109 protein-coding genes, 1 tRNA gene and 1 pseudogene (2 of these 111 running past the window's edge) are annotated in these 114107 nt (G+C 61.0%); 54 read left to right on the top strand and 57 right to left on the bottom strand.

Annotated elements, in window-relative coordinates; translation table 11 throughout:
• Together HL657_RS07325 and HL657_RS07320 are read right to left on the bottom strand one after the other, a co-directional pair.
• A protein-coding gene (locus HL657_RS07325) for an SMC family ATPase (protein ID WP_317296171.1) crosses the window boundary here: on the bottom strand, positions 1–2337 show its 5' portion. The gene continues 837 nt to the left of window position 1, outside the view; 2337 of the gene's 3174 nt are visible here — the first part of the coding sequence; the start codon lies at positions 2335–2337; its stop codon lies off the left edge, out of view.
• Positions 2324–3484, bottom strand: a complete 1161-nt coding sequence (locus HL657_RS07320) for a metallophosphoesterase family protein (protein WP_317296170.1) — start codon at positions 3482–3484, stop codon at positions 2324–2326. The genes HL657_RS07325 and HL657_RS07320 overlap by 14 nt, the downstream gene beginning before the upstream one ends.
• Positions 3485–3614: 130 nt before the next feature.
• On the opposite strand from HL657_RS07320, the gene HL657_RS07315 reads away from it, so the two are divergent.
• Both HL657_RS07315 and pscS read left to right on the top strand, forming a co-directional pair.
• Positions 3615–3797: a hypothetical protein gene (locus tag HL657_RS07315; RefSeq protein ID WP_317296169.1), complete on the top strand. Its 183-nt coding sequence runs from the start codon at positions 3615–3617 to the stop codon at positions 3795–3797.
• A complete protein-coding gene (pscS, locus tag HL657_RS07310; protein WP_317296168.1) occupies positions 3794–4972 on the top strand; it encodes an O-phospho-L-seryl-tRNA:Cys-tRNA synthase in 1179 nt (392 codons plus the stop codon). The genes HL657_RS07315 and pscS overlap by 4 nt, the downstream gene beginning before the upstream one ends.
• Before the next feature lie 377 nt (positions 4973–5349).
• On the opposite strand, the gene thiI is transcribed toward pscS, so the two are convergent.
• Positions 5350–6528 (bottom strand): tRNA uracil 4-sulfurtransferase ThiI, encoded by a 1179-nt coding sequence (gene thiI, locus HL657_RS07305; protein WP_317296167.1) that lies wholly within the window; start codon positions 6526–6528, stop codon positions 5350–5352.
• Positions 6516–7289: an ATP-dependent sacrificial sulfur transferase LarE gene (gene larE, locus HL657_RS07300; protein WP_317296166.1), complete on the bottom strand. Its 774-nt coding sequence runs from the start codon at positions 7287–7289 to the stop codon at positions 6516–6518. The genes thiI and larE overlap by 13 nt, the downstream gene beginning before the upstream one ends.
• A 114-nt stretch (positions 7290–7403) precedes the next feature.
• On the opposite strand from larE, the gene HL657_RS07295 reads away from it, so the two are divergent.
• The gene (locus HL657_RS07295; RefSeq protein WP_317296165.1) at positions 7404–8030 is read left to right on the top strand and encodes a DUF2150 family protein; all 627 of its coding nucleotides are present in this window, start codon (positions 7404–7406) and stop codon (positions 8028–8030) included.
• On the top strand, positions 8027–8479 hold the full coding sequence (locus tag HL657_RS07290; RefSeq protein ID WP_317296164.1) for a DUF5814 domain-containing protein: 453 nt from the start codon (positions 8027–8029) through the stop codon (positions 8477–8479). The genes HL657_RS07295 and HL657_RS07290 overlap by 4 nt, the downstream gene beginning before the upstream one ends.
• A 12-nt stretch (positions 8480–8491) precedes the next feature.
• Here HL657_RS07290 and HL657_RS07285 read toward each other — a convergent pair whose 3' ends face one another.
• Together HL657_RS07285 and HL657_RS07280 are read right to left on the bottom strand one after the other, a co-directional pair.
• Complete coding sequence (locus HL657_RS07285) at positions 8492–8938, bottom strand: GNAT family N-acetyltransferase (RefSeq protein ID WP_317296163.1); 447 nt, start codon at positions 8936–8938, stop codon at positions 8492–8494.
• Positions 8939–9058: 120 nt separating this feature from the next.
• Positions 9059–10537 carry a flippase gene (locus HL657_RS07280; protein ID WP_317296162.1) on the bottom strand — a complete coding sequence of 493 codons (1479 nt, stop codon included), beginning with the start codon at positions 10535–10537 and terminating at the stop codon, positions 9059–9061.
• 146 nt (positions 10538–10683) lie between these two features.
• Here HL657_RS07280 and HL657_RS07275 point away from each other — a divergent pair, with 146 nt between their 5' ends.
• The 6 genes from HL657_RS07275 (at position 10684) to HL657_RS07250 (ending at position 16849) form a co-directional block, all read left to right on the top strand.
• Complete coding sequence (locus HL657_RS07275) at positions 10684–11613, top strand: Gfo/Idh/MocA family protein (RefSeq protein WP_317296161.1); 930 nt, start codon at positions 10684–10686, stop codon at positions 11611–11613.
• Entirely contained in the window at positions 11610–13046 is a 1437-nt protein-coding gene (locus tag HL657_RS07270) for a nucleotide sugar dehydrogenase (protein WP_317296160.1), read from the top strand. The genes HL657_RS07275 and HL657_RS07270 overlap by 4 nt, the downstream gene beginning before the upstream one ends.
• 2 nt (positions 13047–13048) lie before the next feature.
• The gene (gene wecB / locus HL657_RS07265) at positions 13049–14131 is read left to right on the top strand and encodes a non-hydrolyzing UDP-N-acetylglucosamine 2-epimerase (RefSeq protein WP_317296159.1); all 1083 of its coding nucleotides are present in this window, start codon (positions 13049–13051) and stop codon (positions 14129–14131) included.
• Positions 14132–14142: 11 nt separating this feature from the next.
• Positions 14143–15144, top strand: coding sequence for a glycosyltransferase family 4 protein (locus tag HL657_RS07260; protein ID WP_317296158.1), 1002 nt, complete (start codon positions 14143–14145; stop codon positions 15142–15144).
• Between the two features lie 204 nt (positions 15145–15348).
• On the top strand, positions 15349–16485 hold the full coding sequence (locus HL657_RS07255; RefSeq protein WP_317296157.1) for a glycosyltransferase family 4 protein: 1137 nt from the start codon (positions 15349–15351) through the stop codon (positions 16483–16485).
• A gap of 130 nt (positions 16486–16615) precedes the next feature.
• Entirely contained in the window at positions 16616–16849 is a 234-nt protein-coding gene (locus HL657_RS07250; protein WP_317296156.1) for a glycosyltransferase, read from the top strand.
• 43 nt (positions 16850–16892) lie between these two features.
• On the opposite strand, the gene HL657_RS07245 is transcribed toward HL657_RS07250, so the two are convergent.
• The 6 genes from HL657_RS07245 to gmd all read right to left on the bottom strand — a co-directional run bounded on the left by HL657_RS07245 (position 16893) and on the right by gmd (position 23491).
• Positions 16893–17870 (bottom strand): NAD(P)H-dependent glycerol-3-phosphate dehydrogenase, encoded by a 978-nt coding sequence (locus tag HL657_RS07245; protein ID WP_317296155.1) that lies wholly within the window; start codon positions 17868–17870, stop codon positions 16893–16895.
• Positions 17870–18616 (bottom strand): phosphocholine cytidylyltransferase family protein, encoded by a 747-nt coding sequence (locus HL657_RS07240; RefSeq protein WP_317296154.1) that lies wholly within the window; start codon positions 18614–18616, stop codon positions 17870–17872. Before HL657_RS07240 ends, HL657_RS07245 begins: the two co-directional genes overlap by 1 nt.
• A 191-nt stretch (positions 18617–18807) precedes the next feature.
• Complete coding sequence (locus HL657_RS07235) at positions 18808–19995, bottom strand: CDP-glycerol glycerophosphotransferase family protein (protein WP_317296153.1); 1188 nt, start codon at positions 19993–19995, stop codon at positions 18808–18810.
• 450 nt (positions 19996–20445) lie between these two features.
• The gene (locus HL657_RS07230) at positions 20446–21384 is read right to left on the bottom strand and encodes a GDP-L-fucose synthase family protein (RefSeq protein ID WP_317296152.1); all 939 of its coding nucleotides are present in this window, start codon (positions 21382–21384) and stop codon (positions 20446–20448) included.
• Complete coding sequence (locus HL657_RS07225; protein ID WP_317296151.1) at positions 21381–22451, bottom strand: hypothetical protein; 1071 nt, start codon at positions 22449–22451, stop codon at positions 21381–21383. Before HL657_RS07225 ends, HL657_RS07230 begins: the two co-directional genes overlap by 4 nt.
• Complete coding sequence (gene gmd, locus HL657_RS07220) at positions 22436–23491, bottom strand: GDP-mannose 4,6-dehydratase (RefSeq protein ID WP_317296150.1); 1056 nt, start codon at positions 23489–23491, stop codon at positions 22436–22438. The genes HL657_RS07225 and gmd overlap by 16 nt, the downstream gene beginning before the upstream one ends.
• A 193-nt stretch (positions 23492–23684) precedes the next feature.
• Here gmd and HL657_RS07215 point away from each other — a divergent pair, with 193 nt between their 5' ends.
• On the top strand, positions 23685–24812 hold the full coding sequence (locus tag HL657_RS07215; protein ID WP_317296149.1) for an IS256 family transposase: 1128 nt from the start codon (positions 23685–23687) through the stop codon (positions 24810–24812).
• 337 nt (positions 24813–25149) lie between these two features.
• Here HL657_RS07215 and HL657_RS07210 read toward each other — a convergent pair whose 3' ends face one another.
• Complete coding sequence (locus HL657_RS07210; RefSeq protein WP_317296148.1) at positions 25150–26094, bottom strand: alpha-1,2-fucosyltransferase; 945 nt, start codon at positions 26092–26094, stop codon at positions 25150–25152.
• Positions 26095–26311: 217 nt separating this feature from the next.
• On the opposite strand from HL657_RS07210, the gene HL657_RS07205 reads away from it, so the two are divergent.
• The 3 genes from HL657_RS07205 to HL657_RS07195 all read left to right on the top strand — a co-directional run bounded on the left by HL657_RS07205 (position 26312) and on the right by HL657_RS07195 (position 28415).
• The gene (locus HL657_RS07205; protein WP_317296147.1) at positions 26312–27037 is read left to right on the top strand and encodes a glycosyltransferase; all 726 of its coding nucleotides are present in this window, start codon (positions 26312–26314) and stop codon (positions 27035–27037) included.
• Positions 27038–27099: 62 nt separating this feature from the next.
• Positions 27100–27774, top strand: a complete 675-nt coding sequence (locus HL657_RS07200; RefSeq protein WP_317296146.1) for an HAD family hydrolase — start codon at positions 27100–27102, stop codon at positions 27772–27774.
• A complete protein-coding gene (locus HL657_RS07195; protein WP_317296145.1) occupies positions 27747–28415 on the top strand; it encodes a cyclase family protein in 669 nt (222 codons plus the stop codon). The genes HL657_RS07200 and HL657_RS07195 overlap by 28 nt, the downstream gene beginning before the upstream one ends.
• A gap of 7 nt (positions 28416–28422) precedes the next feature.
• On the opposite strand, the gene hepT is transcribed toward HL657_RS07195, so the two are convergent.
• Genes hepT through HL657_RS07180 form a run of 3 tightly spaced genes read right to left on the bottom strand, consistent with a single transcriptional unit; the run spans position 28423 to position 29395 of the window.
• A complete protein-coding gene (hepT, locus tag HL657_RS07190; protein ID WP_317296144.1) occupies positions 28423–28869 on the bottom strand; it encodes a type VII toxin-antitoxin system HepT family RNase toxin in 447 nt (148 codons plus the stop codon).
• Entirely contained in the window at positions 28866–29045 is a 180-nt protein-coding gene (locus HL657_RS07185) for a hypothetical protein (RefSeq protein WP_317296143.1), read from the bottom strand. Before HL657_RS07185 ends, hepT begins: the two co-directional genes overlap by 4 nt.
• A gap of 41 nt (positions 29046–29086) precedes the next feature.
• Positions 29087–29395, bottom strand: a complete 309-nt coding sequence (locus tag HL657_RS07180; RefSeq protein WP_317296142.1) for a hypothetical protein — start codon at positions 29393–29395, stop codon at positions 29087–29089.
• A 706-nt stretch (positions 29396–30101) separates the two neighbouring features.
• On the opposite strand from HL657_RS07180, the gene HL657_RS07175 reads away from it, so the two are divergent.
• From HL657_RS07175 to ruvB, 4 genes are all read left to right on the top strand, one after another.
• A complete protein-coding gene (locus tag HL657_RS07175; protein WP_317296141.1) occupies positions 30102–31742 on the top strand; it encodes a DUF6398 domain-containing protein in 1641 nt (546 codons plus the stop codon).
• Positions 31743–31807: 65 nt separating this feature from the next.
• Positions 31808–32284 (top strand): crossover junction endodeoxyribonuclease RuvC, encoded by a 477-nt coding sequence (ruvC, locus tag HL657_RS07170; protein ID WP_317296140.1) that lies wholly within the window; start codon positions 31808–31810, stop codon positions 32282–32284.
• A complete protein-coding gene (gene ruvA, locus HL657_RS07165; protein ID WP_317296139.1) occupies positions 32281–32877 on the top strand; it encodes a Holliday junction branch migration protein RuvA in 597 nt (198 codons plus the stop codon). Before ruvC ends, ruvA begins: the two co-directional genes overlap by 4 nt.
• Entirely contained in the window at positions 32874–33863 is a 990-nt protein-coding gene (gene ruvB, locus HL657_RS07160; protein WP_317296138.1) for a Holliday junction branch migration DNA helicase RuvB, read from the top strand. Before ruvA ends, ruvB begins: the two co-directional genes overlap by 4 nt.
• Positions 33864–33876: 13 nt before the next feature.
• On the opposite strand, the gene HL657_RS07155 is transcribed toward ruvB, so the two are convergent.
• The 4 genes from HL657_RS07155 to HL657_RS07140 are packed head-to-tail and all read right to left on the bottom strand — an operon-like array spanning position 33877 to position 38328.
• Positions 33877–34965 (bottom strand): DNA topoisomerase IV subunit A, encoded by a 1089-nt coding sequence (locus HL657_RS07155; protein WP_317296137.1) that lies wholly within the window; start codon positions 34963–34965, stop codon positions 33877–33879.
• Positions 34958–36760 (bottom strand): DNA topoisomerase VI subunit B, encoded by a 1803-nt coding sequence (locus HL657_RS07150; RefSeq protein WP_317296136.1) that lies wholly within the window; start codon positions 36758–36760, stop codon positions 34958–34960. Before HL657_RS07150 ends, HL657_RS07155 begins: the two co-directional genes overlap by 8 nt.
• On the bottom strand, positions 36747–37979 hold the full coding sequence (gene hisS / locus HL657_RS07145) for a histidine--tRNA ligase (protein ID WP_317296135.1): 1233 nt from the start codon (positions 37977–37979) through the stop codon (positions 36747–36749). Before hisS ends, HL657_RS07150 begins: the two co-directional genes overlap by 14 nt.
• A gap of 16 nt (positions 37980–37995) precedes the next feature.
• The gene (locus HL657_RS07140; protein WP_317296134.1) at positions 37996–38328 is read right to left on the bottom strand and encodes an ABC transporter permease; all 333 of its coding nucleotides are present in this window, start codon (positions 38326–38328) and stop codon (positions 37996–37998) included.
• A gap of 47 nt (positions 38329–38375) precedes the next feature.
• On the opposite strand from HL657_RS07140, the gene larB reads away from it, so the two are divergent.
• From larB to HL657_RS07115, 5 genes are all read left to right on the top strand, one after another.
• Positions 38376–39152 carry a nickel pincer cofactor biosynthesis protein LarB gene (gene larB / locus HL657_RS07135; RefSeq protein WP_317296133.1) on the top strand — a complete coding sequence of 259 codons (777 nt, stop codon included), beginning with the start codon at positions 38376–38378 and terminating at the stop codon, positions 39150–39152.
• On the top strand, positions 39149–39655 hold the full coding sequence (locus HL657_RS07130) for a nicotinamide-nucleotide adenylyltransferase (RefSeq protein WP_317296132.1): 507 nt from the start codon (positions 39149–39151) through the stop codon (positions 39653–39655). Before larB ends, HL657_RS07130 begins: the two co-directional genes overlap by 4 nt.
• A 51-nt stretch (positions 39656–39706) precedes the next feature.
• A complete protein-coding gene (locus HL657_RS07125) occupies positions 39707–40993 on the top strand; it encodes a hypothetical protein (RefSeq protein ID WP_317296131.1) in 1287 nt (428 codons plus the stop codon).
• A gap of 213 nt (positions 40994–41206) precedes the next feature.
• On the top strand, positions 41207–42043 hold the full coding sequence (locus HL657_RS07120; protein ID WP_317296130.1) for a hypothetical protein: 837 nt from the start codon (positions 41207–41209) through the stop codon (positions 42041–42043).
• A complete protein-coding gene (locus HL657_RS07115; protein ID WP_317296129.1) occupies positions 42040–43377 on the top strand; it encodes an MATE family efflux transporter in 1338 nt (445 codons plus the stop codon). The genes HL657_RS07120 and HL657_RS07115 overlap by 4 nt, the downstream gene beginning before the upstream one ends.
• Positions 43378–44033: 656 nt before the next feature.
• Here the strand turns inward: HL657_RS07115 and HL657_RS07110 are convergent.
• Together HL657_RS07110 and HL657_RS07105 are read right to left on the bottom strand one after the other, a co-directional pair.
• Positions 44034–44354: a hypothetical protein gene (locus tag HL657_RS07110; RefSeq protein WP_317296128.1), complete on the bottom strand. Its 321-nt coding sequence runs from the start codon at positions 44352–44354 to the stop codon at positions 44034–44036.
• A gap of 120 nt (positions 44355–44474) precedes the next feature.
• Entirely contained in the window at positions 44475–45644 is a 1170-nt protein-coding gene (locus HL657_RS07105; RefSeq protein WP_317296127.1) for a redox-regulated ATPase YchF, read from the bottom strand.
• A gap of 157 nt (positions 45645–45801) precedes the next feature.
• Between HL657_RS07105 and HL657_RS07100 the strand changes: the two genes are divergently transcribed.
• Together HL657_RS07100 and HL657_RS07095 are read left to right on the top strand one after the other, a co-directional pair.
• Positions 45802–46392: a pyruvate kinase alpha/beta domain-containing protein gene (locus tag HL657_RS07100; RefSeq protein WP_317296126.1), complete on the top strand. Its 591-nt coding sequence runs from the start codon at positions 45802–45804 to the stop codon at positions 46390–46392.
• 2 nt (positions 46393–46394) lie between these two features.
• The gene (locus HL657_RS07095; RefSeq protein ID WP_317296125.1) at positions 46395–47222 is read left to right on the top strand and encodes a DUF7847 domain-containing protein; all 828 of its coding nucleotides are present in this window, start codon (positions 46395–46397) and stop codon (positions 47220–47222) included.
• 365 nt (positions 47223–47587) lie between these two features.
• Here HL657_RS07095 and HL657_RS07090 read toward each other — a convergent pair whose 3' ends face one another.
• Positions 47588–48784 carry a DUF92 domain-containing protein gene (locus tag HL657_RS07090; RefSeq protein ID WP_317296124.1) on the bottom strand — a complete coding sequence of 399 codons (1197 nt, stop codon included), beginning with the start codon at positions 48782–48784 and terminating at the stop codon, positions 47588–47590.
• Positions 48785–48977: 193 nt separating this feature from the next.
• On the opposite strand from HL657_RS07090, the gene HL657_RS07085 reads away from it, so the two are divergent.
• On the top strand, positions 48978–51569 hold the full coding sequence (locus HL657_RS07085; protein ID WP_317296123.1) for a valine--tRNA ligase: 2592 nt from the start codon (positions 48978–48980) through the stop codon (positions 51567–51569).
• Here the strand turns inward: HL657_RS07085 and tmk are convergent.
• Positions 51526–52143 (bottom strand): dTMP kinase, encoded by a 618-nt coding sequence (gene tmk, locus HL657_RS07080; RefSeq protein ID WP_317296122.1) that lies wholly within the window; start codon positions 52141–52143, stop codon positions 51526–51528. The genes HL657_RS07085 and tmk overlap by 44 nt on opposite strands.
• Positions 52137–52817: a HisA/HisF-related TIM barrel protein gene (locus tag HL657_RS07075; RefSeq protein WP_317296121.1), complete on the bottom strand. Its 681-nt coding sequence runs from the start codon at positions 52815–52817 to the stop codon at positions 52137–52139. Before HL657_RS07075 ends, tmk begins: the two co-directional genes overlap by 7 nt.
• 44 nt (positions 52818–52861) lie before the next feature.
• Between HL657_RS07075 and HL657_RS07070 the strand changes: the two genes are divergently transcribed.
• From HL657_RS07070 to HL657_RS07055, 4 genes are read left to right on the top strand one after another with little or no spacing between them, the layout of a single operon-like run.
• The gene (locus HL657_RS07070; protein ID WP_317296120.1) at positions 52862–53551 is read left to right on the top strand and encodes a (5-formylfuran-3-yl)methyl phosphate synthase; all 690 of its coding nucleotides are present in this window, start codon (positions 52862–52864) and stop codon (positions 53549–53551) included.
• A gap of 3 nt (positions 53552–53554) precedes the next feature.
• Positions 53555–55021, top strand: a complete 1467-nt coding sequence (gene guaB / locus HL657_RS07065; RefSeq protein WP_317296119.1) for an IMP dehydrogenase — start codon at positions 53555–53557, stop codon at positions 55019–55021.
• Between the two features lie 37 nt (positions 55022–55058).
• Positions 55059–55682, top strand: a complete 624-nt coding sequence (locus HL657_RS07060) for an ArsR/SmtB family transcription factor (RefSeq protein WP_317296118.1) — start codon at positions 55059–55061, stop codon at positions 55680–55682.
• Positions 55672–56091, top strand: a complete 420-nt coding sequence (locus tag HL657_RS07055) for a hypothetical protein (protein ID WP_317296117.1) — start codon at positions 55672–55674, stop codon at positions 56089–56091. Before HL657_RS07060 ends, HL657_RS07055 begins: the two co-directional genes overlap by 11 nt.
• A gap of 83 nt (positions 56092–56174) precedes the next feature.
• Here HL657_RS07055 and HL657_RS07050 read toward each other — a convergent pair whose 3' ends face one another.
• The 8 genes from HL657_RS07050 to thiC all read right to left on the bottom strand — a co-directional run bounded on the left by HL657_RS07050 (position 56175) and on the right by thiC (position 64305).
• On the bottom strand, positions 56175–56516 hold the full coding sequence (locus tag HL657_RS07050; protein ID WP_261597364.1) for a helix-turn-helix transcriptional regulator: 342 nt from the start codon (positions 56514–56516) through the stop codon (positions 56175–56177).
• Between the two features lie 5 nt (positions 56517–56521).
• On the bottom strand, positions 56522–56758 hold the full coding sequence (locus HL657_RS07045) for an LSM domain-containing protein (RefSeq protein WP_317296116.1): 237 nt from the start codon (positions 56756–56758) through the stop codon (positions 56522–56524).
• A 129-nt stretch (positions 56759–56887) separates the two neighbouring features.
• Positions 56888–57985, bottom strand: coding sequence for a fructose-1,6-bisphosphate aldolase/phosphatase (gene fbp / locus HL657_RS07040; protein ID WP_317296115.1), 1098 nt, complete (start codon positions 57983–57985; stop codon positions 56888–56890).
• Positions 57986–58454: 469 nt separating this feature from the next.
• Positions 58455–58907, bottom strand: coding sequence for an Hsp20/alpha crystallin family protein (locus HL657_RS07035; RefSeq protein ID WP_317296114.1), 453 nt, complete (start codon positions 58905–58907; stop codon positions 58455–58457).
• Positions 58908–58992: 85 nt separating this feature from the next.
• The gene (locus tag HL657_RS07030; RefSeq protein ID WP_317296113.1) at positions 58993–61416 is read right to left on the bottom strand and encodes a CDC48 family AAA ATPase; all 2424 of its coding nucleotides are present in this window, start codon (positions 61414–61416) and stop codon (positions 58993–58995) included.
• Positions 61417–61479: 63 nt separating this feature from the next.
• Positions 61480–62055, bottom strand: a complete 576-nt coding sequence (locus HL657_RS07025) for a 5-formyltetrahydrofolate cyclo-ligase (RefSeq protein WP_317296112.1) — start codon at positions 62053–62055, stop codon at positions 61480–61482.
• Positions 62056–62115: 60 nt separating this feature from the next.
• Entirely contained in the window at positions 62116–62532 is a 417-nt protein-coding gene (locus HL657_RS07020) for a carboxymuconolactone decarboxylase family protein (protein WP_317296111.1), read from the bottom strand.
• Between the two features lie 498 nt (positions 62533–63030).
• Positions 63031–64305, bottom strand: a complete 1275-nt coding sequence (gene thiC / locus HL657_RS07015; protein ID WP_317296110.1) for a phosphomethylpyrimidine synthase ThiC — start codon at positions 64303–64305, stop codon at positions 63031–63033.
• A 175-nt stretch (positions 64306–64480) separates the two neighbouring features.
• Between thiC and HL657_RS07010 the strand changes: the two genes are divergently transcribed.
• The 10 genes from HL657_RS07010 to HL657_RS06965 all read left to right on the top strand — a co-directional run bounded on the left by HL657_RS07010 (position 64481) and on the right by HL657_RS06965 (position 73342).
• Positions 64481–65179, top strand: a complete 699-nt coding sequence (locus HL657_RS07010; RefSeq protein WP_317296109.1) for an anaerobic ribonucleoside-triphosphate reductase activating protein — start codon at positions 64481–64483, stop codon at positions 65177–65179.
• A 148-nt stretch (positions 65180–65327) separates the two neighbouring features.
• On the top strand, positions 65328–65879 hold the full coding sequence (locus HL657_RS07005; RefSeq protein ID WP_317296108.1) for a dephospho-CoA kinase: 552 nt from the start codon (positions 65328–65330) through the stop codon (positions 65877–65879).
• Positions 65876–66649, top strand: coding sequence for a sugar phosphate isomerase/epimerase family protein (locus HL657_RS07000; protein ID WP_317296107.1), 774 nt, complete (start codon positions 65876–65878; stop codon positions 66647–66649). Before HL657_RS07005 ends, HL657_RS07000 begins: the two co-directional genes overlap by 4 nt.
• A complete protein-coding gene (locus tag HL657_RS06995) occupies positions 66637–67590 on the top strand; it encodes a ribonuclease Z (protein WP_317296106.1) in 954 nt (317 codons plus the stop codon). The genes HL657_RS07000 and HL657_RS06995 overlap by 13 nt, the downstream gene beginning before the upstream one ends.
• Before the next feature lie 21 nt (positions 67591–67611).
• Entirely contained in the window at positions 67612–68808 is a 1197-nt protein-coding gene (locus tag HL657_RS06990) for a magnesium transporter (RefSeq protein WP_317296105.1), read from the top strand.
• A gap of 31 nt (positions 68809–68839) precedes the next feature.
• The gene (locus HL657_RS06985; RefSeq protein ID WP_317296104.1) at positions 68840–70042 is read left to right on the top strand and encodes a potassium channel family protein; all 1203 of its coding nucleotides are present in this window, start codon (positions 68840–68842) and stop codon (positions 70040–70042) included.
• Between the two features lie 13 nt (positions 70043–70055).
• The gene (locus tag HL657_RS06980; protein WP_317296103.1) at positions 70056–71891 is read left to right on the top strand and encodes a DHH family phosphoesterase; all 1836 of its coding nucleotides are present in this window, start codon (positions 70056–70058) and stop codon (positions 71889–71891) included.
• Positions 71892–72057: 166 nt separating this feature from the next.
• Positions 72058–72633: a hypothetical protein gene (locus HL657_RS06975; protein WP_317296102.1), complete on the top strand. Its 576-nt coding sequence runs from the start codon at positions 72058–72060 to the stop codon at positions 72631–72633.
• Between the two features lie 241 nt (positions 72634–72874).
• The gene (locus HL657_RS06970) at positions 72875–73126 is read left to right on the top strand and encodes a DUF7123 family protein (RefSeq protein ID WP_048184491.1); all 252 of its coding nucleotides are present in this window, start codon (positions 72875–72877) and stop codon (positions 73124–73126) included.
• Positions 73127–73156: 30 nt separating this feature from the next.
• A complete protein-coding gene (locus HL657_RS06965; protein ID WP_209727331.1) occupies positions 73157–73342 on the top strand; it encodes a hypothetical protein in 186 nt (61 codons plus the stop codon).
• Positions 73343–73445: 103 nt separating this feature from the next.
• On the opposite strand, the gene HL657_RS06960 is transcribed toward HL657_RS06965, so the two are convergent.
• Entirely contained in the window at positions 73446–74051 is a 606-nt protein-coding gene (locus tag HL657_RS06960) for a hypothetical protein (protein WP_317296101.1), read from the bottom strand.
• 217 nt (positions 74052–74268) lie between these two features.
• Here HL657_RS06960 and HL657_RS06955 point away from each other — a divergent pair, with 217 nt between their 5' ends.
• The gene (locus tag HL657_RS06955) at positions 74269–74502 is read left to right on the top strand and encodes a hypothetical protein (protein WP_317296100.1); all 234 of its coding nucleotides are present in this window, start codon (positions 74269–74271) and stop codon (positions 74500–74502) included.
• A gap of 33 nt (positions 74503–74535) precedes the next feature.
• Here HL657_RS06955 and HL657_RS06950 read toward each other — a convergent pair whose 3' ends face one another.
• The 5 genes from HL657_RS06950 to HL657_RS06930 all read right to left on the bottom strand — a co-directional run bounded on the left by HL657_RS06950 (position 74536) and on the right by HL657_RS06930 (position 79773).
• A complete protein-coding gene (locus HL657_RS06950; RefSeq protein ID WP_317296099.1) occupies positions 74536–75345 on the bottom strand; it encodes a CheR family methyltransferase in 810 nt (269 codons plus the stop codon).
• 29 nt (positions 75346–75374) lie between these two features.
• The gene (locus HL657_RS06945; protein WP_317296098.1) at positions 75375–75854 is read right to left on the bottom strand and encodes a chemotaxis protein CheW; all 480 of its coding nucleotides are present in this window, start codon (positions 75852–75854) and stop codon (positions 75375–75377) included.
• Between the two features lie 11 nt (positions 75855–75865).
• The gene (locus HL657_RS06940; RefSeq protein ID WP_317296097.1) at positions 75866–77995 is read right to left on the bottom strand and encodes a methyl-accepting chemotaxis protein; all 2130 of its coding nucleotides are present in this window, start codon (positions 77993–77995) and stop codon (positions 75866–75868) included.
• Between the two features lie 3 nt (positions 77996–77998).
• Positions 77999–78880, bottom strand: coding sequence for a ParA family protein (locus tag HL657_RS06935; protein ID WP_317296096.1), 882 nt, complete (start codon positions 78878–78880; stop codon positions 77999–78001).
• A gap of 212 nt (positions 78881–79092) precedes the next feature.
• Complete coding sequence (locus tag HL657_RS06930; RefSeq protein WP_317296095.1) at positions 79093–79773, bottom strand: M48 family metalloprotease; 681 nt, start codon at positions 79771–79773, stop codon at positions 79093–79095.
• Positions 79774–80161: 388 nt separating this feature from the next.
• Between HL657_RS06930 and HL657_RS06925 the strand changes: the two genes are divergently transcribed.
• Positions 80162–80521: a hypothetical protein gene (locus HL657_RS06925; RefSeq protein ID WP_317296094.1), complete on the top strand. Its 360-nt coding sequence runs from the start codon at positions 80162–80164 to the stop codon at positions 80519–80521.
• Positions 80522–80634: 113 nt separating this feature from the next.
• Positions 80635–82151: pseudogene (locus HL657_RS06920) on the top strand (adenine deaminase).
• A gap of 436 nt (positions 82152–82587) precedes the next feature.
• Here HL657_RS06920 and HL657_RS06915 read toward each other — a convergent pair.
• The gene (locus HL657_RS06915; RefSeq protein ID WP_317296093.1) at positions 82588–83337 is read right to left on the bottom strand and encodes a heparan-alpha-glucosaminide N-acetyltransferase; all 750 of its coding nucleotides are present in this window, start codon (positions 83335–83337) and stop codon (positions 82588–82590) included.
• A gap of 11 nt (positions 83338–83348) precedes the next feature.
• The gene (locus tag HL657_RS06910; protein ID WP_317296092.1) at positions 83349–83507 is read right to left on the bottom strand and encodes a hypothetical protein; all 159 of its coding nucleotides are present in this window, start codon (positions 83505–83507) and stop codon (positions 83349–83351) included.
• A 126-nt stretch (positions 83508–83633) separates the two neighbouring features.
• Here HL657_RS06910 and HL657_RS06905 point away from each other — a divergent pair, with 126 nt between their 5' ends.
• Positions 83634–84491 carry a methanogenesis marker 8 protein gene (locus tag HL657_RS06905; protein ID WP_317296091.1) on the top strand — a complete coding sequence of 286 codons (858 nt, stop codon included), beginning with the start codon at positions 83634–83636 and terminating at the stop codon, positions 84489–84491.
• Here the strand turns inward: HL657_RS06905 and HL657_RS06900 are convergent, their stop codons facing one another.
• The 3 genes from HL657_RS06900 to HL657_RS06890 are packed head-to-tail and all read right to left on the bottom strand — an operon-like array spanning position 84492 to position 86667.
• Entirely contained in the window at positions 84492–85187 is a 696-nt protein-coding gene (locus tag HL657_RS06900) for an HAD family hydrolase (protein WP_317296090.1), read from the bottom strand. It lies immediately after the preceding gene.
• Positions 85151–86158: a PIN domain-containing protein gene (locus HL657_RS06895; RefSeq protein WP_317296089.1), complete on the bottom strand. Its 1008-nt coding sequence runs from the start codon at positions 86156–86158 to the stop codon at positions 85151–85153. The genes HL657_RS06900 and HL657_RS06895 overlap by 37 nt, the downstream gene beginning before the upstream one ends.
• Positions 86155–86667, bottom strand: coding sequence for a hypothetical protein (locus HL657_RS06890; RefSeq protein WP_317296088.1), 513 nt, complete (start codon positions 86665–86667; stop codon positions 86155–86157). The genes HL657_RS06895 and HL657_RS06890 overlap by 4 nt, the downstream gene beginning before the upstream one ends.
• Before the next feature lie 308 nt (positions 86668–86975).
• Here HL657_RS06890 and HL657_RS06885 point away from each other — a divergent pair, with 308 nt between their 5' ends.
• The 3 genes from HL657_RS06885 (at position 86976) to HL657_RS06875 (ending at position 92628) form a co-directional block, all read left to right on the top strand.
• Entirely contained in the window at positions 86976–87581 is a 606-nt protein-coding gene (locus tag HL657_RS06885) for a helix-turn-helix domain-containing protein (RefSeq protein WP_317296087.1), read from the top strand.
• Positions 87582–87673: 92 nt separating this feature from the next.
• Positions 87674–88414: a queuosine precursor transporter gene (locus HL657_RS06880; RefSeq protein WP_317296086.1), complete on the top strand. Its 741-nt coding sequence runs from the start codon at positions 87674–87676 to the stop codon at positions 88412–88414.
• 332 nt (positions 88415–88746) lie between these two features.
• Positions 88747–92628, top strand: coding sequence for a HEAT repeat domain-containing protein (locus HL657_RS06875; RefSeq protein WP_317296085.1), 3882 nt, complete (start codon positions 88747–88749; stop codon positions 92626–92628).
• A 54-nt stretch (positions 92629–92682) separates the two neighbouring features.
• Here the strand turns inward: HL657_RS06875 and HL657_RS06870 are convergent, their stop codons facing one another.
• On the bottom strand, positions 92683–93966 hold the full coding sequence (locus tag HL657_RS06870) for an STAS domain-containing protein (protein WP_317296084.1): 1284 nt from the start codon (positions 93964–93966) through the stop codon (positions 92683–92685).
• 195 nt (positions 93967–94161) lie between these two features.
• Here HL657_RS06870 and HL657_RS06865 point away from each other — a divergent pair, with 195 nt between their 5' ends.
• Positions 94162–95493: an alpha/beta hydrolase family protein gene (locus HL657_RS06865; RefSeq protein ID WP_317296083.1), complete on the top strand. Its 1332-nt coding sequence runs from the start codon at positions 94162–94164 to the stop codon at positions 95491–95493.
• Between the two features lie 34 nt (positions 95494–95527).
• Here HL657_RS06865 and HL657_RS06860 read toward each other — a convergent pair whose 3' ends face one another.
• On the bottom strand, positions 95528–95968 hold the full coding sequence (locus HL657_RS06860) for a CxxCxxCC domain-containing protein (protein WP_317296082.1): 441 nt from the start codon (positions 95966–95968) through the stop codon (positions 95528–95530).
• 1229 nt (positions 95969–97197) lie between these two features.
• On the opposite strand from HL657_RS06860, the gene HL657_RS06855 reads away from it, so the two are divergent.
• Positions 97198–99162: a PAS domain S-box protein gene (locus HL657_RS06855; RefSeq protein WP_317296081.1), complete on the top strand. Its 1965-nt coding sequence runs from the start codon at positions 97198–97200 to the stop codon at positions 99160–99162.
• On the opposite strand, the gene HL657_RS06850 is transcribed toward HL657_RS06855, so the two are convergent.
• A complete protein-coding gene (locus HL657_RS06850) occupies positions 99163–103104 on the bottom strand; it encodes a PAS domain S-box protein (protein WP_317296080.1) in 3942 nt (1313 codons plus the stop codon).
• Positions 103105–103354: 250 nt separating this feature from the next.
• Positions 103355–103439, bottom strand: a tRNA-Leu gene (locus HL657_RS06845).
• 181 nt (positions 103440–103620) lie between these two features.
• On the opposite strand from HL657_RS06845, the gene HL657_RS06840 reads away from it, so the two are divergent.
• Positions 103621–104124: a regulator of amino acid metabolism, contains ACT domain protein gene (locus HL657_RS06840; protein WP_317296079.1), complete on the top strand. Its 504-nt coding sequence runs from the start codon at positions 103621–103623 to the stop codon at positions 104122–104124.
• Here the strand turns inward: HL657_RS06840 and HL657_RS06835 are convergent.
• From HL657_RS06835 to HL657_RS06815, 5 genes are all read right to left on the bottom strand, one after another.
• Positions 104117–104602, bottom strand: coding sequence for an HD domain-containing protein (locus HL657_RS06835; RefSeq protein ID WP_317296078.1), 486 nt, complete (start codon positions 104600–104602; stop codon positions 104117–104119). The genes HL657_RS06840 and HL657_RS06835 overlap by 8 nt on opposite strands.
• Positions 104595–105116 carry a transcription factor gene (locus tag HL657_RS06830; RefSeq protein WP_317296077.1) on the bottom strand — a complete coding sequence of 174 codons (522 nt, stop codon included), beginning with the start codon at positions 105114–105116 and terminating at the stop codon, positions 104595–104597. Before HL657_RS06830 ends, HL657_RS06835 begins: the two co-directional genes overlap by 8 nt.
• A gap of 146 nt (positions 105117–105262) precedes the next feature.
• A complete protein-coding gene (locus HL657_RS06825; protein ID WP_317296076.1) occupies positions 105263–106339 on the bottom strand; it encodes an ATP-grasp domain-containing protein in 1077 nt (358 codons plus the stop codon).
• On the bottom strand, positions 106336–106860 hold the full coding sequence (locus HL657_RS06820) for a tRNA (cytidine(56)-2'-O)-methyltransferase (RefSeq protein WP_317296075.1): 525 nt from the start codon (positions 106858–106860) through the stop codon (positions 106336–106338). Before HL657_RS06820 ends, HL657_RS06825 begins: the two co-directional genes overlap by 4 nt.
• A 4-nt stretch (positions 106861–106864) precedes the next feature.
• Complete coding sequence (locus HL657_RS06815) at positions 106865–107146, bottom strand: MarR family transcriptional regulator (RefSeq protein ID WP_317296074.1); 282 nt, start codon at positions 107144–107146, stop codon at positions 106865–106867.
• A gap of 38 nt (positions 107147–107184) precedes the next feature.
• On the opposite strand from HL657_RS06815, the gene HL657_RS06810 reads away from it, so the two are divergent.
• Entirely contained in the window at positions 107185–107646 is a 462-nt protein-coding gene (locus tag HL657_RS06810) for a hypothetical protein (protein WP_317296073.1), read from the top strand.
• A 251-nt stretch (positions 107647–107897) separates the two neighbouring features.
• Here the strand turns inward: HL657_RS06810 and HL657_RS06805 are convergent, their stop codons facing one another.
• The 4 genes from HL657_RS06805 to HL657_RS06790 form a co-directional block, all read right to left on the bottom strand.
• The gene (locus tag HL657_RS06805) at positions 107898–108629 is read right to left on the bottom strand and encodes a UPF0280 family protein (protein WP_317296191.1); all 732 of its coding nucleotides are present in this window, start codon (positions 108627–108629) and stop codon (positions 107898–107900) included.
• Positions 108626–109024 carry a 4Fe-4S binding protein gene (locus HL657_RS06800; RefSeq protein WP_317296072.1) on the bottom strand — a complete coding sequence of 133 codons (399 nt, stop codon included), beginning with the start codon at positions 109022–109024 and terminating at the stop codon, positions 108626–108628. Before HL657_RS06800 ends, HL657_RS06805 begins: the two co-directional genes overlap by 4 nt.
• Positions 109021–110529 carry a homocysteine biosynthesis protein gene (locus tag HL657_RS06795; RefSeq protein WP_317296071.1) on the bottom strand — a complete coding sequence of 503 codons (1509 nt, stop codon included), beginning with the start codon at positions 110527–110529 and terminating at the stop codon, positions 109021–109023. The genes HL657_RS06800 and HL657_RS06795 overlap by 4 nt, the downstream gene beginning before the upstream one ends.
• Positions 110530–110675: 146 nt before the next feature.
• Complete coding sequence (locus HL657_RS06790) at positions 110676–111950, bottom strand: PEGA domain-containing protein (RefSeq protein ID WP_317296070.1); 1275 nt, start codon at positions 111948–111950, stop codon at positions 110676–110678.
• Positions 111951–112197: 247 nt separating this feature from the next.
• Here HL657_RS06790 and HL657_RS06785 point away from each other — a divergent pair, with 247 nt between their 5' ends.
• From HL657_RS06785 to alaS, 3 genes are all read left to right on the top strand, one after another.
• Positions 112198–112908, top strand: a complete 711-nt coding sequence (locus HL657_RS06785) for a Nif3-like dinuclear metal center hexameric protein (protein WP_317296069.1) — start codon at positions 112198–112200, stop codon at positions 112906–112908.
• Positions 112905–113222, top strand: coding sequence for an SWIM zinc finger family protein (locus HL657_RS06780; protein ID WP_317296068.1), 318 nt, complete (start codon positions 112905–112907; stop codon positions 113220–113222). The genes HL657_RS06785 and HL657_RS06780 overlap by 4 nt, the downstream gene beginning before the upstream one ends.
• A 61-nt stretch (positions 113223–113283) precedes the next feature.
• Positions 113284–114107, top strand: the beginning of a protein-coding gene (gene alaS, locus HL657_RS06775; RefSeq protein WP_317296067.1) for an alanine--tRNA ligase. It continues 1924 nt past the right edge of the window; only the first 824 of its 2748 coding nucleotides appear in the window; the start codon lies at positions 113284–113286; the stop codon falls past the right edge of the window.

The raw sequence follows: 114107 nt of genomic DNA, 5'->3' as shown, positions 1-114107 counted from the left end.
GCCGCATTCCTCGTTGAGGTGCGCCAGCCGGTCGGGGTCGGACGAGAGGCGGGCAAGTTCGTCTCGAATGGCCTGCCCCCTCTCCCGGAGTCCTTCAATCCGTGCGGAGAGGGCCTGCAGTTCCTCTTCCAGCGCCGGCCGCCGCGTAAGCCGGGCCTGCGCCTCCGCATACGCGCGGTAAGATGCCTCAAGCGCCTGTGCCTCGACCTCCAGGCGCTGCCTGACCACCGGGTCGAACCCGAGCCGGGAGAGTTTCACCTCAACCTCCTCTTTACGGGTGAGATAGCCCTCTACGTCGATGATGAGCCGCTGCCGCTCCTCCTGGAGAACGGGGAGGCGACTGCACTCGCCCCGGAGGGTATCGGCCGCGGCGCGCATCTCCGCGAGAGCGCGGATCCGCTCCCTGAGAGTGATGTGCGCCGCCGGGTCGTACTCCTCCACACCGAGCGCCCGCATCGCGGCCCGGTGCTCCTCCGCCTCGGCCAGCCACCGCTGCATGACGCCCGCGCTCTGCTCGTACCGGGACGAGTAAAGCGCGTGCTGCTCTTTTAAGCGCTGAGAGGAGGTGCGCTGCCCGTAAAGGTCCTTCAGCGCAGCGATGAGGCTCTGCCGTTCAGCGGCCGCCCTCGTATGCTCGCCCTCGAGATTGGCGAGTGTCTTCTGCATCGACGCGGTGGCGGTTGCAAGGTCGCCGACCAGTTCCTCGTAGTGCTCGCCGAGACCCTGGTGGCACGTCGGGCAGGACCCTTCCGGGCCCGCGGCGAGGATCTCCGCCCGGTGTTCGGCCAGTCTCCGGATCTCCTCGCGGATCGTCTCCTGGCGTTCGGCGCAGGCGCTGATCCGCGAGGTCAGGTACTCCTTCCGGCTCTCCGCCGACTCAATCTTCTCCTCTATGGAGCCGATCCCGGCAAGTTGCCGGGCAAGGCCGGCAATATCGCTCTCGAGCAGGCTCATCTCTTCGGAAGCGGCATCGACCTCCCGCAGGCACCGCCCTTCCTGCCGGGCGTGCTCCTGAGCCTGGAGAAGCACCTCCTCCCGGGCCCGGAGGGTCTCGTAATCGCCGGCCTCCTCCTCGAGCGCACGGAGGCGCCGGGCCTTCTCCTCGATCCCTTCAATCTCGGTCCGGTTCTCCCCGACACGCCGCTCGATCTGGGTGAACCGCTCGTCCATGCGCGCGAGCTCTTCGCGGAGGGCATCGTACTCCGGCTGGAGTGCTTTCATTGCCGCGATGCGGTCACGGAGAGCCTGCCACTCCGCGACTTCGCGGGTAAGACCGGCAACAGCCCGCTCGTCCTCTGCAAGCGCGGCGAGTTCGGCCTCGATCTTCGCGTGTCGCTCGCCGTACTCCCGGACCTGCTCCTCCGCGGCGTTCGCTTCGAGGGCCAGGCGGTCGGCGCGGGCCTTCTCCTCTGCAAGCGCGGCAACCTCCGCCTTCAGGGACTCGTAGCGGTCGGCGAGGTGGGCGAGTTCTTCGAGTTCGGCCTGCAGTCGCTGCCGGTCTGCGATCTCCGCCTCCCCCTCCCGGCATTCGCTCTGGAGCCGTTCGATCTCGTCCGCGAGCACCTTCTCTTCCCGTGCGAGGTGCAGGTAGCGGTCGCGAACGGAGAGCAGCCGGTCGCGCTCCTGCCGCGCACCATCGAGTTCCTCCGCGGCAGCCCTCTCTGCGGCAAGGGCCTTCTCTCCCTCTTCCTCCGCACCGGCAAGCCCTGCGCGGAGTGCCGCAAGGCGGTCGCGAATTCTGTCGGCATCCAGTTCCTGGAGCCGGCCGGAGAGCTCCCGGTAGGCTCCTTCCCGGGCGTCGATAACCTCTTTGAGGTCTTCCATGCTGTCCTTCTTGAGGTAATCGATGCCCAGCACCTGCATGAACCAGTCCTTCCGGGACCCGGCCCGGCTCTCGATCAGAGCGAGGAGCTCCTTCTGCCCGGCGTAGATGGTGTTGCGGAAATCACCAGGGCCCATGCCGACGATCCGCTGCACCTCCTGCCCTACCTTCTGGACGCTGCTTGCGAGGAGCTTCTGGTTCAGGTAGAGGTTTGCCTCGTGGAGCGTCGATGAGGGGCGGCGCTTGAACTTCCGGACGACGGCGTACTCGTTGCCGCCGACTGAAAAGTCCAGGCGGACCTCGCAGACGTCCTGCGGACCCGCAAAGGAACTGACGATGTAGTTCCCGTCGAGCCCGGTGCCCTGCAGGCCGTAGAGGGCGAAGAGGGCGGCGCTCATGATGCTGCTCTTGCCGGTCCCGTTGTTCCCGACGATCCCCGTGATGCCGTCCTGGAAGACGATCTCCTGGTCGCGGAAGCGTTTGAAGTTCCGCATCCGGAGTTTATTCAGCAGCACGCTCTCCCTCTTTGCGGCGTGCGATGACCGACCGGAGGACCGCCGTCCCGGTCCTCTTCACGAATTCCTCGTCGCCGGGAGCGAGGTGCTCTCTCTCCACAAACCGCTCGAACTCGGCGACGTAGTCCACTCCGACGAGCGAGTCCTGATAGAAGATCCGGGACGGATCGTCGACGGCCAGCACCTGCAGTTTGAGGTCCAGCGCACGGTTCCGGACATTCTGGAGCGCCTTCTGGTCGAGTGCGCGGAGCGTATCGCGGCGTATCCCGTCGAGCGTGATCTGGCAGATCGCGTGGTGAAGCTTCTTCCCGTGGTTCTCGGCGGCATCGAGGATGCAGTCCACGACCTCTCTGGCCGAGAGCCCGTCGCAGTTGATCCGGCCGAGGCTGAACATCGGCGTGTGCGGAAGGTCGATGTGCTCGACCTCCCCGGACGCGAGGTCCACGGCGAGGCCGCCCTTCTTCTCCGCGATCTCCCCGTAATTGCAGTGTTCGAGCGATCCGCTGTACCAGGCGTTGTCGGCGACCTGGACCTGGCCGTGGAAGTGGCCGAGCGCGATGTAGTCGAACCGGTCGGAGAGGATCGTCGCGTCCAGTTCGTGCTCGGCGACGGTGTGCAGCCGTTTGTCCTTTAAGATGCTCGCAAGGCCGTGGGTGACGAGCACGTTCGTGCCGCCGGCGAATATAAGCCCCTCGAACGCCCTCCGGTAGCCTTCCGCCTCGAGCATATTCGGTATCAGGTGAAAGACGGCGTCCCCGAGTTCGACCCGCCGGTAGCGGTTGTGGTGGGCGACATAGAGGTCGCGGGCGCGGTAGCCGCCCCGCTCGAGCACCTCGAACGGCGATGCCGTGTACCGGGTCTTGGCCATGCTGTGGTTGCCCGCGACCACGAGCACCGGGATCCCCGCATCGTGCAGGCGGGAGAGGGCGTCAAGCGCCGTCGTGTAGGCGCGGGTCTTCGGCTTGACCTGGTGGAAGAGGTCGCCCGCGTGGACGAGCGCATCGGGCCGTAAGGCAACGACCCGGTCGATGGCGGCAAGGAAATTGTCGTAGATGAGCTGTTCGCGCAGGTTCATCCCGGTCTCCGGATCCACCCGGTTAAAAGCCGATAATCCGAGATGTGTGTCTGCCAGGTGAACGATCTTCATGCCCAATTAGTCTCCGTATCCCATGAGTATAAATGCCTGATCTGCGTGGTGCGAAAGTGATCGGCACTGGGCCGGTGCCCATAATACGCTTAATCTAATATATCCTCACTGATATTTGTATGGTGATCTCGTGTCAAAAAGAGCCGTTGATGCAGTTTTTCAGGCACTTTTCCTCCTCTCCGACATCCGATTCCTGCTCCGGGAGACTGCTCCCGGGCATGACCTCGATGAGGGTCAGAAGGAGCGCGCCGCAACCACTCTTGCGAAGGTGAAACGGCAGGTTACAATCCTCGAAGAGGAGTTGATCCGGTGAAGTGCGCGGTCGATATCGAGTCCCGCGACGTCGAGGAGATGTACATCAACATCGATCCCATCCAGGCGGGCGGGCGGCTCACTGCCGAAGCCCTGAGGGCGGTGATATCGTTTGCGGACGGCTACTCGGTCTGCGACAACTGCCGGAGCCCCTTCAGGCTCGATTACATCAAAAATCCCCCCATCGCGCAGTTCCACGCGGACCTCGCCGCATGGCTGAACATGGACACGGTGCGGGTGGTGCCGGGAGCGCGCCGGGGGTTCCAGGCGGTCGCGAGCACATACGTGGAGAAAGGCGACCCGGTCATCGTGACGTCGCTTGCCCACTACACCGAGTTCGTTGCGGTCGAGGAAGCGGGCGGGATTCCGCTCGAGATCCCGAAGGATGCGAAGAACCACATCACCCCCGATGCCGCGGCAGAGAAGATCGAGGCGGTGATCCGGGAGTTTTCGAAGACACCGCCCCTGCTCTTCATCGACCACGTCGACTACCAGTTCGGGAACGTCCACGACGTCGCGGCCATCATAAAGGTCGCCCACCAGTACGACATCCCCGTCCTCGTCAACGGGGCCTACTCGGTCGGGATCATGCCCGTCGACGGCAAAGCGCTCGGTGCCGACTTCGTGGTCGGGTCGGGGCACAAGAGCATGGCGGCCCCGGCGCCCTCCGGTCTCCTCGCGACGACGAACGAGCATGCGGAGCGGGTATTCCGGACGACGCAGGCAAAGGGGGACGTCACCGGCCGGACGTTCGGGATAAAGGAGGTGGAGATGATGGGCTGCACCCTGATGGGCGTCACTGTCGTCGGGATGATGGCCTCGTTCCCCCGCGTCAAAGAGCGGGTGCAGCACTGGGAGACCGAGGTGGCGCATTCGCAGGCGGTCGTTGACGCGCTCCTCTCCATCGAGGGGACGAAGGTCCTCTCCGACTACCCCCGACAGCACACCCTGACCCGGATCGACACCCGCGAGTCCTTCGATACGGTGGCAGAGCAGCACAAGAAGCGCGGCTACTTCCTCTCGAGCGACTTAAAGAAGCGGGGCATCACCGGCGTCATCCCCGGCTCCACCAGGGTCTGGAAATACAATACTTTCGGGCTGACGGAGAAGCAGATCCGGCACGTCGGGGAGTCGTTTGTCGAGATTGCGCGGGAGAACGGGTTGAATATAGTCTGAGGGAGACCTCGGAATTCTTTTTTGAGCGGGTGCGTGCGGGCCGGGGCGTTATTGTCGTAAAGATCTTGAGCGAACCAGTGAGAACAACTGTAATCGATCAAAAGCCCGATGCAGTGGACCGTGGGAGTATCGCCATGGGGGGAACGACGCTCCGCAGGAGCGGAGTTCGAGCACCGAAGGTGCGAAGTGGGGCTGACGGGGAGGGGGCCTCCCCCACCCCGCCCGGCCTCCGGCCTCCTCCCCCGCCCCAGAGGGGCGGGGGCAGTGCGTGGCGATATCCACTTGAAATCCGTGTATGAGATGTGCGAGTTAAGAGAAATTGGAGGTTTTTCCAGGAAACCGCGGACCAAAACACATTCAACGGCCGAGGACGCTCTTCACCCAATCTCCTCAACCACCCCGTTCCTCGCCCGATACCGCCGGACCGTCCCCACCGCCCGCTCCGCGAGACCCTCCGCATCGATCTCCTCTTCGAGTTTCATGATCGTCTCGGCAGGCGCCGCCGTCGAGGGGTAGCGGGGGGCGACCGTGCACCCGACGTCTCCCGGCCGCGCCTGAAACGTCCCGATGGCGCGGGCGCGGTCGACGACCTCCTCCTTGTCGAACCCGATCAGCGGCCGGAGCACCGGAACGATCGCCGCAGGAGCAATCACCGACATGTTCGCGAGCGTCTGGGACGCCACCTGCCCCAGGTTGTCGCCGCTGACCAGAGCGGCGGCTCCGCGCTCTCGTGCAAGGATACTCGCCACCCGGAGCATAAACCGCTTGCAGAGGACACACCGGTAGCGCGGCTCTTTCAGTGCCGTTATCGCCGCAAAAAACGGCTCCATGTCCACGACCTGGAGGTCGAGAGGGTGCCCCGGCACCCAGCGGGAGAGCCGGGCGTGGTTCGCGAGAACGTTCTTCTCCGCATCGGCACCCCCGAACCGCCCGCCGTGCATGTTGACGTGCACCATCAGGCATCCCCGGCGCATCATCAGCCACGACGCGACCGGCGAGTCTATTCCTTCCGAGAGCAGGGCCATCACCTCGCCCTGCGTCCCGTAAGGGAGCCCGCCCGGCCCCGGGATCCTCTCGTCGTAGACGAGGCCGCCGTACTCCCGGGCTTCCACGAATATCTCGTAGTCGGGCGCCGTCAGGTCGACCCTCGCCTCCGGGATCCGGTCGAGGACGGCCGAACCGACCGCCGCCGCGAGTTCCTGGCTGCTGAACCCCTCGACACCCGACCGGCGCGCCCTGACACCAAACGACATCCCCGGTCGGAGGTGCCTCTCTGCGTGCTCGACAGCCGTGACCGCGAGCCCCTCGATATCCGCCGTGGTCACCGTGCAGACGCTGGTGCTCACCACCCCGAACACCCTCGCGCCCGCCGCGGCGATCCGCCGGGGCTCGTCGCCGTAGATCATGATCCGTCCCCGATACGTCTCGATACGGTGGGTAAGTCCCTCGGCCTCCAGCGCGAGCCGGATATTCTCCGTCATTATCGATATGTACCGCCGCTTCACCGTCTCGCTCTTGAGGAAGATCTCGCCGTACCTGATCATCACCGCTTCCACGAATCCGCACCTCCTTCCCGGTAGCCCCCGGCGGCGATCGTTACATTCTCGAATCCGAGTTCCTTCACCGCACCGAGCAGTTCCTCAAGCCTCCGGTGGTACGCCGGGTCGGCCTCGATGGAAGCACGGTTGCCGCCGGTACACCTGACCCGTATCGTCCCCGGGATCTCCCGCGCGAGAAGGGCTTCCGCCGCCGCGACGAGCGCGAGACACTCCCGGGTGACCGCCTCACCGGTGGGGATGCGGGTTGCGAGGCATGCCGACGGCGGACGGACGGGCACCCCGAGTTCCCTCGCGAGGGTCTCGATATCCGCCTTCCCCATACCGCACTCGGCGAACGGGCTCCTGATGCCGAGTTCGGACAGCGCCCGCATCCCTGGCCGGATAGCCGCACGATCATCGGCGTGGGTCCCGTCGACCACCGTCCGGCATCCCTGCCGCCGTGCCTCCGCCACAACCGCCTCCATCATCGCCCGCTTGCAGGCGTAGCACCGGTCCGGCCGGTTCTCCCGGACAGCGGAGAGTTCGAGCATATCGAGCGGTATCACGATCTGTTGAATGCCCAGACGCTCCGAGAGTGCCCGTGCTGCCGCGAGCTCCCCCGGTGGTGTAAGGCCGGTATCGACGCTGATGCCGATCGCCCGGATCCCGTGCCGCCGTGCGAGGGCCAGCAGGACCGAACTGTCCGTTCCCCCGGAAAGCGCGACCGCAATGGGTTCATACGATTTCAGGAGTGCATCAAGCCCGCGAACTCTCACCATCTGCTCTTCATATGCTCGCTTGTCCTAGATGAATGTTCGCGAATCGCGCCAATTCCCGGTTTCTGCACGAAGAGCAAATGATTTTTAACAGAGGCACTCAGAATGTGTACTGATATGGCGAAGAAAAAAAGTGCCAAGCAGGCAGAACCCATGAAACTCTTCTATATTTTTTACAATCAGGAGCGCTGGGACAACTGGATCAAGACGCTGCAAGAAGCAAGTTTCGAGCCCGCCGAAGGCGAAGAGGTCTCGGAAGGCGAGCAGATGCTCTTCAGTTTCACCGAAGATATCACCCTCTCGGTCTTAAAGATCATTCGCCTCTACCAGAACGGCCGGTTCACGAAGGAGGAGGCCACGGAGAAACTCGACGACGTCGAACTGATCGTCATGACCGGGCTTCCCGAGGGGGAACTCGAGGATATCATCGGGTCGCTCCAGCTCTCGCTGCTGGTGCTCTTCACCGCCTGCCGGAAGTATCTCGAGGGCGGGTTTGAGACGGACATCAAGACCCTCGTGAAGAAGGGCAAGGGTATCGACGAGGAGAACCTCGAAGAGGCGCTCGAGGTTGCGGCGAATATCGGGGCCGCCGTGGTCGACGGCGCCACCTGCTGCGCGAAGTACATCAAGGACAACGTGGAGGACCCGGGCCTCTTCGATGAGTGGCTCATCGAGATCGAGACCATGAGCAACGCCATGAAGTCGCTCGCAAAGTTCGACGAGGAGCCCGGCGAGTCGTCGTGATTGCGAATAAGGCCCGGTTCCGGGCGGCACGGAAACTTGAGCGGGCAGCAGGGTTCCGTCTCCCCGACCATGTCTTCTCGGGCGCGTTTCTGGAGTCGCTCGGGAGGGCGATCAACTTCGAGAACCTCGATCGCCGGACGCACGAGCAGCTCCTGGCCTTTTTCCGGGACTTCATGGACTGCAAGTGCAAGAACGCACCTTTCTGCGGGTGCCCGGAGAGGAAGTTCACCCTCACCATCATCGAGTTTCGGGAGATGGGGCTCGATCACCGCCAGATCAGCGCCCACCTCCTCGACGAATACGGGATCGATCTCTATCCCGCCGACATCCTGAGTTTTCTCGAAGACTCCGTCCACATGCTCGAGGCGATACGGGACGTCGCCGAACTGCAGGGGCGGGAGAAACTGGCGGAGAACGCCATCGAGCACATCAAGAAGATCGAACACTGAACCTCTCTTTTGCTACTGTGCCCGATCCCCGGAGTTCCGCATCATGGGAGCTACGTTGCACCCCGCCATCTCCCCGAAGCAGAAGAGGAACCGCTCCTTGATGCTCGCCGGCAGCCTCGACTCCGGGATGGGTTCGAACCCGAGTCTCCCGTAGAACCCGATCAGGGGGAGGGTCGAGTGGATGTAGATCGTCTCGGACCCGCACTCGTCGAGGAGCATCTGCACGGCCTCCTTTGCATACCCGCTCCCGCGGTACTCGTCCAGGGTGAAGACGCAGTCCATCTCGAGACCGCCCGAATGAAGGGTGCAGCGGGCCGTCGCCGCAAGGACACCGTCGACAAAGACGCCGAAGATCCTCTCCCGCGTCGGGTCGGCCTTCTGGCCGCGGTAGTGCGTCCAGACCGTCTCTGCAAGCGGAAACTCTCCCGGCTGCAGTTCTCGAATTTCTTTCTCCATCATTTTCCTCGAGTGTAGCCAAACATTGCCGCACCTGCTATTTTAACCGGATGGGCAGGGCATCCCCGGCGTTCAGGGGAATGGATACCTCTGCCCGGCAAACAGGTGAGTGTTTTGTCGGGATCAGAGCGCGTCGGGCCAGGGAACGCCAAGGTTCACGGTCAGTTCCTTCAGTTCGTCGTGGATGCCCCGGTCGATCTTGAGAAGAACCAGGATATAGACCAGCCCACCGAGCGCGACCGCTCCGAGGACGACAAAGACGTTCGTGAGCGGGATGACGAACGAGTAGGCCATAACGACGGCGCCCATCACGACCGCGGCGAGGACGATGTGCCCCACGGCCCCGGGCTCTATCCGCACGCGGATGCTCCGGGAAAGAGCGCGGTTGGCGAGCGCCGCGTTCAGCACCATGGTCACGAGCGTGGCTGCCGACGCCCCGACGATACCGAACGCCGGGATGAGGAGGACGTTCAAGCCGATGTTCGCCGCAACCGCGATTGCTGTTACCTTAAATGAGTCTTTCGGCCGGTCGAGGGCGTTCAAGCACATTGTCTGAAGGAACATGAAGACGTGAGCTACCTGGACGAGCAGGAGTATCGAGAGAGCTGCCGCCCCGGCGGTGGCTGACGCTGTGTAGAAGAAGTAAAGGAGCCGTTCGCCGAGGAGCCAGCCCCCGGCAACGACCGGGACCGCGAGCAGGAGCGAGTAGGTGAAGGCGCGGGCGAGCGCGTTCTCCACTGAAGAGAGGTCATGCTGCTTCCCCCAATAACTGACCTTTGGGTAGAGCGTGGTGCGGAGCGCTATGGTGATGAACGTCGCAATAGAGGTGAGTTGGAGCGCCACACGATAGATGCCGACGTCGGCCTCGGTCAGGAAGTGGCCGATCAGGATGGTGTCGGCGTACGCGAAGACGAGGTAACCGCCTGCGCCGAGAAATGTCCAGAACGAGAAAGCAAAGAGGCTCTGGATGTGCGATCGGCGAAATCGTGCCGGGGAGAGTTCGAGGAAACGGAAGTTAAAGAGTCCTGATGCAAGGAGCCCGGCGACGAACCCACCGGCGAGCCCCGCGACGCCGTAGCCGAGGACGACCGCAGCGACCTGGACTACTATCCTGATCAGCGTATCGATCAGGCCGCCGATCTGGTTGACGCCGACTTTCCCGGTGCCGTAGACACTGTTTGAGGCGATGTTCGTGAAGACGCTGACGACCAGCGCGATGACCAGCCAGGGGAAGACTCCCGATGATGTGAGGTCGGTGAGATACGGCTGCGCAATGAAGAGGAAGCTGACTGAGACGGACAGCAGCATCACCCGGAGAAAGACGAACGCGGTAAAGAACGCGTTCTGGTCCTCGCCCTCGCTGATCCGCTTTACGGCGGCGCCCCCGAACCCACCGTCCCCGATCAGGTTGAAGACGCTGAAGTAAGCAACGAAGAGGTAGTATGCGCCCATTATCGATAGGCCAACGGTGTGCGTGAAGAACATCGTGGAGAGAAACCCGATTGCGGTGAGGCCCAGCGTTGAGGCGAGGCTGATGACACTCTGGCGCTGGACGGGGTCGATGCGCATGACACGGGCAAGATACCCGGAGGGGCGGAACACAAGCAGTGGTTTCGCCGTGAAAAACCTTATTGGTTTTGAACCGAAGCAGGGGAGGCGGCCATGATCCGGCAGAGTGAGGCGGTGCCAACATATATCATGATCTGCGCTCACAAGAGGTCGCCTATACAATTGCCGGCGGTGAGATTTTGGATGTGGGAGTAATCGGTGTTGGGATGATGGGTAGAAACCATGCCCGCGTGTACTCGGAATTAAAGATGGTGGACTCACTCCATTTATATGACCTCAACCAGAAAGCGACCCACGGCCTTGCCGCAACCTTCGGGGCGACGGCCTCCCCGACTGTTGAGAGCCTGCTCGGAAGCGTGGACGCGGTGAGTGTCTGCGTCCCGACGCCCTATCACTTCGGGGTTGCGGAGACGGTCCTCGATGCCGGGGTGCCGCTGCTCATCGAGAAGCCCATCTGCGCGACGGCAGAAGAGAGCAGGAGGCTTATCGGGAAGATCCCCGACGGCCTCGTCGCCGGCGTCGGGCATATCGAGCGGTTCAACCCGATCGTCCCCGAGATTAAGAAGATCATCCGAAACCCCCTCTACATCGAGATGAAGCGGCACAACCCGGCCTCTTCCCGGGTGAGCGGCTCTTCGGTCGTCGAGGACCTGATGATCCACGATGTGGACATTGTGCGAAACGTCCTTCTCCCTGCTGGCCCCTATCAACTTACCGGCAGCGGGAACGAGGATGTCTGCAGCGCACTCTTCTCGTTTGAGGGAACTCCGGTCTACCTCTCGGCAAGCAGGAAATCTTCAAAGAAGATCCGGATGATCTACATAGAGGAAGAGGAGTTCACCATCGAGGGGGACTTCATGGCCCAGGAGATCTATATCCACCGGAAACCCGGGCAGTATGCGGTCGAGGACGAGCGGTACGTGCAGGAGAACATCATCGAGAAGGTGCTCGTGAACAAGCAGGAGCCGCTCAAGCTCGAACTCTCGACATTCCTCGACTGTGCGGCCAGAGGAAGGGAGTTCCCGGTCAGCCCCGCACAGGCGCTGCTGAACATGGAGATCTGCGAGGATGTCGCGCGGTGTTTCTCACCTCTGATGGTGTTGGCATGAGCCGCAGATTACAACCGATTATCAACGACAAAGGCCCGATCAAGAATATAGGTGTGATCGGGATGGGCTACGTCGGCATCCCCGCCGCGGTGCTCTTTGCGAACGCTCCCGGGTTCGAGTCGGTCCGGGGATTCCAGCGGGACTCTCCGTCCTCCGGCTACAAGGTCGCCATGCTCAACCGGGGGGAGTCCCCGCTCAAGGGTGAGGAGCCGGGTCTCGATGACCTCCTCGGCAGGGTCGTCGGCGCGGGGAAGTTCCGGTGCACCTCGGATTTTTCACAGATCGCAGAGTGCGATGCGGTGACCCTTGCCATCCAGACACCGTTTAAAGACCAAAAGGACCTGATCCCCGACTTCTCGGCTCTGATCGAGGGGCTCCGCGCGGCGGGGGGACACCTCTCGGAGGGGACGCTCGTGGTGCTGGAGTCGACGGTCACCCCCGGCACGACCACTGGAATGGCCCGGGAGATCCTCGAAGAGGAATCGGGGCTCGTCGCCGGCGAGGAGTTTTGCCTCGCGCACGCCCCCGAGCGGGTGATGGTCGGGCGGCTGCTCAAAAACATCCAGGAGCACGACCGGATCGTCGGCGGGATCGACGATGTGAGCACGGCACGTGCGGTGGAACTCTACTCGCCCGTCCTCACGATGGGAAAGATCATCCCGATGACCGCGACCGCTGCCGAGGTGACGAAGACCGCCGAGAACGCCTTCCGGGACCTCCAGATCGCCGCCGCAAACCAGCTCGCCCTCCACTGCGAGGCGATGGGTGTCAACGTCTATGATGTCCGGGCGGGGATCGACTCGCTCAAGGGCGACGGGATCACCCGGGCAATTCTCTGGCCGGGCGCCGGAGTCGGTGGCCACTGCCTCACGAAGGACTCCTGGCACCTCGAGCGGGGTGCACAGGTCCTCGGGAATGGCGACCTCTGGTACCCGCACGGGGCGGAGTCGATCTTTGGGGTCGCACGGAAGATCAACGAGTTCATGCCGCGGCACATGGTTCACCTGACCATCGAGGGGCTCAAACGGGCGGGGATGTCTCCCGAAGGCGCGACGGTCGCGCTCCTCGGGTGGGCGTTCATTCAGAACTCGGATGATACCCGGAATACGCCGGCGGAGCCCTATCTCGCTGCGATGGAGGAGATGGGGGCGGAGGTCAGGATTCACGATCCGTTTGTGGACGGATACCCGGGGATAGAGATTTTCCACGACCTGAACGCGACCCTTGCTGGAGCGGACGTCGTCACCATCTTCACCGGCCACCACCATTATGTCTCTCTCGATCCGGCGCGGGTGAAGGAGTTGTCGGGGAAAGAGCGCCCGGTGATCGTCGACGGCAGGAACGTCGTCGATCCGGACGCGTTCATCCGAGTGGGGTTCATCTATAAGGGCATCGGCCGCGGTGATAAGAACAGCCACCCGATCCGGCAGTAACCATGAAGATCGTGTCGATCGTCGGCGCCCGACCGCAGTTCATCAAGTGCGCTCCTGTCTCGCGTGAGCTCAGAAAAGAGCACGAGGAGGTCCTTGTCCACACCGGGCAGCACTACGACCACGGTATGTCGGAGGTCTTCTTCGAGGAACTCCGCATCCCGAAGCCCGACTACAACCTCGGCATCGGCTCCGGGACCCACGGCCACCAGACCGGCGCGATGCTCGGTGCGATCGAGGATGTCCTTGAGAAGGAGGAGCCCGACATCGTTCTGGTCTACGGCGACACGAACTCCACCCTCGCGGGCGCACTTGCGGCGGCAAAACTCCACATCCCGGTCGCTCACATCGAGGCGGGGCTCCGGAGTTTCGACCGGCGGATGCCCGAGGAGGTGAACCGGGTGCTCACCGACCACGCATCGGACCTCCTCTTCTGCCCGACGGAGACGGCTGTCAGGAACCTCGCGGCCGAAGGGGTCACGGAGGGCGTCTTCCTCGTCGGAGACGTGATGTGCGACGCGATGAACTATAACCGCGCGATCGCAGAGGAGCGCTCCCGGATCCTTGAGGACGTCGGGCTTGAACCGGGAGGCTACCTCGTCGTCACTGTCCACCGGCCGTCGAACACCGATAGCCAGGAGAACATGGCCGCCATCCTCGGTGCCCTCGGGGAGGCCGGAAACCCGGTCGTCTTCCCGGTTCATCCCCGGACGAGGAAGTGTCTCGGTGAACACGGTCTTCTCGCGGAGATGCCGGAAAACACCATCCGGGCCGTCGAGCCGCTCGGCTACCTCGACATGATCCGCCTGATGGCGCATGCGGAAAAGATCCTCACTGACTCCGGCGGCGTCCAGAAGGAGGCGTACATGCTCGGCGTCCCCTGCATCACCCTCCGGGAGAACACCGAGTGGGTCGAGACGGTCGAGGCCGGGTGGAACGTGCTTGTCGGGGCCGAGCGGGAGAAGATTGCAGACGCAATTCACTCGTTTTCACCCGCATCACGGCAGGAGGGCCTGTTCGGCAGTGGGGATGCCAGTGTCAGGATCAGGGAGATTCTCACTGGGCTTCAGGGTGCTCCACCCGGGTGAAGGTTCGCGGCATGGAAAGGCCCACGATCCTGTTTCTGACGAGCAGCCTCTCCTCTTTCGCAGAAGGGGACCTGCGCATGCTCGAGGCGAGTTACCCTGTCCGGGAGGTCACCACCGGGGGCGGCCCGACCGGGAGTTTCGGGCAGAGGCTCTCCCTGGTGCTCTCGATCCTCTCCGGGGTTCTCAGGACGGATATAGTCTTTTCGTGGTTTGCCCATAACCACTCATATCTCGCGGTTACGGCGGCGCGACTGCTTCGAAAGAAGTCCCTTGTCGTCGTGGGCGGTTATGAAGTGGCACATGAGCCGGAGATCGGGTATGGCGCGCTCCTGGACCCGGTCATGGCAGGTAAAGTCCGGTATATCATAGAGAACGCCGACTGCATCCTCGCGGTCTCGGCGTTCAGCAGGAGGGAGCTCCTCGCGGTCGCACAACCCCGCCGGATCGAGACGGTCTACAACGGTATCGACACGTCGTACTTCTCTCCCGGAGGCCCCAAAGAGGATATCGTCCTCACCGTGTGCCTCGTCAGCACGGCAAATATCAGGGTTAAGGGGCTTGACACCTTCATCGATGCAGCCCGGCAGCTCCCGGAAGCGCGGTTTGTCCTCATTGGTGATGCCCTCGACGGTGCGCTTGAGATCCTGAAACGAGATGCTCCCGCCAACGTTGAGTTTGTCGGGGCTGTCGAGCAGGCTGAACTCATCGGCTGGTACCGCCGGGCAAAAGTCTACTGTCAGCTCTCCTACCGTGAGTCGTTCGGGGTCGCGCTTGCCGAGGCGATGTCCTGCGAGTGTGTCCCCGTGGTGACGGACCGGGGCGCCCTCCCGGAGGTTGCAGACGATACCGGTTTTGTGGTTCCGTATGCTGATACGCAGGCGACGGTCGATGCCATATCGCAGGCCCTCCTCTCCGATGCGGGGCCGGTCGCCCGAAAGAGGATTTGCGAACTGTTCTCTCGTGAGCAGAGGAGACAGAAGATTCGTCGGATAATTGCGACGTTGCAGTCTTGACCGGTTCGCCATTCTCCTGCAGGCTGCTCTGGATCCACCTTTCCCGCCTTCCTGCCCTCTTCGCGGAGGGCTCTCTCCGCAATAAAGTATAAGTGTCTCTCCGGTACAGTTGGGTCCATTCAATCCTCCTGTTCGTGCCCGAAGATGTAACCTGGGGGGAAGGCTCTGGGAAGGGAGGTCTGAGACCCGACTATGCGTATCTGCATGCTCACCACGACTCACCTGCCCCACGACGGGCGGATATTCGAGAAAGAGGCGAAGAGCCTTGCAAAGGAGCATGACGTCACTATCATCGCCTTTTCGGAGAACGGGAGCATCCAGGAGGACGGAGGCGTGCAGATTGTCGCCGTCCGAAAACCCTCTTCAAACCTCCTCCACTCCCTGACGCTCTGGCGGGCGTTTCGGGTGTGCCTGAACCATAAGTGCGACGTCATCCACTGCCATGAGCCCGATGCCCTTCTCATCGGCGTCCTTACAAAGTTTCTCAAGGGGCGACGGGTCGTTTACGACATTCACGAGCATTGGCCGAGCGAGATCCCGTTCGATCTCGGCCTCCCGAACGCGACGGTCCTCACGAGGATCCTTGAGCCCCTGCTTTCCTGGGGAGAGGTCCTGCTTGCACGATTCGCCGATGCAAAGATTGCGGTCAGCGAGAGCGTTGCGGAGCGGTTCGGTCGGAACGGGACACTTCCTGTGATCGTATCCAACTATTCGATCGCCGGCTCGGTGCCCCCGGCTCCGCAGGCAGGGCGCAGCCGCAACGTGATCTACATGGCCGGAAATATGCAGTTGTTTCATGGCATCAGGGAGTGCATCCAGGCAATGTCGAAGGTGGCGGCAACATTTCCCGATGTCTCCCTGACGCTCGTCGGGAACATCCGCGAAGATATCGGTGCGATCGCTGTGAAGACGGACCCGAGACCGGTGATCACGATGACTGGCTACCTTCCTTACCGGGAGATGTACGAGACCCTGCGCGAAGGCAGCATCGGCCTCCTCGTCTTCCAGCCTGACTACTACAACGCATACATCGGCCTCCCGAACAAGCTCTTCGACTACATGCTCTGCGGTCTTCCTGTCGTTGCGAGCGACTTTCCAGAAATCTGCAAAGTTGTCAGCGAGACAGAGTGCGGGGTGCTGGTCGACCCGACAAGCCCGGATGCGATCGCGGAGGCGATCGCCTACCTGCTTGAGCACCCGGACGAGGCACGGAGGATGGGGGAGAATGGACGGACGGCGGTTCTTGAGCGGTATAACTGGGGGGAGATGGAGATGAGGCTGCTCGAGGTATACAGGCTGGTTGAGGAGACGGGAAGGGACAATCGGTTCCGTGGCCGCTGAACAGGATAATTCCGGCCCCGCCTGGTGCTTCTATCTCTCGCCTGTGGGATACCCGGTTTACCCCACGAACAGCATCACCCCATATGGATACGCCTGCTTTGGGGTTGCATGAGCCCGTTTTGCAAATCGGGTGGACTACATCATCCAAAATGCCGATCATATCCTTGCGGTGTCGGAGTTTAACAGGCGGGAGATACTGGAACTGGGCGATCACCGCCACGTCGCGGTCGTATATAACGGGATTGACTGCGCGCAGTTCTCCCCGGGAGAGGGCGGGAGTGGCCTCGTCATCACGGTATGCCTGATTAACTGGAACAACATAACGCTCAAGAGCTTTGATATGTCCCTCAAAATTCCTCTATGATATACTGAACCGGTTCCTTCTTTCAGGGCCTGCCAGGATCGTTTCAGGCCGTTCTCCTGACGAGGGTGTCGACAGAGATCCGTACGTTGTTGTTCCCGCTCAGAACGTCATAGACGAATCGTGCGATGGGTATATCGATATCATGGTTCTTGGCCAGCTCAATTATTCCTTTAACCGACCTGGAGCCTTCGAACGTGACGCCTGACTCCAGGTAAGGGGTTTTTACGATCTTTTTTCCGACCATCAGCCCCAGTGTCCGGTTACGGCTTTTATCCACGTTAGCGGTCAGGTTGAAATCCCCAAAGCAGCAGAATTTTGTGAATATCCCTTCATCAAGAGAAATAGCCCGTAAAAATATGCACATCTCCTTGTAGCACATGTTCAGGAAGGTGTAGTGCTCGTTGTGGTTGCTGTAAACCGAATCCCACATCCCCGTTCCGATGGCGTATACGTTCTTCAGCACGCCGCATAACTCGACCGCCCTGATGTCATCCGAAAAGTCCAGGATGAACTCTCCGAAGAGATCCGACATCGTTGCTCTCAGCGACGGGTCGTCGCCGACGCCTATCGTAGCACCGGCGATATGGCCGTAGGCAATCTCATCGGCAAAGGTCGGTCCTGAGAAACAGGCTATGTCTGGGTTGCCCGTTTCTTCGCGAATAATTTCGCTCATCGTTTTAAGTGACGGATACTCCAGCCCTTTGGCCATTGTGATGAGGTACCTGTCTGCAAGCCCGTCTCCGGCAGCGTTAACGACAGAACGAACCTCACTGGAGGGCACGGCGATGATTACGACCTCGCAGTCCGCGAGATCCCGTCTGTCGTTCATCACTCTTGCACGGATGTTGGGTCTCAGGCGCAGGCCCGGGAAATACATCGTATTGTGATTGTCATGGTTAATCGAATCGACAATCTCCTGCCTCCTTCCAAATATGATTACTTCGCCGGCTCTCCCGGAGATACTCTGTGCGACGGCGGTACCCATGCTTCCGGCGCCGATGACCCCGACGGTCGATATCATCAAAACCGCCCCCGTGCACCGATGGCTATGCCTGCAATGCTCTCGGCATATCTGAGGTCCCGGATATCGTCGATTTCTGTCCATTTCAAGCCGTTCGTAAACGAGTACGCAAGGTTCCCGCTCTTTGACAGGGACTGGTAGATGAAATCGTAGTAGTTATTCGGGTTGCCCGAAACCAGGATATTCAGCAGCCTTTTTGCTTCGCCGATATCCCGGTCCGTGATCTTCGAGATGCCGATGAACTCCCCGGTTGCTTGTTCTACCGGGACGGTTTTTCCCATCTTTTCGATCCGGTTGTTTACTATCTTTACTTTAAACGATTCTTCCGTGAGCGGCTTTGTATCGTCGACCGCGATCGCGGTCTGATCTATCTTCAATAAATTGTCCAGGATGGCACGATCGTACAGCACATCGCCGTTGAAAATGATAACATCATTATGAATGCCGGATAGCCCGATTTGGAGAGAGTAAGCCGTATTCGTCGAGAAGTATGCGTCATTGCGGACTAAATTGAATTCAGTTCCATATTCTCTCCACAATGTTGTACACATTTCCTGCATCATGTCCGCTTTATATCCGATGACGATGGTGATCGTGTCCACATCGAATGATACCAGATCCGAGACCGTTCGCTCAAGCAGTGTCCGACCGTCGATAGGGAGTAAGCATTTCGGGCCGATCTTCTCGAGATCGATGTCTCTGCCCAATCTTCGCCCACATCCCGCTGCCAGGATTACCCCGATCACATGAAACACCGATCCGGTTTGTCGAGGGTTACATACCGTCCGGTTATATGAAGATTTGGCTGCTGAAGTCCGAAGGCCTTTGAGTCACGACGGGCCAAAGGGCCGGGGGTCGTCGAACCGCAAACGCAGTGAGCGTGAGCGGATCCCCTCCTTCCGCCGGAAGATTCCGGGACGGCTTTTACCGGATAACATTAGCGCTGCTTGATCAATCTGCAGACTCTCTCGCAGGCGAAGCAGTCCGCGCACCCGAACATCAGCCTTCGTAGCCTGATCCTCTCCGGTTCCCATCTGTCCGGGTCGGCGAGGGCACTCGTGAGGGCTCCTATCAGCTCATCGAAATTGGTGGAAATCTCCCCGGGTGCCCAGTCGCGAAACGGTTCGAGAATGAAACCTCTCTGCTTCCGGTAGTCCTCAATATCGGGCACGTAAAAGACGATAGGCCGGTTCAGGTGAAGGAAGTCGAAGTACACCGACGAGTAGTCGGTAACCAGAATATCGACGGCGTTCAGGAAGTCGTAGATGGTATTAGCGGCTTTTTGCAGGTCATCGTTTAAGAGTATGTGGATGTGCTCTCCGTTATACGTTTGAAACGCATTCTCGTCGTGAGAATGAGGCTTGCAGATGAACAATAGGTTCTCGTCCTTCAAGAACCGGCGAAACTTCTCGCTTGCGAGGATCTCTTCGAGGATTTTACGGCTCGCACCAATATCGTATTCTCGGAAGGTGGGAAGGTACAGTAGAATCCTCTTTTCAGCAATATCGTCCCTGCCAAGGATACGGCATAACACGCCTATCCCGGAATCTCTGGGCCTGTAAAGAGCGTCGCACCGGGGTTGTCCGACGACCAGAATCTTACCGGGATCAATCAAGAAAGCGGAAGAGAAGACCAGCCTCTCAAATTCCGAGGTCGTGATGAGATAGTCTACGGAGTTCGCAAACCTCCGCAGCCTGTGTGCCGCGGAGAGTCGTGCAACGGCGTTCGGATGGTCCGTATCGGCAAAGTGCCCGATCGTCTTTAGCGGGAGGCCGTGCCACAACTCGATGCTGACCTGGTTTCTGGATTTCCAGGCGGGTGTGCCGTGGGTGCTGACGATGTACTTTGCCGTCAGCGCGTGGTAGATATACCCACGCGATCGGTGGATGGCGTAGTTTGCATGAACCGGCGCGTAGACGCACCAGATAAGTTGATACGTTTTATCGAAGCCTGATTCGAGCATTCTGTCGTAGACATACTTTGCATTATCGGAGAGGTCGGGTACCGAGAAGAACAGGATCTTATGTTCGTCCTTCGGCACAAGCAGTGATAACGCCGAAAAAACAAGAGTGATTGCATCATAGGCCAGCGATCGAATACCACTAACGAGACCGTGAGAGATCATCGGATCGAGAAAGGTATACCCACATTCTCATTGTTTAAGTAAACGGTTGGAGGTTACTGATCGATCCGACGGTTCCGGATGCGGTTACCTACCAGCACCTGGATGTGGGCGCGGAGGATGGGGAGGACGGGCGGAAGGCGGTTCTTGAGAGGTATAACAGGGGAGAGGTGGAGAAGAGGCTGCGCGAAGTTCACCGTTATCTGTGCGACTGAACGGATCATTTCGTTGCTCGGTCAAGAAAATGGGCATTCGCAAATTCTAGCGAGAAGTTTCAGGTTAGAAAATAGAGGTGCTCGCGGTATTCCCTCAGTTCTCTCCTGTTCAGGTCGGGAAGGCTGCGCTTTGGGGGGATAACCCATTCGAAGTCTGATGCTTGCTCGGTCATGGTGAGATTCACTACAGTTCGGGCTCGCACTCTGTTCTGCGGAATGCTGCATCACTGTTCACAAATTATGTCCTGTGTTCCCTATACCACCCGATCGTCGCCCTCAGCCCGTCCTCAAAGCCCGTCTTCGCCCGGAACCCGAACTCCCGCTCCGCACGGGACACATCCAGACACCGCCGGGGCTGGCCATCGGGCTTGGTGGTGTCCCAGACGATCTCGCCCGTAAACCCGGTGAGGTCGGCAATGAGGGTTGCAAGATCGCGGATGGTGATCTCGAACCCGGCCCCGAGGTTCACCGGGTCGGGCTTGTCATAGCGCTTGGCAGCAAGCGCGATCCCCTTTGCGGCGTCGTCGACATAAAGGAACTCCCGCGACGCCGCTCCGGTCCCCCAGACCTCGACGCTCTCTGCACCGCCCTCCACCGCCTCGACGAACTTCTTGATGAGGGCCGGGATGACGTGTGAACTTGCGGGGTCGAAGTTGTCCCCCGGGCCGTAGAGGTTCACCGGGAGGAGGTAGATGGCGTCAAAGCCGTACTGCTGCCGGTAGGCCTGGGCCTGGACGAGGAGCATCTTCTTTGCGAGGCCGTAGGGCGCGTTGGTCTCCTCGGGATATCCCTCCCAGAGGTCTTCTTCCCGGAACGGAACCGGCGTGAACTTTGGGTAGGCACAGATCGTTCCGACGGCGACGAACTTCGCCACACCGGCCTGCCGGGCGGCTTCCATCAGCTGGACCCCCATGATGGCGTTGTCGTAGAAGAGGGAGCCCGGATTTGCCATGTTGTAGCCGATCCCCCCGACCTTCGCTGCGAGGTGGATGACGAGGTCGACGCCCTCGACCGCAGCGACACAGCCCTCCCACCGCCGCAGGTCAAGATCGCGGCTCCGGGGCACCCGGATATTCTCCCTTGCAAGCCCATGCCTCTCAAGTGTCCTCACGAGGGATGAGCCGAGGAACCCCGCCCCACCCGTGACGAGGACCTCCATTCTGTCCCCAAATCTCATAGGATCTCACCGATTATGCTGCTACATTCTTTTGTGCCGTCTCTCTTGAAGAGATCATCGATTTTTCCGAAGTTCTCTCGGAGCCCCATCAGGGATTCCAGGTTATTCGCCCACGAACCGTCAACGATCGCCGACACCGGGACTTCTCTCCCGATCCCTGTATCCTCAACGCCTCCGATGAGATAATCATCCTCGGCAAACCCTTCCCTGCGGAAGAGCGTCATCGGGACACCAGCCTGGACCGCCTCCGAGATGGTGCTGTAGCCGGGCTTTGAGACCACCAGATCGCAGGCGGCGATCCAATCCTGTGTCTCGGTCTCGCCGGGCGGGATTCTGATCGCGCCCGGGAGATCGGTCCACGACGGGACGAGGAGGGTGCACCCATTGAGTGCGGTCCTGATGCCCCGGAAAACGATGGGGTCAAGCGACTGCCCGCCGCCGAGGTAGACGAGCGGTCGTTCGGAGGGGAGCCCCGGAAGTTCCGCCCGGGACCGGGTCACCGCCCGGGTTACAAGCCCCACCTCCTGTCGGTTGCGGAAGAGATCCATCGGTTCGTGGAGTGGGAGCAGGAGAGCGCCGTCAGCGGCATGATAGGCCTCGGCGATCCGGTCGGTCAACCTGGTCTTCCCGCTGAGGCGGGTGTAGATGAGGTGCCAGGTGAAGTTCGAGACACCGAGCGACGGGATACCGAGTTCTTCCGTGGCAAGGAAAGGCTGCGGGACGATATCCGAGAGGACGAGGTCGATCCGGTGGCCACGGAGGAAAGTCTTCTCGCTAGCGATGTAGTCATCCCAGGAAGCGAGCCACTGCTCTACCGCCGCAAACGTTCTCTCCGTATCCACGGCGGCACCCTCCATCACCACCCCCGGGTCATTTGGGCCCTGCAGGACCTCGACGCCGGGAAGCGACCGGGACATGAACGCAGCGGGAGAACCGGCCCTGACGACCACTTCAGCGTTCAGGCTCTCCTGCAGTTCCCGGATGAGAGCAATATCTCGCGCCGCGTGGCCGTAACCGAAGTCGCTCGTGTAGAAACAGACCTTCGGCCGCTTCAATCCTTTGTCCACCACCGATCCGGATACTTCCGGGCGAGGAGTTCATCCCCCTCACCGATAGGCTCAAGCCCTGCCTCTCTCAGGTCTGCGTCGACCATGATCTTAGTTAAGTCGGCAAACGTCACGCAGGGCTTCCAGCCGAGTTTCTTCTGGGCCTTCCCGGCATTGGCGATGAGGTCTTCGACCTCGGTCGGCCGGAAGTACCGGGGATCGATCCTGACGTGCTCCTCCCAGCCGAGGCCGGCATAGGAGAAGGCGGTCTCAAGGAACTCCCGGACCGAATGGCTCTCGCCGGTCCCGATGACGAAGTCCTCAGGTTCTTCCTGCTGTAAGATCCTCCACATGCACTCGACATACTCCGGGGCAAACCCCCAGTCCCGCCGGGCATCGAGGTTCCCCATGTAGAGGTACTGCTCTTTGCCGGCAAGAATCCGGGCGATTCCCCGCGTGATCTTCCTCGTCACGAAGGTCTCCCCACGGCGGGGAGACTCATGGTTGAAGAGGATCCCGTTCGTGGCGAACATTCCGTAGCCGTCACGGTAATTCCTCGTCATCCAGTAAGCGTATAGTTTGGCGCAGGCGTATGGGCTTCGCGGCCAGAAGGGGGTTGTCTCGCTCTGCGGTGGCGGCGTCGCTCCGAACATCTCGCTGCTCGAAGCCTGATAGAACTTCGTCCCGTTCCCGCTCCTCCTGATCATCTCAAGAAGCCGGGTTGTCCCGAGACCGGTGACGTTCCCGGTGTATTCAGGGGTATCGAAGCTGACCCGCACATGGCTCTGGGCCCCGAGGTGGTAGACTTCGTCGGGTTTTATATTGTAAATGAGGTGGGAGATCTGCTCGTCGTCGGCGAGGTCGCCATAGTGAAGATAAAGCCGTGCGCCTGCATCGTGCGGATCGGTGTAGATATGATCGATCCGGGAAGTATTGAATGTTGATGCCCGCCGGATAATCCCGTGCACTTCGTAGTTTTTATGGAGGAGGAACTCGGCAAGGTACGAGCCGTCCTGACCGGTGATGCCGGTTATTAAAGCTTTTTTAGATATATTGCTCACCTCTCTGTCTTTGATGATCAGTAAATAATTTGTATACCTGAGGTATATGGACTTTGCATTACAAATAATCTAACGAAGTGGGAAATAGGCAGATAAAAGTCAATAGATGATCTTAGGGTAACGTAACGAAAGTTCTGTAAAATTGAATTGGCCCTGGATCCAACCTAGATTTGGACAAAGGAGAAACAGGGCCATGGATCCCTTAGCGTTAATCGAAGATTATCTTTCCGATCAGGAGAACGGCATGAAGAACCTCATCACCGGATTCCTCAACCAGGTGATGCTCGCAGAGGCCCTCCAGCAGGCAGGAGCTGCCCAGTACGAACGCACCGATGCGCGGAAAGCGCATCGGAACGGCTACAAAGACCGATCCCTCAAGACCCGATACGGGGAGACAATCCTCCGGAAACCGCAGTTCCGGGAGCTCCCGTTCGAGACACAGGTCTTCGGGCGCTATGCCCGGGTGGAGAAAGCTCTGGTGAACGCAATTGTCGAATCCTACCTCCAGGGAGTTTCGACGAGAAAGATCCAGGAGATCGTCAGTCATCTGGGGATCGACCAGCTCTCCCCGGCTTCGGTCTCCCGGATGGCCAAGAACCTCGACGACCAGGTGCAGGCATTCTTCCTGCGGCCGATCGAACAGGCTATCCCATACCTCTTCGTGGATGCCTCCTACTACAAAATCCGGGACGGAGCACGATACGTCACCAAAGCGGTCCTGGTGGTCGCCGGCGTCCGGGATGACGGCTACCGGGAGATCCTGGGCGCAAGAATCACGGATTGTGAGAACGAAGAATTCTGGTCAGGAATGTTCGAGGAGCTCAACGAACGGGGACTCACCGGGGTTCAACTGGTCGTCTCGGATGGGCATACCGGCATCCAGAAGGCGACTGAAGCCGCCTTCCTCGGTGCATCCTGGCAGATGTGTCAGGTGCATTGTACCCGGGCCGTCTTGAGGAATATTCCCCGGAAACATCAGAAAGAGGTTGTAGAGGGGCTGAAGGAGGCCTATGGGAATGAGCAGAGACTCCAGGAGCTCGCTGATGACCTGAATGCCGGGGGGTACCGGAAAGCAGCCAACACCATCGAACGATTCCTCCCCGGGCTTATGAGTTACACGGCATTCCCAAAACCGCACGGGAAACGGCTCAGAACGACGAACATGGTGGAGCGGGTCAATAGAGAACTGAAACGGAGAACCAAGGTTGTAGGCGTGTTCCCGAACGAGGAATCCCTTCTCCGGCTGGTCGGATCCATCCTGATGGACATCAACGAGGAGTGGGTTACCGGCAGAAGGTATTTGACGATGGAGAAGGAATGATCAGACAAGGAGACAGGGCTCAGGCAAATTACAGAAGATCTGAGACGTTACCGATCTTAGGTACCTCCGGAAGGAGAAGGGGGCGAGAAACTTCCACAGACTTTGTGTATATCTCAACTGAAATTGTTCTAATTTCTGAGGGGTCTGAAGATCATCACGGAATTTCCCGGTGCAGGGCTGTTTCGAAACCTTGGGTGGCGAACGTTCTTCAAACGTTAAAGGTTTACAGTGCGTGAAATCGGCCGTTTTCGGCAACTCCGACGTCGGTTTTGCTGTTGGCATGAAACGTATTGAGCCATAATGATGTAATTATTACAATATTAACCAGCAGCGAGCACTAAAGGCGTATCCATTCTTTCGGTAAGCGATCATCATCGTTATAGTGTGCCCCATTAAACCACCGTACAGGTGCAACAACAAGTTTTTGCCGATTTGAGGAGAGCCAGGCACCCCACCAGCTGAACGAACTGTTTGCAATGATAAAGTGCTTGCAGTACGTCATCAGCCTTAAATCTTCGTAGTTTTTGTCCGAAGAGTTATTACGGATATACGTTGTTGGGGCATCGATTGTTATATGCTGCTGACTCCAATCCGGATCATCAGAGAAGATATAGAAATGAGGCTTTTCAACTCTTGACATGATATAATCAATAGATCGGTAATAGTAATCCAATGAACATACGCCTAAGTTTTGATTTGCCGTTGGATCTGAGATATAGTCTCCTCTACGAACATGGATGCAGACTCCTTCGGTCTCTCTAATTTCATTGGCAATCTTAATATTCTCCGGGTCCGGGGGTGTTATTACAGTAAACTCCTTTCTAATGATCTCTTCAATGTCCTTGAAATATTTCTCACTTTGCCAGTATCCACTGAGATAAGCACCGCTGGAAATTTGCAATATCTCTGGGTCAAAATCCACTATTCTCTCTCTGATCATTGTTTGCTTGCTATAGGGCCTATCAACATGCACTTTGTGTAATAATTTTTCTTTCAAATGAACCCATGTTAGCCCCCTTAATTCTGCTACTTCGGCAAGACTTGCAATGTCCTTTAGTGTGGCAAAATGATTGAGGCTGTAGGGGCGGTACGGGTGATACTTGAACCAACGGGGATGATACCTGAACCAACTGAGATCTAATTTAAGAGAAAAGTTATTCATCTTCGCAATGCTGCGGCCAACAGCATATTGGAAGAGCTGGTTGCCTAAACCCCCCATTAGTTGTACGATGATTGTGCTTGGTATTCCTCTGGAAAGATGATCTTCATCCATTACCGTCATAATCGCCTCACCCTCCAAGCATGAGTCTTCTGATCCTGCTATTAAAGGATAAGATCTGCTGTCTTATTAATCGTATTTTTTCATATAATGAGTATTCCCTGCTCTCCTGGAAAACTGTCAAGGTAGATGCCACCATTAAGTGCGTGAAGTTCGGGTTGAAGACAGTGATGTCGAACAAATTCTCAGTTAATGCTGCTTAAATGCTAACATCTCAAGCGTGGAGATTGCACTGGCTCACCGGGCGGAGAGCACGTTTGCCGTACGCGAGAGCGTTGCCGTGCGGTTCGGGGAGAAGAGGCTTGAACCCGTGATTCTCTCGAACTACTCAATCGCCGACCTCGATATCCCCTATAATCCGAACCGGAGCGGCCGGAACCTCATGTTTATGGCCGGCAATATGCAGTCATTTCACGGAGTCAGCGAATGCATCGAGGCAGTCTCCCGGGCCAAGGAGCACTATCCCGACGTTTCGCTCACGCTCGTCGGAAACGTCCGGGAAGACCTCGACGGGTATATCAACGAATCCGACCATAACGGGTTCATCACCTCCACTGGTTTTCTCCCCTACAGGGAGATGTATGAGAAGTTGAACGAAGGCGTCGCAGGACTTCTCGTTTTTCAACCGACATACCACAACATCTCCATCGGTCTGCCGAACAAGCTCTTCGACTACATGCTCCTCGGGCTCCCGGTCATCGCGAGCGACCTGCCGGAGATCCGGAACGTCGTCAACAGGGCAGACTGCGGCATCCTCATCGATCCGACGAGCGTGGACGATATCGCCGACGCAATCTCCTATCTCTTCGAGCATCCCGAAGATGCGCGAAGAATGGGGGCGAACGGGCGGAAGGCGGTTCTTGAGAGGTACAACTGGTCCGCAATGGAGGCGGATTTCCTGCAGGCATACCGGCACCTCGATGGCGCGCACGCTAAACCAACGTGACCGGCAGACCGCGGGATCCCGCCGTTAGGTACTAGTAGCCGGCAATCGATGAGATAACTATCATGCTCACCACCCTCATCCTCGACTTCGACGGCGTCATCGTTGAATCCCTCCCCTTAAAGACCGCCGCGTTCAAAAGGATCTTCTCCTTCGCCCCCGAACACCTCGACGAAATCATCGCCTTCCACCTCGAGAACGGCGGGATGTCCCGGTACGACAAGTTCCGCCACATCTACGCAAACATCCTCCACGAAGACCTCTCTCCCGAGCAGGAGGAGCGGCTCGCGGGCGAGTACGTCGGGCTGATCTTTGAAGCCATGCTCACCGTACCCTACGTCGCGGGCGCAGAAGAACTCCTCCGGGACTGCTCCCGGCGGCTCCCGCTCTATATCGTCTCCGCGACCCCGGAGGGGGAGATGCAGGAGATCGCCCGCCGCCGGGATCTTACCGGATTCTTCGTCCGGGTCTACGGCTCGCCGAAGACGAAGGCCGAGTGCATCAGGGAGATCCTCGCTGAGACCGGCGCGCTGCCGGATGAGGCCCTCTTCGTCGGCGACGCCCCGAACGATTGGGACGCAGCCCGCGCGACCGGCGTCCGGTTCGTCGCGCGGATTCCGCCCGGCGACCCGAACCGGTTTATCGGCCGGCCGGGGGTGGAGGAGATCGTGGAGAACCTTCATGAACTCCGGGAGTACCTACGGGGGAACATATGCTCATCCCGATCTCGTACCCCCTGAACCGGGCGGCGCCCCTCTACCCCGGAACGGAACCGCTCACGATCACCCGCACAAAGTCCTTTGAGAAGGGCGACGCGGAGGAAAAGAGCCTGATAACCTTCTCCAGCCACGCCGGGACGCATATAGACCTCCCCCGGCACTTCTGCCCGGGCGGAGGACTGGTCAGGGGTCTCCTCGCCCCGGAGGCGGTTTTTGAGCCCGCGCGGTGCATCGCGATCCCGAAGACCGGGACGGAACCGATCCGGATCTACGACCTCCTCGACCACCTCGACGCGATCCGAACGTCACGCGCGCTTTTCATCAGGACCGGGAGCGGCCGGGTCCGGGAGAGCGACCCGGATGCCTACGCGAGAGAGCATCCATGGGTGCACCACGAGGTTGCGGGCTTCCTCCGCATGGAGAACCCGGGCCTCAGGCTGTTCGGGATCGACGTCATATCCATCGCCGTCCCGGAAGAACCGGAGGAGGGTGCAGAGGCCCATCGTGCGTTCCTCTGCGGATCGCCGCACATCTTCCTGCTCGAGGATGTGGACCTCTCGTATGGCAGGCTGCTCGAAGAGCCCTGGACCCTGCGGGTCTACCCGATGGTCTTTGATGACCTGGAGGGGGTGCCGGTGGTGGCGCTCGCGGAGTTCGGGTGAGGGGGTGCTAGCGCTCTGAAAAGAATCCATCTTGTTCGGCGGAATCGCTCTCTGAAACGTGCTCCTTCATGATACCAGAGAACGCCCGGAGGACGGCAAGATCGTGCTGCAGGATCGCATACACCTGCTTGAGATCCGGATCCCAATAAACATGGACGAGCAAATTTCGGAATCCTGCCAGGTTTGAGAGATCCCTTGCAAGAGGTTCAGGGATAACCCCCTCACCAGCGAGAACCTCGAATGTCTCCCGGTATGTGAGAGGCTTCTCAACCCCTCCTCTGCAATCACATTGGTCGCTATGTCGATTGCCGGCTGGAATGGATAGCAGCATGGCATGGTGGATCATATTCTGCGTATCCCGGTCCTGCAGGAACTGCTCCTTGGGGATGCGTTGATACCGCTCCCGGTCCCTCAGAGCCTCCTCCAGTTCCCACATATGATGGATCAGCCTCATTCTTCCACCCTGGCGAGGAGAGCTCTGTCAATCGTATCGTAGAGATATTCCAGATCGAGGAACTGCGCTATCACGCCGGCCTCAAAAGCGATGCGCGTGTCCTCATCCCGGGAGACAAGAAGACGGCCGGTCTTCACCACCTCATACTGGAACTCAACGGGCGCCCCCTCCGGCATGAAGATTAGTCGTGCGCGGGGATTCGCAATCTTTGGGGAGGTCAGAGGTCCAGCAGGAGGTCCGGGTCGGGATCAGTTGATACAAGAGTGACGTTTGTGACTTTGTGGTAGAACCTGTGGGGATAACTATAGATTGTTTTCCCATTCCGGCTTCTTCGCGTGAAGGGTTTGAGAATATCCTCCGTCTCATACTGAAGAGAGTATACCGCTCCGGTTTTGAGGGGGCCCTCTTTCGCCCGGAACATGACCTTCCTGAAGCCCTCCATTGAATGATCGCAGTCCGAGTAATCCGAGGCGAAAACAAGCCCATCCTTCCGAACCCTATCGATCACAATCCTGATCCGTAGCATTGACGTGCTATCGCCCCGGCCAGGCGTTAAGGTGTGCCGGGCGGGGCGAAAGTAATCTCAACGAAAAGGGGGTGGTTGACGAAGCCGCCGGAGCGGTCATGCAGGGTACAGGCGCCGGAAGATCCGTTGTGAACGAAGTTGTCCCAAAACGCTGTTACCGGGAGGGGGACACCCCCTCCCGCCCCCTCCCCCGAGTGGCGATATCCAATGGAAAGCCGTTTCATCCTCCTGGCTCAGGATGAAGCTCAGATGGCGGATACCTGAGAAGTAAGGGATCCGATTAGGATATACCGAAGGTTCGGAGATCTTTTTGGGATGACCTCAACCGCTTCGTCTAACATTACCCATACCTCTTCGCGACCGCCGCAACAGCGCACGAGTCTCTCTACCATTACGCTACAGCCGCATCAGGCGAAGAGCATGAGGACGCAAAGAGGAGGGACATACGCTGTTTTTCGCGTGAACTAACCCTTTAGCGAGCGGGATACGGCCTCGCGCAGAAGGTTGCGCTGCCGCGAAGAACACAGGATTGCTATCCCCGCACCACCCCTTCGCGTGCGGCTGGCACCCGGCCCGCCAAACCCGCAGAATCAGGTGAAATGGTCCGGTAGTCCGGGCATGCAGAGGGGCGTCCGGATCGCGTTCCCGGAGAAGGCAAGCAGGCCACGATCATTCATTATTTCATGGCAGTCATACCTTCTGGTGAATGACACCGAAGGTCTCACCCGGTACCTGCCTGCTCTGCAGGGCTCCCGTGACAAAACAAAAGGCCCTGAAACACGGCATGGAATGCCTTCAGGCGTCGGGCTGGCCCACCGGAAAGAAGCCCTCCCTCCTCATCATGATACGGGGGCGGGACAACAAGAATTACTGGCTGGTAGTTCTCGCACGACACGACGCACGGCTTAGAGACCTCGACCAGCTGATCCGCGACGTGTGGGTGGAGTGTTGCGGGCATCTCAGTTCCTTTGAGATAGAGGGAGTCATCTACGAATCGGATGCCGAGTGCTCCACGGACGCCATGAACGCCCCCCTTTCGCATCTCGTTTCGCCGGGCAGCATGTTTTCCTATGATTACGACTTCGGTTCCACCACATCGCTGGACCTGAAGGTGATCGGGGAGACACCCGTTGCCCCGCTGAACGCTCTGCTCGGTCTGATCGCACGGAACGACCGGCCGGTCATCCCCTGCGACCTCTGCGGCGGCGAGGCCGGATTTGCTCTGGACGATCCTGACGGGGAGATCCCGCGTTATTACTGCCGCGAATGTCTCGCATCAGCCGGTTGCGATCCTGAATATGTGGGCATCATTGCCAACTCCCCGAGAAGCGGCGTCTGCGGCTATGCCGAGGACCCGGCCGCTGCACTTCCCTGGTATCCTCCGGGATGGAGCGCGGACGAGATCGTTCCTGATGAACTGGATGATGCTCTGGACGAGATCGCGTTTGATGACGAAATCGAGATAGAAACCTCGATTGCTGCCGTCATCCAGGATATCGGGCCTGATATCGATGCGTTTGTTGAGGCGGAGAAGGCAGCATACGGTGAAGAGGCCGCCTGTATGGCCGGGGAGAGCGTCATGGCCTTCTGTACCTTTATGCATGCCCTCTACGGATTGACGATCGATGCATGGGGTGCCCTGTCCGTGCAGAGGTGCCTGGTCGATGAACTGTCGCAAAACCCGGTCTTCCCGGAAGACTGGCCAGAGAACGCCGTCCCGATCCTCTGCCGGTTCCTGACACACATGGAGGCATCCGGCCGCCTCACAAACGCTTCCGGGCTCATTGCCGCCCTCGAAGAATCGGAACCCGCCTTTCAGAAAGCAGCCACGAGCCCGGAGAAGAGCCTGGCTCTCTTCAGGCGCATCCTGGTGAAAGCACAGGAAGCGGGCATCGACACGAACGACATGGATGCGTTCTTCAATTTCACGATGAGAGAGATCGTCCGGATGGCCGGGATGGACCCGGACAGCGAAGAAGTCCAGAAAGAACTCTCCAGCCTGCTCGCGGACGAACTCCTGAAATCGGGCGCCGACGACCTGCGCGCCGCCACGATCCTCGTCCAGTGCACGGATTTCTGCAATCGGTTTGAGGACGACACCATCCTGGATCGTTGCAGGGAGATCATCAGGGATATCTTCGACCATCCGGCCGCACCGCTCTCACGGGGAGACGTGGTTCTCTGGAGTGCGGCGATCGTGTATGTAGCCTGCCGGGAAGCGAACCTGATCCGGTCGGGAAGAGGCGGTTCTTCCCTTACGCAGGATATCGGCTTTTTCTTTGGCTTTGAGCGATCATCGATCCAGAATAAAGCGAAGGTGCTGAAAAAACTCCTCTCCGGCCGATAGCGCCGTCAACAAAAGGTATCAACCAGAAGAACCGATACCTTAGTGGACAGAAACCGGATTTACCCATGATCGTCATTGGTATCGACCCCGGGCTGGCAAGAACCGGCTACGGCGTCCTCAGCACCGGCGGCAGATCTCCGGTGCCGCTGACTTTCGGTTGCATCGAGACCGGCGGCGACTGCAGTCCCCCGGAGCGGCTGCTTGAGGTCCATGCAAGGATCTCCGATCTCTTCGACGAATATGATCCCGCATGGGTCGTTCTGGAGCGGCTCTTCTTCTCCAGGAACACCACCTCGGCGATGCAGGTCAGCGAGGCACGCGGCGTCCTCCTCCTCGCCGCGGCACAACACGGGATCCCGGTTGCCGAGTATACCCCCAACCAGGTCAAACAGGCGGTCACCGGGTCGGGGCGCGCCGACAAACATCAGGTGCAGGAGATGATGCGCCGGCTCCTCAGGCTGGACGAGGTGCCCCGGCCGGACGACGCCGCCGACGGTCTCGCCATCGCCCTCTGCCACATCAATATGGTGCAACTACGATGATAGCACAACTCTCGGGAGACGTGACGTCCACCGGCGACCGGTGGGTGGTGATCGATATCGGCGGCGTCGGCTACCGGGTGCAGGTGACCGGGCCGGCGCTGGAGACCCTCAGGCAGGCGCAGGGCCGCGTCACGGTCCACACCCACATGGTGGTCCGCGACGACGACATCAAACTCTTTGGCTTTCTCCATCAGCGCGAACTGGAACTCTTCACGATCCTGATCGGGGTCTCCAGCATCGGCCCCCAGATCGCCATGAACATCCTCTCCGGGATGTCACTCGAGGACTTTGCCGTTGCAATCCTTGATGAGGACGAGAAGACACTCACCCGGATCCCGGGGATCGGGAAGAAGGGCGCCAAACGTCTGATTCTTGAGTTGAAGGAGAAGATGAAGAAGCATGCGGATACCCTCGCCGTCGGCAGACGCCCGGCCGAAGCCTGCGACGCCGCGAGCGCCCTCGTATCGCTTGGTTTCTCACAACAGGAGGCAGCGGGGGCGGTTGACGCCGTCCTGCCCGGTCTGCCTGATCCGGGCGTGCAGGACCTGATCCGCGCTGCTCTTGCACATCTTCGGGAGCGCCGGTCACCATGAACGAACGCATCCCCTCGCCCTCACCCCTCAGCGACGAACCCGACGATGCGGCAATCCGGCCGGCGCGCTTCGACGAGTTCGTGGGCCAGCCGCAGATCAAAGAGGCTCTCGCCATCGCCATCGCCGCCGCAAAAAAACGCGGCGAGTCTCTCGATCATGTCCTCTTCTCCGGCCCCCCCGGCCTCGGGAAGACGACGCTCGCCCAGATCATCGCGCGCGAGATGGGAGCCGGGATCAGGAGCACCACCGGACCGGTGCTGGAGCGGCCCGGCGACCTTGCCGCCCAGCTGACCGCCCTCTCCCACGGCGACGTTCTCTTCATCGACGAGATCCATCGCCTCAACCCGGTGGTCGAGGAGATCCTCTACCCGGCGATGGAGGATTCCTGCATCGACGTGATGATCGGCGAAGGGCCGGGTGCACGCTCGGTCCAGCTCCCTCTGGAGAAGTTCACCCTCATCGGCGCCACGACAAAGGTCGGGTTGCTTGGTTCTCCCCTCCGTGACCGGTTCGGCTTCATCTTCCGCCTCAACCTCTACGAGGTTCCCGACCTGGTCAGGATCGTGGAGCGGAGCGCCCGGATCATGCAGACCTCGATCACTCCGGAAGGAGCGGCCGAGATCGCAAAGCGGAGCCGCGGAACGCCCCGGATCGCAAACCGGCTGCTCCGCCGGGTGCGGGACTTCGCCATGGTCCGGGGGGACGGCCGCATCGACGCTGAGACGGCCGACCGCGCCCTGACCATGCTCGGCATCGACCACCTGGGCCTTGACGACCTCGATCGTCGAATTCTATCGGTTATTGCAGACGACTTCGATGGCGGGCCGGTTGGCGTCAGGACGATTGCCATCTCGGTCGGTGAGGAGGTGCGAACCGTTGAGGAGGTATACGAGCCGTACCTGATCCAGATCGGGTTTATAAAGCGCACACCCCAGGGGCGGGAGACGACCGGGGCGGCCCTGCGTCACCTCGAAGGCGACCGGTAGCACCGGAACCCCCTCAGATAATCCCCATCTCCGACAACCGCGTCGGTAGGTACTCCTTCGTCACGAAGTCGAGTCCCCGGCTTGCGAACGCCTGCTGTTCCGACTTCAGCTTCATCTCGAGCTGCAGGTTGATCTGGTTCCTCCAGTAGTCGGTTGCAAACCTCGGATCGGTCAGCTCCGCTTTTAAGGCGTTGACGTCCTGCTCGGTGAGGTGGTCGGCCGGGAGGTTGTAGTCGGAGATGTCGGAGGGCTGCACCCCGATGAACTGCGCCTGAGGGGTCGCGAGGAGTTCCGACATATGCGCGCTCTTGATCGAGCCGTAGGCGACGCTCGCGTAGATCCGGTAGGACCAGGGGTCGCCGTCGGTGAAGACCACGACGGGAAGACCGAGCGAGTCGTTGAGCTTGCGCAGGACTCTCCGCGTCGAGCGCGCCGGCTGCCCCTTGAGGTGGACCAGAACCGCCCCGTACTCTTCGTCGAACCCGTTCTCCATCAGACGGGCGTACATACCGCCGGTCTCGATGGCGATGACGAACTTCGCGTCGTGATCGACGAATTCGAGGTTATCGACGTTGTTCGGGATGGGGTAGCCAGCCTCCCCGACATCCTCCTGGCAGTGCATCTCCTTGACGCCCCGGCGGGTGGTCTCCCGGATCCGCAACGGCCCGAAGACCGAGGCCCCGTCCTCCTCCGGCCGGAGGTGAAACGCCTCCCGCTGCACCTCGGTGATGATCTCGAGGTCTTCGATGAGATGGTTGCTCTCATCCTGAGCACCGAACTTCGCCTTCTTCCAGCCTTCTGAGATGTAATACAACTCTCTCAGGGTCGACGACCGGTTCTCCACGAGCTGCTGCTTCAAAAACCCGATGAGGTAGGCCATCTTCAGGAGATGGACCGCTCCTTTTTCGTTCGTCGCCGCCCGGGTGCTCTCCCGCTCGCCGTACTTCCAGACCTCGCTTTCGTCGTCGTACGCGATATTCCGCTTCGTCCGCGTCGGCAGCCGGATGAACGGCACGATGCCGTCCCGCATCTGGTCGTACCAGGTGCGGGCGATACCGACGAGCCGCTCCTTTGCCAGCGCATCCATCTCTTCCCTAGACATCGAGATCCACCACCACTTTCCTGCCGTCCTCCACACCGCGCAGATCGACCGAACCGTCGCCCGATCCCGTGTAGGCGATCTGCCAGGCCTCACCGGCGTCGAGCGTGCGCCGCCAGACCTTGTTGTACTCCCCGTCCATACTGTCCACGAAATCCGGCCGGGGCACCGCGTCTTCCGCCGCATCACGGGAGAGGTTGTAGAGGACGAGGGTGACTTCCTTCGCGGTGTAGTTGTTCACGTCGATACAGACTTTCCCGTCGACCGTCCGCTTCTTCGCGACGACCTTGCGCATGATCTTTCCCTCGATCGGGGAGGTGTCCACCAGGGGTTGTTCCACGATCTCGCTCACTTTTATGGCGATCTCGGGGATGATCGAGCATATCGCCCGGGCACGGTCGTCCTGCTGCTTCTTCTTGTCCCGCCGGTAGAGGTAGGTCTTGAGCTCCCGGCCGAGTTCCTGGAGGACGAGGACGACCTCCCGCTCGATCTCCGGGATGGACGCGACCGCGTCCTTGCTCTCGCTCGTGAAGGGAACGTTCGTGGATGCCACGTGGACCATGACGAGCACCGGGCCCATGGGAAGGCCCTGCTGCGAGAGGCCGTAACTTTTCCAGTTCACCTGCGAGGCACAGCTCGTGATCGCGCAGGCGCCCTGCTGGTAGAGGAGCGGGACGCGGTTTGCGAACCGGAAGAGCTGGGCGGTGCCCTCGGGGGGAACCTTGCCGCCGTAGCCGATCGCCGCCTCGATGATGAACGAGTGCCCGCCGTAGACCGCGCTCGGGCGGGTGCGGGCCTTGATGAAGTCGAGCTGGATCTCCTTCTCGAGCCCCTTGCAGATCAGGTCCTCGCCGATGGGGGAGAGGCACTGCTGCGCCGGCGGGGCCGGAACCTTCACGGCCTGCATGGCGTCGAGGAGGCGTTTGAGTTCGTCCGATTCGAGTTTGTTCACCTTCCGGGTCGGTTTGAGGTTGGCGAGCCCGATCATCTCGTCCGCGGTCTTCTTCCCGACCCTGGAAAAACTGCCGATGAGGAACTCCTCGACGGTCCCGGTGTTCGCGGCCGCGATCCTCTTCAATGCCCCGAACTCGATCCCGTGGGGGTGGGGGAGGATGGGTTTCGGGCACGGCGGAACCTCATTCGATACCCGCTCGAACGTCGTCACCTCGCCATCGATATCGGCTGTTATCCGGGCGTGCGGGTTGACGATCGCCGTGAGGCGGAGATAGTCCACCAGCCGCTTCTTCGCGGCAAGGGTGCTCTTGAACTGGATCTCGATCCGTGTCCCATGTGTCCGGTCCCAGTCGATCTCCTCGTGGCTGATGATCTCCGGCTCGTTGGTCTCGGTCTTGATCATCAGCTCAAACCGGTGCGCTCTCGCCTTTGCCCCCGTCCGCGAGACGACCAGCGTCGGGATGCCGGTGGTGAGCTGCGCGTAGAGCACCGCCGCCGATATCCCGATACCCTGCTGCCCGCGGCTCTGCCGGATCTGGTGGAACCGGGACCCGTAGAGGAGCTTTCCGAAGACCAGGGGGACGTTCTCCGGCACGATGCCGGGGCCGTTGTCCTCGACGGTTATCCGGTAGACCTCGGCGTCGACCTTTTTGATCCCGACGAAGATGTCGGGGAGCACCTCCACCTCCTCGCAGGCGTCGAGCGCGTTGTCCACCGCTTCCTTGATGGTGGTGATGATGCCCCGCGTCGGGGAATCGAAACCGAGCAGGTGCTTGTTCTTCTCGAAGAACTCCGCGACGCTGATGCTCCGCTGTTGTTTGGCGAGGTCTTCAGCAAGCACCATGCCGTGCTACCTCAGCGATGGCGTCCTCAAGGCTCCTCTCCTGCTGCTCGCCGGAGTGAAGGTTCTTGAGGGTCACCGTGCCCGCCTCGACCTCGCGTTTCCCGAGAACCACGGCGAAGTCGGCCGTCTTTGCGGCGTGGGAGAGTTGGGCGCCCATCCCCCGCTGCATCAGGTCGGCCTCGGCCCGGACTCCTGCCTCCCGGAAGGCCCGGGCGACCTCGAGCGCCCGCGCCCGTGAGTCGGGCGTGCAGACGACGCCGACAACGGGTTCGTGCGCGAGTTCGAAGTCCCCGATCGAGACCATGACCCGGTCAAAGCCGATAGCGAACCCGCAGGATGCCACGTCGTCGCCGCCGAAGAGGTGGGCGAGGCGGTAGGTGCCGCCGCCGAGGATCTGGTTCTCCGCGCCGAGGTTCTTCGCGAACCCCTCAAAGACCATCCCGGTGTAGTAGTCGAGCCCCCGGGCTATCCCGAAGTCGGGCCGGTAGTCGATCTCCAGAGAATCGAGGAGCGAGAACGTCTCCTCGATCCGCGCGCGCTCCGGGACGTCGCCGGCGATCTCAAAGACCTCGGAGACGGTGCGGCACTCTCCGAGCGCCGCAAGGGGCTCTGCAAGGTGGGTGAGGTTCTTCTCGACAAGCGCTGCCTCGAGCCCTTTCTGGTCGTGCTTGTCGAGGTACGCCATGATCGCCCGCTGGTCGCCAGGATCGAGATCGGAGAGGAGATGCTTCATCGGCGCGAGGTGGCCGACGTGGAGGTCGAAGGTGACCCCGGTCGACCGGAGGGTATCGTCGGCGAGCATGATCACCTCGGCATCGGCGCTCGCCGTGTCCGCCCCGATCAGTTCGACGCCGAACTGCCAGAACTGCCGGTAACGGCCTTTCTGCGGCCGTTCGTAGCGGAAACAGTCGGCGAAGTAGTACCAGCGGATGGGTTTCGGGAGCACCTTGCCCTCGTTGACGTACATCCGGAGGACTGCTGCGGTCACCTCCGGCCGGAGCGTCATCTTTCTCCCGCCCTTGTCCTCGAAGACGTACATCTCCTGGATGATCCCTTCGCCGGACTTCATCGTGAAGAGTTCGAGGTGCTCGAAGTCGGGCGTGCAGACCTCCCGGTATCCCCACCGCCGGGCCGCGTCCCGCATCCGCTGCTCGATCAGCCGCCGCCGTTCCATCTCGTCGGGTAAAAAGTCCCGTGTTCCTCGTGGTTTCTGAAGCATTCGGTATTCTCCTGAACTAAAGTCTCTTGCGTGAACCCTTATCTTTTGTGCGCTCCGCACTGCCGAAGAACCGCTCGCGGGCGCTCTCGCCGTGCCAGACGTTCTCCCTCTCGACCCGCCCCTGGAGGTAGAGAGCCAGGAGAACCAGCCCGAGGCCGAGGTACTCCCACGCTTCGGCGTATGCGGTCACGAAAAAGCCCAGCAGGGCAAGCGCCGTGAAGGGAACCCCGAGGTATGCCGCCTTCCGGTAGCCGGGAAGACCTGTACGGTAGAATATCCGCAGGTCCCGGAGCCACAGGAAAGCGGTGACGGCAACGCCGAACCCTGCGACGTAGGCAAGATAGGACATGAGATGAAGTAATATTATACTTCCACCCCTATTTTTGTTATCGAACTATGCTGCCGAATGCCACCATCAGGGACATCCTCCGGATGTATCGTAACGGCGAGGTATCTGAGGACGAGGCGGCGGGCGCGCTCGAAGGGCTCCGCATCGAGGTTCTCGACGGCATGGCCCGGATCGATGCCGGGCGGAGCGTGCGCTGCGGGATGCCCGAGGTGGTGCTCGCCGAGGGTAAGGAGCCGGAGGCGTTTGCAGAGATCATGCTCGCGCAGGTGAAGGCTGCCGGAAGGTGTGTCGCGACGAGGCTCTCGCCGGAGCACCTCGACGCCCTGCGTGCCCGGCTGCCGCCGGACGTCCGGATGGAGCATCGGGAGGCGGCACGGGCGGTCATCCTCTCGACGGGGGATGAGCCTGTCCCACCCCGGGGCGGGACCGTCGCCATCCTCACCGCAGGGACGTCCGACATCCCCGTTGCCGAGGAGGCGAGGCTGATCGCCGAGGAGATGGGGTGCGAGGTCAGGACCGCGTACGACGTCGGGGTGGCGGGGATCCACCGTCTCTTCTCGGCGCTGAAAGACCTGATTCCGGCTGACGTCTTCATCGTGGCCGCCGGCCGGGAGGGGACGCTTCCTGCCATCGTCGCGGGGCTCGTCGACCGGCCGGTGATCGGTGTTCCCGTGAGCACCGGCTACGGCTACATGGGCGGCGGCGAGGCGGCGCTTGCGAGCATGCTCCAGTCGTGTTCGGTGCTCGCGGTGGTGAACATCGACGCCGGGTTCACGGCCGGTGCGTTTGCCGCGCAGGTCGCGCACGGGGGGAGGCGAGAATGAGCCGGGGGTTCTACGTCGGGCGGTTCCAGCCCTACCACAACGGACACCAGTCGGTGCTGGAGAGAATAGCCTGCTTTGCCGACGAGATCGTTATCGGGGTGGGTAGCGCCCAGATCTCCCACACGGTGACGAACCCCTTCACGGCAGGAGAACGGGTGCTGATGCTCACCCGGTCGCTTGAAGACCTCGACTGCCCGTTCTACGTCATCCCCATCGAGGACATCCAGCGCAACGCTCTCTGGGCCGCCCACGTCCGGGCAATGACCCCGCCGTTCGATAGGGTCTACTCTAGTAATCCGCTCGTCATTCAGCTCTTCACAGAGGCCGGGATAACCGTCCAGTCACCCGATATGCACGAGCGGCCGATCTACTCCGGCACCGCCATCCGGCAGCGGATGCTTGACGGCGAGCCCTGGGAACACCTGGTCCCCCCGGCCGTGGTGGACGTTATCCGGGAGATCCACGGCGTGGAACGGCTGCAGCGGATTGCAAAAAGCGATTAAGGGATGAGATCATGATAGAGGCGACTAACATCGGGTACACCGGGGTGGATAATGTTTAAACAACTGCGAGATCTCTTTCGACGAACCGATCCTGCTGCTGAAGAGAGCCTGGAACTCTCCTTTGATGACCTCCCAGGATGGCTCGATGCTCACGAGGAGGGAATTGAGAAAGAGCTCTCCGATGCGACGGCACCGCCCCGGGAGGCAATCCACGGCATCCTCGATCACCTCAGGGAGGCGGTCGCCCGTATGAAGACGGCCGAAGGCGATGAGGAGGTCCACCCCCGGCTCCAGGATATCTCCAGAAAGGCACTTCCCCAGTTCACGAAGTCAATGACCCAGATCCTCTCCCGCGAGCCTTCCGGCGACCCGGAGACCTTCTACGCAACCGCCGCCGAGATCCTGAAGGGCTCGCTCAAGGCGCTGAAAGGGCAGGGGAAGTACCTCTCCTCCTTTTACCCAGATGAAATGAAGGAGGTGCGCGTAGCCGTCAAAGATCTGGGGCGAGAAGTCAACACGATGAACGAGCCCCTCGCCCGGGCGCGTGACGGCCGCAGGCAGGTGGAAGATGTCCGGAAGTCGCATGCAACCCTCTCCCGGATCCGTGAGGAGTATGCCGCCGCCGACGGTCAGGTCCGGGAATATGAGACGGCGCTCGCGGAGGCGGAGAGTGAGATCCACAAGACGGAAGAGGATCTCGCTGCCCTCAAACAGCACCCGGACTATGCCCGCAAGCAGGAGATCGAGGGAAAAATCCATGAACTTGATGCCACGGGCGAGGAGGGCGGACGGGAGATTGCAACCCTTCGAACCACTGCCGTTCATGTCTTGCGGAAGGCCGGGAAGGTGGCCGAAAAGACGGGGGACAGCGCAGCGGCCGCGTCAATCGACCGGACGATCGATGCGTATACGGGCGACGGAAAAGACCCGATCGGCCCGACAGAAGCGGTTATGCCGGTCGTTCTCGCCATGATCCGACGGGAGGAACTCGCCCTCAAGAACCAGGACGAAGTCCGCCTCTTCTCCGACACCGAGACCCTGCCTGCCGCGATGGAGCGGGCGCTGGAACAGCAGCGGGACGTTCGGATGATGCGGGCAGCAGAGCAGGAGAGTCTGGCCGCGCTCCCGGGCGTGGTCGAGGAACAGCGTCTCACGGCCGCGCTCCCGGGGCTGCGCCGGGAGTCCGGGGCAAAGGCTGCCGCGAAGGCCCGGGCGGAGAGCCAGCGGGAGACGCTGCAGACTGCGTATGCTACCGAAAGCGAAAACCTCCGATCACGCACGGCTGCTCTCGCCGGCCGGGATGTGGAGGTCGACATACCCGATCTTCTGTCCCCCTGATCGGCGAGGCGCCGATCCTGGCCGATGCGACGAACGGAACGTCTGGAGCATGAGAAGCCGCTAGGCTTCGAAGTGCGACGGTTCGTAGAACCGGAGTTCGAACCCCGCAGGTGCGAAGTGCGACGGTTCGTAGAACCGGAGCTTGAGCACTCAAAGAGTGCGAAGGGAAACCCTGTTTACCCCTTGCGGATAATTATGTTACAAGGACGGTCGATGACGAATAACACCACAACATCTGGAACAGAGTCACGCCTCTGGATAGCGGTTCCTGCGGTCTCGTTTTTGGGAATCGGGATTGAGCTGCTGCTCGCATCCGTCGGCTTTCCCTATGCCATCTGGGCAGGTGTCGCAGGATGCGTGATCGCCTCGTGCATCCTCTGCTACCAGGCCTACCAAAAACCCCGGCGGGATCTCGTCTCGCTCTTCACGCCGCTTTTCGCGGTTCTCATCCTGGTCATACCAAATGAGATCAGTTCGGGTGGCGTACTCGTGCAGACGATCTTCGCGGCAACGATCACCTTCCTTGCGGTTCGGGTAGAAAAAATGTTTAATGCGCCGAAACTACAGGAGAAAACTATGAAGCAGCTGTTAAACGAATACATTGACCGGATTGAGCCGCTTCTCGCCGTTATCGACGAGGAGACCGGGCATCTGGTCGCGCAGTCCCTGCTGACGTATAAGTTCGGGCTTTATGCGAACGCAATAGAGAAGAGCACGGAAGCGCTTGCCCGACTCGATACGATCACCCCGCGCCCCGGAACCCTGGAGCGCGCGCTCCTGATCCTCCGGGAGCGCACCGCCGGCTTCGCTGAGTCCCGGGTGACGGCGAACCCGGAGCATGTCTTCACGGAGGAGGACTACGGCGATCTCGCAATCCAGCTTCGCCCGGACCAGATCGAGGACCCCACCGTGCTCGACCTCGACAACGCGCTGATTCTGCTCTACGCCGTCGGGATCGAGACCTCCCCCAATGACGAACAGGCGCTGGAGGAACACCAGCGGTTCATCATCCAGATCCTGGAATCGTATAAAGAAAAACTGGCTGCATGAGCGAACTGACCGAGGGCGACCTCTTCCGGGGTCTCCTAACGATAGCGGCGCCGATCGTCGCCGGAAACGTGCTGCAGAGCGGCCTCGAGCTGGTCGACCTTTTCTTCGTCGGCCGGCTTGGGTCGGAGGCTATCGCGGGTGTCGCCATGAGCACCTCCATCGTCATGGTGCTTATGACGGTCATCATCGGCATCGTCACCGCGAACACCGCCTTCGTCTCGCGCTACTACGGGGCGAAGAATTACGATATGGTGGCGAAGGGCGTCTCGCACACCCTCATCCTCGGGCTCGTGTTCTCGCTGATCCTCAGTGTCGTGGGTATCCTCTACGCCGAGGATATGCTCCTTCTCCTCGGCGCCGAACCGAACGTTGCACTGCTTGGGGCTTCATACCTGACGGTCCTCTTTACCGGCAGCGTGACGCTGGTCGAGCTCTGGGTGATCAACTCAACGTTTCAGAGTTGCGGCGACGCCACGACGCCGATGCTCCTCGTGGTTCTCGCGAATATCCTCAACATCGCCCTCGATCCGCTCCTGATCTTCGGCTACGGGGCAGTTCCCGCCTGCGGTGTCGCCGGGGCGGCCTACGCCACCATCATATCCCGGAGCGTGGCGTTCGCCATAGCGTTTGCTCTCCTGCTCTCGGGAAGGTCACCGATCCCCTTCTCGCTCCGGACGAAGTTCGAGTTCCCGCTCGCGTGGAGGCTGATCCGGGTCGCCGTCCCGAACTCCGTTCAGTCCGGGCTCAGAAGCGTGACGTTCCTTGCGATGATGGCGATCGTGGCGGTCTTCGGGACCGCGGCTCTCTCCGCCTATGGCATTGTCGGCCGACTGGAACTCGTCGCGCTCATGCCGGGGTTCGGGATCGCGACCGCAACCGCCGTGATCGTCGGCCAGAACCTCGGCGCGAAGAAACCCGAACGGGCGGAGGCGGGTGTGAGGCTCTCCGCGCTCATGAACGGCGGGTTCATGGCGCTCATGGGAGCGGTCTTCTACCTCGCCGCGCCCGCGATCGTCGAGGTCTTCGACCCGAGCGGTGCGAGCACGGAGATCGGCGTCTCCTACCTGCAGACGGTCGCACCGTTCTACGTCCTCCTCGCCGTCGCGATCATCCTCGGGTTCGCGCTCAACGGAGCGGGGGACACGAAGAAGCCCATGTACGCCACGTTCTTCTCCATGGTCCTTTTCCAGGTCCCGCTCGCCTGCATCCTCCCGGGTCTGCTCGGGATCGGGATCGCCGGGGTCTGGCTCGCGGTGATCTGTGGGGTCGTCCTGCAGACGGGCATACTCTTCACGATGTACCGGCACGGGGGCTGGAAGAGGACGGTAATATAGACAGGCGTCTCCTAGGAGTACTGCAAGGTTAAGTGACTCGCACCTTCGGTACTCAATATCTGGATGCCCTCGCCCGTCGCATCTTCGGCTAGCCGCAATTCAAGACGTCTAAGTCCCGTGCACGGGTTTCCACTGGACTACGCACCTTCGCACCTCCGGCGCTCAAACTCTGTTCCCGAAACCCTTCTGGGTTTCTCCAACCCCGATTCTGACGAACCGTCGCATCCTGAAGGAAAATCGTTCTTCGGCGCTCGTGCTCCGGACGTTCTGTCTATCGCAAGTCCAAGACCCTCGGTCTTCTTCTGCTCCTGCCCCCGTGCCTAACGGCGCTCAAGCTCCTGCCCTTCGGCCAGTCGCATATCGCCACGCACTGCCCCCGCCCCCCTGGGGGCGGGGGAGGAGGCCGAAGGCCGGGTGGGGTGGGGGTTACAGATGTCTCAGATAGGTGGAGACAGGGGAGGGGGGCATGCCCCCCTCCCTGTCAGCCCCTCCCCCAATGGCGATATCCCCACGGTCCACTACACGGGATCTTGCCACACTCATGTCCATTCAGACAGTCATCCCAAAGCACAATGCGCACCCGAGATCTACAAAAGAGAGCCACTACTCCCTGGAAAAACCATCGAGCCACCCGGAACCCTCTCCCGGCAAAAAAATCAGAGCGAGTCGAGGCTGATCCCGCTGAACTCGTCGGAGACCGTGTTGATGTCTTTCACGCCGAACGCGGTCTGGACGGTGGTGAGTTCGAGATCGCGCGCAACATCGCACATATAATCGATGATATCGACCGAGAGTTCCCGCTTCTGTTTGGACTTGCGGAGCTGGTCCACGAGGAACGTCATCCTTTCGGGAGACTCCATACGGAGCTTGGCGAGGCTCATCACGCACATGTAGATCCGGGTCAGGTTCCTGTCCGTTCCGGTGATGGTGTCGAAGAAGTTCCGGAGGACCTGCGCCTGGTAGACCTCGCCGCTCATGGTGATCGAATATTTCTCAATTCTATATAAATGCCTGCCGGTTTTTATCGGCGCTCCGGAGATGCCGGTTCGCCCCCCCGGGCACGGAGCAGAGGAGGCCGGCCTCCCCGTGCCAGCGGCTTATTTCCTGACGCTGACGATCTTGATGATGTCGCCGTTCTTCAGCTCGTGGGTGTCCTTGACCCGCATCCCGATCTTCGCGTCGATGGCATACAGGAACCCCTCGCCGATATCGGTGTGGACCTGGTAGGCGAGGTCGCGGGGGGTCGACCCGCGCTTCATGAGGAACGCATCGGGGAGAACCCGGCCTTTGCCGTCGGTGAGTTTGTGTTCGTCCTCGACCGGGAAGACAACGATCCGGTCGAGGAGATTGAAGACCGCGGCATCCAGAGCCTTCTGAACCCCGGTGCCGCCGAACGTCTGCACGAAGTCTGCGACCTTCTGCAGGCCGGCACGCTGCGCGGCGGTGAGGTTCGCCTCCGGGTTCTCGGTGAAACTCCGGTCGCCGGGGAGATAGCGGATGAACTTCCCCTCTGCGGCCATCCGGAGCACAAGTTCGCCTGCCGCGCTCGCAAAGACGACCTCGTGCTCCGCGAGCCGATCCAGGCATTCCTTCGGCGCCTGATCGGCCTTGTTCCCGATGATCAGCATAGGCTTGCTGATCATCATCAGCTCCCGGCAGAACCCGATCAGGTCCTCCTCCCCCGCCGTCCGGAGCTCGATCCCGACTGCCTCGGTAGCGTCGCGGACATGCTCGTAGGTTATCCCGAGGCCGGCGAAGACCTCGGCGATTGCCGCCGCAAGGGAGAAGTCCCTCGCCTGGGCCTGTCGCACGAGTTTCGCCCAGTTCCGCGAGAGGATGCCGTACATCCACATCGACATCTCGTACTGGAGGAACTCGATATCCTTCACCGGGTCACGCGAGCCGATATCGACCGGGTTTCCTTCGGCGTCCGTCGCCCCGCTGGCGTCGACGATCTGGAGGATCGCGTCCGCCTGCCGGAGATTGTCGAGAAACTGGTTCCCGAGCCCCCGCCCGAGGTGCGCCTCGGGGACAAGGCCCGCCACGTCGATCAGCCCGACCGGGACGAACCTGACGCCATCCTGGCAGTTCTCGCACGGAACGTGCATCTCCTGGCAGGGGCAGGCGGTCCGGACATACGCGACGCCGTGGTTGGCATCGATGGTCGTGAACGGATAATTGGCGATCTCTGCCTGGGCCAGGGTCGCCGCCCTGAAAAACGTCGATTTCCCACAGTTGGGTTTTCCTGCAATGGCCAGTGTGATCATGAGCAACTCCTACCGCACCGTTAGGTTGGTTGAGAGTAGTGTTGGGCCATACACCATTTATCATCTTCTTTCTCCGACAGCGCGACCCGGGCTGTGTCGTTGCAGCCCCAATCATCGGTACGGGAGATTCAATTAGGAGCAACGACAACATGACTGCATGAGCTTCGTAACCCGGAATACCTACTACTTCGATGCGCCGGGTAGAGAGAACACCCACGACGCCGCCCGGTTCGCCGTCGAGCGGGCACGGGAACTCGGCGTCAAAACGATCGTTGTCGCGAGCAGCAGCGGCCGGACGGCGCTTGCCTTCCGGGACGCCATGAAAGGGACGGACCTTCGTCTGATCGTCGTCACCCACGTAGTGGGTTTCTCAAAACCCGGTGAGTGGGAGTTCTCGCCGGAGGCGGCCGAGACCCTCCGGGCGGAAGGTGCGAAGATCGTCATCGGCACGCACGCGCTCTCCGGGCTCGAGCGCGCAATATCCCGGTCCCCAAAACTCGGCGGAAGCTCCCGCACCGAGGCGATCGCCGAGGCGTTGCGGCGCACCGTTGCGATCGGCCTGAAGGTCGCAGTGGAGTGCGTCCTCATCGCGGCGGATCAGGGCGCGATCGGCGTCGATGAAGAGGTGATCGCGGTGGGAGGCACCGCAACCGGCGCTGATACCGTCTGCGTCATCCGCCCCGCGCATACTGCAGCGTTCTTCGACCTGCAGGTGCGCGAGATCGTCGCCATGCCGAGGAACCGGTGAGCATGACGCTCGAATCGGTCAGCAATGCCGCCGGACTCCTCCGGCAGCACCCCGTCCTCTGGTCGGTCGGCCTCATCATGGGCGCTCTCGCGGTCCTCGACCTCACCGTCCCATTATACGGCGGCGCCTTCTACACGGAGCCCCTGGCAATCCTGCAGGCCCTCGTGATACCCTTCCTGGCCGGCGGCGTCTACGGCATGGTTAAGGGTGAGGCATTCTCCGTCGGGGAGTTCGTGCAGTCGGGGAAGGCCTACTACTTCCGGATACTCCTGCCGACGCTGGTCATCTTCTTCGCGGCCATCCTGACGGTCTTTCTGCTCGCGATCCCGCTCACGCTCCTCGGCGCCGGTGCCGGCGCAAACATGGTCCCGCTCCTCTTTGGGGTGCTCCTCTCGATCGCCTTCTTCACGTTCTTCTACGATACCGTGGCGGTCTTTGAGGAGACGGGCGTCTTTGAGTCGATCCGGCGGAGCATCGAGTTCGTTATGAACAACTTGGGCAGCGTCCTCGTCTTCTACCTGGTAAACATCGTCGTCTTCGCAGTGCTCGGGTTCGCCGCCCTCCTTGCCTGGACCGCTCTCCTCGTGGACAAACTCGAGCCGCTCGTCAGCATGAGCCCCGAGGAACTCCAGGTGATGATGCCGGAGGATATCCTCGCTCTCATCGGGACGGAGGGGATCTGGATCACCGCAACCGTGTATGCGATCGTGATCGTGCTCTTTTCGGCGTTCCTCTACGCTTATAAGGCAAGTTTCTTCAGAAACCGCGCTGGTGCTGTGCAGGTAGAGCAGGGGGAGTACGACGAGAAGGGGCGGTGGTATAAGTACTGACGTGGCTGAACAGACATCATATTCTTTTTTCTCCAGTTCCGGGTTTGAGCAGCTAACGTCTTCTGAAGTAATCCTGCTGCACTGATATCGCACCCATACACGGCTTTCCAGTGGATATCGCCGAGATGGGGGTGGGGACAGGGGAGGGGGGAATACTCCCCCCTCCCCGTCAGCCCCTCCCCCAATGGCGATATCCCCACGGTCCACTGTATCAGGCTTTTTCATCGTTCTGAGGTTCATCCATTTTAGGCTGGCATCAGCACACGGCCACAAGGAGGATGCTACGGTACCGCAATCCCACATAGAAACCTGACCGGTCGGCCAGACTATACCTTCAAAAACCGCCCCGGAGCCCGCGCTCTCCTTCACCCGAGCATATAGATCAGCATCCCCGAGAGCCCGCCCGAGAAGGTGGCGACCAGGTTCGTGCCGGAATTTCCTATCTTGCCGCTGTTCTCAAGCGTTGCGCCCACGAGGCTGTCGATGTTGGTACCGATGAACCCGGCGGCGACCGTGACGGCGACCATCCAGGGATCGGCAACGCCCATCACCCAGGCGACGGCGGCGACGAGGGCGGATGCGATGACGGATGCCGCCTCCCCCCGCAGGGTCACTCCGCCGTTCGTCCCCCGCGGCACCGGCTTGAGCGTCGTGATCAGGTACGGCGTCTTCCCTGTGACCCCGATCTCGCTCGCGGCGGTATCGGCGGCAGCGGAGGCGACGCTCCCCATGAAGAGCGCCACGAAGGCCGGCTGGCCGGTTATGCCGTAGAGGATGGCGGCTCCGGTCGCCACCAGGCCGTTTGCGAAGACGTTGAAGTAGCCGCGCACCCCTCCGTGCTCCTGGGCGACACCGAGCCGCTCCTTATCGGTGTAGCGATACCGGGTAGCCCCGGCACCGATGATGAAGAAGGTGAGCATGATCAGGAACCACCGGACATCCGCAAAGACGATGAGGATGATCCCGATCATGGCGCCCGAGAAGAGGCCGCTGACATCAGCCACCCGGAGCCGGTAGGAGGTATAACCGAACCCGAACGCTATCACGGCCGCCGCGACGAGGATGGTCAGATCGACCTCGAAGTTGAGCTCCTCGAAGAGGAACATGGTCATCGCGACGCCGAGCGCCTCTATCATCAGGGCGTCGTCCCGGCCCCGGAGAGCCGCCCGGAGGAGAACCGCGACGACCACGCCCATCACGACGACAAGTGGCGCGGTGTACTGGAGATAGAGCATCACCGCAACCGAAATGCCGATGGCGGCAATCAGATGGTGAAGATACGACGCGTGTTTCCCTCCGGTAAGGCGAAACGCCACTTCCCCGATCACGACGATGCCGAGCGTGCAGGTGAAGACGAACGTCGAGAGCCAGCCGAGCCCATAGAGCAGGGCCAGTGCGATGATTGAGAGCGATACGTACCGGGTATCTTTGATGAGGAAGAGGACGAGCGAGAACGGAATGAGGAACAGCGTCAGCAGCCATGCCGGCTGGAGCAGGGGGGCAAGGCCTATGAAGACGAGGGTGAGGGCCGATGCCAGAACCAACCCCTGCGGCTTTGTCATTCATGTATTATGGGTAATGCAGGAAGAAAGCCTTTAGGGTCGAACCCTTGCCGTCTCCGCGGTTTTTAACAGTGAACGTTCCGGGACGCCCGGACCGGGGACGGCGAACCCGTGGGCTGCGCGGGATACCCCGATAGGGAAAGCCCCGTCGAACATTATATTTCACTGGGAAGAGAGAGATCATACGCTGAAAATGTCGCCGTCACATCAACTACCCAAAAACTACGATATTGAAGAAGTGGAGACACGCTGGCAGAGTGCCTGGCGGGATGAGGACAATTATTTCGATCCCGGCTCGCAAAAGCCACGGTTCATCATCGACACGCCGCCGCCCTACCCCACCGGCAACTTCCATATCGGGAACGCCCTGAACTGGTGCTACATCGACTTCATCGCGCGCTACAAGCGTATGCGCGGTTACAACGTCATGTTCCCGCAGGGGTGGGACTGCCACGGCCTCCCCACCGAGGTAAAGGTCGAGGAGACATACGGGATCACCAAAAATGATGTACCGAGAGAGCAGTTCCGGGAGATGTGCCACGACCTCACGATCGGGAACATCGAGAAGATGCGGGCGACCATGCGGCGGCTCGGGTTCTCCACCGACTGGAGCCACGAGTACATCACCATGCTCCCGGACTACTACAGAAAGACCCAGGCGTCGTTTTTGCAGATGCTCAAAGCCGGCGACATCTACCAGAGCGAGCATCCGGTGAACTTCTGCACCCGGTGCGAGACGGCAATCGCGTTCGCCGAGGTCAACTACGCCCCCCGCACCACCAAACTCAACTACTTCGACTTCGACGGCGTCGAGATCGCCACCACCCGGCCGGAGCTGCTCGCGGCCTGCGTTGCGGTGGCTGTCCACCCTGAGGATGAGCGGTACCGCGGGATGAAGGGAAAGAAGCTTACGGTCCCGATCTTCGGTCACGATGTTCCGGTCATCGAGGACGTCGCGGTCGACCCGGAGTTTGGCAGCGGTGCAGTGATGATCTGTACATTCGGCGACAAGACGGACGTCTACTGGTGGAAACAGCATGGCCTGGATCTCCGCAAGGCGATCGACCGGCAAGGTGCTATGACCGCGACCGCGGCCCCGTACGAGGGGATGTCATCCGAGGCCTGCCGGGAGGCAATTCTCCGCGATATGGAAGAAACCGGTATCCTGAAGCGGCAGGAGGAACTCGAGCAGCGGGTCGGGACCTGCTGGCGGTGCAAGACCCCAATCGAGATCCTCTCGGAACGGCAGTGGTTCGTCCGGGTCCATCAGGACGAGATCCTTGATGCGGCGCGGAAGGTCTCCTGGACGCCGGAGCATATGTTCGCCCGGATGGAGAACTGGGCGAACTCCATGGAGTGGGATTGGTGCATTTCCCGGCAGCGGATCTTTGCGACGCCTATTCCTGTCTGGTTCTGCACCACCTGCGGCGAGATGGTCCTTCCGGCCGAGGAAGACCTCCCGATCGACCCGACGGTCGATATGCCGAAGACCCCCTGCCCGCAGTGCGGGGGATCGGACTTCGCCGGCGAGACGGACGTGCTCGACACCTGGATGGACTCCTCGATATCGGTGCTTCACGTCACCGGGTGGGATGGAACCGGCAAACCCCCATACTTCCCGGCGCAGCTTCGCCCCCAGGGCCACGACATCATACGGACGTGGGCGTTCTATACCATCCTCCGGGCGAAGGCGCTGGTCGGCAGCCATCCCTGGGACGAGATCCTGGTGAACGGCATGGTGCTCGGGGAAGACGGGTTCAAGATGAGCAAGAGCAGGAGCAATATTATCTCCCCCGAAGAGATCGTCGGGCAGTACGGTGCGGATGCGCTCCGGCAGTGGGGTGCCGGAGGCGCGGCGACCGGTTCGGACATCATGTTCAACTGGAACGACGTCGTCGCCGCGTCCCGGTTCCAGACCAAGCTCTGGAACATCTTCCGGTTCGTCATGGGGCACCTGGAGAAGGGGGCTGATCTCGATGCACCGGTGACGGAACTCACCGACCGGTGGCTGCTCGTCCGGCTCTCCGAGACCGTGGCGGAGGTCACCTCCGCGATGGAGGGCTACCAGTTCGACCGGGCGCTCAAGGCGATCCGGGAGTTTGCCTGGAACGCGCTCGCCGACGACTACATCGAGGTCGCGAAAGGCCGCCTGTATGCGGACGACAGCAGCAGGGTCAGTGCCTGCAGCGCGCTCCGGACGACCATGGACGTCCTCTGCCGCCTGCTTGCCCCGATTATTCCCCACTTCGCCGAAGAGTGTTACCACAACCTCACCGGGAGAAGCGTGCACAAAGAAGCCTGGCCGGACTTTTCATACGCCGACGACGAAGCGCGGCGCCACGGCGATCTCCTCGTGAAGACGGTCGCCGAACTCCGGCGCTACAAGCATGATAAGGGCATGGCGCTGAACGCCCCGCTCGGACACGTCATGATCTACGCGCCGGAACCGGTCGATGACGCCGGTGACGCCGGGCGTGCCCTCAATGCCGACGCCCGGTGGAGCACCGGCACCCCCCGCCTCGAGGAGGTCGTGAGCGGCGTGAGTTTCAACATGGCAATTATCGGCCCGGCGCTCAGGAAGCAGGCCCGCGGGTTCATGCAGGCCGTGGAGGCGTTCCCGCCGGAGCTGCTCAAGAACCCGCCCGCAACCGTCACGGTCGACGGCGAGGAGATTCCCGTGCCGGCCGATTCCTTCACGCCGAAGGTCGCCTACCGGGTGGCGGGAGAAGAGGTGGACGTCCTCACGCTCGAGGACGTCGTCGTGACGATCGGGCACTCGTCCTGATTTCGCCCGCGATGAACCTCGCAACCTCTTCTTTTTCGAGCAGCGCATCGACGACGACAAACCGCGGGGGATCGGCTGCCGCGAGGTTCAGGTAGTTCTCCTGCACCCGCGCGAGGATTCCGGCGTTCTCAAAGTACTCTCTCTTTTTCTCAGGGTCGAGCCTTGAGACGGCATCCTCAACCGGCAGGACCAGGAGGAACGTCCGGTCGGGCCGGATCGACCATCCTTCGTGGATCCGGCGGAGCCAGGAGAGCGGGTCGGGGAGAACGCCGTCGAGGACGACTGGCTGGTAGGCGAACCGGGAGTCGGCATAGCGGTCGGAGATGACGAGCCTTCCCTCATCGAGCGCGGGCCGGATCACCGTATCGATATGCGCGGCGTGGTCGGCGCAGAAGAGCAGCGCCTCGGTGATCGGGTCCATCCGCTCGGCGACCGCGCGCCGCACCGAGTCCCCGACCCAGGTGGCGCCAGGTTCGCGGGTGAAGAGTGGATCGAGGTCGGCGAGCAGTTCCCGGAGACGGACAAGAAGCGTGCTCTTCCCGCTCCCGTCGATGCCCTCGATGGTGATCAGCACGGGCGTCCCCTCCGGAGCCACTCGAGCGGCACCGTGCCGTGGTGGACGGCGGTCGCGACGATCGCCCCATCAAACCCGGTATCTGCGAGGAGGTGGATGTCGTCGACCCCGGCGACCCCACCCCCGTAGAGGAGGCGGCCGGGATAGCATGCCCGCATCTCTTCGAGTTCCTCCCGGACGAGTCCCCGCTCTGTCCCTACGGCGCCGATATTAAGGACGATGCACCCCTCAAACGAGAGTCCCGATGCGTGGGCCAGCATCTCCGCCGGCCGGATGCCCCAGGGGAGCACCCGGCCACCTTTGACGTCGATGCTGAGGTAACCTCTTCGGTATGCCGTAAGGTCTTCGATCGCTCTCGCCGCCGTCTCGGTGCCGACGATCGGCGTCACTCCCTCGACCGCCGTGCATTCGGCAGGCGACCGGCAGCCCCGGTCGAGGTAGCATCGCTCGACCATGGCAGCGCAGCGCCGGACGAGGTCGTCCTGCGGGATCCTGCCCTCGAGGCTCTCGAGGTCGGCGATGTAGAGATACCGGGGCCGGAGGCAGGATAGATAGGCTTCCGGTTCGGCCGAGGGGGATATCCCCCAGGAGAGCGGGCGGTAGCCGGCGCGGTCTCCGGACTTCCCATGCACCACAAGACCGCCCGCCAGATCAACTGCAAGAATCAGTTCCATGTCCTCAACGCAATCACTATTAGGGTGAAGGATCATTAATTTCTATGCAATTACTCGTCAGTCCAAGCAGCATTGAGGAGGCAAGAAGCTCGCTTTCCGCTGACATCATCGATGTAAAGAAACCTTCAGAAGGATCGCTCGGTGCAAATTTTCCCTGGGTCATTCGGGATATCAAGACCCTCGCCGGCAAGAAGCCTGTCAGCGCTGCAATTGGGGACAATGAGTATAAACCGGGAACTGCAGCTCTTTCTGCTTACGGCGCCGCGCACGCAGGTGCTGATTTCATCAAGGTCGGCCTGATGTTCGACGGGGCCGACCGTGCCCGTGAGGTCATCGAGGCGGTGACCACGGCAGTGAAGCGGGATTTTCCCGAGAAATTCGTCGTCATCGCTGCGTATGCTGATTTTGAGAGAATAGGCACGATCTCGCCGCTCACCATCAGCCCGCTGGTCGCGGATGCCGGGGCCGATGTCGCCATGATCGACACTGGTATTAAAGATGGGAAGAGTCTCTTTGAGTTCATGGACGAGGAGACACTGACACGGTTCACCGGGCAGAACCGGGAACTCGGATTGCAGACGGCCCTTGCCGGTTCACTGAAGTTCGAGGACCTCGACGCCTTAAAAAGGATCGACCCGGAGATCATCGGCGTCAGGGGGATGGTCTGCGGGGGCGATCGGTCGACCACGGTCAGGGCCGAACTGGTGGAGAAAGCAGTAATGATGCTCAGGTGATGTATGTACATCGAGAAGATGCAAATGGAAACGACATTCACATTTGACGACGTGCTGCTCGAGCCCGCCGAATCATGGGTCGAGCCCGACGAGGCCGACGTCAGGTCACAATTCTCGCGGAGTATTCCCCTGAATATCCCTCTTGTGAGTGCTGCCATGGATACGGTGACCGAGTCGATGATGGCGATAACCATAGCGCGGGAGGGCGGCATCGGTGTCATACACCGGAATATGCCTGCGGATCGCGAGGTCGCCGAGGTCAGGGTCGTCAAACAGGCTGAGGACCTGATCGAGCGCGAAGTCGTGGTGGTCGGTCCCGAGGCCACGGTCACCGATGTGGAACGGGTTATGCGGCAGTACGGTATCGGCGGCGTGCCTGTTATCGAGAACGATCACGTGATCGGGATCGTCAGCCGCAGGGATATCAGGGCAATCCTCCCGAAACGCGGCGAGGCAAAGATCACCGGCTACATGACCAAGAAGCTGATCACGGCCTCTGAGGACATCACGGCGGAGAGCGCGCTCGAGACGATGTATGCGAACAAGGTCGAGCGCCTTCCGGTTGTGGACGCAGAAGGGTGCCTGGTCGGCATCATCACGATGCGCGATATCCTCGAGAAGAGGCAGTATCCCCGCGCGAACCGCGATGCGAACGGGAAACTTCGGGTCGCCGCCGCGGTGGGTCCCTTCGACTTCAACCGGGCGATGATGCTCGTCGAGGCGGGTGTCGATGCCCTGGTGGTGGACTGTGCGCACGGCCACAACATGAACGTCGTCAAAGCGGTCAGGGAGATCAAGGCGAGCGTGGCCGTCGATGTGGTGGCCGGGAACATCGCGACGAAGCAGGCGACCTCGACCCTCGCCGGGACCGTCGACGGGCTGAAGGTGGGCATCGGGCCGGGCTCCATCTGTACCACAAGGATCGTTGCGGGTGTGGGCGTGCCGCAGGTCTCTGCGATAGCAAACGTCGCTGAGGTGGCGCACGAGGCCGGCGTTCCGGTGATCGCCGACGGCGGCATCCGCTACTCCGGGGATATTGCGAAGGCGATTGCCGCGGGCGCGGACTGCATCATGGCGGGCAGCCTCTTTGCCGGCACCGATGAGGCGCCGGGGAGGGTTACGACGATCAAGGGCCGGCGCTACAAGCAGTACCGTGGGATGGGATCGCTCGGCGTCATGAGCAGCGGCGAGTCGAGCGACCGCTACTTCCAGAAGAAGGAGTTCGGGAGGACCAAGTTTGTTCCCGAGGGCGTTGAGGGGGTCACGCCCTACGTGGGCCATGTATCGGATGTTATCTACCAGCTTGTCGGGGGCCTGAAATCCGCGATGGGCTACACGGGCTCAAAGACGATAACGGATCTGCAGAGGAACAGCAGATTCCTCAGGATTACGCCTGCGGGGTATGGCGAGAGCCACCCGCACAATATTATGATCACCGATGAGGCACCGAACTACCGCCTCTTCGAGTGACACTTTTTTATGGTGAAATCACTAACATTTAGTAAGTATGCTCGAGGGCAGTGATGTTTCCCGTCTCCTCGATATCCTGGGAAACCGGAACAGGCGGCGAATAATAGCACTGTTGAGGCAGAAACCGTGTTTCGTGACCGAGATATCCGAACGTCTGGTGCTCAGTCCGAAAGCGGTGATAGAGCACCTGCAGTTGATGGAGCGTGAGCAACTCCTCATTTCGTGCCAGGACGAGCGCAGGCGAAAGTATTACTACCTCTCGCATGACATCAATGTCATCGTAAACCTGCAGAAGCAGGATGGGGTTACGCTTCCCTCTGTTGAGGAGAACCAGAGAACACGATTTACAAGAAACCTCGAGGCATTCAGGAGAATGGTCCGGGCTCGTGACGATCTTCTGGAAAATCTCGAACAACTGGAGCGGGAGATCGAATCGAGGTTTGCGGAGGTCGTGCGCATGCGAGGGGACTTCGTAACGGATGACGGGGACCTGGAGATCATCCTCGCCCTCTCCCACGCCGATCTGGCCTTCGCGGAACTCGAAGAAGTGAGCAGCCTGTCCACGGATGAGCTGAAACAGAGACTGGGCAACCTCACGCACATGGGGATTGTCGAGCGCATCAACAACCGATACAGGATACGTGGTACACATGGCGAATAATCCATACGACGAAATGTTTAGAGATATTGCGCGGCTGATGGAGAGAATCTTGAGCGAGATGCCCCTCCAGGACCCCAGGATCATCGGGTTCACCATCATCAGTGGAGCGCCCGAGGAGGCGCCATATCTTGATCTCTCTGAAGAAGAGGATGACGAGTCCGCTGTTGAGGTGGTCGAGGGGGATGACTGCATCTACATCACTGCGATGGCGGATGCCCATGCGGACGGTGCCCCGTACGTCACGTTTCAGGAAGATTCCGTGACCCTCTGCACCGGGGGCGACGAGGAGACGGTCATCGATCTCGAATGTGAGATTGATGTCCCACAAAGTTTCTACAACGTGCAGCACGGCGTGATCGATGCCGTCTGCCCGAAGAAGAGCGCGCCCGGTGAGATTGCCCGGTCCTGAACCGGTTCTTACTCTTTTTGCAGCTGGTCTGAAACCTGCGGTTCAAGGTCCTGGTCGGGGCGGCTACAACTAAAAAAAATGCGTTACTCCTGATATTCCTCAAGAGCAAGCTGGTACATCCAGTCGAGGAGGAGCGCGCACTCTTCCGGTGTGCACTCCTGATCGCAGCCGATGCAGGGAAGGACCTCTCCTCCCGCAAGGATGACGCAGGGATCGATCGCCCGCTTTTTTGCCCGCAGCAGATAGGTCTTGATGCCGTCGCTGCGGAACTCAATGCGCTCTATCAACCCGGCATCCAGCAGGCGCTTCACAATCCTTGAGCACTTCCTGCTGTCGATATCAAGGAGTTTCCAGAGCTCGCTCTGGAGGACTCCCTGTCGATGGGACTGGATTACTTTGAGTGCTTCTTCCTCCTGGTCGGACATGGCTATCAGAGCAGGGGTGCAATGGTCAGGATATTGTTGCCGCGAATGACGACGGTCCCGAGGGTGCGGCCCCGCTGTTCTCCGGTATACTCGGTGGTCTCGTCCATATGTAGATTCAGGTGTTCATCCACCGCCACGAGACGTCCCTGGAGTTTCCTACTGTCATCCTTGATCTCAACGATGACTTTAGAGTCTACAAGCGAAAAAACCTTCTTTACAGGGAGTACGATGCCGTTAACCATCTGTTCTTATGTGGTTATATTCATGCATTAAGGTTTCCCCGGAGAGCCGCGGCAACCGAAGGGCACCGCATACCACGGTGATCGGCAGATGGCCGTAAGCAGCCGCCTGATAAAATGAGAGAGAGGGGGTTACTCGGGAAGGTCTTCCCAGCGGTCCTTGAACTGCTTCTCGACGCCCGGGAGGGTGGTGTATTCCATCTCCTCAAGCGAGAGGCGGTGCGGCTCAAACGGCCCGTGGGCCCGGAGTACGCTGGAGAGGTCGCAGCACTGGTCGCGGACGCGGTTGAACGCCGGGTCGTCGAACATGTCGGCAGGCCCGATCAGCTTCCCGTTGCAGACCTGGAACCCGAGACAGATGACCCGGGGCGGTCCGTCAAACGCGGTGCAGTTTGCATCGGCGACCCCCACCGGCATGAACGGGCCGTGGTGCGAACCGCGCATCCAGCCGGCCACGAGGATGGGTGTCCTGAAGGGGTCGATAACCTCGCCCACCGCCGGGAACCCGCTCTGCGCACGGATGACCATGACCGGGTCGTCTTTGCCGACGTACCGGCCGGCCATCAGGTTCAGCCGCTGGGTGCTGGTGGACGCCCCAATCGTGCCGTCCCTCTTCCAGACGTACTTGATGACGTAGCGGCTCGGTGCTCCGATGTAGGCAAGGAGGCTGTAAGACTCTTCGGGGGTGTTGAAGAGAATCTTGCGCTTCTCGATGACGTCGTGGACCTCGAAGGTGAATCCATCATGCAGCGAGGGGTCGATGACGAGGCCGGACGTGCTGAAGGGGTCGGCGAAGATCTTGTAGAGGAAGTAGTTCCATGCACCGGGCTCGGTCTTGTCGGCCATGAAGATCAGGATCGGGTCGGAACCCCGCTCTTCGAACTCCATCTCAGCGACGCCGGGCCCCATTCCCTTGACGTTGCCGCTGAACGCATCTCCGAGCAGGTCCTGGCCGGCGCCGTAGAGTTTCATCTCTTTGGCGAGTCCGGCGCATTCCATGAAGATATCCCACGCCAGTTTGTGGATCTCTTCGTTATCCTCCCCTTTGGTGTGCGTCATGATCAGCTCGAGGTCATCACCGCAGTGGGTGACGTACGAGTCGATGAGGATGCTGCCTTCTACCTCCTTGAGCCTCCGGGCGGCCACCTCAAGGATCTTCGGGTGGGTGCGGGAGTGCCCCGGGAAACTGCCTATATCTGCTTTAATTACGGACACGGTGGTCTTAACCATATAATCACCACTACCTGGACGGGCATAGCCCTTACGACTAGTAGATAGGTATTACTCTATATGTAGGTGTTGCTGCCTTGAAAAAAGGTTGGCTACGGCAACCGATTTTCAGGTTCGTCCTTTGCGGCTACCCTTCGCGGCAAACATCCCATTCGAAAACTGTGGGGTTGTTATACTGTCTTTTGCCGTTTTTGACGATTTATGAGGGCATATTGGTGATAGGGGCATCAACGGGAGCAGCATTCGTGAAAAGCGTATCTGATGGCCCCGGTGTCGATCGCGCGTTCCCTCAGGGAGATATTATCCTGATACCGCTGAGAGAAGAACTGGAATGGGTAGGGTACGGAAAGAAGAAGCGTGTTCCCTGCAGCCTCCGCCCGGCACCTGCCGGTCAGTCTGCGGGCTGATACTCCAACCGATGAAAAGTATTGTGGCCCTGCCGCCCTAACCCGGCAGGCACTCCGACGTATCAGTCGATCCTGATCGACTTGCCCCGGGAGAATTTGACTTCGAGGACGCCGTGCTTGTAGTTCGACTGCATGGAATCGGCATCCACAGTCGGCACCTCCACTGAGGTCAGCTGGCTAGCCCCGGCGATGATCGTCAACGTCCCGTTGATGAGTGACAGATGAATATCCTCCGTTTCGGCACCCGGGAGATCGATTGCCACCGTCACGTCGTCATCGGTCGTATACATCTCTGCTATCGGCTCGATGGTCCCCTCGGAGGAGGGTTCTCCCGGCTCTGCTACGGGAGCCGCTTCTTTTGCCGGTGTCTCCATCTTGCCGGCGTCATGGAGGACGATCTTGAATCCGTAGGCAAACGGCCTGTTCTGATCTCCCTGCTCTTTGAGCCCCTGCTCCATGAGGCGTTTCATCAGTTCGTTGAGTTGCTGGAAGATGTCTGCTGGGCTGTCACTCATGTGCATCACGTAGTTTCCGTCTCTGCTGATGAGAGGGTTGCATTACCCCTCCTTGGGGGGAGCGCCCCATGAGGGGGCACTCCCGTCAGAACGCCATGGCCGTCTGCGGCAACGGGCGTTCTATCCTGGTCTTCAACTCCTTTGTGAGGCGCTTGATCTCGCCGAAGTCTTTCTTCCTCTGGTAGACCGCATCTTTGAGGGCTTTTGTCAGGTCCTTGACTTCCTGCTCGATCTTTCCCGTCTCCCGCATTCCTGCACGGTTGATGGTCGAGACGGCATCTTCGAGTGCCGACCGCTGCTCCTGGTTGTAGAGGATCTGCCAGGAGTGGCGTTCGTTCTCTTCCAGCCGGTCGATACCGAGCGTGCCTCTCACGCGGGTGAGGGCATCTTCGAAGTGGTTCTTCGTGATCCGCACGTTGCCGATCGCCTGGCGCCGTTCTTCCTCGGTCTTTCCGCCCATCGCAGCGATGAATTCGCGCATGGCGGATGTCTTTGCTTCGCGGACCAGCGCCTCGATGTCGGCTCCGACGTAACCCTCGGTCCTGTCGACCAGTTCCTCGATGTTTACGTCGTTTGCGAGGATCTCTCTGTTCTTGAGGTATACCTCGAAGATCTTCTTTCTGCCTTCCCGGTCAGGCGGTGGGACGTAGATGATCCGGTCCAATCTGCCGGGGCGAAGCAGCGCCTCGTCCAACATGTCCGGGCGGTTGGTAGCGCCGAGAACCACGACATTGTTGAGCTCTTCGAGGCCGTCAAGCTCTGTCAGGATCTGGCTTACCACACTTTCAGTTACGTGCGATGATCCTATATAAGATCCGCGTTTAGGCATAAGCGCGTCAATCTCGTCGAAAAAGATAATCGACGGTGCTGCTTGCCTGGCTTTCCTGAATACCTGACGAACGCCGCGTTCCGACTCCCCGACCCACTTCGAGAGGAGTTCCGGGCCCTTTACGGAGATGAAATTGCTTTCGCTCTCGTTTGCGACCGCCTTTGCAAGGAGTGTCTTGCCGGTCCCGGGTGGGCCGAAGAGCAGGATGCCGCGGGGGGGTTCGGTATCCAGGGAGTCGAATATCTCCGGATATTTGAGCGGCCACTCAACAGCCTCCGCCAATTCGGCCTTTACGTCTTCGAGGCCGCCGACGTCCTCCCAGTTGACATCGGGGATCTCTACGAGCACCTCTCGCATCGCGCTCGGCTCAACGTGCTTATGCGCTTCGATGAAGTCCTCGTTCGTGACGCGAAGCTGGTCGATGATCTCGGCGGGGATCTCCTCCTCGATCTTTATCTGCGGGATGATCCGGCGGAGTGCGTGCATCGCCGCCTCCTTTGCGAGCAGAGCGATGTCGGCGCCGACGAAGCCGTGCGTGGAACGGGCGTAGTCGTCGAGGTTCACGTCCTCGGCAAGCGGCATGCCGCGGGTGTGGATCTGGAAGACCTGCTGCCTTCCCTTGGTGTCGGGGATGCCGATCTCGATTTCGCGGTCGAACCGACCGCCACGCCGCAGAGCAGGGTCGATGATGTCCGGGATGTTTGTTGCGGCGATCACCACCACCTGGCCCCGGGTCTTCAACCCGTCCATCAGGGCGAGCAACTGGGCAACAATCCGGCGTTCGACCTCGCCTTTCACCTCTTCGCGCTTGGGCGCGATCGAGTCGATCTCGTCGATGAAGATGATCGAGGGTGCGTTCTCCTGCGCTTCCTCAAAGACTTCACGCAGGCGTTCCTCGGATTCACCGTAGTACTTGCTCATGATCTCGGGGCCCGAGAGCGTGATGAAGTGAGCGTCCACCTCGTTCGCCACGGCTTTTGCGATCAGCGTCTTCCCCGTTCCGGGCGGGCCGTAGAGCAGGACGCCCTTCGGGGGTTCGACGCCCAGGCGTTCGAAGAGCTCGGGGTGCCGGAGCGGGAGTTCGATCATCTCCCGGACGAGCTGCAGCTCGCGATCGAGCCCGCCGATATCCTCGTAGTGGACGTCGCCCGCCACCTCGCGCTCTCCCTCTTTGGGCTCATACGGAGTCTCCTTCAGCTCGATCTCGGTGCTGTCAGTGACGATGGCGATGCCCTTCGGGGCCACCTTGGCGATCGCGAACGTGAGCGGGTTGCCGAGGATACTGACCCGGATGAGCTGCCCCTCGGTGACCGGCCGGCCGCGAAGGATCCTTCCCAGGTACTGTTCGCCGCCGACCAGGCGGATGGGCTGGGTGGGCTGGATGGTCACCTTCTTTGCGTATCCTGCCTCGGTCTTCCTGATCCGGACGTTGTCGTCGATCCCTCCCCCGACGTTGCTCCGGGTGTTGCCGTCGATGCGCAGAATCGCTTTGCCGGTGTCCTGGGGGAAACCGGGCCACACGAGCGTCGCTGCCTTCTGGCGCCCCTCGATCTCGACGACGTCGCCGCTGACGAGGCCAAGCGCCTTCATGGTGTCGATGCTCAGTCTGGCGATTCCCCGGCCGGCGTCTTCGTGCGCCGCCTCCTTGATGGTTACCTCAATGGATTCGGTATTGGCCATGTGAACAATCTCCTCCTGTAGGGTTTACCATAGGTAAGTGCCGACTAGTATTTATATTTTTCCCTAAATGACCCTTCCGTTGTGCCGGATAATCCCCTTTTCCGTAACGATGTAATCCATCTTCACGTCGTTTTCATCGGCAGGAATGCGCCCTGCCTGCTGGCAGGAGAATGCGATGCCGATCTTCTTCGGGTGAGGGTACCGGCAGAGGAATCGATCGTAGTACCCGGCACCGTAGCCGAGCCGGTTTCCTTCGGCGTCGAAGGCGAGCATCGGTATGATGACGACCTCGACCTCCTCGGGCCGCGCCGGAAGTTCGTGACCGATCGGTTCGGGGACGTCAAAAGTGCTCGGGACGAGGACCCCGGGGTCCGGGAGGTAGGAGAGGCGGAGACTACAGGTCTCCCGTTCGATGATGGGCACGACAACCCGCACGCCCCGGCGGTTCAGGGCAGCGATCAGGCCCATGGTCTCGACCTCCGGGGCTTTTGCAACGTAGACCATGACGGTCGCAAACCCGTCGAGGAGACCGAGGAGTTTTTCTTCGATGCCTGCACTGCACGTGGCGATCTCCGCAGGGGAGAGGAGGGACCGGGCTTCCTTTGCCCGCAGACGGAGGGCCGCCTTTGTCTGGCTCATTGTAAGAGAGTTTGGCTCAATCAGACCATAAACTATGCATGCCGGCGAGGAGGGTGCGGCCTACTTCTCCGCTCCCGGCCCTTCGCCGCAGACCTCCCGGAACCGGCGGAGAGAGGATGCAAGGACCCGGGTCTTGCCTATCATCGCGGCGATGAGGAGAACGTCGAGGATCTCGTCGCGGGACGCGCCTTCCTTCAGCGCGGCTTTCATGTGGACCTTTAAGCAGCTGTCTGCACCGGCACTGGCTGCGGCCGCGACGGCGATCAGTTCCGCAGTCCTTGCATCGAGCGAATCGGGCCGGGAGATCCGGTAATCGGCGAGGGTGGAGAGCGCGAAGGATTCGGGCCGGTCGCGGAGGATGGCGAAGATGAACGGCACGACGCCGATCATCTCCTCTACGTCCTCAACGATGTCGTCGCCGAGGTCGTCGGCGTGGGCGAGGAAATCGTCTATGAGTTTTTCGTTTTCGGGTTTCATCGGGCTGTCCTCGTATGGGAATTTTGGCGGGACGGGGGGATAATGGTGCGGTTTTTGGTTTGGCCGGCGGTGGTTGGGAGTCGACGGATGCATGAAATGGCTTCTTTAGCACCTGCCTATCCCTGGTTACGTAACCCCGTCAACGGCTTTCGTGGGGATATCGCCATGACTGCCCCCGCCCCCTTGGGGGCGGGGAACGACGCTCCGCTAGGAGCGGAGTTGAGGCACCGAAGGTGCGGGTGAGGAGCGCGAAGCGCGGGTGGGGTGGGGGTTACAGGTAGAGCCTTACGGGGTAGAGACAGGGGAGGGGGGGCTGCACCCCCCCTCCCCGTCAGCCCCTCCCCCAATGGCGATAGCCCCACGGTCCAGTATACCGGGTTTGTCGGGAAAAACCACATCAGATCCACTTGCACACACGAACACCCTCTGCTACCCCGAGAGGAATGCCACAAAAAAAAGCGGAAAGCCGGAAGAGGGCCACCCGCTCCAAAATTCCTTTCAGAAATTAAAATGCCTTCCAACAATCTTCAGCGCACAGTAGTCCCCGCACATCGTGCAGGCGTCGGCATCGGCCGGCATCCGCTCGTCCCGGATCTTCCGGGCGCGCTCGGGGTTCATCGCGACCGCAAACTGCCGCTCCCAGTCGAGGTCCCGGCGGGCGTGGCCCATCTCGAGATCGTCGTCGCGCTTCTTGAGTTTGATCATATCCCCGACATGGGCGGCGATCCTCGAACTCATGACGCCCTCGTAGACCTCCTCGGGGGTGGGGAGCGCCAGGTGCTCGGCCGGCGTCACGTAGCAGATGAAGTCGGCGCCGTAGGAGGAGGAGAGCGCGGCCCCGATGGCGGCCACCCGGTCGTCGTAGCCGGGCGCGATATCGGTGACGAGCGGGCCGAGCATGTAGAACGGTCTCCGGTTCGTGACCCGCTTCTGCAGCACGACGTTGGTCTGGATCTCGTCGACCGGGATGTGCCCCGGCCCCTCGATGATCGTCTGGACACCCTGTTCATGCGCTTTATCGGCGAGTTCCGCGTTGATGAGCAGCTCCTGGACCTGGGCGCGGTCGGTCGCGTCGTGGACCGCTCCCGCCCGCATCCCGTTGCCGAACGAGAGGGTGACCTCGTGCTCTTTTAAGATCTCAAGGAGGTAGTCGAACTCCGAATAAAGCGGGTTCTCCTTCTCGTTGTGGAGCATCCATGCGGTCATGAACGCCCCGCCCCGAGAAACGAGCCCGCCGTGCCGCCCCTGGTTCTTCAGGCGCTTCATCGTCTCGTAGTTGATCCCGGTGTGAATCGCCATGAAGTTGGTGCCGATCTTCGCCTGCTCCGCTGTGATCCGGAAGAGGTCGTCCGCCTCCATGTGGACGACCGCCCCGTGCTTCCGGGCGGCCTCGATGAACGCCTGGTAGAGCGGGACCGACCCGACCGAGAGGGTGGTCGCCTCGACGACCCGGCGCCGGATCTCCAAAAAGTCGCCGCCGGTGGAGAGTTCCATCAGCGTATCGGCACCGGCGAGCTCGGCCTGCCGGGCCTTCTCGATCTCCATGTCGACGTCGACGATGTCTGAGGACGTTCCGATGCTCGCGTTGACCTTCGTGCGAAGCCCTTCGCCGATACCGCAGATCTTCACCTTCCGGTAGGGGGAGACTGGAATGACGATGTGGCCTTCGGCCACGCCGCGCCTGACGAAATCTTCGGTTACTCCTTCCGCTGCTGCGACGATCCGCATCTCTTCGGTGACGACGCCACGCCGGGCATCTTCTATGAGACCCATGGCCCTATATTTGAGGAAAAGAGTTGATAAAGGCTTGTTTTTGGGATTGGGGCTAAAATGGGCTTGTTATCTCAACAAGTAAACTTGACTTTACCTTATTCAGATCTTTTTTCATAGCCGGAAAGCCAAGGCTTACAAGAAATAACGGAGCATCTCTTTAGCGTCTGGTGATTATTTGTACGTCAATTTCGGAGGTTTTGTCCCGATCAGCACCGTCGACTGGCGGGGACGGGCTGCCTGCACCGTCTTTCTCCGGGGGTGCCCCGCGCGCTGCTTCTACTGCCACAACATCGCCATCCAGGACGGCGAGGATCTGCGCGATGCAGACGAGATCATCGCGATGATCCGGGAATCCCGTATGGTTGCGGGCGCTGTGGTCTTCTCCGGTGGGGAACCGACCCTGCAGGGGCAGGCGCTCGCCCACCTCGCCGCCGCCGCCCGCAACATGGGGTTCTCTGTGGGCCTGCACACGAACGGTATCTTCCCCCGGGTGATCGAGGACCTCATCGACAGGCATCTCGTTGACATGATTGCGCTCGATATCAAGACGACGTGGGAGCGCTACGACGACCTCCTGGAACTCACCGCCGCCGATGCGGTGAAGCGGTCGCTCGCCGCCTGCAAACGGGCGAAGGCCGACGGCAACCTTGAAACCTTCCAGGCTGTGGTCACTCTCTTCCGGGGCCGCGAAGGCGATCTTTTGTCCATCGCACAGGATACCCGCGGATTCGACCTCGTGCTCCAGCAGGGGGTTGCCGCGGGCTTCGTTCCCCTGACCCGGCAGGAACTCGAGGCTGCGGCGGCACCGCTCGGCCGGAAGGTCCGTATACGGACCCGGGAGGACGGCGAGGTCGTCTACGACCCGGAGCGGTAACTGTTCCGGTGACGCTAAACATAATATCGTCAAGAACGCACGTTTATGGTAACATTTGTGGCGGCCGCCGCAACCTGCACCGCCGGGACCCTGCAGCCGGTTTCCTGCCGGCACGGCCCGCTGTTCTGGATATAAATGGAGAAACCGGATGAAGGTCATTGGAATCGTTGGTATGCCGGCAAGCGGGAAAGGCGAGGTATCCCGGATCGCCCGGGCCCTCGGGATACCGGTCGTAGTCATGGGGGACGCAATACGGGAACAGGTGAAGGAGGCCGGGCTTCCCCCGACGGACGCGAACTTTGGCGCGGTCGCGGGGAAACTGCGCGCGGACCTCGGCATGGACGCCATCGCCCGGATCACCATCCCGCTCATCGAGGCGGCGAGCGCTCCGGTGGTTCTGGTTGACGGCATTCGGGGTGACTACGAGGTGGCGACGTTTCGGGAGCATTTCCCCGACTTCACGCTCGTCGGGATCGATTCGTCGTTTACGACGCGTTACCGGCGGCTCGCGAACCGCGGCCGGTCCGACGACACCCTCACCCCCGAAGAACTCCGGGCCCGCGACGAGCGGGAACTCGGGTGGGGGCTTGGCCGTGCCCTGGAGGGGGCGGACTGTCGGGTCACGAACGAAGGATCGCTTGAAGCGTTTGCCGCAGAGGTTCGTGCCCTGCTCTGCCGGCTGGGGGGGATAACAGAATGAGTCTTGCTCCGTATTTTTCAGCCTCGTCAAAAGTCTGGGAATCACGCGACTGGGTCTATGGGATCGAAGAGATCGGGTATACCGGCTGGGAGATCGTCGCCGACGGGAAGTACCGCCTGGACAACCCCGAGAACTTCGCCGCTGTCCGGGAGAACCTCGAGAGCACCGGCCTTCGCGCGACCGTGCACGCGCCCTACAGCGACTTAAACCTCGCGTCGTTGAACTACCCGATCTGGCGCGAGTCCATCCGCCAGACCTGCTGCTGCATCCATCACGCGGCCGAACTGACTGACCGGGTGACTGTTCACCCGGGTTTCGTCTCCCCCGTGGGGAGACTCGTCCCGGAGAAGGTCTGGGAGATGCAGAAGACCGCGCTCGTCGAGATCGGGAAGTACGCGGAGGATCATGGCGTCCTCGCGTGCGTCGAGAACATGATCAGCATCAAAGACTTCCTCTGCCGCTATCCCGAGGAGGTCCTCGGACTCACCGAAGGGATCGCGGGGATCGGGATCACGCTGGATGTCGGGCACGCAAACACCAACGGTCTCGTGGATGCGTTCCTTGCACATGTCAGGGAGGTCGATCACCTGCACATCCACGACAACCACGGGCAGTCGGATGAACACCTGGCGCTCGGCGACGGAACCATCGCCTGGGAGAAGGCCGGGCGGATCATCGCCCGCGACTACTCCGGCCCGGCTGTCATCGAAGGCCGGAACCTTGAGGAGGCAAAGCGGAGCCTCGCTGCATTCAGGAAGTGGTTCGTATAGCCGGCGAGACCCTCCACATTCACTTCCTCGGCACGGCGGGGGCGCTCCCCTCACCGCAGAGGAACCCCTCCTCGCTCCTGATCCGGCGGGGCTCCGATACCCTGCTTTTCGACTGCGGGGAGGGCGCCCAGCAGCAGATGATGCGCGCCCGGACCGGGTTTACCGTGAACGCCGTCTTCATCACCCACTGGCACGCCGACCACTTCCTCGGCGTCTTCGGGCTCGTCGAGACGCTCGCGTTCATGGGACGGACCGAGCCTCTCCCGATCTACGGGCCGCCCTGGGTCGGCGAGTTCGTCGACCTCGTGCAGAGGATCAGCCGTCACGCCCGGGGTTTCCCCGTCATCGCCCACACCCTCGAGCACGGTTCGGTCGTGCCCTTCAACGGCTACACCGTCCGGGCGTTTTCGACGCTCCACGGTATTCCCGGGCTCGGCTACGTGCTGGAGGAGGACGAGCGGCCGGGCAGGTTCAACCGCGAGCGGGCGATCGAACTCGGTATCCCGCCGGGTCCGCTCTTCGGGCGGCTGCAACGTGGAGAGGTTGTCCGCATCGTCCGCGACGGCGCCGAGGCCGAGGTCCGGCCCGCCGACGTGATGGGCGAGGCGCGTCCCGGGCGAAAGATCGTCTATACCGGCGATACCCGGCCGCTCCAGGATCAGCCCGACACCGCGGCGATGATCCGGGATGCGGATCTCCTGATCCACGACGCCACGTTCGACGACCAGGAGGTCGCCCGCGCCCGTGACGTCCTGCACTCGACGTCCGGGGAGGCAGGGGAGGCTGCAACGGCATTGGGTGCCCGTATGCTTGCCCTGGTGCACATAAGCTCCCGTTATGCAAGCACAGCAAACCATATACGCGATGCAAAGCGATATTATGAGGGAGACGTGATTCTGCCGGCTGATCTGACAGTGCTGGAGATCCCGTATCGGAGTTGATCGAGATGGACGGTGATGGTGATGGAGCAGGGCCTATCCAGCCAGAGCCGCCTGATTCTGACCGGTCTCGGCGCCCTGCTCGTCAGTGCCATCGTCCTGAGCATTGCAGGCATCTATCTCGGTTCTGTCCGTGATGTCCTCGCGCTGATTCCCGGCCTGATGGTGCTCCTGCCGTCGATCATCCATATTCGAGGGAGCATCGCCGGCGTCTTTGCCTCCCGCCTCTCCTCATCGATGCATCTCGGAGAGTTCTCCATCGAGTTTGAGGAAGGAAGCGTCCTCGGCGACAACATCCGCGCGTCGTTCGTGATAACCATTCTCATTGCGTTCGTCATCGGCATCTTCTCGTATGCAGCGAGCCGCATCTTCGGGTATCCTGTGATAGGCGTCACCGATCTCGTACTGATCTCGGTCGTCACCGGCGTTATCGCGGGGGCCGTGGTGATGGGGATCACCCTGCTCATCGCCCTCATAAGCTACCGCTACGGCCTCGACCTCGACATGATCGGCGCACCGACCGTCACCACATCAGGGGACCTTGTCACGCTCCCGATCCTTGTGCTCACCGCGACGTTCGTCATGCTTCTCTCCCCCTGGATTCGCCTGGCTCTCGGGGGCATCGCGGTCGCTGCCGCCGTCGCCGCCGTCGTCTACACCCAACGCCGGCCGGAGGGAATCGAGCCGATTGTCCGGGAGAGCATCTTTTTGCTCATCCCGCTCAGCGTCCTCGGCACGCTGGCCGGCCTGACCTACGCTTTCAACCTCGATGCTCTGGTGACGATCGCGGCCTTCCTCATCCTTATCCCGCCATTTACAGGCGGCCTCGGGTCGATTGGCGGCATTCTCGGGTCGCGCCTCTCGACGGGGATGCACACCGGCGAGCTCAACCCCTCGTTCCTCCCCGAGCGCGACGTTGTGCATCATTTTATTATTTCCTATCTCTATACGTTGATACTGCTTCCACTGCTGGCGCTCATCGCGCATGGTGCGGCGGTGCTTATGGGGTTGAACAGCCCCGGTCTCGGGATGCTGGTCATTATCAGCCTTGCGGCGGGTCTGGTCGTCATGACACTGGTGAACGGCGTGGCATACGTCACCGCGAGCCTTTCGTTCCGCTACGGTCTTGATCCCGATAACTTCGGTATCCCTGTCATCACAAGCCTGATCGACCTGATTGGTGCAGCTGCGCTCGTGGCAGTGATAGGCCTGCTGTTGTAGTGAAAGAATAGAGAACAACGGTTAACAAACCATGATGGAACATGAATATCAGCCGATCAGCTTCAAAGACGTCCTGATCGAGATGAAGGACGTCTCCGAGTTGATGGTCGATCTCTCTTACTCTGCAATCCTCTTCGATAGCAAAGAGATAGCGCTTGAGGTGATCAACCTCGAGGAGAGGATGAACAATCTGGTCTACCAGGCCAGGATTCAGAGCGTCCTTGGTGCCAGGAGGATAGAAGAGGCGGAGGCGATGAGCGGTATGCTCCAGGTGGCCGAGGCCGCAGAGCGGATTGCGAACTCGGCCTCGGATATAGCAAAACTCATCATAAAAGACATCCGGTTCCCCGCAAAACTCAAGCGTGTCTTCCCCGAGGCCGAGGAGATCGTCACCCGGGTCATCGTCAGCCAGGGAAGCGAGGTTGCCGGCCGCACGCTCGGCGACCTCAAGGTCCAGAGCACGACAGGCATGCAGGTGATCGCCATCCGGCGCGGAAAGGGCTGGATCTACGACCCCGACAGAACCACCCGGGTGGAGAGCGAGGACATCCTGATCGCGCGGGGACCGGAGGCCGGAGAAGACCCCCTCTCCATGATGGCGGGGTCCGGGGAGCGTCCCCGGGTCGAGGCCTCGTTCGCGGGCGAGGTCGACGACCTCGACCGGGCGGTTCAACTGATCATCGAGATGAAGAACCTCTCGGAACTCTCCGTCGGGCTGGCGTATACCTCCCTCCTCTTCAACAACATGGAGGTGGCGCACGAGGTGGTCGCTCTCGACAGCACGCTCGATGATATGCGCTACGACCTGGACCTCTGGATCCTCGAAGCGGCACGAAAGATCGAGGACGTGCGCTATCTTCGCGGCCTGCTGTACATGTCTTCGTTCGCGCAGGCGATCAGCGATTCGGCTCACTCGATCGTCGACGTCCTGCTACGCGACATCGAGATCCCGCCGATCTTCAAGAAGATCGTCCGGGAGTCGGACGAGATCATCACGCGGATGACCGTGACGCCGTCGTCGCCGCTTGTAGGAAAGACCCTCAAGGAGATGTCGCTTGCGACGGTGACCGGGATGGTCGTGCTCGCCATCAAGCACGGCGACCGGTGGGTCTACCGTCCGGGGAAGAGTGTTAGGCTGGAGAGCGGCGATATCATCATCGCGAAGGGCAGGCGGGACGGCGAGTGCCGGCTGTATGAACTTGCCGGACACGCCGCTGAGGTGTCCGAAGAATAATTGGAGAACTACTATGGGAGATACAGAAGATACAATTGTTTACCGCCTTGGAGCGAACTGCGATCTCAACGAGGTGGAGGAAGGGAAGACCTATCTTGGGCGGGTGCAGGGCTTTGCACCGTTCGGGGTCTTCGTCCAGTTAAACGACCGGGTCAAAGGGCTCGTGCATAAGAGCAACGTGAAGGTGCAGCATGCCGAGCGCGACCCGATCATCGTTCACGTTCTGCAGATCCGGAGCAACGGCAACATCGATCTCGAGGAGGTCACGCCGACCGTCTACCAGACAGAGAACGTGACCAAGAAGACGACGACCGTGCTGATTGCCGATATCGGGAAGAAGATCGGCAGGACAGTGCTGATCGAGGGCGAGGTCGCCCAGATCAAGCAGACGTCGGGGCCGACGATCTTCACGGTCGTGGACGCATCAGGCACCGCGAATGCTGCAGCGTTCATCGAGGCCGGTGTTCGCGCCTACCCTGAGGTGGAACTCGGGGATATCGTCGCCCTCACGGGCGAGGTGATGCAGCGCAACAACCAGCTCCAGATCGAGGTCTCGTCCGTGATGGTCATGGAACCGGAGGACGCGGCACGGGTCAGGGAGCGTATTGACGCGGCGCTCGATGAGCGTGCGGAGCCGCTCGATCTCCCGTTCCTGGTGGAGAGCGAGGTTCTTGAGGCCCTCCGGCCGCAGATGCGCAAAGTGGCAAAGGAGATAAGGAAAGCGGTTCTGACTGCGCGGCCGATCATCCTCCGGCACCACGCAGATGCGGACGGCATATGCGCTGCCGTTGCTGTCGAGCAGGCGGTGACCGCGCTGATCCGGGAGAGTGGTGGCGATTTCGACGCGGAGTTCTTCCTCTTTAAGCGGTCCCCTTCCAAGGCTCCCTTCTACGAGATTGAGGACATCACGCGGGATCTGGACTTCGCCCTCAAGGACAACGTCCGCTACGGGCAGAAATTGCCGATGATCCTCCTGATGGACAATGGGTCGACCGAGGAGGATATGCCGTCGCTGAAGGTGACCAGGATCTTCGGTCTCCCGGTGATGGTCGTCGACCACCACCACCCCGACGAGATCGTGGACGATTACCTGATCGGGCACGTCAACCCCTACCACGTGGGCGGCGACTACGGGCTCACGGCCGGAATGCTGGGCACGGAGGTCGCCCGCATGGTCAACCCCTCGGTCGAGGACCAGATCCGGCACCTGCCGGCAATCGCGGGGCTCGGCGACCGGAGTGAAGCGCCGGAGCGTGCCCGCTACCTCGCGGTGGCCGCGCCTGAGTACTCGGAGGACGACTGCCGCGACATCGCCCTCGCGCTCGACTACGAGCAGTTCTGGCTCCGGTTCAGCGACGGAAGAGAGATCGTCAAGGATATCCTGAACCTCTCCGGCGAGCCCGAACGCCACGAACGGTTTGTCCACCTGCTGGTCGAAGAGGCGAACCGGGCGATCGAGGAGCAGATCGAGACCAACATGCCCCACGTCGAGAGCCGGATGCTCCCGAATGGTGCTCATCTCTTCATGCTCGATGTGGAACTCTTTGCCCACCGGTTCACGTTCCCGCCGCCGGGTAAGACTTCCGGGGAGGTGCACGACCGGCTGGTCCGGCAGCACCCGGGAGAACCGGTCGTCACAATCGGGTTCGGGCCGGACTTTGCCGTCCTGCGTTCCCGGGGCGTCATGATGAATATCCCGCAGATGGTACGCGAACTGCATAGCGAGATCGTCGGCGGCGGCGTGAACGGCGGCGGCCACCTTGTCGTCGGGAGCATCAAGTTCGTGGAAGGGATGCGCGACGTGGTCATCGACAGTCTGATCAAGAAGATTGGTGAAGCACCAATCTGATTGCTACTTCTTTCTCGACGGTGTTTTGTTCTCTCCTCAGTGGCTTGCCCCTGTACGGCAGTGCGTGGTATCTCCACGTTGTGAAGCACACCTGGCAGTTAACCGCTGATACGATTTTGACAACGACCGAAATATAAAAATAGACTTATATCCTACGGAGGTTCTCATGACCGGAAACCGATGGACATGGAGAACGCTCCTGGTCGCGCTGCTTGTGGCGGCAGTGGTCATTGTGTTCCCTACAGCAGCCCAGAGTCCAGCATCTGCGGAACCTCTGACCTGGACCCTCCCTCCGACACCCCCCGAAGAGATTCTTGAAGAAACTCCGGAAGAGACCCTGGCGGAGACGCCTGAGGAGACCCTGGATGAGGAGACCCCCCGCGAAACCCTGGAGGAAGAGACGACCCTGGATGAGGAGACCCCGATAGCGACTCTGGACGACGAGACACCCCGCGAAACCCTGAACGATACAAGCAACGAAACGATCAACGAGACCGCTCTCGAGACGATAAACGAGACCGGACCTCCTGTCGTGATCGGGACGGATGAGGTGACACCGGCAGCGACGACGGAAGCAACACCGGCGGAGACCTCCACGGCCGAGCTGCCGACGTTCACGCCGATACAGGCGGCACAGGTCAACGGGAGTGCGACACAGGCCGCCCCCCCCTCGATCACCGGCGTCATCCTGGCCGTTGCAGTCGCCGGGCTCCTTGTCGTGATCGGGCGGAACAGGAAGTGACGGCAGAACATCGAACGGCGACAAGATCGGGGGTAGCCTGCCCCTTACCCCAATATTTGCGCTCGCGGTGACCGTATACGCTATCCGGGTTGCAGATCATGCTCCTCGTCCTACCGATCGGCACGGCGATGCGCAATAATATACAATGATTTGTATATTCCTACTACGATTCTACAACCCCAAATAAGTAAGTTTAAATATTGAACCGACTAAATGCACTTGCTCACGAGGGAATCAGTCGATGTCGACAAAGGACCGTATCAAAGAGAAATATAGCGACACCCAGCGAAAGATCCTGTATCATCTCAAATCCGGTTTGAGAGCAGGAAAATCCTACTTCAAATCCAAGTACATCGCAACCGATCTTGGCCTTTCTGCAAAAGAGGTCGGTATCAACCTTGCAATTCTATCAGAGATCTGCGATGAGCTGGATATCAGGCGCTGGAGTTACTCGAACAGTACGACGTGGCGTGTCACCTCACGTGCATCATAATTTTTATCCCGGGAAGCTCTATTTTACGGCATGAAAATTATTGAGTTCGAAGCGCCCGTCGAGTTTGTGGCCAACATCAACGAGCACAAAGACTGCCTCATGTCTCAGGACAAGAACCACGAAAACCCGGAGGTGCTCTGGTTCAACATTGATGTCCCCAAGGGGCACGGTGTACGGGCCGGGGATCGGGTCAGGGTCACCGTCGAAAAGATCTGAACCCGGAATCGTTGTGGCCGGCCCCGCGGCCCGGGCCGCGAAGGCATCAGCCACTCAGACAGCAGCAGCACCACGGTTCGCCCGTGCAGGTATGTCCGCGGCTTCAGTCGAGGGGTGTTGAAACGTACTGCGGGAGCGTCTCCAGGGTGATGCGGTACAGATCGACATCATCCACGCTGACGATGAGATAAAAGTCCTTTCCTCCCCTCTCGACGTTTTTGATGATGCTGCCCGGATAGTGCATGTCGGCCCCTTCTACGATGGCCCCGGTCTCCAGTTCCACGAGTGCCATCCTGAAATGTGCTGCCTCAGGCCTTAGTGTTGCAGAAACACTGCAGTTCAGCCTCCATACTGCATACGGCACATGAAACACCTCACTGATGCCCCCCCGCCCCTCCTCGATGTAGGCGAACGGGATGACATCCTGAGTGCCTTTCCAGGGAGGGTCGGAACCCCCATAGTGCGTGAGGTTGCCGGGGAGATAGCAGCAGGGGTAGTCCCAGACGTTGGTCACGTAAAAGAGCCTTGAGGGTTCGAACGGCACGACCGGTGTTGGTGCAGGGGTGGCGGTGGCGGTGGCGGTAGGCGTCGGGTCGGGGCTTTCCGGAATCTCCGGCCCGGCTTCCGCTACGGGCGGTCGAAACACCAGTGCTATTGCAGTGATAATGATCAGGGCGGCAAGAATGCTGAAGGCGTCGCCTTTATCCACAGGCTTAAGAGGATGTTCAGAGTAAAAAGGCCTTCGGGTTTGACTTCATACTCCCGCCCGCAGGTAGCCGGAGTTCGTCTTTTGAGGAGGGTATCTGCCCCGGTTTTCTATACTTTCCTCCCGGAGTGTGCGCGAAAAACAGAATTGTTAATATGGTTTCAGGACGACTCTGCTGATACGAGCATGGTACATGGAAGTCACTGAGGTGCGCACATGGGTGATATTTTATCTGCTTTCATTCGTGGCGCTCCTTGTGGCGACCTTCATCACGACCCAGAACGACAGCCAGCTCTGGATCAGCCTTATGCTCATCATCGTTGTCGTCGGGGTAAACTTCTTCCTGCTCTTCTCTGAGTTGAAGCGTTACCATGCCCGGAAAGCCCACATGCGCCGGATATCGAAGATAGAAGAGATTGAGACCGGCACGGAGTCTTCCGGCCGCGTCCGATAATATTCAGGATCGTGGACCGAGGAGCCCCCGACTTCAGTCGGGGGTAGTTGACGCAACCTTGCGCAGTATCTTCTGCATGGTGTTGTACGGCGTGAAGAGATGCTCCACCTCTCGTGCCAGGTACTCGGTCTTACCGATGACGTAGTAGCCATCGGCGGCAAGTGCAGAGTGGAAAAGGTGGGTAAGATCGTTTTTTTGCTTCTGGTTAAAGTAGATGGTGACGTTGCGGCAGGTGACGGCATCGAGGTACCACGCTACGGGAACGCCCGACATCAGGTCGTGCTCCCGAAATTTGACCAGGTTCTTGATGTGAGGCCGAACCTCGAATGTGCCGTCATCGCGGCTGATAAAGTGCTTACGGAGTCTCTTTTCGTCCACATTCTCAAGCGCCTTGCTGTCATAGGTCCCGGCCATGGCTTTCTGCAGGGCCGTGGTATCGATGTCGGTTGCGTATATCGTTACGCTGACATCTTTATGGAGCAGCATCTGTTCATACGCGAGGATGGCGAGTGAGTAGGGTTCTTCGCCCGTAGCACAGCCGGCGCACCAGATCCTGATTGAGTTCTTACGTCGGACCAGCTCCGGCAGCATCTCCCGCCGTATCACCTCAAAAACTTCCGGGTCCCGGAAAAACCTGGTGACGTTGATGGTGAGAGCATTCTTGAGCAGCTCGTGTTCCTGCGGATTTGTGAGGAGATACTTATGGTAGGCCTCGAAGTCTGCGTTGTCTGTCAGGCGCATCCGGGAGAGGATGCGCCGTTTGATATAGTCCTCCTTATAGTTCGAGCATTTGATCCGGATCAGCTTCTCGATGCTCTTCTGAAGCGATATAAACGCATCCATGAGGTAATCTGCTCTTCACCTGATGAGGTTTACTGAGTGCTCTGGTAGCACCCGAGGTCGCTGATCACTTTCTGGACGTCAAGCCAGATGATAAGAGCCTTTGATTTCTCATCGTCTTCTTTCCCTATCTTGATGATCGCTTTGACATAACCGCTGATGGATGACGTGATGCCGTCGCTGATACGCTCAATCTGGTCGTTACGGACTGAAATGACGCTGTGGACGTCATCTACGATGATCCCTATATTCGACCCGTTTGCCACGTCCGGCATCAGTACGACGATCTTTCGGTTCTCAACCGTGTCGGATTCAGGAAGCCCGAGGAGGTCTCTGAGGTCGATGATGTTCGTAATCTCGCCTCGCAGGTTGATGATGCCCGCGAGGTATTCGGGAGCACGAGGGAGGGGAGTGATCGGCATCATCTCCACGATCTCGCGTGCTATCTGGATATCCAGTGCATAGTGCTCCTCCCCGAGCTGGAACTCTACCACGTCTATGGATGCTGCCATCATCTCCCCCTTCAGTTCAGCTTGAACTGCATCATGACCTTCTTGAGTTGTTCGGCCATGGTTGCCAGCTCGTGGGACGCACTCCCGACCTCCTCGGTTGACGCGCTGACCTCTTCGGCAAGTGCCGCCATGTCCTCGGTGCGGTCCAGGCTCTCTTTGGTCATGTGGGTGGACTCGTCCATCTTCTGCATGACGTTGTTGGTGGAGCCTGCCTGGTCTTCGGTGGCCTTGGTTATCTCGGTGATGCCGTGGGCGACCACCTCCACGCTGTTAACGATCCGGTTCAGGCCGTCGATGACCTTGTTGACGCTCTCGATACCCGCCTGGATCTCCTGGTGGGATGCCTGCATCGATCCTGTGGTCTTTTCGGTGCTTGCCTGAATCGTCCGGATCAGGTCCTCGATGTCCTGGCTCGCCCGCTTGGACTCCCCGGCAAGGTTCCTGATCTCGCCTGCGACCACGGCGAATCCGCGGCCGTGCTCCCCGGCGCGGGCGGCCTCGATTGCGGCGTTCAGTGCAAGAAGATTGGTCTGGTTGGCGATGTCGGCGATCAACTTGACGATATTGTTGATCTCCCGCATCTGGTTGTTGAGGGTGCTGATCTCGTCCACGGTCTGTTCGGAGATCTCCTCGACAAGTTGCATCTTCTTCGCCGCGACTTCGCCGAGGGCGGCCGCGTCGTTTCCTTCCTTCGATGCCTTCGACGCCTGCTCCATGACCTCCTGCGATGTGCTTGCGATCTCCTCAATGGATGCCGAAAGGTCGTTGATATCCGTCCCGATCTCCTCGATCTTCTCGAGCTGGCGTCGTGCATCCTCCGATGACCGCTGTGTCGAGGCCGCGACCTGCTCCGTGGCCCGGATGATCTCGTCGGTGCTCTTGCTGACCTCTTTCGTCGTTATTTCCACCTGGTGAGCCGCTTTTGTCACGTCGGCGAGGAGCGTGCGGATGGCGGTCAGTGAGCTGTTGTAATCGCTCTTGACCCTGTTGAGCGGGTCGCCGCTCTCTGCGTTCACGAACGCCGTCAGGTCGCCCTTTGCCATGGCGGCGAGTGCGGTTCCGAGTTCTTCGGTGCTTTTGGCGAGTCTTTCGCCTTCCTGTTGCGCAGTCTCCATCAGGTCCCGGATCTGCTCTTCTTCTTTCCGTTTTTCAGTGATATCGTTATAGACGTTCAGGATCCCTGTCAGCTCGTTCTTCTCGTTTGTGAGCGGGATTCCATACTGTTCCAGGATGTAGACACCGGAGGGGAACTCGACCGTCACTTCGCCGGAAACCTGCATCTTCTCGGCGAGCACTTTCTTGATCCCGTCTCCTTTCTGGTTGTGAACCTTGAAGTCCCGGAGAGTCATTGTGGCGATGCGCGACCTATCGATGCCGGTCAACTTGAGGTATGCTTCGTTGGCCGTGAGGATCTTCATGGCGGTATCGACGACCAGCATGGGCATCGGATTCTGCTGGATGATCGTGTCGGACTGCCGTTGCAGTTCGGCAATATTCTCCATCTGGGCCTTGATCTCTTCCTCGCTCTCCCGTTGCTCGGTGATATCGTTATAGACGATGAGGATGCTCTCGACCGCATTCTCATTGTCAAGCAGCGGGATACCGTACTGTTCGAGGATATGGGTGCCGGAAGGCAGTTCAACGACGACTTCCGCGTACACGCGCTTCTTCTCCTGTATCGCCTGCCGGAGGCCGGAGCCCTTCTGCGATGTGATCTTGAAGTCTCGAAGGTTCCTGCCGAGCACCTGGTCCATCGGGATTCCGCTCATCTCGGCGTAGGTAGTGTTTACCATGGTTACTTTGAACTCCGGGTCGACAACCAGGATGGGCATCGGGTTCTGCTGGATGATCGTATCGGATCCCTTCAGAAGCATCTTGGCCTCCTCCAGCCGGTGCCTGAGGCGCTGCTTCTCCTCCTTCTTCTTCTCAAGCAGCGCGTTGATCGAGGTTGCCAGTGGCCGGTACTCCTCTGGAACGCTGGTAAGGTCAATCTGTGCGGAGTCATCGCCGCTGATCCCTGCATGGAGTGCAGCCTCGATCGCCTCGGGCAGTGCCGTCACCCTCTGCCCCTGTGCCTGTCCTGTCGTACCCGGCACAATCGGCCCGGTAAATAGTGCTTTTCTTCCAGGTTTATCGATCATTGATTACACATCCTCATTATGTTTCTCGGCCCGTCTTTGAAGCGCAGTCGTTATTGCCCGGTATTCCCTGCCGGCATTGCTCTCGGGTGCGTAGTGGGAGATGGGAAGTCCCTGTTGCTGTGTCTCGTAGATTGCAGGCGAGTATGGGACAACGAACACCTGTTTGAACGTTTTTCTGACCTCCGACTCGAACGCTTTCAGCCGCTCCTGCTCCTTCTCCTCTTCCACGGAGAGTGCGGGTGAGAAGATCCGTTTCAGGAAGAGTGCAAGGCCGCCCATTCCGGCGGCCGGGTCGCCGGATCCCTTCCAGCGAGTCAGGATGGCAAAATCGGTGGCAACATCTTCTCCGAGCATCTCCCTGATGTCCCCAAAGACCGTTGAGAGGGCTTCCATACCTTTGAGGGCAAAGGTCCCGGGGTCGAGGGTGACGATGGTGTGATCTGCTGCGACGAGGCCGTTGATGACGAACTGGCCCATGCTTGGAGGCGTGTCGATAAGGATAAAGTCATAGGCGTTCCTCACCTCTGCGAGCGCCTCCTTGAGAACCCCGGCCCGGTCTTCGATACCGTAGAGATAGGGTTCAACTCCCACAAGGTCCAGGGTTGCCGGAGCGAGATCGATCCCTGATGCCGTGGGAGTGATCACATCATGGATCCTGACGTCGGGAAAGCCTTCAAAGACGTTCATGAAAACGTCATACATGCTCAGTTCGAGGGTTTCGGGGTTGACCCCGAGTCCCGAGGTGGCATTGGCCTGCGGGTCGCAGTCTACTACCAGAACGCTCTTCCCGTCTTTCTGCAGGTATCCTGCGACATTGAGGCACGATGTCGTTTTCCCTGTGCCACCTTTGTGGTGAGCGAACGCTATTATCGTAATATCCAGCACCCCTCATACCTCTATTGGAACGGTGGTTATTAAACTTATTTTTATTAAGCTGTATAATTATGGGTGTCTCCCGCATTTTAAGTGTTCAAAAGACTTCGATGACAGATCCGGCCTTTATCTGCCGCTGTGTTGCAGCGCGGTAAGATAGGCGGATACAGGCGGCCCTATCGAATAGTTCTCGATGGTTTTTCTGTGCGATAGATGAGCAGGCGTCAGCGAGAGAGACCGCTCCCCGTGCGGTGTGCAGCAAGGCTCCTGTCCCTGGAAGCCGCCTGGTCCCGGACCCTCTCTACACGTTCGGCGATGGATGGCCGATAATTTGGTTCGGCACGGAAAAGCGCGGATATCAACCCCCTGTTGCAAGAGACCGGTGCTCCGGGGATCAGGGCGGAGAGGAGGTTCTGGAGGAGGGCCCCGGGATCCCTGACCCGGTAGCAGCGCCTCATTGCATCTGCTGCATACCGGTCTGCGGTGAACTCCTCGTCGCACATGCGGTGATAATATGTCCGGTAGGCGAAGAAGGCAATCAGGAGAAGGAGAGCGATCAGGATTGGCTTTGTGACGGGAAGCCCTTCTGTCTGCAGGAACGGATGGCAAAAGAACATAAAGCACAGGAGAACCGGGAGGGCCGGGAGGGCCGAGAGAAGGGAAGAGCCCTTTCTCGCGTGTCCCTCTTCATGGAGCAGCACGAACCGGAGTATGTCGTCGCTTGCCTCCGAGAGGTTTTTTTCGTAAAAGGAACGTCGGTAGCGGATGCAGTTGAGCGCGGGACATCCCCGTATAGAGGGGGTGAAGGTGCACCTGATGAGCCTCCTCCTGCGGTCGATCAGCCCCTTCTCCTGGAGTTCCCGGAATATCCGGTGCAGGCGGGTGTCCCGGTCAGGCCAACTCATGGTGATTAAATTATATTAATCAACATATAATAAATGTTGCTCTGAATAAGAACGAAGGATAATTCGAAATTTATCGATTTTGGTAATATCTGTCCCGCGTCTGCGGGTTCCCGGGGCGTTGAACCCGGAAGGTGACCGGGATGCTCCGGAGAACGGGCCCGGGTGGGTGCCGGTACCTGCACGGACGCAACCCGCGGGGATCCCGCATTCCGCTCTCACCTGCCTGCCCTGGAATCCGAAACATTTGCAATCTCCGTTTTTTTCACAATATTTTAATAATAGCAACCAAAACTGTGAATGAATAGAGTGGAGGTGAATATAGGATCGGAGAGTTCATGTGGCCCGTGCTTGTGCCGGCACGGCAGGCGGTCTCCGATTCTCTGAGCGAATGTCAATCAAATACGTGAGTCTTCTACTAATGGCCCTCGCTGCCCTTTCCGGGGCTGCCGGGTGTCTCTCCACGTCGTTTGGGGAAATAACTTACAGCGGCGGCGCCCTGCAGGTCCATGTGGAGAACACCGGTGAGCCAGTCGAGAACGCGGTGCTCCAGGTGATGATCATGGAGGTGGGCGCGCTTGAACAGCACGAGGCCTTCTCCGAAGCGCGGTATATCGACCTTGAACGGGGAGCGAACGAGTATACAGTCCCGGTCGACCTCGAGCCCGGGTCGTACAGGGCTTTTCTGACCATCTTCGTCGGCAATGAGCGGAGAGCGTCCATCATCCGCGACCTGGAGGTGGCACCCTGATCTCGTCGGCCGGGCTCGCGGCGGCGCGGGGGCTTGAGCCGGCGGATACGGTCTTTCTCGGCGGCAACGTCTTCAACCCGTTCACGTGCACCTGGGAGCGCACGCACTTCGCAGTGAAGGACGGCTACGTCGTCGGCCTCGGCGACTACGAGGGGAGGGAGGAGTACACCCTTGCAGGGGCCTATGTGGTGCCCGGCCTGATCGACGCCCATGTCCACATCGAGAGTTCTCTCCTTGCGCCGGCGGAGTATGCCCGGCTCGTCCTTTCGCACGGCACGACGACCGTGATCGCCGATCCCCACGAGATCGCGAACGTCTGCGGAGCGCCGGGGATCGAGTATATGCTCGCCGAGGGGGCGCGGACGCCGCTCGATATCCTGGTCATGCTCCCCTCCTGCGTCCCGGCTACACCCCTTGATGCGGGCGGCGCGGTGCTCACGGCGGATGACCTCGCCCGGTTCCGGGGGCGCGAGGGGGTCGTCGGGCTTGGGGAGGTGATGAACGTCCCCGGCGTCCTCGCCGGCGACGGGGATCTCCGGGCGAAGATGGACCTCTTCGAGGTCGTCGACGGCCATGCGCCGTTCCTCTCGGGGAAGGACCTGAACGCCTACATCTATGCGGGGGCGGGAAGCGACCACGAGTGCACGACGCTTGAGGAGGCGCGGGAGAAACTCCTCCGGGGGATGTATATCATGATCCGCGAGGGCTCGACGGAGAAGAACCTCCGGGACCTCCTGCCGCTCGTTAACGCCTGCACGGCGCCGCGGTGCTGTTTTGCCACCGATGACCGGCACGCCGACATGCTCGCCTGCGAGGGGCATATCGACGACTGTATCAAAAAAGCGGTCGCTTCCGGCCTCAAGGTCGAGCTGGCGCTTCGTATGGCCACGCTCTCGGCTGCCGAGCGGTTCGGGCTCCACGACCGGGGAGCCCTTGTCCCCGGGAGGCTCGCCGACTTCTGCGTCTTCCATGACCTCGACCGCTTTGAGGTCCTCGGGACGTTCAAACGCGGCGTCAGGGTGGTCGATGCCCGCTACCGCGAGCCCGCGTACCGGAGCCCCGCGATATCCGCCTCACCGGCCGGGGAGAGGCGCGGGTGATCGGGATTGTGCCCGGCCAGATCACGACCCGTCTCCTGCGCTGTCCCGTGGACGCCGCCGGCATCCCGGACACCGGCCGCGACATCCTCAAAGCGGTCGTCACCGACCGTTACCGGGCGAGCGGCTCCGGCGTCGGGCTTGTCCACGGGTTCGGTCTGCAGGAGGGGGCGATCGCCGGGTCGGTCTCCCACGACTCCCATAACATCGTCGCCGTCGGGGTCGGCGACGCCGATATCACCCGTGCCGTCGGCGAGGTGGCCCGACTCGGCGGGGGCCTTGTGGTCGCTTCAAGTGGCGACGTGACCGCGCTCCCCCTCGAGTGCGCCGGTCTGATGTCGGCGCTCCCCTACGACGAAGTCGTACGGCGGCTTGCGGCTCTCGAGGAGCATGCCCGGCGGCTCGGCACAATAGAGAACCCCTTCATGTACCTCTCGTTCCTCGCCCTGACGGTCATCCCCGAGGTCCGGGTCACGGAGCGGGGGGTCTTCGACGTCGGGGCGTTCTCGGACGTTTCGCTGTTTGAGGGGTGAGAGGGCACCTGAAGGAAACGCCCCCTGAAGATATTCCCAACCCTTTTTGATCGTGGTCCGAAATTTGAAATCTTCTCGAACGCCGTTCCTACGGTGCTTGAATTTAGCTTCTGTGAAGTGTTTTCCCTTCTGAACATCGTTCAATCCCGTACACGGCTTTCCAGTGGATATCGCCATTGGGGGGTGGGGGTGACGGGGAGTGCGATGTTCCGACAGGAACGGAGCACGAGAAGCCGTTAGGCTTTGAGGGGGGTCTCCCCCCTCCCCTGTCCCCACGGTCCACTGTACCGGGCTTTTTCCTCGTCTTCAAGGTTAACACTTGCAACCGAAGCCCCCTACTCATCAGAGTGCCGTTTCTCGTATCTCGGAGTACCTTGAGTTCGCCCTCTCGATGTCCGCGTAATAGTAACGTCTTGTCTGTTCCCCATGTCTCTTCTCACCAAAACCCCGTCACCGCGCCCGGCGCCAGCACCGCGATCATGAAGAGAATTACCGGCTGGTGCAGGAAGTAGATGAAGAGCGAGTGCCGGCCCAGGAACTCGAGCGGCCGGATAAACGTCGGCTCCGCAATCGGGAGCGAGTAACCCCGCCGTCCGTCCGGGTAGAAGAGATGCCCGCAGGCCATCCCGATCAGGACGAGGCCGAACCAGGGGAGGAGCGGCACGTAATCGAGGCTCGTGAAGGACGGCGGGCGGATGCCGAGCCAGAGGAGCGGCCAGGGGCCCGTGATGAGGCTTGCGGCGTAGCCCGCGATGAGGCAGGCGATGCTTGTGATGAGGAGTTTCTCCGTATCAAACCGGACAAAGAGCGGTGCGAGCAGAATGGCGATGCCGATGAAGTGCAGGATGCCGAAGACGATGTAAACCGACGGCAGAATGAGCCAGGTGACGGCGGTGATGACCAGGCCGTAGCCGAATATCGTAAGGCCGCGCCGGACGTACTTGAGCGCGAGGCCGCGCCCGGCGAGCCGTTGGGATGTCCGGGCGTAACTGATGGTGAAGGAGACCCCGGCGAGGAAGATGAACGTCGATGCAGTCAGGTAGGCGAGCATCCGGAGGAACCCGCTGGAGACATCGAGCGGCAGGACGCCGAAGAAGTTGAGGTCGAAGGCCGAGTGGAAGACGATCATCGTCACGACGGCGATGCCCCGGGCGAGGTCGATCTCCCAGTATCGCTCTCCCGGCATGGTTCCCACCGTCAGAAGAACCTTCGCCTGATCGGGGCGCCGCAGGCAGGACAGGTCTTTGTATCGGATATCTCCCGGCTCTGCTCCTCGGTGGGCTCGTTGTACACCCGGGAGAAACCGCACTCCCTGCTGCACTCGAGGACGATAAACGGACTACAGATCCGGCCCATCTCCCCTCACCCCGCCTACCTGCTGCAGGCATACCATCCCTTCTACTTTCAGAACGGCTATCTGATAAGGATTTACCCCGGGGCTGGGGGAGGCACCATTATTCCCCTGCCCACCCAACGCTCTCCATGGACGATCGTGACGAGCATATCATAGAGGCCGCCGGGAAATGCCGGGTCGTGGTCAAAGGCGGGCGGGTGGTTGAGGTCGGGACGCCGCAGATCGAGGACTGTCCGCTGGCGCGGCGGTTCGCCTTCCCGGTCAAGGAGATGACGATGGAGGAGATACGGAAGAATATCGAGGAACGAATTCGATCGTTCGGCATGTGCACACCGGAGCGCGAGGTGCTTGCCGGGCCGGACTTCGTCCTCTTCGGGGCGTCGGAACTCCTGAGCAGCGCCGTCCGGAGGGGAGACCTCGACGCTGCGGTGATCGTCTCCGACGGGGCCGGGACGCTGGTCGCGACGAACCCCTCCCTTATCCAGGGGATCGGCGGCCGGATGTCGGGGCTCGTCTTCACGAGCCCGATCCCCGAGGTGATTGCGCGGATCGAGGAGAACGGGGGCACGGTCCTCGATCCGGCGACCGCCGTCATCGACCAGGCCGCCGGCGTAGGCCTGGCGGCAAAACTCGGCCACCGGCGGATCGCCGTGACCATCGCTGTTGCCGCCGAAGCGGCGGCCATCCGTGCGCAGTTCCCCGACGCCGTGATCGTCGCGGTCCATACGACCGGGATCTCGCAGGAGGATGCGGCCCTGATGGCCGGTGCGGCCGATCTTGTCACCGCCTGCGCATCACAGCACGTCCGCGAGGTGGCGGCGAAGACCGCGCTCCTGCAGGCCGGGACGTCGATCCCGGTCTTTGCGATGACCCCTGCAGGAAAGGCGATTATTCTTGGCAAGGTGGGGGAGACTGACCAGCCGGTCATCGTCCACGGCGCACGCCTCCCGGTGCCGGGGTCGCAGTCCCCCTCGCCGCTCTGCTGATCAGCGGCCCGGTATACCGACGTAGCCCGGGAGTTCGGCGAACTCGGCAAGGACGATGTCGGCCTGCACATCCGCCGGGCTGCTGTCGCGCCAGTCACCGTAGGCGGCAAACGCAGTCACCATGCCGAGATGCCTCCCGGGAGCAATGTCGCGGACCAGGCTGTCGCCCACCATCATCGCCTCCGCGGGAGCCGCCTCAAGCCGCCGGAGGGCGTAGAGGAGCGAGTCCGGTTCCGGCTTGCGTTTGCCTGAGACCTCCGGGGTCACCACGGCCTCGAAGTAATCGATGAGCCCGGTCTTCTCGAGCCGCCGGCGTGCCTGGATCGCCTCCGCGTCGGTGACGACCGCGAGCCCTATCCCGGCGTCCGCGAGGCACCGGAGCGTCTCCTCGACGCCCGGATACGCCTCGACCAGGTCGAGTTTCACATCTTCGTAGGTGCGGCAGCAGACCTCGAACGCACCGGGCTCATACACCCCGAGTTCCTCCAGGTAATCGCGGATGTTCGCGTGGTCCTCAAACCCGTGTATGCCGCGGAGAAACTGCGAAAAGAGTGCTTCCGGGTCCCCGGTCCCGAGGTAGTCGACCACGCACCAGCACGCTTCCCGCTTCGCTCTGACAAAGTCAAAGAGGGTGTTGTCCATATCGCAGAGGACCGCCTCTATCGTGTTATGCCGAGTGCTGTAAGTTTCCTGCATATCTCCAGTTCCCTTGTGAATGCACGGCAGGCCTCGCCGTCCGCAAAGCGCACCTTCAGTTCGTCGAGATCGTTGCCCTTCCCACCGTACTCACCGAAGATCGTGATGCCGTTGCAGCAGACGAACCCGAAGACGGCGGCAAGGTTGAAGAGCAGCCGCCGGAATGCCGGCGCCGTGCAGGTTGTCGCCTCGAGGAGATATGGGCGGTCGAAGTAGAAGTACTCGAGCCCTTCGGCCATGCAGAGGTCTGCCATGTAGATGTCGGCTGTCAGGAGGACCGGGAGGGCATACCGCTCCTCTTCGAACTTCCGGAGCGCTCTGACGATATTGCGGTCGTTCTCCTCCGTAAGGTGCGTATGCGGGCCCGGCGACGCGATCTCCATCGCCCGGTCGCGGATGGCGCGGTACTCTTTCAGCGCGAGGTATGCGGCTTTCCGGGACCGTTTCATCCGCTTGTTCTCGAGTTCCGCGATGAACTCCCGCGAGCGCGGCGCATGCGCCGTCATCTTCTCGATCATCTTTGCCGGGTACTTGCGGTTGATGGCATACGCGATCTCGTCCCGGACGGTATCGACGATCAGGTAGGAGGCGTGATCGATCTCGGGGTTGTTCAATGCGAAACCATGGTAAAAGAGGTTTGTATCCAGGCCGAAGAAGACCGCCTTCTTGAGCTGCCCATACGATGTGCGTATTGCCTCAAAAGCGGCCTGGTTCACGTAACGGACGATCCCGCTTGCAAACATGCATTCCTGGAGATCGGCATACGAGGGGAGTTCGGCGGCAATCGGCTCGTATTCGGCGAGCCAGTCACGGAAGACCTCGCGTGTTGCGGGCAGTTCGAGCCGGAAACCAGTCCCTTCAGGGCGTGCGACCAGGATCTCCCCCTCATAGAGCGGATAGGTGACGCGGACCTCATCGAGGCTGTTGATGAGGACCTGCAACTCACCCTCCCTGATGACCGCATCGGTCATTCCTTCGCCCCCGCGTCTTCCATAACGTCCCGGATGCTCTGGATCTGGCGCGGGATCATCATATACGGCTTTGCGACATCGTCGGTGTTCTTCATGGCAAGATAGTAGATGTGCCGGATATCAAGCCCCGCGAGCGATACCGCGAGGAGCGCTCCGGCGACCGTGACCTTTCTTCCTGAGGTGATATCGATCGCCACGGAGAATCCCTGCCGGATAAAATCTCCGGCAAGCGACCGGATTGTCTGTCCGGCCCGGATAAAGTCCGCTTCGGGCAGGATATCAACCCCGATTGCGGGAACGAACCCGTATCCTTCCGAGACTATCCGAACAGCCTCGACGGCGGTCGATGCTTCCTGCGCATAGGGTTCTTCGGTGACGATAGCGACCTGTTCGGGGCGCAACCCCTTCTCCCGCAGGACTGCATGATACGCGTTGACGAGCGCCCATGTTGATCGTCCAAGAAGTGTTATGTAGGCATCGCCGGAAGCGGGTGTCACGGGGGGAATCACTGCTTCAAGACTCACCCTGCTCCTATATAGGCTTTGTCGGAGCCCCTCTCCCGGGAGTGCAACCAACGGCGGGTTATCCGGGTCATATTATCTATTATTTTTTGATTATTTGTCCTATATTCGCTTCACTGGAGGCCACGTCCGGCATCTTGCCGAAATATGGCGGGATTTTACTCCCGGGGTTCTGAGAATACGCCTTTAGCGCTAAAGAAATCGCAAAATCTCGCAAGATATTTGGTAAATCTTTTATGATCGATATCCCTATAGTGGTATAGAAGAGCGCGAAATTACCCGGAGAGATATAACCTATGCAGACGAGAAAAACGAAATTGCGGGCACCTACCGAGATCTGGGGACTGGCGGACCCGGAGCATCAGGGGAAGGCCCGGCAGGATGCTATTGATGACGGGGATCTGATCGAGATCACCCGGATGGGGAGGGATCTGGGTATCACCTATCCCCTCGCGGTCTCGGCACGGGTCGCTCAGAGTATGGTGCCGTTCACGAACATCCCACAGGAGACCGTTACGGAGAATTTATGGGACACCCTTCATGCGTTCCGGGACAAAGCCCTTACGACAACCGAAGAGGAGTTCGAGTTCCAGGTCAGCCTTTACCAGAACGGTCTCGTCCCCACGCTCACCTTCAAGGCCGCGGTCTCCCCGGGGGACGATGGCGAACCGGTCATCACCATCATGCTGCCGGACGAGGACTGGGAGACGATCGGGTGCGGCCACCGCCATAGCACAGGCGACGCGATGCTCACCGTCGAAGACGTTGCCTCGACCCTGAACTTCACCCCCGGCCGGATCCGGGAGTTCATCAGGGAAGAGCGGATCCCGGCGGTCAAGTGCGGGGGGTCCTGGCGGATCAAGCGTTCAGAGCTCAACCGCATCATGAGCGAAGGGTTCTGATCGGCCGCTCCGGGTTGACCGCAGGCTCGAATCGCCCGGAAGATGAGGGTTAATACGGCAGAAGACCAACACTCCCCCGGAGACGTTTTCCCGTGCCGATACCCTCCGTCTGGATATACTGGGTGATCAGCCTCACCATTGCGACGTATGCGGGTGCCGCAGTCGTCAGGCGGTATCCCGGGTACGGGTTTGCCACCCTCACCGGCCTGTACATCATCTACCTCGGTGCCTCGCAGATCATCGCGGCGCGGATTATCGAGTTCAATATCGGTATCGCCACATTTGTGGCCCCTGCTTCTGTTTTTATTTACCCGTTCGTCGCGCAGGCGATCGATATGATCAACGAGGTCTACGGGAGATCGCTGGCCCGGATTGCCATTGCCATTGCTCTCCTCTCGCAGATTCTTCTCGCCATCCTCATCGCCATGACGAACTCTCTGACCCCGGCGCCGGTCTTCGCGTTTGAGGAGGCGTGGCAGAGCATCTTCACCCAGGGACTGTGGATCATCCTCGCGTCGTGGGTTGCGTTCCTGGTCAGCCAGAACCTGGACTGTTACGTCTTCGACCGGCTGAAGCGCGCCTACCCGGATCGCATCGTCCTGCGGAGCGTCTTCTCCGACGTCGCCGACCTGACCCTCGACAGCGTCATCTTCGTGAGCATCGCCTTCTTCACCGCCGGCATCCCCCTGCTCCCCCTGATCATCGGTCAGATCGTCAGCAAAGGTATCATCGGCGTTCTCGACACACCCTGGTTCGTCTGGTACAAGCGCTATCTGGGTACCACGGGTCCGGAGGAGAGCGGTACCTGTCCCCCCGAATCAGGAGTTATTTAAGAATTATCTTATCTACCGTGCACGGAAAACAAACATGTTTTATTTTTAGACGTAAAGTCATCATTATGCGCATCGAGGACCGACGAGCAGTCCCGGACAGTTCATCTGCTGATCCTGCAGCCGGAATCTACGGTGCAATGCCGGTACCGGTGAGGAGGTGGACGTCGGTCGCCGTGGCATCTGCGGTGTTTGGGATAGCTGCCCTTGCTCTCCTCCTGCTTTATGCGGGGGCAACAGAGGTCCAGTTGCCTCAGACGGTTGACGCCCTCTGCCCTGTTGCGGGTATACCCGGAATATTCGGGCCGGGCGGACGCTCTTTCTTCAGGCGCTGGATGAGAGGAGGCGCCGAAGAGGACGATGCGGAGGAGCGTTCGGATACCCCTGTGGAGCCGCTCCCGGAAAAGCCCGTCCTGCCCGATGTTGAGGTGACGTTCATCGAGATCAACGAAGAACCTCCTGAGGTTCTCCGGCAGCTCGACGATCCGGCCCCTCCGGCGGGTGAGAGTCCTGACTCCCCCTCCGACGAACCTGATGCCGCCGAAGAGGTCTCAGAAGACCTGCTCTGGTTTACGGATGCCCCCTCTCCGGATGGAGCGGAAATCGCCGCCGGCGAGTCTCCGGAACACCCTTCTGACGGCGAGTCTGCCCCGCGTCCCGATGCCCTTACCGATGAGGAACTCATACGGATGCTCGGGTTCGACGACGGAGATGTCGGCTTCTCCCCCGGGGTTGTCGGATACGATGACATCCCGCTGGAGGACGAGGAACGCCCGCTGGAGTTGCTCATCGACGACCTCGGCAGTGACGACGCCGGGGTTCGCGGACGTGCCGTCACTGCCGTTGCAGAGCATGGGGCCGACGCCGTAGAGCCCCTGGTTCACGCCCTCGCTCGCGCGGACGACGGGCGGCGGTGGTGCGTCGCCGAAGCCCTCGCCCTGATCGGCGAGGACTCGATCCCCCCCCTGATCGCTGCACTCGGGAACGGTGCGACAAAGATCGGGGCGGCCGCCACCCTCGTGCGTATCGGGCGTCCCGCCGTCGAACCCCTCATCGAAGCGCTCGCCGGCGATGACGGTGAGGTGCAGTTCGGCGCCCGTTACGCGCTCCGGGAGATCGGTGACGAGGCGATCCCCTCCCTTGTGGAGGCCCTTGACGCGCCTGACGGGAGCACCCGGAGATCGGCGGCCTCCGTCCTCCGGGAACTCGGGTGGCAGGCCCCCGACGATGCCGGCGCGATCCGCTACCTCATTGCCGTCGAGGCATGGCTCGATGTCGCCGATTACGGCGAGGCTGCAGTCGAACCCCTCATTCGTATTCTGAAGTCCCCGGACAAGGAGGCATGGTGGAATGCCGCCCGGACCCTCGGGGAGGTCGGCGAGGCTGCGGTCGGTCCCCTGGTCGATCTCCTGCACGAAGCGGATGACGAAGTCCGGCCGCTGGCGGCCATGGCGCTCGCGGAGATTGGTCTTCCTGCGGTCGATCCGCTCATCCGGCTGCTCTCCATCCCCGCACTAGGCGGCACAGCAGCGGCATCCCTGGTAAAGATCGGGGAACCTGCGGCAGAGGCGTGCCTCCGGGCCCTTGAATCGGCGGACGGGGAAGTACAGGAAACGCTCGAGAACGTCATCTGTGCGCTCGGGGAGCCGGCGGTCCCGTACCTGATCCAGGCCCTGATGTCGGGGCGGTCCCGGACCCGCGCCCGGGCCGCCGAAATTCTCGGCAGGATGGGCTGGGAACCCTGGAGCGACGCCGAGCGGGCGTGGTACCTGATTGCCCGTGAGGAGTGGATGGAACTCGCCCTGATGGGCTCGCCGGCCGTGGATCCCCTGATCCGGGCGCTCAACGGCGACGACGGCCGTATACGCGGCGAGGCGGCGGCGACGCTCGGCGAGATCGGCGACCCGGCGGCTGTAGGACCGCTCGTGGATGCCCTCACCGATGAAGCCGTAGCCCCGGTGGCAGCGGATGCACTCGTTGCCATCGGGGAGCCGGCTATCGCTCCTGTTCTTGGGATGCTTGAGGAGGGGGCCGGGAACGCCCGGGAGAGCGCCGTCGAGGTTCTGGGCAGGCTTGGAGCGCCCGAGGCGGTGCCGGCCATCGTCGAACTCGTCAGAACCGGCAGTGATCGCCTTCACCGGAAGGCCGTGGACGCCCTGGTCGGCATCGGTGCGCCTGCGGTCGGCCCCCTCATCTCCCTCCTCGGTGAGGACGGTGACGGGCATGCGGGAGCGGCGTCAGCGCTCACGCGGATCGGCGATCCGGCGCTCGGGCCGCTCACGGAAGCACTTGGTAGCGAGCACTCGCTGATCCGCATGGGAGCCGCCAGGGTCCTTGAGAGGCTTGGCTGGAGTCCCGGTTGCATGGATGAGCAGACCACCTACCTGATCGCGCTCCAGCGGTGGCCGGAAGTCGTCGAACTCGGTGCCCCCGCCGCCGATCACCTGGCGGTGCGGTTCGGCGACCCGGATCCGGCGGTGAAGGCTGGGGTGGCGGAGTCGCTGGCCCGCCTCGGGTCTCCGGCGGTGTCTCCCCTGATCGGGCTGCTCGGTGAAGAAGCGTATCAGGAGTCTGCAGGCGATATACTGGTGCGGATCGGAGAGGGAGCCGTGGAACCCCTGATCCGTGCGCTGAGTGGGGAGGCGCTCCGCCTGGCCGCTGCAGAGGTTCTGGTCCGGATGGGGCGGCCTGCTGCCGGTGCACTCGTTTTGGTTCTCGCGCATCCCGAGATCGGGCCGACCGCAGCGGAGATCCTGGTCATGATGGGAGAGGAATCCCTCGATACGCTGGTCGAGGCGCTCGGGAATGACGATTCCCGGATCCGGCGGCGCGCCGGGGATGTTCTCATCAGCCTTGAGGACGCGGCAGTCGACTCGCTCATCGGAGCGCTGGGGCACCCGAACGACATCATCCGCCTCGAGGCGATCGATACCCTGACCCGGGTTGGCCGGCCGATCGTTGCCGCCCTTACGGAGTCGCTTTCAGATGAACGCTACCTCGTGCGGCTGGGTGCGGCGGAGGTTCTCGGCAGGATTGGATGGGAGCCGGCGACCGAAGCAGAGACGGTCTGTTACCTGATTGCGAAGGAGCAATGGGCCTCTGTTGCCGAGAGCGGGGCCGGTGCTGTCGAAGTGCTGATCCGGACGCTGAGCGATCCCGATACCGCGATCCAGATGGGTGCGGCGCGGGCGCTCGGTATGATCGGGGCGCCTGCGGTCACGAGGCTGATTGATGAACTCCGCTCCGAGCAGGACGGCGGACAGAGAAAGGCGGTCGAGGCGCTCAAGATGATCGGGGAGCCGGCGGTCGTACCGCTCGTCGGGGCGCTCCAGGACCGCGACTGGCAGATACGCCTGGGCGCGGCACGGGCACTCGTCGGCATCGGGGACCCTGCTGTCGAGCCGCTGGTCCGGGCTCTCCGCGACGCTCCTCCGGCAGTCAGGATGGGGGCGGCCGCAACGCTCGGCAAGATCGGGAACCCCGGCGCAGTCGAGCCGCTGATTGATGCACTCCTCTCCGAGGACTGGCGTATGGGGCGGGTCGTGGTACGGGCGCTCGGGATGCTGGGCGAGCCGGCGGTCAGGCCGCTCCTGCGCGTCCTCAGCGACGGGAACGACACGTCCCGGAAGGGTGCGGTAGCGGCGCTCGTGCTGATCGGCGAGCCTGCGGTACGGCTGCTCCCCGGCGCGCTCACCGACGGGCATTTCCGCGTCCGTGCCGGGGTCGCGGACGCCCTCGACCGTCTTGGCTGGTCTCCGGAGCCGGGGGAGGAGACGGTTGTCTACCTGATCGCAAAGGAGCGATGGGGCAATCTTCTCTCGATGGGCCCGGCTGCGGTCGGGCCGCTGATCGCGGTCTTGAACGACCGCGACGACAGCATCCGGCGACGGGCGGCGAAAGTTCTCGGCGAGATCGGTGATCCGCGTGCGGTGCCGGCGCTTATTGGCCTCCTCCACGATGACTACTACAGTATCAGGAGGGAGGCTGCGGCGGCGCTCGGTGCCACCGGAGTTCCGGCGATGGAGCCGGTTGTATCCGCACTCAGCGACCCGGACGCCGATGTCCGGAAACGTGCAGCGGATGTGCTCTCTGAGATCGGGGACGCACGCGCAATCGAGCCGCTTGAGGGTATCTTCGACGATGAGGACTGGTATGCCCGGATGGCCGCCGGGAATGCGGTGGAGCGGATCCGGGAACGGGTCGGGAAGGGCAAATAGGCCGTCTCCGGCCGGTGATTCTCAAAAAAAGGTCGAGGGTGATCGGGACCCTGCTCACTCCTCGACGTCGATTCCCGAGATATACGCCACGCCGAGTTTCGCCCGCCGGATCCGGGTGCTGTCCTTAAGGTGGCGCATATCGACGAACTCACCCTCGGTCACGATCTTTTCAATCTGCCGGGAGAGATCGAGTGATGCGTCCCACGGGGTCCCCCGGAAGACGACGCCGTGGTTGTGGAGTTGCAGTTGCTGTGTCTTTGGACGGTTCTCGTCGGTGAGGGCTGAAAGGTGCTCGTCGCTGCAGGCCGAATAGTCTATCCCGAACCCGAAACTGACCATCGTGTCGCCGTGATACTTCGGCTCATCGTCCTCTTCGAGCCATTCCTTTACGTTCGCTTCAGCATTGATGGGAAGGCCGTTTGTCGGGGATGATGCGGCAATAGGCGACTTCTTTACCCCAAGGCTCCGGACCCCGTCGACAACGGCCCACATGGCGATGGCGACGATGCCGGCATAATCGCGCTTCTGCTCCCGGGCAAGGTCGAAGATCGTGCGGTATACGTCGGAAAGCGTGATGCTGCCGCTGTTCCCGGCGTCGATGGTGATGATCTCGTGAAACGGCCCGTCAAGCGCGACGTTGTATCCGGCGTAGACATAGAGTTCTCCGGTGTCTTTCGCCGGGGTGAAGAAGTCCGGTGTGGCGTTCCCATCGGTCGGCAGCCATACCACCGAACCGTGAAGCGTGATCATCTCCCCAAGGAGCGGGAGCACGTCCGCCACACTCGCCCCGAGCGCGCCGATGCCGAGTGAGTACTGAAGGGCCGAGAACGGTATTGCATGGATGTCCTCCTCAGCCAGGCGGGCGGAGAGCATCTTATCCAGGCTGCCGGTGGCCCGGAGCGACGACCTCTTCGTGGAGACCCGCTCGACGGTATAGGCAACGCTGTCTTTGACGACCGGGGTCCGGGCCAGCTCGCTGATGACCGAGAGGCTGTCCTGCGGCCTCCTGCAGGCGGCAACGGCCTCCTCAATCCCGGAATAGATGGAGAATACCGGTGTCACCCCGGCCATATCGAGGACGCTCTTTGGGTACTCCTGCATCCCGGCAAGTGCCAGGATACCGCTACGCTCTTTCAACTGTTTTTTTACGGCGAGGAGGACCCGGATGCCCGCGCTGCTCAGGTAACTCAGCCCTGTTAGGTCGAAGACGATCGACCGGTCGTCGTCCTGCAGTGACGCCTGCACGGCATCGGAGAGTTGTCCCGCGCCGTACCCATCAAGCCTTCCCTGAATGGCGAACGTCAGAATCCCGTCTCTTCTCTCGGTCTGCAATTCCATATGTATCCTGGTATAGGTATCGGGCTGCCGACGGTTAATTTTTCTCAAATTCGTTTTGCCACCGGCGTGCCGTGCCGTGGCAGGCATCATTGGGCGCACAAATTTCGCAACCATTATCTCTCCGGTTATGTGATCCTCCTATGATCCACCGTGAAGCCCAGCAGAACCTTAATCATGCTCACTCTTTCTATCGCAATGTTTTCTGTCATTTCCGCAGGCTGTACTGCGATCGGTCAGCAACCGCCGGCATCACCTCCTGCCGCACCCGCTTCTGACTGCCCGGCGCTCGTGTTTACGGATCGGGAATTTGCTTTCGAACTCCAGCGGACGCTCGCCGCCGCGTATTCGGGCGAGGCCGATATCGGCGAGTGCCTTGCCACTGCGTCCCGGATCAAAGAAGGAGACTTCGAGAGCTGGTACTGCGAATGGAACAGGACCGCGGACAACTTCAGGGCAGTGGGCGACGAGAGTCTCGCCGCCGGGCACAGGATCACCGCAATGGAAGCGTACTACCGGGCCGCGACGTATTACCGCACGGCCGAGTTCTTCCTGCACGGCAACCCCGCCGACCCCCGCATCGTGGAGACCTGGGAAAAGAGCCGGGAAACGTTTCGCGACGCACTCGCACTCGACGCCGTTCCTTACGAGATTGTCGCCATCCCGTACGAGAACACCACACTGCCGGGTTATTTCTACACGGTTGACGACTCCGGAACACCCCGGCCGCTGCTCATCGTCCAGACCGGTTTTGACGGCTGCCAGGAGGAACTCCATCCGTATGCAGTGGAAGGGATCAAACGCGGATACAACGTCCTGACGTTCGAGGGGCCGGGCCAGGGCGAGGTGATACGGGTCCAGCGTATCCCGTTCCGTCACGACTGGGAGAACGTGATCGGGCCTGTCGTGGACTATGCGGTGAGCCGGCCCGACGTCGATGAAGACCGGATTGCCCTCTGGGGGATCTCGCTTGGAGGCTATCTCGCCCCCCGCGGCGCCGCATATGAGCCCCGGATCACGGCGCTGGTCGCGGATGCAGGCACCTACGATGTCGGACAGACTCTCCTCGCGAACCTGCAGGAAGGTGGGGGAGCGAACATGACGGAAATTGAACTGCAGGAGTGGCTGCAGACGGATCCGGTTGAGTTCAATGATGCCCTCCGCGACGCCATGGCACACGATACCGGCACCCGCTGGCTGAACGAGCATGGGATGTTCGCCTTCAATGCCGGCTCGCCGGCACAGTTCTGGGCAAAATGGATGGAATTCTCACTTGTCGGCATTGCCGAAGAGATACAGTGCCCCACGCTGGTCTGTGCCGGCGCGACCGATCACCTCGACCCGGACGGGATGCAGGCAACGGCACTCTACGACCACCTCACCTGCGAGCGGGAACTGATGGTCTTCTCCGACGACTACGGTGCCGGGTCGCACTGCCAGTTCGGGGCGTTCGGACAATCGTTTGCCGCCAAATTCGACTGGCTCGACGATAAGATGGGGATGACGGGCTCCCCCTCCGGGGAAGAATAGGGGTATTGCCCTTCTTTTTGGGGTATCCCGGCAGTTACCGGCGAACACGGTATCCGGCTGCCGTGAGAGCGCTGATAACGGCGTCGTCCCATTCGGTGCCGCAAAGCCCGCCGAGCGTCGGTTGCACCCCCTCCCAGAGCCGTCTGAGTTCTTCGGTGTCCGGGATGAAGGTCGTCTGGTACATCACGCGTCCGGCCCTTTTGCTCTGCCAATCGAGGATAAGGAGACGCCAGCAGCAGTAATCGCGGCAGATTTCGGGGCGTGTCAGGTGAACCGTGCACCACGCTTTCCCCGTCTTCCCATCGAACCTCAGAAAGGGGCATGCGTCCGGCAGTTCCTCGATGCTGCTCCTGTCCTCATAAAGGGCGATCTTGTCCGGGTCGACCCGCACCTCCTTCACGTCCCCGCTGTAGGCGTTATGCACGACAAACGTGTAGTTGCCGCGCTCTTCGACGACTGTGTGGACGTTTCGCATGTTGCTGCAGCAGCTGCCGCACTGGCAGCACTTACAGGCGATCGTGACCGCCTCCCCAAACGCCAGGCGGTTGGCGTATCGGCATGCGCATTATCCGGTACTACGCATCGCAATGATGAAATACCTACCGGAAACCCGCCCGGCCCACGTCTGCAGCCGGACCGTTCCGGATCTGGGGGAGCAACCCGGGCGCTGGCAGGTTGCCTGGTTCTTGGAAAGAAGAAAAATTCTTCCTGGAAGGACCCATAGTCTGACGCCTTTTGATTATCTGGACTGCCCTGGCACTGAACCCCTCCTCGATCCGGTTCGAAGGAGTCGAAACTGACCTCTGGCTCACAGTTTGTATGTATTGAATACCAGGCCTTGTTGAAACTCGCTTGTTTGCTCCAGATGGCTGCAGTCAGGGGTAACTCAGAGGCACGGCTTTCCACCGGGCTGCGCATCTGACGATGCTCGAAGGACGCTCCCTGAGGAGCATCCTACTGCGCACTTGCGGTGCTCGTGCTCCGGATGTTCGCACCTTCGGTGCTCATGCTCCCAGCCTCTGGTCAGTCGCGTAACGAACCATCGCAAGTCCAAGACCTTCGGTCTTCTCCAGCGATGTCCCGTAGGGGCATCGCCTATCGCCACGCACTGCCCGCCCCCCTGGGGGCGGAACGACTTCCCCCCAGGGGCAGGAGTTTGAGCACCGTCAGGTGCGAATGAGGAGCGCGAAGCGCGGGTGGTGGGGGTTACAGAGATCCATTACAACGTGGAGACAGGGGAGGGGGGATGCTCCCCCCTCCCCACCTAACGGTGGTCGAGCTCCGGGCGTTCCGCCCATCGCACTCCCCGTCAGCCCCACCCCCAATGGCGATAAACGACCGGCGGCACGGCGGGAGTTCGAGCACCGGAGGTGCGCAGGCAACCACGGTCCACTGCATGAGGACATGCGCGAGAAAAAAGGTCGGCCCGGGGACAGGCCTGGTGTGGCATCACCCTCATCAGGGAAAGAATGATGATCGGAACAGGGTTCAACAGAGCCGAATACTATACGATTGGATTCTCGAACCGAAGACTGCGCTGCACCAAGAAAGATGCAGCAAACGGGAGCCGTTTCTGCGAAACAGGGGTTAGATCTTATTAATTCGTGAAAATCGAACCCTGCATGACCGGCAGGTCGTTCCGTTACAGTTATCATAGCCTGAGTAAATTCACTTGCATACTTCAAACCGGAGTTTCTTTTTCCAATGTCCACATCCCCAGATACCACGGAGAAGCGAACCGGTTTCACCAGCCGCGACGAGAAGCAGGACAACGCCGCTGAAGTCGAACGGCTCATCCGCGAACGGACTGCAGAACTCCGGGAAGAGAATGACACGCTTCGGCGTGAAAACGCAGAACTCCGCCAGATCGAGATGATCTACGCCTCGGCGCCGGTCGGTCTGTGTCTGCTCGGCACGGATACCCGGTACCTGCATGTCAACCAACGGTTCGCGGAGATGAACGGGTTCTCCATCGAGGAGCACATCGGCAAGAGCGTCCGCGAGCGGGTGCCGGACCTTGCGGATGCGGCTGAAGAGCTCGCCCGGGCGGTTGTCGCGACGGGGAAACCCGCGCTTGATATTGAGGTACGGGGGGAAACACCGGCACAACCCGGGGAGCAGAGGTACTGGAACGAGTCCTGGCGGCCGGTAACCGATAATCAGGGACGCGTCATCGCGATCAGCATCGCCGCCGAGGACATCACCGAGCGGAAGCGGGCCGAGGAAGCCCTCCGGGAAAGTGAGGAACGGTTCACAGCGTTCATGGACAACAGCCCCGCAGTTGCATTCATGAAGGACGAACAGGGGCGCTACATATACTTGAACAAATTCGACGAGAGTCATTTTAATCGACGACAGGGAGACTTGCGCGGTAAGACGGACTTTGAGTTATGGCCTTTGTATGTCGCCGAACAGCTCTCGAAGAACGACCAAACCGTCCTCAAGGCAGACAGTGCTATTGAAGTCGTGGAAGAGATGCCCAACCCGAAAGGAGGCATTACCTACTGGTGGACTTGCAAGTTTCCCTTCAAGGACGCGTCCGCGAAGAGGTATGTTGGAGGTATCGGAATCGATATCACCGACTGGAAACAGGCTGAAGCGGCCTTGCAGGAGAGCGAGGAGAAGTACCGGAACCTCGTGGAACTTGCGCCGGAACCGATCGTGGTGCACCGCCAGGGTAACGTTGTCTACGCCAATCCTCCCTGTGTCACTTTTTTCGGGGCAGAAAGGCGGGAGGATCTCGTCGGCAAACCGGTCCTCCAGTTTGTCCACCCGGACGACCACGAAGTATTCAGGGGACGTAACCGCGAGATGACGGAGAAGGGTACGACCGTGCCTCTGCGCTCAGAGAGGTTTGTGAAACTCGACGGTCAGGCAGTCGATGTTGAGGTTGTTGCTACCCCCATCATGTATGAAAACCTGCCTTCGGTGATGGTCCTCTTCCGGGACATCACCGAGCGGAAACGGGCCGAGGAAGCGTTTCAGCGATACGCCGAGAATCTGGGCCTGCTCCATCGCGATCTGGAGATCTCGAACCGGGAGGCGAACCTCTACCTGGACATCCTTACCCACGATATCGGCAACACCGAGAACGTCTCGAACCTTTATGCCGACCTGCTCATCGAGTCCCTTGACGGAGAGGCAGCCGGATACGCGAAAAAACTGCAGCGCAGCGTCCAGAAGAGCATAGAGATCCTGGGCACCGTCTCTACCATCCGCCGGATTCACCAGGCACCTCCCGAACTCAAACCAACGGACCTTGATGCAGCAGTCCGGGGGGTGATGAACGACTATCCCACCAGTATCTTCCTCTACAACGGGACAACCTACCAGGTTCAGGCGGACGATCTTCTCCCTGTGGTCTTTGACAACCTTATCAGCAATGCCGTCAAGTTCGGTGGTCCTGACGTCGAGATCGCCATCCGGATCGAAGAGAATGATGGGTTCGTCCGGGTGTCGGTCGAAGATACCGGCCCCGGTATCCCGGACGATGATAAAAATGGGATCTTCCACTGCTACGAAATGAAGAAACGGGGCGTCGGCAAGGGACTTGGACTCTATCTGGTGAAGATCCTGGTCGAGCGCTACGGTGGGACGATCTGGGCCGAGGACCGGGTGCCTGGCCGCCCGGAAGAAGGCGCGGCGTTCAAGTTCACACTGAAATCCTGATCATTCCCCGGCCTCCTTGAGCGTGAACCGGAACGCGGCGCCCGCTTCGGGGTGGCCGGCCACCCGGTCCTCGACCCAGATGCGCCCGCCGTAACGCTCCAGGAGCGTGCGGCAGATGTAGAGGCCGAGCCCCTCCCCCCGTGCCCGGGTGCGCCCTCGTTCGAACCGATGAAAGATCGGCTCCTTCAGTTCGTCGGGAACACCGGGGCCGGTGTCGGCCACGGTGACGGCGACGCTGCCGTCGAGCGTCTCGGCCGAGATGGTAATAACGACGTCGGGGCCGCCGAACTTGACGGCATTCCCGATGATGTTGTGGAAGACTTCGGCAATGAGATCGTCCGCCCAGACCCTGTGAGGGACCCCCTCGTACCTGATCGCGGCTTCGGGGAAGTTCTTCTGTTCGCTGACGATCACGCCGTGAAGGTCGATCGGTTTTAACGGCGCATGCTCCAGGCGGATCTTGCGGATCATTGCAACATTCGCCAGAATCTCCGTGCTTTTATCGATGCTCGCCTTCATCTTCCGGACATACTTTTCGGGCTCTCCTGTTAAGATCTGCATCAGCAGCTCGGTATACAGGGTTGCAACACAGTTGGCGTTCCTGATGTCGTGCGTGAGGATGTCCAGGTACAGGTTTGCTTCGCGGTTTGCTGCTTCCAGCTGCTTATACAGGGTTCCGCGCAGGATGCCGGCCCCGATCTCCTTGCTGATCGCCTCCATAAGCCATCGGGCTTCCGGGGGCTCCTGTTCTCCTGCCGAACTCCCTACCGCCAGCGCTCCCACGATTCTCGACTCGGCCATGAGCGGAATCCAGGTAAGGGCGGAAACCCTGAAAACATCCAGAATAACCTTTTCCTCTGCATCCGTCTGCGCCCCGGCGGGGATGGAGAGGTGTCTGCCTGCAACGAAGACCTCGTCGAGGGGGTGCTGGAATATATCGATGGTCTGCAGCCTGCCCGATCGCTCCATGCCCCGCAGGCCCGCGAGCGTCGCAAGGTTCAGTTCCCGGTCCAGCAGATAGACTGCACCGATATCGAAGTTCAGGAGGGCAAGGGAGGTGCTGAGCGCTGACTCGACCAGTTCGTCGAGCGTGAGTGCCGATGCCGAGACGCTGATCAGCCGGTTCAGCATGGAGAGTTCCGCACCCCGGCGCTGTAATGCCTCCTGTGCCTGCTTGCGCTCAGAGATGTCACGGAAAACAACCATGATTGACAGCCGGCCGTCGTAGTGTATGGGGGCCGCCGTGACCTCGACCCAGATGGGCCGGCCTTCGACGGTCAGGAGCACCTGTTCGAATACCGGGATCCCCGTGCCTTCCTGCAGCATCCGGCGGATCGTCTCGGTGACGAGGCCCTGGTAATCAGGGTGGACGAACGTGTCAAGCGATTTGCCAACGAAGTCTTCAGGCCCCTTCCCGCCTGCAATCCGGACGCCGGCAGGATTCACGTACACGATGGTGCCGTCGGTCCGGTGCACGACGACGGCCTCCGGCATGAGTTCGATGAGGGTGCGGTAGCGCTCCTCGCTCTCGCTCAAAGCCTTCTCTGCCCGTTTCTGATCCGTAATATCGCGTGCCGCCGCAAAGACGCCGGCACCCCTCCCTGCTTCGTCGCGGTAGACGGAGGCGTTATAGAGCACCGGGATCGTGTGTCCGTCGCGGTGCTGGATCTCCAGCGGGTAGTCCCGCACCTGCCCTTCCGCAAAGGCCTTCCGGTACCCCGTTCGTGCCTCGAGCGGGTCGGTGAAATAATCGGAGAAGTCCGTCCCTATCAGGTCGTCGCGTGCATAGCCTGTCGCCTGCTCGGTGGCGGTATTGACGTCGGTGATCCTCCCGTCGGGGCCGATGGCGGCGAGGGCGTCGGGATTGGCTTCGACGAGGCTCCGGTTGTAGGCGTTTGCTGCTTTGAGCCCCTCTTCTGCCTGTTTACGCTCGGTGATATCAATCCCCGATCCCATCGTGCAGAGCGGTTTCCCTTCCTCATCGGTGACAAGGGAGAGCGCAAGCTGCATGGGGAAGGTCGACCCGTCCCGCCGTCGCCCCTCCGTCTCCCCAGACCAGGCACCGAGGCGGAAAAACTCGTCTATAATCCGCCCCGACTCCGCTGGGTCAGCCCAGAGCACCGATGCCGGCTGCCCGAGAATCTCGTTCTCCCGCTCCCACCCGTGCATGGCGAGGAAGGCACGGTTGACGTAGGTGATCTTCCCGTCGAGACTGACGAGGGAGATGGCGTTCAGCGATGACGCTATGGCCATATCCTTGATCCGGAGCTCCTGCTCGGCCCGCTTGCGGTCGGTGATATCCTGCGCGAACTCGATGAGGCCGATAAGTTCCCCCGTCTCGTCGGTGACGGGATACCCCCGAAGGAAGAAGATTCTTCCGTCGGCCGCGGTGATCTCGGCCTCCTGAGACCGCCCGGTCTCCCGGGCGAGAACAACTGGGCATATGTCGCAGACACCTGTACGGTTGTGCCATACCTCATAGCACCGATGCCCGACCATCTCCTCCGGTTCTCCGCCGATGAATTCGGCGGCGGCGCGGTTGGCCCAGAGCACCTTTAGATCCGTATCGTAGTAGGCGAACATCTCGGCAGTTGAGTCCAGGATAAGGGCCTTTTCCCGTTCGGCACGCCTCAGGGCCTCTTCGGTCCGCTTTCGCTCCGTGATGTCCCATGCGTTTACGACAAAGCCCCTGATATGGGGCTCGCGCAGGAGGTTGGTCACGATTGCCTCGATCACGTGCGTGCCGCGCGGACCCCTGAAGCGGACCTCGAACTGTGCGCTCCCTCCTGGCTTTTCTGCCAGGGCCGATACCACCTCCTCCACTCGCGGCAGATCCTCGGGCTGGATCATATCGAACGCATGCCTCCCAACGAGTGTCTCGGGGGGAAAGCCGTCCAGTCGCTCGATAGGCGGGCTTGCAAACCGGATCCTGAGCTGGTCGTCGATGATGAGGATGAACTCGGAGCCCTTCTCGATGAGGGTCCGGAACGTCTTTTCGCTCCCGCGCAGTTCGGCCTCCGCCCGGTGCCGCTGGAGGGCAATCGAAGCAAGGCTCCGGAAGACCTCGATGGCCCGGAAATTGACCTCCCCTCCCTCCTGCCGGGTGAGTATCACGGCCGACCCGAAGATTTCGCCTTTCCAGGTGAACGGGATGCAGTACATTGCCCCGAGGCCGGCAATAGCCTCGAATTTACGGCAGATCTCCTGCGAAATCTGCCCGAGGGCGACTTCCTGCAGCCCTCCTTTCACCTCCTCGATCTCGCCGCGGATCATGACCGCCCGGATATGCGGGGGGATTTCGAGCGCGATCCCGGTGAGGTCCTCCCCGAAGGCCTCGGTGATCTCCGGCAGGAACGGTTCGATGCCGAAGAACGCCCGCGGGCTCAGGGTGCCCGCCCGGATATCGGCGGCGCTCACGATGACGACGGAACCGGGGGCGAGTTCGTGGAGGTAGGCGCCGATTGCGGAGAAGATGTCGGCCTCGTCCGGCATCCCGGCAAGCTCCGTCGCCGCCCGGGAGAGGAAGGCGAGATCGTCTGATCTCCGCCGCACCTCTTCCCCGGCGGCTTCCCGGCGGGTGACGTCACGGAACCGGACGAGCCAGTCCCCAGTCGCCGTTATCTGCCTTGAGGAGAAGGCATACCACCGCTCCCGGCCGGCCGAGGACACCCTGACTGTGATCTCCTCAGACCCGGTGCGGTTCTCGAGCACCGAGAGGATCCGCTCCCTCTGGTCCCCATCCGGGAGGATTCGGTCGGCGACGATGCGGGCCGCATCGGCACCGCGGGCGTCGTCGGCGGAGATCCCGGCGAGGCGCTCCATGGAAGCGGTGATGGCGCGGACGAACATGTCGGAATCAGTGAGGATGGCGGCATCTTCCATGGCATCCAGTATCTGCAGTATCTCGGGTCGCACCTCCATGTCCGGCTCAGTGGTCTGCATACGGCCAAGCCCCGTCCGGCAGGATCCCCATCGGCAGGGAGATTCTCGTGCAGGGTTCTCCACGGGGATAACGTTACGGGAGGTATATAATTGTCTGTCTGCCGGCCCGTCCGGACAGCCCGTCCATCTTGTTTGTGCACCCGGGGATCTCGATCCGGCAGGAGGTCTGGGCTTTTTCACAATAGGCATGGGCGGGAACGGCTAGAATAATAGGAAAACTTGAAAACGGAGGGAATATAGGCAAACTAAATGCGAGGGGTGAGATTCGAACTCACGAACTCCTACGAGACCAGGCCCTCAACCTGGCGCCTTTGACCTGGCTTGGCAACCCTCGCCCTGTTCCTCTTAATACAACGCATTGCAACATAAAATATCTTGCTCTGCCGCAACCCGGGGCGTTCGCGGACGAAAGAGCCTCGGGTTCTACGAGGAAGTTCCGTTCTGGACATACCCGTGCTCCGGCGCCCCCTGATCGCCTTCGATGCGTATATATGCGCCCGGTTCCAACGATTCCGCATGTGGGCTGACATCTCACGGGAGTTCGCCGATTCGCCGTCCCAGAGCCGCGTCGTCCGGTTCCTGCTGGAGAACGGGTTCGGCATCAACGAAGAGGGGCGCATCGTCTGCAACGGCATCGAGATCCCGGCTACGCACATCGGCAGGGCGATCGAGACCGATCGGAGAGTCGTCGACGCCACAGCCCGCCGCATCCTCGAGAACCGCGAACTGCGGGAGGTCTTTCTCCGGATGCGCGCCGCGCCCGACCTCTCTCTGGTCGCAGAAGCCCTCGGCCTCTCGGTCATCACACTCTACCCGAAAGATGCGCACCAGAAGGGGATCGTCGGCGCGGCGGTCCAGGTCCTCGTCGATCACGACCTCTCCATCCGGCAGATCTTCGTCACCGACCCGTACCTCGCAGAGGAGCCTAAACTCGTGATGATCGTGGACGAGCCGCGGGTCCCTGCCTCGGTCTACGAACGCCTGCGTGCGCTCCCGCAGGTAAAACAGCTGGTTATCTGAAGAGTTCTACTTCCTGTGCGAGCCGGCAGATCCGCTCCCTCTGCCTCCGCGGGAGGGCGATTGAACGCTGCAGCCGCTCCTCGAGCGTGATTACGCGAGTCCCCTTCACCAGGTTGTCCGCGTGAGCAACGATCTTCTCCTCAAGCGTCCTCGGCACGCAGTCGCGCGGCACAAGGCCCAGCAACGAACATTCGTCGGCCGTCAGCCCGGCGCCGATGTGCCGCTCGACGATGGCGGCGATTGCCTCGTCAACGCCGAACGACCGGCATATCGCGCCGCCCGCTTCGGCGTGGCGGAGGTCATGGGTCACCCCCCGCCCGATGTCGTGGAGGAGGGCCCCGGCCTCGACCAGATCGCGGTCGACCAGAGGGTCGGAGCCATAGGTGAGCGCAAGGTCACGCACCGCCCGGCAGTGGGCGATGACTCCCTCGGAGCACCCGGCGCGCCGGAGAAGACGTATGCAGTCCTCTTCACGCACTCCCGAGGCTCTCCTTGATCTTATCGACCCGCTTCCTGAGAGCGTTGGCGATGAGTTCGTTGTCGAAGTGCTCGAGCATCTCCTCGCAGTTCGGGCACTCGAAGTTCCAGTTGGCCGCATCCGCGAAGGTGTAGACGACGCTGCAGTTTCTGCACATATAAAAGTCGTTCTTCTCCTCGTAGGTGAGCCGGGCGTCGAGGTGCTCGAGCACGTCCCGGACCTCCTCCTCAAGCACGTCATAGATGCGGTCCAGCCGGAGGTGCCAGAGATAGGTAAGCCAGCCGGTCTCGGTGTTCTTCAGCCGCCGGTACTCGGCGAGGCGCCTCTCGTAGAGCGTGTAGAGGGTGTGGCGAACGGTGTTGAGGTTGACCCCGGTCATCTCGGCAAGTTCCTCGTCACTGTGCTCTCCTCCTTCCGGGAACCGTCTGAGAAGCTCGATTCCCTCCTCCCCAATCATGCGCAGGACGTAGGCATTGATTGCCGGATCATTTAATAATTCAGTGACGGATACCATGCTCAAATCTCTCCCATAAGGATAATTGTATAAAGAGTATATGCTCCAGCATCGATGTTCACCATACTCTGCTTTCAATCTTTAATTTCCTTTTCCCGTCTCCCGGGGGACGGGCAGCATCCCGCGGCAGGGGGGGTCCGTCTCGCTCATTCCCCGATGAGTTTCCGGACCGCCGCGGTGTTCCTCTCGAGGTCGGCATACGCCGCCGCCTCTGTCTCGGCACAGCCGTAGACGCTCACGACGGCGTGCCCCTCCTCGAACTCGGTTCCGGGCCAGGGAATGTCGGCGATCCGGGGGGCAAGCGCTGAGAGGTCGGCGTCAAGCCGCATATCCCGCTCTGCAAAGAGGATCCGCCGGACCGCGACCCGCCGGGCCGCAGGCATCGCCGCCGGGATCACCCCGCGGCAGGCGTCCATGTGCATGGCAAAGACGCTCTGTTCGATCGCCATCTCGACGGTATCCAGGGTGGCCTGGAACCGGGGGTTGATCTCGATCGCCCAGGGCTTCTCGCCCACCACAAAATCGATCCCGACCGAGCCCACGCACCCGCTTGCGGCAGCAATTCGCTCTGCCACCGCGACCATCTCCCCGGCAAGGGGGTGGGAGAACGGGGTGACCGATCCGGCAAACCCGTGCGCGGATTCCCCCTCGCCCCGCAGGAGCTGCCGGTTGACCGCGACGGCCCGTGCACGCCGCCCGTCGGCGACGCAGGAGACGCTCGACGGAACCCCGTCGACGAGGTTCTGTGCGATGTAGGGCAGGTCCGGCCAGGCCTCCTTCCATCGGCGAAGTTCCTCCTCCGCTCTCACGACCGCGTTCCTCCATCCTCCCGCTCCCCGGCGCGGCTTGACCATCACCGGAAACTGATCGCTCGCCGCAAGCGGCGGGACCGGCACCTCCAGCCTCTCGAAGAACCGCTGGATCTCCAGTTTGTCGAGGAACCGCTCCACTTTTGTGGGCGGCGTGCCGTAGAGCGGGATCGTCGTCCCGATGGCCTCGGCACCCGAGGCGACGACCAGCGCATCGACCGGATGGCGGGCGGCGAGTTCGGCGATCTTCTCCGGGAGTTCGGCAAGTTCATCGAACGACAGGCACTCCTCCGTGTACCACCCGAGATCCTGGTCGCAGAAGTGATCGACGGCGTAGACCGTGTAGCCGGCCCGGCGGGCCGACTGCGCCACGTGCCGCGTGGCGAATCCCGCAACCAGAACCCGGCCCGTCACCGCTCCACCGTCTTCTTTCCCGCCTTCGCCGGCTCGATCCGGATCTTCGCGTCCGGGTACTCCCGGTTGAGCTCCTTTCCCTCGAAGAGGTGGTCGAGGAAGAGAGCGAGGCTCGAGATCTCGGAGTGGGGCTGGGTGGTCACCGAGACGTTGTAGTCGGCAAGCCCGTAAATGTCGCCCGGGACCTTCTCCGCCCCCACCACGACGAGCACCCGCTCCTCTCCGCGGATCTCGTCGATGACGTCGGTCATACGGAGCCCGTACATCGTGAGGTGGGCGACTTTTCCGCCGGCGGCCTTCCAGTCCTGGATGCACCGGCGCCACTGCACGTCGTTCTCCATGAAGAAGTCCCCTCCCCAACGGGAGGCGACGTCCGTTATGCTCGCGGCCACCCCGGGATCGTCTGCGGCGAGGTACATCCCCCGGGCACCGAGCGCCCGCGCCGCGAGCCCGACGTGGGTCGTCACCCGCTGGTCGCGTTCGGGCCGGTGGCCTATCCGGAGCACGGCTACTTCGGGCATAGCCTTACTCATCTCTCCTTTTTGCCCTGACGACACCGTTCTCGATGACGAATGGCAGGTCATCCCTGGTGTGCCGGCACTGGCACTCGATCAGCGACTCCTGGATGGAGAGGAGGCGCACCGTCTCCCCTGCCTGCCGGACCAGGAGATAGCGCTCGAGACGCTCGAGCGACGCCGTGACCGCACCGGGCTCAAAATCGGTGGCTGCTACCAGGTCTTCGACCGTAATGCCGCCGGTTTCGGGAATCAGATGGTATACGGCCCAATCCAGATCTTCCTCACGCACACCTATTCTTTTTTCCGGGCGGACCGATATAGTTATTCATGCACCGCCCGCACCGTTCCGGCTCTGTGGGCCGGTATCCGGGCAGGGCGGTATGGTGGGAACTGAGTATGGTCGACTATATGGAACTGGCGGAACTTGCCGATAGCCTCTTTGAGGCGAGCGACGACGACGACGAGCTTCTTGCCCGGATGCTGGATACGCTTGACGAGGAGATGCGGGGAGCGCTGCTCTCTTCCGACCTCCTCAACGCCTATCAGGTCTTCTACTACTACTTCCGGGAGACGCCGGACGAGCTGACAAAGGAGCGGCTGCAGCTTCACGCGGCATCGGACCTCGCCCCGGGGATCGTCATCGACGAAGTCGATATCTACGAGGTGATCTTTTCGATGGAAGACGGTGAGCCCGTCGTCCTCATCACCGACGGCGAGAGTACGCTCGCACGGTTCAGCGGCACGGAGGCATACGCAAAGATTGCCCTCTACATGGAGGAGTGCCTCTGATGCGTCGGGCTGCCTTCGTTTGAGGGCATAGTCTCTTGCGAGGTTTGAGGGTCGTCAATAGCCCACATACTTCGCGCCTCGCACCTTCGGTGCTCACGCTCACTGTGTTCGCGTCTCGCACCTGGCGGTGCTCAAGCTCGTTACGCTCGCACTTCGCGTGAGCTGACGGTACATAGGGATGGATGCGGCCTCACGCAAATTGAAGCCAGTAGCACTAGACCGGCGATCGGCCAGAAACCCTGCGGGTTTCTTCAGCTCCTGCCATAATACTGCCAGTCGCTGCCGGCGGTGATCAGCCGTTCGTCCACTCTTGCCCGGACGACCGGAGGGAGATCCCCCCATCGGATCACCGCATCGCCGATGACGGCGAGCACGCCCGAAACACCGGTCCCCGTGAGGGCGTCAAGAACCGAGGTATCGTCTGCCGTGATCCGGTTGCAGATCGCCGTCGCCCATGCGTCCGCGACGGCGACGTCGGGGGAGAAGACCGTCACGGCGTCGGCGGTGCCGAAACTGATGGACGGGCCCACCGTCGCCGATGAAGTGCAGATGCCGAGGATCTCGTTCTGCGGCGGGATCAGGAACGCAATCCGCCCGCTCAGAGGTGATGCTCCCGCATAAATGCCGATCTTTACCTCGCGGCCGCTCACGAGAGCGATATCCCCCCCGTTGTCGATGAGGGCAAACGCCGCCCCGTCCTCGACCATCGCCTCCACGCCGGCCCAGGCTATCGCACCCGCCACCGCCGCCATCGGCCCGATCCCGGCAACTGCCGCGGCCCGGGCCATGCGATCGGGGGTCCTCTCCGGGATCTTTGGGATATACGGCTCGAGCGTTGCCGCAAAATAGGGGTCCCGGGTGATCTGCCGCTCGACCTCCTGCCGGGCGGCCAGCATCCCGGATTTCGCCGCCTCGATATGCCGGGGATCGTCGGCGAGGATCGTCGCGATCGTCTGCCGGAACTCGAAGTGCTCCCGGATCATCCCTGCTGCGAGAGGGCGCCGTGAGGGCACGCCTGGATGCATTTGCCGCAGAGGACGCACCGCTCGGAGCTCACCCGGATGCGCCACTCTTCGTCGAAGGAGAAGACCTCCTGGGGGCAGACGCCGATGCACGCCCCGCAGTCGACACACTCCTCCTCGTCGCGGACGACGGCATTCTCCATCACGCGGACGGTGACCCCCATCTCCTCGAGGCGCCGCCGGACCAGGTCGGCGTCCTTATCCGGGACGTCGATCAGCATCTCGCCGGCCATCGAATCGATGTTGGCCTTCTCGACGTTGATGAGGACGCCGGTCTCCTTCACCACCTGCGCGATCACCGGTTCTCTTCCCGGATCGGCTTTCCCTTTCCGGGAGAAGATCAGCAGGAGTTTCATCGCCGCCGCCTCCCGCCGAAGAGTTTCCCGAGATCGATCGCAGAGAGGATGCCGACCACCCGGTTCGTCGCGTCCACTACGGGAAGGGCGCTGATATTGTTCTGCTCCAGTTTCTGGGCGGCGACGTCCACCGGCTCGTCGGGCGTCGTCTTGATCACCTTCCGGGTCATGATGTCCTTCACCTGCCGCAGTTTCCCGTCCGTCACCACCGCCTTCGAGACATCGTAGGTGGTGATGATCCCGACCAGCGTGCCGTTCTCGTCGAGGACCGGGAGGTGGTTCGTCTCGTCTTTTAAGAGCCGCTTTGCCGCCACCCGGATCTCCTCGTCCTCCGTGATGCTGATCACCTGCCGGTTCATGATGTCGCGGACGCGGGGGGTGACGGCCGTCTCCCGCATCGGCCTCGCACGCTTCGTCGTGTCGATCCGACGGGTGGGGAGCGCAAGTTCCATCTTTCCCCTCTCGATCCAGTCCTTGAGTTCCGTCGCTACCGCCCGTGCTCGCCGGTAGCTGGAGAGCGACGACGTCCTGACCGTCTCACCGCCGATCTCGACGGAACCGCTCCTTAAGTCGGCGTAACTGACCTTCGCGAGCGACGGGCGGTCACGCCGGGGCGTGCCGAAATCGATGATGTCGGTCAGGATATCCTCGTCCCGCACCGCGGTGCTCCGGACGATCCCGGTATCGAGGACCGGTATCGGGATGCCGACGCCGACATACATCGTCACCCCGTAGCCGTTCATCACCGCCGCACGCAGGAACTCCTGGCGCATCTCTTTCATGTCCCCGGCGACCATCAGGTTCCCGAATCCGCCGCCCGCCGAGTGCTGGGTCCCCTCGCCGACGATCATGCCCTCTCCCCCGGCAAGGAAGATCGGGACGCCGCTCCCGATGACCCGAAAGCCCGGATCGTTTGCGAGCGGCGAGAGAGTTCCTGCGCCGGAGTAGGAGACGTTGCCGCACCGCGGGAGGAGCGTCCCCATGTAGGTGTTGAGTGTCCGGTCGGTGGCGTTTGACGCTGCGTTGTAGCGCTGGAAGGCGTTTCTCGGGTTGACCATGATCGCCTGATTCATGTCCTCGAGCAGCAGCTCCGTCGTGATGCTCCGGCGCGGGTAGCAGTCGGTTCCGCGGGAGGTTGCCCGCAGTTCGACGGTGCCCCCTGCCACGAGTTCTTCGAGGACGTGGGCGCCGCCGTAGAGGCTGTCTTTGGATTCTGCCTCCTCTGTTGCGCCCAGGTAGGCGTCGACCGCCGCGATTCCTGCGTATGCTTCCACATCGTTGAGCCAGACGCGCTCCATTCTGATGGGGGGGTCGGCGTGCCCGAAGTTGAAGAAGGCACCGGTAGAGCACATTGCCCCGAATGTCCCGGTCGTGACGACGTCGACCTCCGCCAGTGCCCCTTCCTCTCCCAGTTCGTCGACGATGCCCGGCATCTCTTCGGCGGTAACGACTCGTGCGGTACCGTCGCGTATCCGGGCATTGATGAGGTCGAGGGACTTTTCCATGAACGTATATTCATTTTGGAATATTTATAGGTGTTGATTATTACTTTAGGTAATATATGGTCCGGGTAGGAACCTTACCGGCAACGGTCAATCGATAACATCCGGGAGATTTACGCTTCTCAAAAAAGATTGGGGTTTTTTGTGTTTCAGTCCCGCCTGCGCAGGGCGACGAAGAGCCCGAGGATGCCGAGCGCCCCTACCACGGCAAAGGGCGCCACGCCCGCGTGGGGTGCCTGGGTCGGCACGGGCGAGAGCGAGGCCGAGGCCGAGGCGGTGCTTCCGGCACCGACCTGGACGCTGGTCGACCAGTCGCCGTAGCCTGCAAGCGCCACCCTGACCGCGTGGGTGCCGGCGGCAACGCCGTCGACGGTCAGCGGGGTGATACCCTTATAGGCGTTGTCGATGTAGACCTCGGCCCCCGACGGGGAGGAAGTGACCGAGATCGAGCCCGTCGAGGTCGACTGGCCGGGCTGGAGCGTCGCGGTGACATGGCTCGTGGTCGCTCCGCTGACGACGACCGACGTTGTGTAGTCCTGGTAGCCGGAGAGGGCTACTCTCACCGTGTGGGAGCCGACCGCGACGTTCGAGATCGCATACACTCCTGCCGTGGGAGTCTTGCCCTGGTACTTGTCGTCAAGGAAGATGTCCGCGCCTGCCGGGTAGGAGACCACGTCGATGGCGCCGGTGGTCTCGGAGGGGACGGACGTCAGGTGGGCGTTGACGTAACTGGTCACGCCGGGGCTCACGGTCACGCTCGACTTCCAGTCGTAGTAGCCGGAGAGATCAAGCTCGATGTTGTGTTTCTTTGCCGAGACGCTCGTGAGCGTCATGGGCGTCCGGCCCTTGTAGACACCGTCCATGTAGACGTAGGCACCCGACGGGCTGGAGGTGGCCTTGATCGAGCCGTACTGCTCGATCGGCGTCAGGGTGAACTGCACGTTCGACTGCTGCCCCGCTTTAACCGTGACGGAGCTGTAGTCGGACTGGTAGCCCGAGCGATCGGCCTCAAGGGAGTAGGTGCCGGGGGAGAGGCTCTGGATCGTGAGCGGCGCCACTCCGCGGTAGTTCCCGTTTAAGTAGATGGCCGCACCGGAGGGGCTCGAGGTGACGTGGATCGAACCGGCGGTCTCGACTGGCTGCAGCGTTGCGTAGACGTCCACGGTCTGGCCCGCCGCGGGGCTCGAGGGCAGGCTGGCGGAGTACGTGTGGTAACCGCTCTTCTCGACCCGGACGGTGTTGTAGGGCGGCGCGGTGGTGTAGACCGGGACGTCGAGCGCCCCTCCGTAGGTGGTGCCCTGGTACTGGCCGTCGAAGTAGACGTCGGCACCGTCGATGTTGCAGTGAACGCGGTACCATCCTTCATCTCCTCCGATCTGCGCGGAAACGGCTGGGATGCCGGCGCAGAGAACGAGGAGTATCATTCCGATGATAAGAGGTCTCAGCATGTTCTGTCTCCGAAAGACGATGATTGAGTCTCTGTTTTTTTAGGGATAATCATTTCTATTCGATCCATTCCATATCCATCGCCTTTATGGGATAATCGAACATTTTCTCTCAAAGTGTGAGCAAAATCCCCCGGAAAAGGAAAATTTATTCGACGGGAGTGGTGGCGGTTCGGCGGTGTTCTCGTTCACCCTTTTATTCCGTGAGATCCATACGAGGTACTGTATGGATATCCAGAGGTTCATCGCCGCACTGGAGCAGGTCGCTCCGCCCGAACTGGCCGAAGAATACGATGCCGGGAGGATCGGGCTCGTCGTCGAGGGAAAGGACGAGATCGGGACCGTCTGCTGTGCGCTCGATGCCACGCAGCGGGTGGTGGACGCCGCAGTTCTCGCCGGAGCCGATATGCTAATCGTCCACCATACGCCCCTCTGGAGCCCGGTCACGGCGGTCAGGGGCCCGACGTCGCACCTGCTCCGGGCACTCCTTGCCGCCAATATGAACCTCTACGTCATGCACACGAACTTCGACCATGCCGAAGGCGGCGTCAACGACGTCCTGGCGTCACGGCTCGATCTATCACGGACGGAGCGGATGACCGCCGGCCTCGTCGGCGACTGCTCCCTCGATGCCCGGGAGATCGCCCTCCGCCTCCCCGGCGGAGGGATCCGGGTTTACGGCGAGGTAGGGACGATCCGGCGGCTGGCGGTCGTGGGGGGGAGCGGGTTCGATCCCGACCTGATCCGGGAGGCCGTCGACCTCGGGGCGGAGGCTTTCCTCTCGGCGGAACTCAAGCACAGCGTGGCCCGTGCATCGCCCATCCCCTGCCTTGAATCCACCCACTACGCGCTCGAGGCCCCGGCCATGGAGGCACTCGCGTCCCGCATGGGGTGGCATTATATCCCTGATCCGCCACACGTAGTGGTAGTTCCATGAGGGGTATCTGGGGAAAGATCGAGCGGGACCGGGCGCTGACGCCGGAGTTCCGAACCTGCATCGAGCGTGTCTACGGGGAGCGGGGAAGAAAAGCGCTCAAAGCCGTCGACGAAGGGCAGGTAAAACGCTACCGGGACTTCTTCATCGTGGTGGGCCGGAGCAACGAGTATATCGTCGAAGGCGACTTCTGCACCTGCAGCGACTTTCTCTTCCGGGGACGCGAATGCTGGCACATCCTTGCGGTACGCATCGCCGAGCGGACGGGATTATATGAATCCTACGACCTCTGGTACCAGGATACCTGGAAACCTTGAACAATCCGCACAAACAACTATATCGGTCACAATCATACCAATTTATGCTGCGTGATTTTCAATGCTCGAGGAAGAATATACGCTCGATTATTTCAGGTCCGAAGGGTTTGAGCGGAAGGTCTGCAAGAGTTGCGGAGCGGCCTTCTGGACCCGGGACCCCGAACAAGAGTTCTGCGGCGACGCTCCGTGTGTAACGTATAACTTCATCGGCAACCCGGTCTTCAAGCCCCATAGCGTCAGCGAGATGCGGGAGGCGTTCCTCTCGTTCTTCGAGCGGCACGGTCATACACGCCTCGAACGATACCCCGTAGCCGCCCGATGGAGAGACGATATCTACCTCACCATCGCGTCCATAGCCGACTTCCAGCCCTTCGTCACGAGCGGGGTCGTCCCCCCGCCGGCGAACCCGCTGACCATCTCCCAGCCCTGCATCCGCCTAAACGACCTCGACTCCGTCGGAAGGTCCGGGCGCCACCTGACGCTCTTTGAGATGATGGCGCATCACGCCTTCAATACCCCGGAGGAGCAGATCTACTGGAAGGACGAGACGGTCGCCCTCTGTGACGAGTTCATCAAGTCCATCGGGGGCGATCTCAGCCGGGTCAGCTACAAGGAGCACCCCTGGTACGGCGGCGGAAACGCCGGAGCCTCCGTTGAGGTGCTCATCGGCGGCCTTGAGGTCGCGACACTGGTCTTCATGAACCTCGGGCGGCAGAAGACCGATCAGCCGCCCGTCGACGTGAACGGGGTGCCCTACTACCCGATGCGGCTGAAGATCGTGGATACCGGCTACGGCCTTGAACGGTTCGTCTGGGCCTCGAAGGGTTCGCCGACGATCTACGACGCGGTCTTCCCGGAGATGGTGAGCCGCCTGATGCATTCGGC

Source organism: Methanoculleus nereidis, from assembly GCF_032944295.1.
Lineage (GTDB): Archaea > Halobacteriota > Methanomicrobia > Methanomicrobiales > Methanoculleaceae > Methanoculleus > Methanoculleus nereidis.
Note: the sequence above shows the minus strand (reverse complement) of the source record. Positions and strands in the feature narration are given on the sequence as shown.

What these genes read in the sequence shown, in the direction of transcription:
- HL657_RS07320 (WP_317296170.1), bottom strand. Translation starts at nt 3,484, where the DNA reads ATGAAGATCGTTCACCTGGCAGACACACATCTCGGATTATCGGCTTTT.
- HL657_RS07025 (WP_317296112.1), bottom strand. Translation starts at nt 62,055, where the DNA reads ATGAGCCAGACAAAGGCGGCCCTCCGTCTGCGGGCAAAGGAAGCCCGG.
- HL657_RS07035 (WP_317296114.1), bottom strand. Translation starts at nt 58,907, where the DNA reads ATGAGTGACAGCCCAGCAGACATCTTCCAGCAACTCAACGAACTGATG.
- larB (WP_317296133.1), top strand. Translation starts at nt 38,376, where the DNA reads ATGCTGCCGAATGCCACCATCAGGGACATCCTCCGGATGTATCGTAAC.
- ruvA (WP_317296139.1), top strand. Translation starts at nt 32,281, where the DNA reads ATGATAGCACAACTCTCGGGAGACGTGACGTCCACCGGCGACCGGTGG.
- hepT (WP_317296144.1), bottom strand. Translation starts at nt 28,869, where the DNA reads ATGAGGCTGATCCATCATATGTGGGAACTGGAGGAGGCTCTGAGGGAC.
- HL657_RS06865 (WP_317296083.1), top strand. Translation starts at nt 94,162, where the DNA reads ATGTTTTCTGTCATTTCCGCAGGCTGTACTGCGATCGGTCAGCAACCG.
- HL657_RS06795 (WP_317296071.1), bottom strand. Translation starts at nt 110,529, where the DNA reads ATGGAAAAGTCCCTCGACCTCATCAATGCCCGGATACGCGACGGTACC.
- HL657_RS07020 (WP_317296111.1), bottom strand. Translation starts at nt 62,532, where the DNA reads ATGAAACCCGAAAACGAAAAACTCATAGACGATTTCCTCGCCCACGCC.
- HL657_RS06860 (WP_317296082.1), bottom strand. Translation starts at nt 95,968, where the DNA reads ATGCGAAACGTCCACACAGTCGTCGAAGAGCGCGGCAACTACACGTTT.
- HL657_RS06965 (WP_209727331.1), top strand. Translation starts at nt 73,157, where the DNA reads ATGAAAATTATTGAGTTCGAAGCGCCCGTCGAGTTTGTGGCCAACATC.
- HL657_RS06780 (WP_317296068.1), top strand. Translation starts at nt 112,905, where the DNA reads ATGAGGGGTATCTGGGGAAAGATCGAGCGGGACCGGGCGCTGACGCCG.
- HL657_RS06990 (WP_317296105.1), top strand. Translation starts at nt 67,612, where the DNA reads ATGGAGCAGGGCCTATCCAGCCAGAGCCGCCTGATTCTGACCGGTCTC.
- HL657_RS06940 (WP_317296097.1), bottom strand. Translation starts at nt 77,995, where the DNA reads ATGATCGATAAACCTGGAAGAAAAGCACTATTTACCGGGCCGATTGTG.
- HL657_RS07120 (WP_317296130.1), top strand. Translation starts at nt 41,207, where the DNA reads ATGACGAATAACACCACAACATCTGGAACAGAGTCACGCCTCTGGATA.
- HL657_RS07095 (WP_317296125.1), top strand. Translation starts at nt 46,395, where the DNA reads ATGACGCTCGAATCGGTCAGCAATGCCGCCGGACTCCTCCGGCAGCAC.
- HL657_RS07215 (WP_317296149.1), top strand. Translation starts at nt 23,685, where the DNA reads ATGGATCCCTTAGCGTTAATCGAAGATTATCTTTCCGATCAGGAGAAC.
- HL657_RS06900 (WP_317296090.1), bottom strand. Translation starts at nt 85,187, where the DNA reads ATGCAGGAAACTTACAGCACTCGGCATAACACGATAGAGGCGGTCCTC.
- HL657_RS06875 (WP_317296085.1), top strand. Translation starts at nt 88,747, where the DNA reads ATGAGAGGAGGCGCCGAAGAGGACGATGCGGAGGAGCGTTCGGATACC.
- HL657_RS07200 (WP_317296146.1), top strand. Translation starts at nt 27,100, where the DNA reads ATGCTCACCACCCTCATCCTCGACTTCGACGGCGTCATCGTTGAATCC.
- HL657_RS06805 (WP_317296191.1), bottom strand. Translation starts at nt 108,629, where the DNA reads ATGATCCGGGAGCACTTCGAGTTCCGGCAGACGATCGCGACGATCCTC.
- HL657_RS07185 (WP_317296143.1), bottom strand. Translation starts at nt 29,045, where the DNA reads ATGCCGGAGGGGGCGCCCGTTGAGTTCCAGTATGAGGTGGTGAAGACC.
- HL657_RS07030 (WP_317296113.1), bottom strand. Translation starts at nt 61,416, where the DNA reads ATGGCCAATACCGAATCCATTGAGGTAACCATCAAGGAGGCGGCGCAC.
- HL657_RS06950 (WP_317296099.1), bottom strand. Translation starts at nt 75,345, where the DNA reads ATGGATGCGTTTATATCGCTTCAGAAGAGCATCGAGAAGCTGATCCGG.
- HL657_RS06930 (WP_317296095.1), bottom strand. Translation starts at nt 79,773, where the DNA reads ATGAGTTGGCCTGACCGGGACACCCGCCTGCACCGGATATTCCGGGAA.
- HL657_RS06895 (WP_317296089.1), bottom strand. Translation starts at nt 86,158, where the DNA reads ATGACCGATGCGGTCATCAGGGAGGGTGAGTTGCAGGTCCTCATCAAC.
- HL657_RS07070 (WP_317296120.1), top strand. Translation starts at nt 52,862, where the DNA reads ATGCAATTACTCGTCAGTCCAAGCAGCATTGAGGAGGCAAGAAGCTCG.
- HL657_RS06830 (WP_317296077.1), bottom strand. Translation starts at nt 105,116, where the DNA reads ATGGTATCCGTCACTGAATTATTAAATGATCCGGCAATCAATGCCTAC.
- HL657_RS07115 (WP_317296129.1), top strand. Translation starts at nt 42,040, where the DNA reads ATGAGCGAACTGACCGAGGGCGACCTCTTCCGGGGTCTCCTAACGATA.
- HL657_RS06885 (WP_317296087.1), top strand. Translation starts at nt 86,976, where the DNA reads ATGCAGACGAGAAAAACGAAATTGCGGGCACCTACCGAGATCTGGGGA.
- HL657_RS06855 (WP_317296081.1), top strand. Translation starts at nt 97,198, where the DNA reads ATGTCCACATCCCCAGATACCACGGAGAAGCGAACCGGTTTCACCAGC.
- HL657_RS06850 (WP_317296080.1), bottom strand. Translation starts at nt 103,104, where the DNA reads ATGCAGACCACTGAGCCGGACATGGAGGTGCGACCCGAGATACTGCAG.
- larE (WP_317296166.1), bottom strand. Translation starts at nt 7,289, where the DNA reads ATGGTGAGAGTTCGCGGGCTTGATGCACTCCTGAAATCGTATGAACCC.
- HL657_RS07000 (WP_317296107.1), top strand. Translation starts at nt 65,876, where the DNA reads ATGAGTCTTGCTCCGTATTTTTCAGCCTCGTCAAAAGTCTGGGAATCA.
- HL657_RS06905 (WP_317296091.1), top strand. Translation starts at nt 83,634, where the DNA reads ATGGACGATCGTGACGAGCATATCATAGAGGCCGCCGGGAAATGCCGG.
- HL657_RS07140 (WP_317296134.1), bottom strand. Translation starts at nt 38,328, where the DNA reads ATGTCCTATCTTGCCTACGTCGCAGGGTTCGGCGTTGCCGTCACCGCT.
- thiC (WP_317296110.1), bottom strand. Translation starts at nt 64,305, where the DNA reads ATGGGTCTCATAGAAGATGCCCGGCGTGGCGTCGTCACCGAAGAGATG.
- HL657_RS07175 (WP_317296141.1), top strand. Translation starts at nt 30,102, where the DNA reads ATGACACCGAAGGTCTCACCCGGTACCTGCCTGCTCTGCAGGGCTCCC.
- HL657_RS06985 (WP_317296104.1), top strand. Translation starts at nt 68,840, where the DNA reads ATGATGGAACATGAATATCAGCCGATCAGCTTCAAAGACGTCCTGATC.
- HL657_RS07260 (WP_317296158.1), top strand. Translation starts at nt 14,143, where the DNA reads ATGGAAAGGCCCACGATCCTGTTTCTGACGAGCAGCCTCTCCTCTTTC.
- HL657_RS07005 (WP_317296108.1), top strand. Translation starts at nt 65,328, where the DNA reads ATGAAGGTCATTGGAATCGTTGGTATGCCGGCAAGCGGGAAAGGCGAG.
- HL657_RS06790 (WP_317296070.1), bottom strand. Translation starts at nt 111,950, where the DNA reads ATGATACTCCTCGTTCTCTGCGCCGGCATCCCAGCCGTTTCCGCGCAG.
- HL657_RS07090 (WP_317296124.1), bottom strand. Translation starts at nt 48,784, where the DNA reads ATGACAAAGCCGCAGGGGTTGGTTCTGGCATCGGCCCTCACCCTCGTC.
- HL657_RS06800 (WP_317296072.1), bottom strand. Translation starts at nt 109,024, where the DNA reads ATGAAACTCCTGCTGATCTTCTCCCGGAAAGGGAAAGCCGATCCGGGA.
- HL657_RS06820 (WP_317296075.1), bottom strand. Translation starts at nt 106,860, where the DNA reads ATGCCCGAAGTAGCCGTGCTCCGGATAGGCCACCGGCCCGAACGCGAC.
- HL657_RS06910 (WP_317296092.1), bottom strand. Translation starts at nt 83,507, where the DNA reads ATGGGCCGGATCTGTAGTCCGTTTATCGTCCTCGAGTGCAGCAGGGAG.
- HL657_RS06840 (WP_317296079.1), top strand. Translation starts at nt 103,621, where the DNA reads ATGTGGGCTGACATCTCACGGGAGTTCGCCGATTCGCCGTCCCAGAGC.
- HL657_RS07105 (WP_317296127.1), bottom strand. Translation starts at nt 45,644, where the DNA reads ATGATCACACTGGCCATTGCAGGAAAACCCAACTGTGGGAAATCGACG.
- HL657_RS07195 (WP_317296145.1), top strand. Translation starts at nt 27,747, where the DNA reads ATGCTCATCCCGATCTCGTACCCCCTGAACCGGGCGGCGCCCCTCTAC.
- HL657_RS07285 (WP_317296163.1), bottom strand. Translation starts at nt 8,938, where the DNA reads ATGATGGAGAAAGAAATTCGAGAACTGCAGCCGGGAGAGTTTCCGCTT.
- HL657_RS07050 (WP_261597364.1), bottom strand. Translation starts at nt 56,516, where the DNA reads ATGTCCGACCAGGAGGAAGAAGCACTCAAAGTAATCCAGTCCCATCGA.
- HL657_RS06925 (WP_317296094.1), top strand. Translation starts at nt 80,162, where the DNA reads ATGTCAATCAAATACGTGAGTCTTCTACTAATGGCCCTCGCTGCCCTT.
- HL657_RS07075 (WP_317296121.1), bottom strand. Translation starts at nt 52,817, where the DNA reads ATGGAACTGATTCTTGCAGTTGATCTGGCGGGCGGTCTTGTGGTGCAT.
- HL657_RS07130 (WP_317296132.1), top strand. Translation starts at nt 39,149, where the DNA reads ATGAGCCGGGGGTTCTACGTCGGGCGGTTCCAGCCCTACCACAACGGA.
- wecB (WP_317296159.1), top strand. Translation starts at nt 13,049, where the DNA reads ATGAAGATCGTGTCGATCGTCGGCGCCCGACCGCAGTTCATCAAGTGC.
- HL657_RS07255 (WP_317296157.1), top strand. Translation starts at nt 15,349, where the DNA reads ATGCTCACCACGACTCACCTGCCCCACGACGGGCGGATATTCGAGAAA.
- HL657_RS07295 (WP_317296165.1), top strand. Translation starts at nt 7,404, where the DNA reads ATGGCGAAGAAAAAAAGTGCCAAGCAGGCAGAACCCATGAAACTCTTC.
- HL657_RS06810 (WP_317296073.1), top strand. Translation starts at nt 107,185, where the DNA reads ATGCACCGCCCGCACCGTTCCGGCTCTGTGGGCCGGTATCCGGGCAGG.
- HL657_RS07180 (WP_317296142.1), bottom strand. Translation starts at nt 29,395, where the DNA reads ATGCTACGGATCAGGATTGTGATCGATAGGGTTCGGAAGGATGGGCTT.
- HL657_RS07055 (WP_317296117.1), top strand. Translation starts at nt 55,672, where the DNA reads ATGGCGAATAATCCATACGACGAAATGTTTAGAGATATTGCGCGGCTG.
- HL657_RS06980 (WP_317296103.1), top strand. Translation starts at nt 70,056, where the DNA reads ATGGGAGATACAGAAGATACAATTGTTTACCGCCTTGGAGCGAACTGC.
- HL657_RS07155 (WP_317296137.1), bottom strand. Translation starts at nt 34,965, where the DNA reads ATGTCTAGGGAAGAGATGGATGCGCTGGCAAAGGAGCGGCTCGTCGGT.
- HL657_RS07085 (WP_317296123.1), top strand. Translation starts at nt 48,978, where the DNA reads ATGTCGCCGTCACATCAACTACCCAAAAACTACGATATTGAAGAAGTG.
- HL657_RS07210 (WP_317296148.1), bottom strand. Translation starts at nt 26,094, where the DNA reads ATGACGGTAATGGATGAAGATCATCTTTCCAGAGGAATACCAAGCACA.
- HL657_RS07060 (WP_317296118.1), top strand. Translation starts at nt 55,059, where the DNA reads ATGCTCGAGGGCAGTGATGTTTCCCGTCTCCTCGATATCCTGGGAAAC.
- ruvB (WP_317296138.1), top strand. Translation starts at nt 32,874, where the DNA reads ATGAACGAACGCATCCCCTCGCCCTCACCCCTCAGCGACGAACCCGAC.
- HL657_RS07100 (WP_317296126.1), top strand. Translation starts at nt 45,802, where the DNA reads ATGAGCTTCGTAACCCGGAATACCTACTACTTCGATGCGCCGGGTAGA.
- HL657_RS07150 (WP_317296136.1), bottom strand. Translation starts at nt 36,760, where the DNA reads ATGGTGCTTGCTGAAGACCTCGCCAAACAACAGCGGAGCATCAGCGTC.
- HL657_RS07125 (WP_317296131.1), top strand. Translation starts at nt 39,707, where the DNA reads ATGTTTAAACAACTGCGAGATCTCTTTCGACGAACCGATCCTGCTGCT.
- HL657_RS06785 (WP_317296069.1), top strand. Translation starts at nt 112,198, where the DNA reads ATGGATATCCAGAGGTTCATCGCCGCACTGGAGCAGGTCGCTCCGCCC.
- HL657_RS07230 (WP_317296152.1), bottom strand. Translation starts at nt 21,384, where the DNA reads ATGAGATTTGGGGACAGAATGGAGGTCCTCGTCACGGGTGGGGCGGGG.
- HL657_RS06970 (WP_048184491.1), top strand. Translation starts at nt 72,875, where the DNA reads ATGTCGACAAAGGACCGTATCAAAGAGAAATATAGCGACACCCAGCGA.
- HL657_RS07245 (WP_317296155.1), bottom strand. Translation starts at nt 17,870, where the DNA reads ATGATATCGACCGTCGGGGTCATCGGCGCCGGAAGCATGGGTACCGCC.
- HL657_RS06945 (WP_317296098.1), bottom strand. Translation starts at nt 75,854, where the DNA reads ATGGCAGCATCCATAGACGTGGTAGAGTTCCAGCTCGGGGAGGAGCAC.
- HL657_RS07235 (WP_317296153.1), bottom strand. Translation starts at nt 19,995, where the DNA reads ATGATCTCTCACGGTCTCGTTAGTGGTATTCGATCGCTGGCCTATGAT.
- hisS (WP_317296135.1), bottom strand. Translation starts at nt 37,979, where the DNA reads ATGCTTCAGAAACCACGAGGAACACGGGACTTTTTACCCGACGAGATG.
- fbp (WP_317296115.1), bottom strand. Translation starts at nt 57,985, where the DNA reads ATGGTTAAGACCACCGTGTCCGTAATTAAAGCAGATATAGGCAGTTTC.
- HL657_RS07110 (WP_317296128.1), bottom strand. Translation starts at nt 44,354, where the DNA reads ATGAGCGGCGAGGTCTACCAGGCGCAGGTCCTCCGGAACTTCTTCGAC.
- HL657_RS06975 (WP_317296102.1), top strand. Translation starts at nt 72,058, where the DNA reads ATGACCGGAAACCGATGGACATGGAGAACGCTCCTGGTCGCGCTGCTT.
- ruvC (WP_317296140.1), top strand. Translation starts at nt 31,808, where the DNA reads ATGATCGTCATTGGTATCGACCCCGGGCTGGCAAGAACCGGCTACGGC.
- HL657_RS06870 (WP_317296084.1), bottom strand. Translation starts at nt 93,966, where the DNA reads ATGGAATTGCAGACCGAGAGAAGAGACGGGATTCTGACGTTCGCCATT.
- HL657_RS07270 (WP_317296160.1), top strand. Translation starts at nt 11,610, where the DNA reads ATGAGCCGCAGATTACAACCGATTATCAACGACAAAGGCCCGATCAAG.
- HL657_RS06915 (WP_317296093.1), bottom strand. Translation starts at nt 83,337, where the DNA reads ATGCCGGGAGAGCGATACTGGGAGATCGACCTCGCCCGGGGCATCGCC.
- HL657_RS07045 (WP_317296116.1), bottom strand. Translation starts at nt 56,758, where the DNA reads ATGGTTAACGGCATCGTACTCCCTGTAAAGAAGGTTTTTTCGCTTGTA.
- guaB (WP_317296119.1), top strand. Translation starts at nt 53,555, where the DNA reads ATGTACATCGAGAAGATGCAAATGGAAACGACATTCACATTTGACGAC.